This is a genomic window from Shewanella sp. TB7-MNA-CIBAN-0143, assembly GCF_040310065.1.
Taxonomy (GTDB): Bacteria; Pseudomonadota; Gammaproteobacteria; order Enterobacterales; family Shewanellaceae; genus Shewanella.
In genome coordinates, this window is sequence record NZ_JBEOPL010000013.1 from 57,672 (window position 1) to 152,322 (window position 94,651).

A 94,651-nucleotide genomic window follows, 5' to 3' on the forward strand; every position below is an offset into this window, starting at 1 on the left:
AGCAAAGGTGTTGTCATAGATTAAGCCATTAACGCCGTGAGAATAAGGGCAACGGCAATACTAATCGCCATTTCAACGGCTGCAATACCGATGTTTTGTTGTTTCTCAACTTCTTCAGCAAGATTGATACCGGCTAACACCATTTTTTTCACTATGGTTATTAATAACGATAATACCACCAGCATAATCAATGAGAATGCGCACCAACCAATAATGTTGCTTACATGGGCTGTTGGGTCATACGCAATAAAATGACTCGCCGCATTAAAGCTTAGTGCCATGGCAATCATGTAGCCGCTGTGACGCAGTGCTAATGCCGTTTGGCCCTGAGTTAACGCTTGTTGCATTGACGCGCCTTGATTACGTTTGGCATAACGCTTTTCACGTAGTCGGGTGAGTATGACTAACATCAGTTGTGAGATTAAAAAGGCACTAAAAATAGCGATAAAGGTATCTAGAGTAATATCTTCAGCCCACATTAATACCGCGCGGATAATAATGGCAGTGGCTATGGCTGCAGCAGCATCAACCACAGCAACAGAAATATTACCTTTAAGAATCTCATCGTTTTTAGCAAATTCATTTAAGGCGATTTTATCATGTAAAAAACGGCCTAATTTAATCAATATTAAGCCAAACAAGCCGTATGCAGACATGCCAATCGCTTCAGTTAAATAAGACGGAGCCGCTTCGCCTGTGATAGCGCCAGTTAGCACAATACCTAAAGCCGCCACAGCACCAGCGGTACTGATCCCAAAGGCAAAGTTGTCGCGCTCGGCTAACTCTGCACTGCTGTTGACTTTAACGCTCCACCCCTGCAAATAACGCATTAGCGTCAGCAAAATGATAGCGATGGTTAAATCAATGGCTAAAATAATCGCCAAATGTTGAGTTAAGCCATATTCTTGAAAAAATGTCATGGTGAGTCCTTACCTATTTTCCACGGCTAACACCGCGACTAGTGCGGCTGCTTGAGTTACGGAAACTGCTGTCTTTTGAGTAGCTCGAACGAAATTTTCTACTCGCGCTCTGAGTGGTGCTATTAGCTTTGGGTGCACTGGTACTTTGACGTGACAAGCTAGTAGAGCCTGTTCGAGCTTTTGCATAAGGGCTGTCGAATCGTTTCCCTTGGCTGTTAAAACGTTTCTTGGTTTGTTCAAAGGTTTTGGTTTGCGAAGTTGCTTGTTTTGGTGAAGTGTAACGGTAACGTCCCACATCATTATAATAGCTGTAACCACGGTTACCCGACCAACTACCGTAGCCTATTGGGCGGGAGAAGTTAGAAAACATCGCATACATGCCATACCAAGCCCAAATGGAGGTGCCGCTTGAATTATTTTGCCAGCTACCATATGCAGGATTACCCACAAGTTGGCTGCCTGCACCACTGCCTTCGGTGCCATTTGCTAGGGCTTCAGCCTCACGGCTAATAGCATTAACTCGAGCGAGTTGCCCTTTAGACATATCGGCAACAACATTGACTGGATCAGACAGCATATCGTTATACAAACTGGTGTCAGCGGCTTGATAAATATTCTGTGCTTCAGCTAACTGTTGGTCTAAATCAATAAAATTAGCGCTGTCGTTTAAGTCTTTGTAACGACGCGTTAATGACTTAAACATTGGCCCTTCAGTGCTGGCATCTTTAGCCAATTCTTCTAGTAATGGGGTTAAGTCGGATTGACGCTGAGCGAGAACTCGAGTGTATTGTTTGAGTAACGTCGCATTGCGTAACTGATTGTTATCGAGCGAACTGGCCAACAGATCAAGTCGTTGTTGGGTCAGTTGCTGGTACTTAGCAATTTGTTCCGGTCTATCGTCACCGCAACCGCCAAGGGTTAAGGCAACAAACAATACCGTTATCAATGTGAGTACACGTGGGAGGTGACCTACCATGTTTTCTCCAAAATGTAGATTTTTCATGTGCTAATTCAATATGACACAGGTTATAGTAATCTTAGTGTCAATGATATTAATCTGATCATTTGACTGGCTGATAGATATACCATTCACGACATAATATGTCCAACGTTCATTTTCTATAGGGATCATTATTGCCATGCAAAACCAAAGTAACAAGGTATTATCTGCAGCGATGCTAGACAGCGCAGATCGTTACTGGTTAAGACTCTGCGACGTTTGGCCAGAAGCTAAAACAGCACTGACAGCCATGCAACAGCAAGAGTTAAAGGCCGTATTTGGCTTAAGTGACTATATGGGTGAGCAACTTTGTCGTCATCCAGAATGGATTGTGCAGTTATTTGATGGCTTATTAAGTGATGTTGTGCGCAGTGAGTTTGATGCTCAGTTACATTCGCTATTAGCTGAGTTAACTCAAGAAGAGCAAGTTAAGTCTGCCTTACGTCGTTATCGTAATCTGCAAATGGTGCGCTTAGCGTGGCGTGATTTTTTAAATTACACCCCAGTTGAAGAGTCATTACTCGATTTATCTGCATTAGCAGAGGCATTGGTAATTGCTGGACGTGATTGGTTATATCAAGAGATGTGTCAACAATACGGCACACCAACAAGTGCTGAAGGTAAGCCACAACCCTTATTGATTTTAGGCATGGGTAAACTGGGTGGTCGTGAACTTAACTTTTCATCAGACATCGACTTAATTTTTACCTTTCCAGAACATGGTGAAACCGTTGGCGGTCGACGAACTCAGGCAAATCAGCAATTTTTTATCCGCATGGGACAACGCTTGGTGAATTTACTCGACCAAGTCACCGTGGATGGATTCGTTTTCCGTGTCGACATGCGTCTACGACCTTATGGTGAAAGTGGTCCTTTGGTGGTCAGTTTTAGCGGTTTAGAAGACTATTACCAAGAGCAAGGTCGTGATTGGGAGCGTTATGCCATGGTCAAAGCGCGCGTACTTGGACCTTGGTCTGGCTATTGCGATGAGTTGCATGACCTACTACGACCATTTGTTTATCGCCGTTATATTGATTTTTCTGCGATTGAATCACTGCGTAAAATGAAGCAATTAATCGCCCAAGAAGTTAGGCGTCGTCAGTTAACCGATAATATTAAGCTTGGCGCCGGCGGGATCCGCGAAGTTGAATTCGTGGTGCAAAGTTTTCAGTTGATCCGTGGTGGCCGCGAGCCTGCATTGCGTCAGCAAAGTTTATTTGGCGCCATTGATACCTTGTACAGCTTAGGGCAATTGGAATACTTAGCGGTTGATGAGCTTAAACACAGTTATATTATATTGCGTCGAGTGGAAAACTTGTTGCAAGCGATTGACGATAAGCAAACGCAAACCCTGCCTAATAATGAGCTCGATTGGCAACGTTTATGTTATCCGCTAGACATGGCCGATGAAGCCGAACTTCGTCAAAAAATTAATCAAGCAATGGTCACCATTCATGGCCATTTTAATGCAACTGTGGGTGGTACTGACAGCCATGAACACAATGATCATTGGACTGCTTTATTTTGGAATGTGCAGCAAGATGAACACGCTAACGCCTTGTTGCAAGAGCAACAAATCGATGATGCCGAATTATGGCCACTATTAAATGAGTGGCATCAAACGGTGTCGAAACGTTCTATCGGACCTCGAGGACGTGAAACGCTAGATAAATTAATGCCCAAGTTGCTTGAAGAGTTAGTGACTCAAACTAAACCGAGCCAGGCGTTTAAACCAGTAGCTAAAGTGCTGGATAAAATTTTAACTCGTACTACCTATCTAGAGCTCTTATGTGAAAACCCAGGCGCTAGACAGCAATTAGTGAGTTTGTGTTGTGCAAGCCCTTGGATTGCCCGTGAGCTGGCGAATTTCCCAATGCTGCTCGATGAGTTAATTGATCCGTCGCAGCTGTATGACATTACTTCGATTGATGATTATCCTAGTGAATTACGCCAGTATTTATTACGTGTACCTGAAGATGACATGGAACAGCAAATGGAAGCGTTGCGGCAGTTTAAATTGTCTCAGCAGCTTAAGATTGCGGCCGCAGATGTTACTGGGGTATTACCTGTCATGCAGGTTAGCGATCATTTAACCTTTTTAGCTGAAGCCATTATCGAGCAAGTTGTACTACAAGCTTGGCATCAGGTGGCATCTCGCCATGGCATACCTGCAGGAACCAGCCCAAGTAACATGGGTTTTGCCGTCATTGGTTACGGTAAGTTAGGTGGGATTGAGCTGGGTTATGGTTCTGATTTAGATTTGGTGTTTCTACACGGCCACACAGGTGCTGGCACAACTGATGGTAAGCGTCCTATTGATATCGGCCATTTCTACCTCAAGCTTGCCCAACGTATTGTGCATTTATTTGCTACCCGGACAACGTCTGGTGAGTTATATGAAGTGGATATGCGCTTACGTCCGTCAGGTGCTTCTGGTTTGTTGGTGAGTGAGATTGAGCATTTTGGTACCTATTTACAACAAGAAGCGTGGACTTGGGAGCATCAAGCATTAGTGCGATCTCGTTTTGTATTTGGTGATTATTCGCTTGCCGGTCGTTTTAGTGATTTACGTGCGAAAATATTGAAAATAGAGCGTGATAAAGAGGTATTAGCCAAAGCGGTCAAAGACATGCGCATAAAAATGCGTGAGCACTTGTTGCAAGTTGAACCAGGGCAATTTGATCTAAAACAGAGTGCTGGTGGTATTGCAGACATAGAGTTTATCGCTCAGTACTTAGTGTTAGCGAATGCTCATCAATATCAGGAATTAACCATTTGGTCTGATAATGTGCGTATCTTTGAAGTGTTGGCGGAGTTGGAGTTATTACCCATCATGCAAGCCCAACATTTAACCCAAACCTATTGCTGGCTGCGTGACGAGAATCATGAACTGACATTACAACAGTTGCCCGGTAAATTACCCATACAAAGTGTGCAACAAAAAATCGACAGTGTAATTGAAATTTATAATGAAATTCTATCGGTTTAAACATTAATCAAAGTAGATTAGGTTGATATTTAGTCACTTAACTGCTTTGATTATAGAACTATTATTTTGATTGAATAGGTTGTTTAATGCTGCTGGCACCGATACCTGACAATGAATACACTCGACTCGAAACGCTTCGAGGGCTGAACGTGCTCGACACGATCGCTGAAGAACGTTTTGATCGTATCACTCGGTTGGCTAAGCGATTGTTTTCAGTGTCAATTAGTGTGGTGAGTTTAATCGACTCCGATCGCCAATGGTTCAAGTCTGTGCAGGGGTTGGATGTATGCGAAACCCGGCGTGATATTTCATTTTGTGGTCATACTATTAATCAACAACATGTTTTAGTTGTGCCAGACACACTAAAAGATGAACGTTTTGCCGACAATCCGCTTGTATTGGCGGCACCTAAGATTCGATTTTATGCCGGCTATCCGTTGACTATGCCTAATGGTGTGAGGGTAGGTACCTTGTGTATTATCGATGACAAGCCGAGATCTTTCTCTAAAGATGATGAAGATGCCTTGGAAGACCTTGGCAAAATTGTCGCAGAAGAACTGCTGTCGATTCAGCAAAATACCTTAGATGCGCTAACCGGTATTTCTAATCGTCGTGGCTTTGAATTACTCGCTAATAAGACGCTTGCTTATGGTGATAGGCTTGATTTTGCAACGTGCTTAATTTTCTTTGATTTAGATTATTTTAAAGCAATTAATGACAATTTTGGCCATGAAGAAGGTGATACTGCCTTGAGGACTTTTGCTGGCTTATTGATCGACAGCTTCCGCGAATCGGATATTATTGCCCGCTTTGCTGGTGATGAATTTGTGGTAATGCTGAGCCAAAGCGATGAAATTAGTGTTAATAATGTATTACAACGTTTTCAACAGTGCGTTAATCAACATAATCTGCACAGTGGTAAACCATACCAATTAAAGTACAGTAAGGGCGTGGCGCATCGACAAGCTAGGCAGTCATTATCGTTAAATGATTATTTGGTTAAGGTCGATAAAGCCATGTTTATCGATAAAGCAATACATCACCAGAGAACACCAACGGATATTAAATAGCGCTTATTAAGTTGATGATATTGGTGTTTTTATCTGCGCATGTAACTGATTTGATAAGCTACAAACGTTAAACTCGTTGAGCCGCTGCAGATAATACACTTGGCGCAACCATTATTCTTTTGCACATCCGTCACGAATTAAATCAACGCTAACAACCATTGTAGACAAGAGCCGTTAACAACAGCCGTTAACATCGATTTACCAGCACGGTTATGAGTGTATCAATGCTCAGCTTAGTATCTGTTCTATCCACATTTTATAGATAGGTAAACCAATTAATACGTTTATTGGGAACGTTATTCCGAGTGATGCCAACATCGCTAAACCAATATTAGCGTCTGGTATTGCAGCCTTAATTGCGGCCGGCGCAGCAATATAAGACGCACTTGCACTTAAGCCTGCAAGTACTAATATGCTGCCAGAAGGTAAATCAAGTAACACGCCTAAGCCGATACCCGCCCAAGCTAAAATAAATGGAATTACCGCAGCAAATACCAATAAACGCCATTGTTTGTAAGGAATAGGGAAGCATACTTTGGCGGTACTAATCCCCATTTCTAATAAGAACAGTGCTAATAACGTTTTAAAACCACCCAATAACATTGGTGTAAGTGGTGCCATGCCACTAGTGCCATATATCCAGCCTATGATCACCCCTCCACAGAGTAATACGACTCCGCGGCTTGTCAGCGCTTCATGTAATACGCTGCCTGCCGAAGAGTGTTGGCTATCGTCTGCTACTTTTGCTTGTAAGTAGCGGTGTAGCCAAAGCATGATAATAATTGCAGGCAATTCGAGTAACACTAGATACAACGTTGTTTCAGGTCGTAAAGGCCACTGAGATTGATCGACCATGGTCATCACCACGGCAAATGTTCCCGCACTCACAGAGCCGTAATGAGCAGCGATACTTATGGCTTCTTTTTGCGGTAATTGAATTAATTTTCGCAGTAGAGGATAAAGGCTAAGTGGGATAATGAATCCAAGTGCAATAACAGACAGTAATTCGGTGATCGCTAAATTGGCAGTTTCTCCATGCAGTGCCATGCCACCTTTTAGTCCTAGCGTAAGCATAAGTAAGATAGATAGGGTTTCGTAGGTTGCTTTAGGGACTTTTAAATCAGACTTTATCAACCCGGCAAGCAAACCGAGGGCAAAAAAGGCAATCACAATATCAGGCATGGTATAGGTTCTGTCTGTTATAAAGTATCGCGATTCTGCCTTGTTGTGTTAACAAAGGGAAATCTTTTCAGCGAAAAAATACTGCTATAGTAAACTTATCCATTTAAGGCTGATCAGTCGTGTTGTACTTTGCTGGTTTATCATGTTGTTCTTTGTTGATCTATCATGTTTTTCTTCGCTGATCTATTAAGTGCAAATGGCGTATAGTATGCTTAAATGATAATGCAAAACATTAATAGCAGAGCATGATATGAAAAATGAAATTGATATTCACCGCGCGTTGAAAGTGTTTAACAAAGTCACGCAATATGGTGAGAAGCGGGCGCTTGAAGACGGTCATAATGGTCATGATTATTGGTTGTGTGGAATCAGTGCGCAAACGGATCATGATGGTTATACCATTACTTTAGCCGATGCTCAGGTTAGCTTGACAGTATTTTTTCACAATAAATATCAGTTCGATTACCCGACCAATGATGCTCTTGACAACTTTTTACTTCGTTTTAATGATGTTGAAAACTATCAAGCTTCATAATCTACTGCATAGACTCGCCTGTTAAGCGGTTCATTTCAGTGCTGCAGGCTTATTTACACCCATTGTTGCATTTCAATCAGGCGGCTATAAGTGCGTCTAAATTCAAATTGTAATGCCCCGTCGATATATAAATCTTCTAAGTTGCAGTCGCTATTGAGGATTAACATCACTTTTTGATCATACAATTCGTCCACTAAACTAATAAAGCGTCGAGTCGGATCGTCTTCACTGGCATACGCCAGTTGTCGTTCGCCTGTGGTGGTAGCTAATGCGCCATCTTCGGTGCCGCGAGCTTTAATCCAACTACGTACTTCACCGCCTAATGTAGGCACATTACTGAGCAATATATGGCTAAATCGGCTAGCTAATTCAATGTAATCCAATGCCGAACGTGGGCCTTGGCACAAAGCTGAAAATTCAAACCAAGCAAGTTGTCCATATTGAGCCTCAATGGCAATAGTGCGCTGACAAATATCAATTGAGTCAGGTGTATTTATTATGCTGACATTAGCTTGTGGGTATTGTTGACACAAAAGTGTAAACACCGCTTGAGGCGTTATTGCCGACGGCAATGTTAACCAGCGGGCTGATGTTGTAGGCGTTACGGCGCTAAAATGTAAGCGATGATCGATTTGACCGTCTAAGTGGATCGATTGGGTATATTGTAGGAGCAGATCGATTGTGGGTAAAAAACGATCGCGTTGTAAACCATTTTTATACAAGTCGATTATTGGTACATTTGAGGTTGCAACTAAGATGACGCCTGACTGAAATAATGTTTCAAATAATCGACCGAGTAAAATGGCATCACCGATATCAGCGACAAAAAACTCATCAAAACAAATAACAGAATATTTCTCCGCAATCTGCTTGCCTATGTGAGTTAATGGATCACGTATCCCCGAAGTTTGATTTAATTGCTGGTGGACCATGGCCATAAAACGGTGAAAGTGCAGGCGTAATACGGTTTTATCCGTTTTATGTTGTGAGCTATACATGCTCTGGTTGCACTGAATCTGATCGCACTGAATCTGGTCACACAAGCTTTGATAGAACATGTCCATCAAAAAGGTTTTTCCTCGGCCCACATCGCCCCATAAATATAAGCCTCGGCTGTTTGTATTAACAGAGAGGCATTGTTGATAAAGCAAATCAAGCGCGAGTATTGCTTGCTGCTGTGCAGGATCATCAACAATATTTTGCTGAAGACGTTGTTGGTAAGCTTGTAATGGCGACATAGCACTTAGGGTAAATTGTTGATCTGGGTATTATACCATTAACGACTTACTTTATTATGAAGTGTATTTCCTTTAAGCTCTTGTGATAAAAATAACAATCTATCAACAAAGACGATTAACCCAGAGTAATAACCAAGAGTAATAACCCAGAGTAATAATCCTAACAAGGACCCAAAATGAATAATAAAAATAAGGGCATGACCTATATTGGTGTCGATATGGCGTTGGAAGGTGATATGCATATTCAAGGTCCAGCAATAATCGCGGGCCAAACTAAGGGTAAAATCAGTTCAACCGATCAAATAAAAATAGAACCTAGTGGTGTGGTTGAAGGTGAGGTTTTTTGTCAAGAGCTGCGAGTGTCTGGCTTATTCAAAGGCACGTTACATTGTAATAAACTCATAATTGTCAGTTCGGGTATTGTCGAGGGTGAAGTATCCAGTCATCAAATGGAAATTTATGATGGCGGTCAATTTATCGGCATGCGCACTAAAGGGCCTGAATCGTCTGGGTTACCCCAGGTTGATAGCGAACGTTTTTCCGAACTCAATCAAACTCCTTCAATGCCGGATAAGAAAACGCCAATTTCTATGGGTAAGCTTAGTTTGGTTGCTGTCGCCGCAATCGTGATTATTACCGCTATGGTTATGCAACCGACAATTAACTCCATGCTAAATCGCGGTCAAGCACCGTCAGCTGATAATAATCAAGCAAATGCTCAGCAATACCCACAATCAGCATTAAATATAACAGAAGAAAATGCTGCCGCGCTTCTACAAGAAATGGATCAACAGACTTCATTTGCCGAGCAAACCGAAGAGTTAATTAATGCCGGTCAAAGTGACATTAATGTGGCGATGGAAGATTTACATGCATTAGCACAAACCAGTGAAGCGCTGGGTGATAGTCAGAATGTGAGTGACAGTGATAATGTTGATCAGAATGGGTCGACGATAAGTACACCTGATAAGTAACTTCATTTCTTATCCTGAGTTGGGAGTAACTATCAAGCTGATATAAAAAATGGCTTTGTTAATCACAGTGTTTACTGAATTAACAAAGCCATTTTGTTATGTTTGCAGAAATCCAAACATTTTATGTCTTATGGATTAATGCTTATGGATTAATGCTTATGGATTAATCCGAGTTGGCATTCCAGTACGTTGCTCAAGTAATCGTTTTAATGTAAATGAGTCAGTGTCTGGGTGAGCAACAAAGCGAGTCATGGCTTTATCGAATGATAGTGCTACTGGTTCTAACGAATCAAATTCAGCTTGAGTTCGTGACAGTGGCTCATGAACTTCTAAATAGCGGTTACCATCAGGTTCTTCAGTGGCTTTAATCGGTTGGTTAATAAACTCAACACGTGTGCCAACTGGTACGCTATTATATAAATGTTCAATGTCTTCATCGCGTAAACGAACACAGCCAGAACTTACCCGTAAACCAATACCAAACGTGGCGTTAGTACCGTGAACCGCATACAAGTTACCGACATAAAGGGCGAATAAACCCATTGGGTTGTCAGCGCCTGCTGGCCATACAGCCGGTAATGTTATCCCTTTAGCCGCGTATGATTTACGAATATTAACCGTAGGTGTCCAAGTTGGATTAGCGCGTTTACGTTGTACTGTTGTTACCCAATTTTCAGGGGTATCTTTACCAATTTGACCAATACCAATAGGCAATACTTCGACGGTATTTTTACCCTTCGGATAATAATACAAACGCATCTCGGCAGAGTTAATGACCACACCTTCTCTTTTAGCGTTAGGTAGAATTAGCTGATGCGGGATCAGTAATGTGCTACCCGGTTTAGGTAAGAATGGGTCAACACCTGGATTAGCTTCTAATAAATTAGTCAACCCTAGCTGAAATTGTGAAGCAATTTGCTCTAAGGTTAGTTTCCCCTCAGGAACAACATAATATTGATTTTCACCTACTAAATTACTGCCTTCAGCCGGTAGACGATATTCAACAGCAGCACTCGAAAAACTTAATACAATGGCAGTCGCTGCAATTAAAGTAGAACGTAACGAATTTATCATAAGGGTTATATCATTCCAAAACAGACGTTATATTAGTCAGACTACAATATTTTGCCAAGTTTGACTATTTAGTACAAATAATTAGTACAGGTCATTTGTACAGATGGTTAGGGCGCATCGTTACTTATTACGGCTAATATTTCAACTGAAATTTTTTACTTTTTTTATTTTAATCCTAAGCGTTTAGCCAGCCTGTGTAAGTTACCTGAATCTATCTGCAATTGGCGTGCGGTTGCAGCCCAATTACTCCCTTGCTGAGTATATATTTGCTGGATAAATTGATTTTGAAACTGATCTGTTGCATCTCGTAAGCTTGTTTGTGGTAAAGATGTTGCCGACTGTTTAAGCGTCAGGTTTTTGTTTGAATGGATAGCATCAGGCGATGACTGTGCAAATTCAAAATGGCTGTTGTTAATGATGCATAAACCATCTTTTTGGCTTTGTGATTTAGCTAAAACAGCGGCTCGATGAATGGAATGCTCAAGTTCACGTATGTTGCCAGGCCAGTCATATTGCTCCAGTAATTGCAATGATGAAGGCTCTAATCTTAAATGGGCCAAGTGTAATTGCTGTCTATAGCGCTCGATAAAGTAGCCCGCTAATAAATGGATATCTTGTTGACGTTCTCTTAGTGGTGGAACCATAACCGGGAACACGCTTAAACGATGGTATAAATCTGCTCTAAATCGTCCGGCCAATACTTCGCTTTTTAGGTCTTTATTGGTTGCGGCAATAATACGAACATCGACTTTTAAGCTACGATCATCACCGACCTTTTGCACGTCGCCAAATTGCAGTACTCGCAGAAGTTTTGCTTGTAAGTTAAGAGGTAGTTCACCAATTTCATCTAAAAATAATGTGCCTTTATCGGCTACTTGAAATTTGCCGCTACGATGGCTAATAGCGCCAGTAAACGCGCCTTTTACATGACCAAAGAGTTCGCTTTCGGCAACGGATTCAGCAAGTGCAGCACAGTTTAAATACTCCAGTGGTTTATTGGCTCGTGCAGATTGTTGATGGATCTGCTTGGCTATCAGTTCTTTACCGGTACCCGTTTCTCCTAAAATCAACACGTTGAGTTCAGTTTCTGCCACCACATTCACTTCATTAAGCAGCGATAATAGATTATCGGCCTGACCAATTATTTCGGTTTCTGTTTCTGTGTCTAATAGCCTAGAGGGTTGGGTATGGGGGATGGTAAACGTTGACGCTTGTTTTTCAAGTTTATCAATCAGCAATGCGTTGTTTAATGAAGCCGCTGCAATTGCGCTAAAGCTGCGCAGTTCATTATTACTGAATTGATCAAACTTATTGGGATCTAATGCATCAATAGTTAATGCGCCAATGAGTTGCTCGTTAGCGAATAATGGTAAACCGATGCAGGCATGCACTTTTAAGTCACCATCTACATTGGGGATTAAACCATCGTAAGGGTCGGGTAATTCGCTATTGGAAGGGAAACGGACAATATCACCCGCTCGGGCAATGGTTTCAAGTCGCGGATGCTCACTTAAAATAAAGCGCCGTCCTAATACATCCGCACTCAGTCCATCAATCGCTAATGGCTTGAATTGATGCCCCTGGAACGATAACAGTGCAGCAGCATCACAATCGAGGGTTTCTCTTACTGTGGTTAATAAACGAGAGAATCGATCACGTTTAGATAAATTGGACGTGATATCAAGTGCGATACGGGTTAAGTCAGCTTGTCTCAATGCCATGCTAAACTCCAGAAAGGAACATAATAAGTGTCATTATGACAAGTGTGAATATAACAACAAGGGTAAAGCCCAAATTGTTGAAACTAAAGGGGCCACAAAGGCCCCTGATGATGGTTATCAAAGCGTGTTTATTAATGCATACTTAGTTAATCGTTAATGGACTAGCTTGTTTCGCTTTAACGCCTTTGCTAGCAATGGCTTTCTTGATGATGTCAAATAAGAACGCCGCCATCAATAATCCACCAATACTGAAGATAATGTCACCGAACATTCGTGTCCATACAAGGCTTTCCACTAAATCACTGTGGATCACCGCAGGTGAACGAGCATACCAATAGCCGTGGTCAATGACCGCAAAGAACTGCACAATTCCGACAGGCAATAATGACATAAACAGCATTGCTGCTAAGCCGATATTTAATGTCCAGAATGCCCCTTTAAGGTATTTTTGGTTCCATTGCATATCGCCTGTTAATCCGCGTAAACAGAATAGCATTAGCCCTATGCCTAACATACCGTACACGCCCATAAATGCACCATGAGAATGTGTCGCAGTAGTATTTAACCCTTGGATAAAATAAAGCGATATTGGTGGGTTAATTAAGAAACCTAATACACCTGCACCAATTAAGTTCCAAAATGAGGTTGCCACAAAGAACATAATGACCCAGTGATAACGTTCCATCCAAGGGCTCGCTTTACGTAAACGATAGGTTCCCACTGCTTCAAAACCAATTAATGCTAACGGCACCACTTCAAGTGCCGAGAATATGGCTCCCCAAGCAATGACTGAAGTTTGAGTACCGGTAAAGTATAAATGATGTAAAGTGCCGATTAAGCCGCCAGTTAAAAACACCACTGTTGTGAATAATACCGCACCGTTGGCACTGCGTGCACGGATAAGACCTAAGCGAACGAGCATTAATGCGATAACGGCTGTTGCAAATGTTTCAAAGAAGCCTTCTACCCATAAGTGCACCACCCACCAGCGCCAGTATTCTGCGATGGCAAGGTTTGAGTGTTTGCCCATAAACAGGCCTGCACCATAAAACAAGCCGATGGCGACACAAGAGGCGTATAGAATCCAAATTGCCGGCAGTATGTCGCTGTTAACTTTTAATGCAGGACGCATAGCTGCAGTGATTAACACGGTCCAAATTAATAAGCCCACAAACAATAATATTTGCCATACGCGTCCTAAATCAATGTACTCATATCCTTGATGTCCGAATAAATAGTTCATGTCTAGGTCAAAGTATTGTTGTACGCCAATCCATTCACCAGCCATAGAACCCAGAACGATAACGACTAACGCGACCCAAAGTACGTTTACCCCTAAGCGTTGATACTTAGGTTCGTATCCTGATAGTGCAGGGGCAATATATAGCCCTGTGCCTAACCATGCTGTGGCAATCCAAAATACTGCGAGTTGAGTATGCCAAGTACGGGTAACAGAATAAGGCAGAATTTCAGATATTGGGAAACCATAAAACTCTTGGCCTTCAACTGCGTAATGCGCAGTAATTCCGCCAACTAATATTTGCAGTAAAAACAGTCCAATAGCAGTAACAAAATACTTTCCGACAGCTTTTTGCGATGGCGTAGGTTTAGTAAAAAATAATGGATCACCTTTGGCTGGTTCTGGCAATGGTTCCTCTTTGCAGGTGGCGTGATGCCAAGCCAGCATGCCAATACCAAGAAGCAATGTCACTAAGCTTAGTACTGACCAAACAATGTTGTCTGAAGTGGGGACGTTGCCAATTTGTGGATCGTATGGCCAGTTATTGGTGTAAGTATAATCATAACCAGGGCGCTCAGTTACCGCAGCCCACGCTCCCCAAAAGAGGAAGGCATTTAACAATTCACGATGTTCAGCATCAGTGATAGTGCCTTCTTTCATGGCATATTGTTCACGTAATGAACTTAATGCAGGATCATCACCAAATAACGATAAATAGTGCTTAGTCACTTCATTAATTGCCGCAATTCGGGTATTTGACAGCGCGACGTGAGTTTCACCCCCAGTACCTTTGATCACTGTGTTATGGCGAATATCATCTCTTAAGCCTTTTTCTAAACCGGCTTGCTGTTCTGAATCGAGTTCAGTGAAATCGCGGTTATAGCGCTCGTTTGCGGTGATAGACAACCAAGCTTGGGCTTCACGATGTAACCAATCTGCAGTCCAATCTGGTGCCACATAAGAACCATGGCCCCAAATTGATCCTAACTGATGCCCGCCCATTGAACGCCATACAAGTTGACCTTGCTCAATATCATTTTTGGTAAATATGGGTTGGCCACTGGTGTCAATGAAAGCCGTTGGAATCGGCGGTTTTTCTCGATATATGCCGCTGCCTAAACTGAGTAATACCGTGAAGGAAGCCACTAGCACGATTAGCAGTGCAATGCCGGTGAGTTTATTTTTGCTCATAAGTCCTCTTAGCGCAAAGTCATTTTGATACAGATGACCAGAGCATTACACAAGTCGTGCCAACTTTTTATTGTTATTAAGCTACTGTTATTAATGTTTTTTATTTTTACCTGTCGTCAGGTTACTGTTAAAATGACACCTTTTTATTGGTGTCAAAAAGACTGTTAATGTCAAACTGACACTCTGTTTTGGTGATGCTGATCATCTTTGTCTAAATAACACTCATGTTCTCTTTTCCGCGTAATGTCATGTGACTAAAGGCCTAATCTTTATTGTTCGTGTAATCAACGCTAGTCATTTTTAGTCACAGTTATCAATAAATTAGTTTCAACGCTATAGAAGTTTTATGGATTAATTAATATCAGCCATTTACTTAGCATGCTAAGTTGTTATAATGCTTAGCACGCTAACTAAATGGCAATTTATTATGTATAAAGAATTAGAGCGATTAAAAGAACTTTCACTTGCTGAGCACTTAGGGCGATTACATCGTTTATGGCGCACCGCTGCAGACGCGGAGCTCGTACCATTAGGGTTAACTCACCCTCGCTGGACTGCGCTGTGGAAGTTACTGCGCTTGGGCGATAACGTGAGCCAAAAGGTGCTTGCCGATGCTTTAGAGATAGAATTGCCCTCTTTAATGCGCACTTTGAGCCAGTTAGAACAGCAAGGATATATACAGCGCCGCTGCTGCGAGAACGATAAGCGAGCACGAATAGTCAGCTTAACTCCTGAAGGCATCGACATGCTTAAGCAGATGGAAAGCCGCATTATGTTGGTTCGTCGAGATTTACTTGCAGGTATTAGCAGTCAAGAATTAAGTGAATTTGAACGTGTCATTAGTCTTATTAGTGATAATGCTCTTGCTGCGCTGCATAAGAACACTGAACAAGACAACAAAATTCCTGAATGAGAAATAACATGACCCCAGATCAACAATTTGCTCGACTCGTTAAAATCGCTATTTTTATGTTTGTAATGGTGTTTGGTTACTTTATGTTTGCCGATGCAGTAATGCCTATGACGCCGCAAGCCATGGCCACACGAATGGTCACTAAAGTGACGCCACAAGTCAGTGGTAAAATTGCATCTATTGCCGTCGAAAATAACCAACTTGTGGCTAAAGGTGATGTGTTATTTAGCATCGACTCAGCCCCTTACGAGTTAGCGGCTGAGCAAGCTACATTGGCGTTAGAGCAAGCAAAACAAGATAACGCTGAACTTGATGCATCGATACTAGCAGCCAAAGCAGATGTTCAGGCAAATCAAAGTAGTGCACAGCAGAGAAATAGTGAAGCAAAACGCCTTGATGCTCTGTATGCCTCCCGAGGTGTATCGCAGCAGTTAACTGATCAAGCTCAAAGTGAGGCCGTCACGGCGCAGGCCAATTTACTTGCCGCTAAAGCTCGCTTAACTAAGCTAGTGGTAAGTCGTGGACGCAATGGCGAAGATAATTTAAAAGTCCGTCAAGCTCAAAATCGTTTAGCTCAAGCAGAATTAAACCTGTCATACACTCAAATTCGCGCAGACCAAAATGGCGTGGTGACTAACTTACAGTTAGAAGTCGGCAGCTTTGCCACTGTTGGACAGCCGCTATTAGCTGTAGTGTCAGAAAACGTCGATATTATTGCTGATTTTAGAGAAAAAAGTTTACGCGGTATTGAGCCACAATCAACTGCGCTTGTTGCATTTGATGGTCAACCTGGACGTTTATATCATGCCAAAGTGAGTACCGTAGATGCCGGTGTGAGTGCCGGGCAATTTGATGCCAATGGCCGTTTAGCTGATCCGCAAGAATCGGTACGTTGGGTACGTGATGCTCAACGCTTACGTTTACACCTTGAACTTGACCACCAAGGCGTTAATGCATTACCCGCTGGAGCACGTGCAACGGTGCAATTAGTACCTAATAGCGGTTTACTTGGCTTTCTAGCCAAGGTTCAAATTAAGGTTATCAGCACGCTGCATTATATCTATTAACGCCGCAGTTAAGCCCAATATTGATTGTTAATACTCATTACACCAATTCACACTCAAGGCAATGCTGCAGGTTAATTTATTTGCGTGCAGTATCTTGTATCAATGTCGTAGGTTGATCATATGTTATTACGCCATAGTCCTTTGACTACAAACGATTTACGCCAATGTTTACGCATAGCAACAGGCGCCACGCTAGGATTTGCGATCTGTAAATTTTTCGACCTCAGTTATGGTGTATTTTTTACCGTCACTCCAATGTTGTTACTGGGTTTAGTCCCTGTGATGAATGCACATGCGATGAGGCAATTATTGGCATCATCTGTAATGTCTGGGATTGAAGTGGGTATTTTAGGTGGCTTATTTGGCTCTCACGCTGGGGTGATATTACCCATCGTGTTTGTGCTATTTTTGTATCGTTTTGCGGCAATGTCACGCGGTAGTTTGTTTTTATTTGGCGCTAACGGGGTTATCAGCTTAAGCATTATGCTGCACTTTGCCAGTTATCCGAGTGTCGATATTAATAATCTCATTTTCAGTAATTTTTGGGCGACAGCGGCCTCTGTTGTAATCGCTTATGCTATGACGGCTTTATGGCCCGACGTTGAACCAAGAGCGCCAGTTGCTGCCGTGGTTAAAGTGCCTAACCGCATGCGACACGAAGCGTTACTCGGTGCATCTATTGCAACTGCATCATTTGTGGTTTTTCAGGTATTTAACTTACGTGATTCTATGTCTGCTCAAGCCACCACCTTGTTATTGTTATTCCCAATGCATTGGAATGGTGCGCTCGGTTATGCCCGCAAACGAGCTATCGGTACCTTGTTTGGCGTGACTTTCGGCTTGGTGGGACAAGGGTTACTCTATGATTGGTCTGGATTATTGATTTTTGTGATACCACTATTGTGGATAGGTTTAATGTTGTTTAGCCAAGTACACGTGAGAGAAGCGAGTGGCTCTGGAGTGGGATTCGGTGCTATGACCACCTTAGGGATATTATTCGGTCAATACTTAACCCCAGATAATGACTTAGTTTTTAGTGCTTTGTACCGAATAAGCAGCATATTAGTCGCTATCGTGGCAACATTATTACTGTGTTATGTGGTGCATCGGGTATTGAATCGATTTGAAGCTACTCGATTTGGTTGAACATTGGTGTGTGCGGTAAATAAATCTCATTGGAGCATATGAGTTTACTAATATTCGTCAGTTGTGGATTGATTTTAATGGCAGTAGGGAAGTGGCTATTGTTAGAGTATTAGATTACTTTTGAAGAATAATTAGGTAATCGATTGATAATATTAGATATAACGTACGGTTAGTTTTATAGACATAATTACTATAGACATTTTGCATATAAATGCTAATAGTAATGAATCGTATATAAAAAGGACTTAACATGATGAAACAAAATGCTATTATTTTGAGCTTAATATTAAGCTTTCTCGCTTTCGCTCCATTTAAAAGCCAAGCAAACCAATTGCCTGAGTGCAACACGTCTGAATGTATTGAATACTTTAAAGCCTATCGCATTTTAACGAAACGAGGCCACTCCTCAGCAATGGCCATGTTAGCTGAATTCTATTACACCGGGTATGGCACCGATAAAGATTTAGACATGGCGTTAAAATGGTACCGACGTGCAGGTAAATATGGTGTACTGGATGCAAAATATAAAGCGGGTGTTTTGTATTTACAAGATACTCCTCTGAAAGATGTCGACGAAGGTGTTGAGTTTTTACAGTTCGCATCAAAAATGGGCCACTCTCAGTCATCGTATTTATTGGGTAAAATGTATTTAGGTGGTGGCATGGTAGAACAAGATTTGGCACTTGCAGATCAATACCTTGCTATAGCTTATGAAGAAAATAATTTTGCAGCCAGAAATTATGGGCAAATACTTTACTTACATGAATCAACTAAAGATTTACCGCTGAGCAAACTTTACGCTTTAATTTCAAAAGATGTTGTCACGTTAATCCCTGAGAAAACTGTTTCAAACCAGCAAACTGCAGCGATCAATTTTCCTCAAGGTGAAATGGAAACCATTGACGTACAAATGGATACATTTGAAGACATGTTTGGCTCGCATATTACCCAATTGAACCACATGATCCCTGACACTTCAAAAGGCACTGGATCCAATATAGCGGGACAAACATGTGCAAAAATGTGGGGATGTAGTAGTGAAGGTGATGGCCAACGTATCCAGGACGTCATGTTATCTGATTGGGGTTTAGAAACCCTTCAATTTAGGCTCGAAGGTTCAATATTTATCATAAAATAATAGCCGAGTTAAATAGAATAATGGGTTTCAATGACAAACTGGTTATTTTTGTTGCAAGGCTAATAACGAAGCTATAGTCAGTTGTTGTAGTCAATGCAATAGTAAACAGATCAACAAGCAGTTTGATAACCGTTTATTATCTTGAAACTCGTTAGCTAAGGTTATGCTAATGCTAGTATAAAAAAGTGACTCATTGTATTTAAACAAGAGTCACTTTTTTTATTATCAAACGGCATAATAAATGTGTTTTGCAGTAGATTATTGCCAACCAATTTTCCACTGTTGCGGATCCTTAAGAACGCGCCAATTAATAGAGCATTCTTCTGCATTCATTTCTGCACGGATAAGACATTCAACCACGTTTTGTTGCTCGTCATACTCAACTTTAGTCACTGTAAAATGCTTCAACTTTTGAACCACGTTAACTTTGGTCCATTTACTATTCAGTAATTTTTTTGGGTGAATTTGATTCATATTCATGTGGTAGTTCTTATTTATTATTAACGTTAGTACTGGCGTTAATCGCTCGGTGAGTTATTGATTACTAATTGCTGGAGTTGACTCAACTCTTCGATAACAATATCGGCTAAATGTTGATAATCACGTTCGATGCCATGATTAATTAAACAGGCTATCATTCCCGCGTTATTAGCTGCTTGAATATCGTATAAGTAATCACCAACATAGATAATATGCTGTGGATGTATTTGCCATTGTGTTGCAATGGCCAGTAACGCATCGGGTGCCGGCTTTGCAGGGAAGTGCTCTCGGGTTAACACATGGTCTATGGCGATATTATTTTGTGTTACCTTCATGGCACTGGCTGCAAGGCTATTACGAGTCACTATGGCTGTGGGTAATTTGGCCGCTTCAATAGCGTTAATCAGTTCGGTCATGCCTTTGATTGGTTTGGCACTCATAGCATCTTGATATTCATGCTCAAGAATAATTTTGTTTGCGTTGGCTTGAGTGGCTTTGCAACTTAACTCGTCGACGTATTTAAGAAGGTCTACGCCATTAGGGCAACCAATTTGTTGGCGAATTAAGTCAAAATCTAAACTGGACTCAACTAAGGTGCCGTCTAAATCAAAAATAATGCCTTTTATGTGTATTGGTAAATTCAATGAATACCCTTATGTATTAACATATTTATCGGTCAAACTGTATTGAGTGTAACTCAATTATAAATGGACCTTGTTGTTTTTGTGCCACGAGAAAACCAACACGATCAATATCTTCAAAGTTTAATGTAGGGGCATTCGTGACCGCTCGCCCTCTAAAGCTGACAGTAAAATCTGCCGGGGTAAAAGTATGTTGAGTGAGTGTATCAGCTTGAGTATTAACGTTAGCCACATAGGCTTCACCATAAGATAAATTCGGTGTTTTTAGGCGGATTTGATATATTTTTCCGTCACCTTTGGCCGTGATAGTGAGTAATGATGCATCGGCAATTTGATGGATAAAGCTGGATTCTGTCGATGCAAATCCGCCATTATTTGCCAAGGAAACCTGTCCAGAGAATAATAACGCTTGTTGCTCATTAAGCTTAATTTGGCTTTGCGAAATACCGCCCATCACAGTGTCATTATTGATGTTCCACGCTGTGAAGTGGCTTGGGTCAGTAAAGTGAAATAGCATGTTGTCCTCACTGGCACTCCAGACGGGTTGGCCAATTAATAATAAAACCCCAACGGCAGTAGCAATGCCTATTTGTATTGTTTGGCAGACATGCCGATTATTTGCATTGAGTGATCCCATCATATACTCCTATTCATTTTAGTTCGATAAGCACATGTGCTATAGAAACAATGCCGTAAAAAAATGGCTTATCAGGGTGAGGGATAAGCCATAAAGGGTCTTACGGAGGATGATTGTCTTAGAACATCGGGTGTTACTTTATCGGATCAGCTGTATCGGGGGATAGTCAATCAGATATCACTTAACGTCTAACTATTATGCATTACGCGTATTTGTGAATGTAGGTTCAGTTTTTTTAGGTTTTTTTAGGTTATTTTGTTTATGTTGCATTATTCCTGGTTGAGGGGAGTTAAATTCGACAAATAACAATGTTGTCAGTACCCTTAATATAAGTTTTACAGAGAGCAAAATATTTTGGACGTAAACGATGTATCAACCGCTCCATCACCCGAGCTTACATTTAGTGTCGTAAGCATTAATTTATTTAACTTTATTGAACCGCCTCACGCCTACTATGACTTTGAAAACATCTATAGTGATAAGCAATGGCAAAAAAAATGTGCATGGTTAGTTGAGTTTATTAGCCACAATCAACCTGACATTATTGCTTTTCAGGAAGTGTTTAGTCCTGATGCCTTAGCTAAGTTGACTGAGTCGTTGGGTTATGAATATTTTGTGGCGCTAGATTTACCCGAGGTAGTAAGTGATTATGTGTACCGCAGCCCTGTGGTCGCGATAGCATCAAAGTATCCTATTATTGATTCAGCTAATGTCAGCCCAGATCCGCAATGGGTCAGCCAGTTAGGTTTAGCGGAGTCATTTAGTTTTAGCCGTAAACCGTTACGGGCTACGATACAGTTACCAGTATTTGGTCCATGTGATTGTTATGTCATTCACCTTAAGTCTAAACGCAGTGGCGTGAGTCGTGACGATATCAGTGAAAGTGGCTTACATGGCGGTGCTGATTTTGTTGCACGGCAAGTGCTTGGGCGTTGGGCATCCAGTTTACAGCGCGGCAGTGAATCAGCTCTATTGTGCCATCAAATGCTGATGAGACGACAGCAAACTCAGCAGCCCTTTATGTTGATGGGTGACTTTAATGACACCATGGGCAGTGAACTCTTAGCTGCATTTAATAATCAATTACGCGTGTATCGCAGTGATATTGAAGACCCTGGGCTGGCTAAACTAGGTGAAACCTCATTAATGGCAGAGTTACAGCAAAGCAGTTTGTTTGACAGCTATGAGCTGTTTATCGCCGCGACTAAGTGTAACGCGACATTGGCCCTAGATGAATTTGAGTCAAGCTCACTAGTGGATGAGCAACCGCATCCTGCTAGGCAGCCGACACATTACTATGGCAACAGTGGCTCAGTACTTGATTACATATTAGTCTCAAGTGAGTTTAATCCGACTCAGCAGCAAAACCTCGCTCATATAATTGATTATAAAACGTTTGATCGTCATCTAGTTCGGCCTGACTATGAACGCGACAGCGATAGTACCGATCATGCACCAGTGATGATGAGCTTTTGCGTGCGCACTTAGTGAGTGGCAATGATGATGTTTATAGATGGACTATTGAAAGTGATCGCCACATAACTTGCTAAGTGTCGGCTCCATTTGGTCAAGATAATAAAAAGCGCTGATAAATATCAGCGCTTTTTTAGATTTAACGTAATTGATTTACCGTTGTAATGGATAAGCTTACTGTAATGTTTGTTTGATTTTTACGCAGCGTTGTTCTTGTTGACGGGTTTCGAGTAGCGCGCGTCTCACCAATTGTGATAAACCCGTTTGTGTATCTAAAACGTGGCTAATAGCATCTATGTTTGTTGCACTACAATCGGTCGGAATTAATTGCGCCGCAAAACTGCGCATAAATACCGGACCTTTATCGTCCATTAGCGGCAAGTTGGCAAAGCGTTGTTCTGCCGTTGCGGCACTTAACAGTTTTTGTTCAGCCGGATAGATATTGTACATTGCGACGCGAATTTTTGAGAACGCCATGCTGTCATTGTTTTCAATAGTATTTAACCACTGACGCTTAAGCGATGACTGTGGGCGGATAACCTCGGCTGCAATCGCGGCTTTTTCACCAGAGTCAGATTGATCAAGGTGTTTTTCTTGGGCGAGTAGCGCCTGAGCATCACCGTAATCATAACGGTTTAATTGGCGGATCATCGCCCAGCGTAAATCTTGATCTATGCTTAACCCTTTTATATGGCTCTTACTTTGCAGTAATGATTGGATATGTTTTAACGCATCGCCATGGCTAGATAAACTAATATAAGCATCGAACCAACGGCGTTGGAAATCACTATTACGGTAGCTTTCCATACTCATCCGCAGGCTCATTTGGCTAAGTGCCTTAGATATTTTACTGTTGTAAGCCGCATTAGCTGGCGCCATTAAATCAAGATAGTTCTTAGCACGCTGCAGATTACCAAGTACTTGACCTAGAATGGTGTAGTCTTTTTCGAGTGGCGCATTAATTAACGCGATATTTAAAAACTGATCCAATGATGTCTTACCATCAATCACGCTGTCCCACATGCTTTGCCACAGCATAGAGCGTAATAGCGGATCGGTTACTTGACCTAGAGACTGTTTGGCGGTGTTAAATGAGCTAGAGTCTAGCGTTACTTTCACAAATCCCCAGTCATCGTAGTTTGGGTACACTAAATCAGGACAAACCTCGCCAATTAACTGATCAACTTCGGTATAAGCGCCTTTGTATGTCACCGCAACCACTTGTTGTTTTTCTATGCCATATCGAGTTTTGTTGAACAACCCTAGTTGTACTCGTTGTTCACGTAGCGTTGGATGTTGTTCATCATCAGATGTTTGCACTAACCCAAACGAGTCAATTTGACCTCGCTGACAAGTGTACTGAGCTTTGATGGTATTCACACCCGCCGCGTACAACCATTCTTTGGTCCACAAAGACAAATCACGACCACTAGCCTTAGCTAGACTGTTGATAAAGTCATTAAGCTCAGCATTTTGATAACTGTATTGTTGTAAATATTGGCTCACTCCACGGCGGAAGGTTTCTTCACCGAGTAAATGACGTAATTGCTTGATGGTCGATGCGCCTTTTTGATAAGTAATGGCGTCGATATTATCAAAGGCATTTTGGCTGGTGGCCACGGGCACTTCAATTGGGTGAGTCGTGACTAAACTGTCTTGATGGTAAGCAGCTTGTTTACCAGAGGCATAAAAAGTGCGCCATGCATGACTAAATTCAGTGGCTTCACTGGTAGCAAGGGTGCCCATAAATGAGGCAAAGCTTTCATTTAACCATAAGCCATTCCACCACTTCATGGTGACTAAGTCGCCAAACCATTGGTGCGCCATTTCGTGCATGATAACGCCTGCTAAACGTTCTTTTTGTTCGGCAGTCATCTTGGCATTAAATAAGAAACGGTCTTCAGAAAAAGTGATCGCTCCTGCGTTTTCCATTGCGCCATAAAGAAAGTCAGGCACTAATACTTGGTCGTATTTTTTAAACGGATAAGCAATACCAAAGTAGCTATCAAAAAAGTCTAAACCTTGTTTGGTATAAGTGAACCAATCTTGAGGGGTAACTTGGTTGGCCACAGACTGACGCGAAAATAAACGCATCGGATAACGGCCTGAATTATCTTCCCAAACATGGTACGGACCTGCGTGCATAGAAAAGTTATATGGGCTTAATTTTGGGGTAGCAGGGAAGGTCCATAAGTTAGTATCGCCTTGGTCAACCACATTGGTTTCACGCATGGCACTGATCACTTGCCAATCTTTGGGTGCATGGACGTTAATCTGATAACTGGCTTTAAGATCCGGTTGATCAAATACTGCAAACATTTGCTGGGCGGCTGCAGGTTCAAAATGTGAATACAAATAAACTTTACTGTCTACTGGGTCGACAAAACGATGTAAGCCTTCGCCATTGGTACTGTGTTCTCGAGTAAATTCAACTTCTACAGTGTTGTGACCATCAACTAATAGACTTTGATTTAACACAATATAAGCGCCATTGTAATTAGGATATACCTTGGTTCCGTTAACAATAAATTGCTTAATATTGGCTTTGTTAAGATCAAGCGTCAGTGATTTTGGCACGCTGCTTAAGTCAAAGTGAACAATCGATTTTGCACTGAATTGGCTGTGCTCACTTAAAAAGAAAGTTAGCTCATATTGTGCATTTGATACCACGTTGGATCTTGCTTGTGCTTGTACTTGGCTTATGTAGGCAGAGCCATCCCGTTGCAAGGATGATGTTGAAAGTGAGCTGCTGCAGCTGACAAGGCTAGCACAACATAATGCGATGAGACTGGTTTTGATGACCCGAGGACTAAACAATTCAGTGGATAACAATTTCACGTTAGTGTTCCTAACTTTTTATTTGATGTATGAAAAAGCCGACAACAATGTCGGCTTTAGTGCTATGAGTAGTGATTTATAAGCCTAAAAAAGACTTTGATTTCATTTTACGGATTTCTTTTTCATCTGACCATTCAATTAAGCCAGTTTCAAGATCCATTAACCGCATGGTCATTTTGTAGTAAACATCTTTGGTGCTGCCATCTTGTTTAACGATGCTTGATAAGTTGCCATAAAGCATATATTGCGCGCCAATTTGACGGCCAAATTTAATTGCCGTAGATGGGTCTACCATGCCGGCATTGTTTTGATAATCAAGTTGTTTACGTACAGTATCAACCTTAGTCATATCAATAAAACGGAACTTACCAGAGCGTAATAGTTTATTGCTAATGGTGTCGGTCACTGATTCTGTATCGATATGTTCAGAGGTTTTGTTTTTAATTTTATCCACAAATACAATCGGGCGGTTGCTCTGTGTCATTACCACAACAGGTGGGAATGCCATCATGCTGTCGACCATTTTTGCTGCGATGACTTGCAGATCAGTTGAACCGAAGTTTTCGTTAACGGTTTCGACTTCCGTCGCGTCACCATACTCTACTTTAGATTGACAGGCGCTCAGCCCCATTACTGCAGCTAATACAAATATCAGTTTCAAATTTTTCATAGTAAATTCCATTGGTGATGAGTGACAGTTGATAAGCAATTATCGTCTATCAGATTATTATCGAATAAAAACGGGTACGATTTCCAGTCTCTATTGCCCAAATTAATGTTGTACGGTTTGGTTTTACGTCAATATTTACATTTTGGCTGCTATTTAAGCGAACATTATAGCTGCCGGCATCGATAAATTGTCGAGCAATTTGAGCCTGACGTGGCAGGGTTAACCAACTTCTACGGTCGGCTTGCTCGGTGATAACATTAAATATTTGCATTATCATCGCAGCAGCATCAACTTGATTATTGGCTCGTTGACTACTGTTTTGTACACTGCGATTCATTTGGTATTTAGCATAAACTCTTGCGGCTTGTCGAAACAACGCAGCGGGTAAATCTTCTTTTAAGGCATTAATGGCTAACGCATCAATGTTAGCAATAGTTTGTGCTGTGAGTGGCGCGTCTAACCCTTGGATTTGGCTGTTATTGACTAACTGACGTTGTGGTTGATAGGTCGCCAATGACGCGGATTGGATATTACCGTTAAGTGGAAAAGGTACCGTAATACTCTGTTTTTCTGGTACAAAATCACGTTCAATAATAAACACAACTTGGCCTTGGTCGGGTGTAGGCATTACCGCTTCTCCCCAGCGACGTTTAAATTCGTCGTATTGAGGCATCCCCAGTTGTTTAGCTAAACGAACTAAATCTTGCTGTAAATACACATTGTCTGGGGTAATTTGTGCTGCTTTGCGATAATCAATAAACGCATCATTAGGCTCGTTGGCAAGTTCGTGCAACAAGCCAGTAGTGTAATAGCTGTAAGCGTTTAGAAATGAACTGGTGACATTGCCGGCTTCTTTGCTTAATTGGGCTACTTGCGCGTCAATGGTGCCATTGGCCATGTCTTGCACTGATTTTTGTGATTTCTGATAGCGTGCTTGTTCCATACTTTGCAATTCATTACTGCGGCGAACTTCTACTAACGCCCCTTGAGCGTCGCCACTAAATAAATAATTAAGTGCCTGATATTGATGCAACATAATACGCTCATAACCCGGACCTCGATAAGGAATGGCATTATCGTTGAGTAAAAGACTGCTCGCCCCTGCACCTAATTTACTGGCACTCACGATGGCTTTATCATCAAAAACTTGATAATCGTCAATGGCTTGTTGGTAATAGGTTTTACTGCCGCTAAAGTCACCCGCAATTTGCATAATACGCCCAGACTCTTGGGCGTAAAGTAAGCCATCATTGCCGCTAATATTGTCGGCCAAATCAGTGATTTTTGCTGTTGGTGAATCGCTATTGAGTTGTTGCTTGTATGGCGCTATTTGCGATGGATAGTTAACAAATACACTATTAAAGGCACAACCGGATAGGCCAATAATGAGACTCAACCCAATACAGAATGTTCTTAACATTGTGGCACCAGTATCTGAGGTGTCATGAGGTTGACCCGTTCAAGTAAAGTAATACCCTGCAGGTGGTCATATTCATGTTGAAAAATACGCGCAACAAATCCCGTTAATGTTTGTTGATGTAACTGGCCATCAAGCGACTGATACTGAACTTCTATTTCGCTGTGTCGTGCAATAGATAGCCGCTGACCTGGAATGGATAAGCAACCTTCTACATCTGTTTCTGTTGCGGCAGATGCCGATAGAATCTGTGGGTTTATGACTACCGTTGGAGGCATTGATGGCGCATGGGGATAACGTTCGTTAGGATTTGACGCCATGATAAACATTGCTACGTTGCTGAACACTTGCGTTGCCGCAATACCGACGCCATTTGCATTCAGCATAGTGCTGAGCATGTTATCAGCTAAGGTATGTAATGCGTCGTCAAACACCGTCACTGGCTCAGCAATTTGAGTCAGTATCTGTTCGCCTGTGGTAGCAATGCTGAGTAGTGGCTTTAGCTGCATAGGTGACGGCTGTCCTTGTTATTCGCGTTAGATGACGACCTAGGTTAATCTTATTTATGGTTTAAATTGTTATGAGTAAGCAAGGTTATTACTTGCATAGTCTCATTCTATGGTACTGACCATTCACTCGATTTCAATACAGTCTATATCATATTTGCTGAATATCAGCTGACTATAAGCTGACTATAAGCTGACTATAAGCTGACTATAAGCTGACTATAAGCTGACTATGATAGCAGTCAAAGTATCCTAAAATATCTTGTATGGTCGCAAGGCTTTAGTAATGTGGTGGTGGAGTCTCTTCGGCAGAAGACGCCATGTTACTAGGCTCAATAGAATGCAGTTTATTAACCATTAATAGCATTTGCTGTTGCTGTCTGGCAACTAATGCATTGAGTTTTATCACTTCTTGGTTTAACTCTTCAATGGAGATATCTTGAAATGATAATTTCATTTCAAGATCATCAATCTTTTGTAAAACGCTTTCCATGTCGACCTCTTATTACTGAATTATTACATTAGTTATTACTGCCAATATTCAACTAAACCTTGGCTGCTAATACTGACTATCGAGCCAGGTGCTATCATTGCGGCAGAGTATACTACAGCGCCTTTGTTTTGGGTGTTTTTACTCAATTGAACTTGCCAGCGAGAAAGTCGTTTACCTGAGTCTATTTGCCATAAAAAGATTTCTCTTGATGGCGTACCTGTGAGTAATTGCTGGTCATTATTAACAAAGCGAGCACTTGAAAAATTCATTTGGCGTCGATTAATATCGAGATGACTTATTGGTTTACCGGTATCCGACTGCCACAGGGTGGCATTACCAGTGATATCGCTTGCAAAGCTGAGAGTCGCTGAATCGTTAATCGCCACTTTAGTGATGCGGGATGTTAACTGCCATTGTTGTAATGGTTGACCCGTTTGGGCTTGCCAAAGTAATACTTTACCATCATTCCCGCCGCTTAATGCTGTATTGCCATCGGCACTAATAGACACGCTATTCACTTTTTCTTGATGGCCCAAAAATTGAATTAAGCGTGATTTTTCAGGTGACAATGACATCACAGAGCCATCGACTAAACCCACAAGGGTTTGCCCTGTATTAGCGATGGCGACACTTTGCGCATAAGAAGGCAAAGACCACCATCCGACAGATGAACCATCGGTTAATCGCCATATTGCAAGTGAGTGGCTGCTAATTGTTGCAGCATAAAGGCTATTTGCTGATATCGCAGTATCAATGACGTTACTGGTATTTTGTTGTTGGCCTTGGAGCCACTGGTAAGACAACGTTGAGTCAGTAAGATCCCATACCTGTACGCCATTATGAGCCGTGCTAACCAAGGCGATGGTTGCATCATTTGACAAACTTGCACTATAACTGGCATCAGTAGTGATGACCTTAACTTTCGTCGCTGTTGGTTGGCATGCAGATAATAGGCTTACTAAGACTAGAGTTGGCCAAAAAAACAGCATTGGAACGCGTATCATGAACTTGCTCCTTGAATTATTGTCCTAAACCTTGTCATATAAGGTTTACCCAATGGTATAACCGTTTTAACTAGTATAAAGTGGCAAGAGAACATGACCAATTAAACATCTCATTGATTGAATGTATTAAGGTTATTGTAACCACTATAGGATGCTGAGGAAGCTTTAATGAAATCTATTTACAAATTATCGTTAGTTGCATTAGCCGTTGTTGGCCTTACTGCGTGTAATCAGGAACAAGACGTTGCTCAAAAGAAAGTTGAATTGACAACTGACGTTCAAAAAGAAGCATATAGTGTTGGTGGTTCAATTGGTAAGTACATGTCTGGTCACATTAAAGAGCAAGAAGAATTAGGCTTTGCTGTTGACCGCGCTATGGTGATTAAAGGCTTTAGCGATGGCTTAGGCGAAGAAATGCAGTTAACTGAAGAAGAAATGCAGACTGTATTACAAAACCTAGATAAAAAACTAAACGACAAGCGCTTAGAGCAAGCTGAAACGTTAGCTGCTAAATCAATTGCAGATGGCAAAAAATTCTTAGAAGACAATAAAGCCAAAGAAGGCGTAACCACGACTGAGTCTGGTTTGCAGTACGAAGTATTAGAGGCCGGTAGTGGTGAAAAGCCTGCTGCTGAAGATACTGTTGAAGTTCATTACCGTGGCACGTTAATTGATGGCACCGAATTTGACAGTTCATATGCTCGTGGTGAAACGGCTAAGTTCCCACTAAACCGTGTTATTCCTGGTTGGACTGAAGGCGTACAGTTAATGCCTGTAGGCGCTAAGTATAAGTTTGTTATCCCATCAGAATTAGCTTATGGCGAACGTGATACTGGCACTATTCCTGCTAACTCAACATTGGTTTTTGAAGTTGAATTAATGTCAGTAGAGAAAACACCTGCTGCAGTAGAAACTAAGTAATATCAACATTGTTTCAGTCGTTAAAAGACTGATAAATATAAATTAAAAAGGACGCTTCGGTGTCCTTTTTTGTTTACAGTTAAATTTGCTTAGAATGGCCTTGGATAAGTGATTAACTCCGTCGCTTTATATTGCTCAACGTTAGTCGTATCTCGTTAGTCGTTTAACGTTAGGTAATACCAAGTTAACTCCGCTAATCATTTTATTGTCATTACGTGCAAATTAGCCGCTCCTGACGAGTAGTTAACCCTCAGCAGATCAATGTCCATCATGTATATTAGAGACGGATTATAGCCATTTCAAACGGTAGAATAAGTACATTTGCAAACCTATCAGCGCAAACAATCCACCACAGAATGCGGCAAAAGCCCAATTTGATTCAGCGCCAGGTATTCCGCCAATATTGACGCCCAATAAACCTGTTAAAAAACCTAATGGTAAAAATACCGCCGAAATCAATGATAAGAAATACAGTCTCTGATTCACTTGTTCTGACTGTTGTGATTGAAGCTCTTCCTGCGTAACGCTGGCTCGATCGCGTATTGCATCAAGATCTTCTATTACTCGAATAAGGGTTTCGTGTATTTCACGTAAGCGGACTTTATCATTGTCGTCAAATAGTTCGCTGGCTTCTTGTAGCATACGAGAAAATGCTTCTCGTTGGGGCGCGAGGTAGCGACGCAATACTACGGTTTGTCTGCGCAGCTCGGCAATGTCAGTACGTAAGGTTTTGTTTACTTGAGTGACAACGCGTTCTTCTAATTCATCGAGCTGCTCTTCCAGTTTGCCAATAAACTCCACTTTACGTTGCGTCAGACGCTCACAAATGGCCATGATAAACGCTGCACTATCAACCGGACCTTTGCCTTGTGTTATCGCATCGGCAACATCAATCACCGATTGTAACTGGCGCTCGCAGGTTGAGATGATCTTGTGCTCTTCAGCGTAGATCCGCACTGCGACCATGTCTTCTGGATCGGAGTTTGGGTTTAAATTAACTCCTCGTAACGCCAGTAAAATTCCTTTGTCGGAACTTAATACTCGTGGACGAGTATCAGTGGCCAACAGAGTATCCATCTCAACCCTCTGTAAGCCGGAGTTGAGGATCCATTTACGAGCTTTAGGTTCACGATATCGCAGATGTAACCACAACAACCCATCAGCAGGCTGCCATTGTGCTATTTGTTCCGCGGTAAGTGACTGGCCAGCATTGGGGCCGGTAAGCAATAAACTGTATATAAAACCATTATTCATTATTAGAGATTCCATGTGATCACTATTGTAATAATTTACGCTATTTTTTTATCTTGCCCAAGTTTAAAACAACCTTATAAAATGAAATCCTTTATTTATCGTGCATTTAACCATCAAGCGCAATATTTGCTGAACTAACGAGCAGCAGAGTGGCCGTTCATCGGTTAAAATAGAAAAAATGCTAATAAAAGAGTACTAGTATGGAATATCAATTTCGTCGAAATCGCCTAGAAGGCACGGTCTTTGCTGAATTTAGCATGGGTCATGAAGTGTTAGGCAGATGGTTTGCTGAAGAGCTTGGTGACGACAAGAGCAAAGCTAATCATATTCTCACCCAGATTGTGTTAATCAAATCTGGGGCGCTTAACCATTTGCGGGATATCGGTGGAGAGTTAACTATCGACATCGACTTTGAGCAAGTGAGAGTGTTTGCCAGTGTGATTGATTTTGAGGAAGAGCACTTATTAGAAGACTCCATGAGCCTGTATAATGCGGAATCTGAGTGTTATTGTGGTCTGGAAGACTTTGAGTCAGTACTGCAAAGTTGGTTAGCATTTATTAACGATAAATAACCCATCTCTTAATTCTAGTGGATGATAAATAACAACAAAACCACGTTTAAGTGGCCTTGTTGTTAAATATGATTTTGATAGTGGGCTAATTGTTAAGGTAGCGTACGGCCATTTCTGTGCGAGATTTTGCATTTGCTTTACGCAGCAAATTCTTCACATGAACTTTAACAGTGCCTTCGCTGATGTGTAAGTCTTCGGCGATCATTCGATTACTTTTACCTTCCGCCAGCTCCTGCAATATTTGTAATTCACGCGGGGTTAAATTCTCTATCCAGCTGTTGTCGTCAATGGTATTTTTCAACTCATAAAGATAAGCTTCTACTTCATCACTAATGACTCGGTGACCCAGCATGGCTTTTTTGAGTTGCTCTAACAGTAAATCAGGCTCAGTGTCTTTGAGTAAATAGCCGTCAGCACCCGCTCGCAGTAGTCTAATGACATCTTGTTTAGCGTCTGAGACGGTTAAAATCACAATTCTTGCTGTTACACCTTCTTGACGCATAGCATTGAGAGTATCAAGCCCAGACATGCCTTTCATATTCAAATCGAGCAAAATAATATCGGGTTCATCTTCGGCTACGGCGGTAAGAGCTTCTAGTCCCGTGCCCGTTTCACCAAAAAGCGAAAAGTCACCGTCGGAGGTGATTAATTGGCAAATACCACGGCGTAATAATGGATGATCATCGACAACAAGTACGGAATACGGCTTACCCATTTAAAGGCTCCTGTTGAGGTGGAAAACTCAGCGTAACAGTAGTACCGCCGAGCTGGTTACTATTGAACGAAACGATACCATTCAGTTTGTTGGCGCGTTCATGCATGATGCCAATACCGAAATGCTGATCTCGTTCAGCTAAATGTGTCACGCCAATGCCATCATCACATATTGTAATAGTAATCATGCCATTATCTGTTAACTGACAATCTACCACTATATGAGCAGGGTTAGCGTGTTTAATTGCATTTAATGTCGCTTCGCGAATTAATTGTAAAATATGAATGTGTTGTTTAGCTTCAAGTAAATGTGCTGATATCTTGTAATTCAATTGGATATTGATATTCGTTTGATGACGTAATTGATCCAACATAACTTCAATAGCTTGACTTAAATTAGGCTCTTTAATGGTTAATCTAAAGGTTGATAACAGTTCACGTAATTGTACATAAGCAGTACTGACACCTTCATTAATCTCTGTCAATTGACCTTCTACTTCAGGGCTACGACAACTGTGAGCAAGACTTTTACGTAATAAACTCACCTGGATTTTCAGAAAAGATAATAATTGGCCAATTGAATCATGTAATTCTCTAGCGATGACCGCACGTTCTTCCAGTAGCGCCAGTTGCTGCCGTTGTTCAGTAGCATTATGGATAGTAATTGAACGGGTTAACATCATGGCGAAGTTTTCAAACAATAATTTATTCAATGGCTTATTAGATATTACATCTAAATAGCCCATTTGGGTCTTTTCTATTAATAGCGGAAACTGTACCGATTCAGTGGCTAACTCATCAGGCCAGCCGCCTTCAGCTTTAATAACGTCTTTAGAGCCATCATCATGCTCAACGACTAAGCGAAGAAAGGTTAAGTCTTCATAATATTTCAGCTGATTGATTGCAGATTGTAATGCTTTATAGTCGAGTTTATCAGCATGTAACATGAGTAGATTGTCGTATAAAAACTTTAGCTCATTGTTTGCTCGGGTTAATGCCAAGGTTTTTTCGTTCACTTGGTTTTCTAAATCTTCATATAAATGGGCTAATTCCGCTGCCGTCTTTTGCAGTGCATTACCTAGAGCCGTCAGTTCTATATAACCCGTTTTAGGCATCTCAACTTTGAAGTTACCTTTCGAAATTGTTGCTGCGCTATCCATCAACAATTGCAATGGTTTAACAACCCGTTTACGTGTGAATACTACGGCAAAGAAAGCGATAACAAGTAAAATAAATAAGCCGATAATCTGCCCAATAACCAATAACTTTAATTTAAAGGCCGCGAACAATTCCATCTTTAATACCAAGGTATCAATGGTGTCGACAAAGTCGGTTAATGAGGCTGAGTAAAGTCGCGTATTCCCTTCTTCAATATACACTCTCATCACTTGCCACTTATCGATAACTAATAAATATTGGTCTCGCAGCTCTTTGGGGCTATACCACTGAAGAGAGCGTTTAAGTGCTTCTGAACTAAGTGTATTTTCGAAGGCAGAAATTTTTTCATCGGTATTACTACTGCCGGCATTGGTATACAACAACAGCCTATAACTTTGCATTCGCAGTGAACCCGAGGCGTTGATGCCTTTGGCATCGCCTAAGCTGAAGGTTAAATTGACGATAGAAAACACCGCTAAGCTTGATGACAACAAAATTAAAATGAGCATTAAACTTAAAATGGTGGAAGTAAGGCTGCCACGAGTAAACATAAAATCCTGCTGTTGATAGCGATTAGTGATTAAAAATAAGTCAAAAGTACTGTTTTATATGATGTCCAATAGTGTGTTCTACATTAGGTATGGGTTGATAACATTAACAAGTTTACAAAACTGTGAAATACATCCTGTTTACATGTTGATCTGGCGCAAACTTTCATCGCTATACCCCATAAGGGGTATATTTAAAGCGGTGTTAAATCGCTAACTTTGACTTTGGAGATGTCGTGATTATTAAATTAAATATAATGTAACACGGAGATAAAGGGTGATGAAGATGAATATGAAATCAATTGCACTGAGTGCAGTGATGGCAGCCAGTTTTTTAGCTGCTGGCGCAATGGCGAGTGATAAAACGGAGCCTCGAAATGAGGTTTATAAAGATAAATTTTCTAAGCAATATGACAGCTGGCATGCAACTGATGAAAGTAAAGAAGTTGTCGATATGTTGGAAAAAGTACCTAGTCTAGTCGTATTGTGGGCAGGCTACGGCTTTGCTAAAGATTACAATGCACCACGAGGTCATATGTATGCGGTTACTGACGTAACGAATTCATTGCGTACCGGTGCGCCAAAAAATGCTGAAGATGGTCCAATGCCAATGGCGTGTTGGAGCTGTAAAAGTCCTGATGTGCCTCGTGTGATTGAAGAGCAGGGCGAAGATGGCTATTTCAGTGGCAAGTGGGCTAAAGGCGGTCCAGAAATTGTCAATGTTCTTGGTTGTGGCGATTGTCATGAAAAAGGCTCATCTAAGTTACGTATGTCTCGTCCGTTTGCAGAGCGCGCGATGACAACATTGAATACTCCATTTGATAAAGCTTCTCGTAAAGACAAGCAGTCAATGGTGTGTGCTCAATGTCACGTAGAATATTATTTCGAGAAAACGGCTGAACGTCCTGGTTTCGTTAAATTCCCTTGGGATATGGGTACCACTGTTGAGCAAATGGAAGTGTATTACGACAACATGGAGTTCTCTGATTGGACTCATGCTGTGTCTAAAACTCCTATGCTAAAAGCACAACACCCTGGTTATGAAACTTGGAAAATGGGTGTTCACGGTCAAAATAACGTGAGTTGTGTTGATTGTCATATGCCTAAAGTGACTAATGACAAAGGCCGCAAATTTACAGACCATAAAGTGGGTAACCCATTTGATCGCTTTGAAGAAACATGTGCAACTTGTCACAGTCAAAGCAAAGAGTTTATGGTTAAGCAAGTTAATGAAAGCAAACAGAAAGCACAAGACTTAAAAGCACGTGTTGAAACTCAATTAGTTAAAGCTCATTTTGAAGCTAAAGCTGCGTGGGATGCTGGTGCAACTGAAGTTGAAATGAAGCCAATCCTAATGGATATTCGTCATTCACAGTGGCGTTGGGATTATGCGACTGCATCTCATGGTGCATCATCTCATGCTCCTGCTGAAGTATTACGTATTTTAGGTACTTCATTGGATAAAGCAGCTGATGCTCGCGTTAAACTTGCTCAGTTACTCGGTGCAAAAGGTGTTAAGCAACCAATTGCTTACCCTGACACTTCAACGAAAGCAAAAGCACAAGCAGCATTAGGCATGGACATGAAAACCATGAATGCTGAAAAAGCTGAGTTTAAGAAAACACTGGTGCCTAAGTGGAAAGAAGAAGCTAAAAAGCGCGAAGCGACTTATAAATAAGTTGTACTTAGCATAAAAAATCTCCTCAGGTGTAAGCCTGAAAAATCTAACAAACAGCCCTCATTTGAGGGCTGTTTTTTTATCTGTGTTATGTAGAGATAGTTCACCGCTTTCTTGCTGCTAGGTAGCATGAAAGGTGGATGATTTGCTGCACCAAAACGATGCGTCGATGTTTCTTGTGCACTTGATTGGTGCCTTAATGTTAATAAATAAAAGAGTAAATAAAATAAAAGCTATATATAACAGTATTTTGAAAAAGTGGCCTAATGATTGAATTAACTCATCCAACAAATTAATAACAATTACATTTTTTCACACTTTTGGAGGTCGAGATGAAACTCGTCAGCGCTATCATCAAGCCATTTAAATTGGATGATGTCCGTGAAGCCATTGCAGGCATGGGCATTGAAGGTATGACTGTTACTGAAGTAAAAGGCTTTGGACGCCAAAAAGGTCACACTGAACTTTATCGTGGGGCAGAGTATCAAGTGGACTTTCTTCCTAAAGTAAAATTAGAAATTGCCACCAAAGATGAAAATTTGGACATGCTTATTGAAGCCATTACCAGTGCTGCACATACCGGCAAAATAGGTGATGGAAAAATTTTTGTGACTGATTTAGAACAAGCGATCCGTATTCGTACGGGTGAACTTGATAACGAAGCATTATAAGGAGGCTGCTATGGAAGAATTAACTCAATTAGGCCTGACGGTAACTGAACTACGTTTTGCATTAGACACGTTCTATTTCCTCATTTCAGGTGCGTTAGTTATGTGGATGGCAGCGGGTTTTGCCATGTTAGAAGCCGGCTTAGTTCGCTCAAAAAACACCACTGAAATATTAACTAAAAACGTGTGTTTATATTCAATTGCATGTGTGATGTTTTTATTCGTCGGATACAACATCATGTATGTCGACAATGTAGAAGGTGGTTTCATTCCTTCTTTTGGTTCGTTAATCGGTTCGCAAGCCGATGGTGCAGACCATGCTTTGGAATCAGACTTTTTCTTCCAAGTCGTGTTTGTTGCTACGGCAATGTCGATAGTATCTGGTGCTGTGGCTGAACGGATGAAGTTATGGTCTTTCTTAGCTTTTTCGGTCGTCATGACCGCTGTTATTTACCCTATTGAAGGTTACTGGACATGGGGTGGTGGATTCCTCTCTGAAGCTGGTTTTGTTGACTTTGCTGGTAGTGGCATTGTGCACATGGCTGGTGCTGCAGCTGCAGTATCTGGTGTGCTGCTTCTTGGTGCTCGTAAAGGTAAATATGGTGAAAATGGCCAAGTTCATCCTATTCCAGGTTCTAACTTACCAATGGCTACTTTAGGTATGTTCATTTTATGGATGGGTTGGTTTGGTTTCAACGGTGGTTCACAGCTGTTGGTTTCAGATGCTGAAAACGCCAGTGCTGTCGCTAAAATCTTTGTAAACACTAACTCTGCCGCCGCATTTGGTGCAATCTCAGCGCTTATTGTGTGTAAAGTTGTTTGGGGTAAAGCTGATTTAACCATGATTTTAAACGGTGCGTTAGCGGGTTTAGTGGCAATTACTGCTGATCCTTTATCACCTTCGTTGTTAATGGCTGGTGTAATTGGTTTGGTTGCTGGTGCAGTTGTTATCTTCTCAGTGATTGCATTTGACCGAATTAAAATTGATGATCCAGTCGGTGCCATTTCGGTGCACGGTGTTGCGGGATTCCTTGGACTAATGTTAGTACCATTATCAAATGCCGATGCTAGTTTTGGCAGTCAGCTATACGGTGCTGCGGTTATCTTCATTTGGGTATTTACCACATCGTTACTGGTATGGTTTGTATTAAAAATGACTATGGGTATCCGTGTGACAGAAGAAGAAGAGTACAACGGTATGGATGCTTCTGACTGTGGAGTAGATGCTTACCCTGAGTTTGTGAGTGTGAAAACCGCTGGCTAATGAGTTAATTAGTTAACATAGAAAACAGAACCTTAGGGTTCTGTTTTTTTTGCAGATTAATAACGTTATTACTGACTCAATGGAGGTAAATAAAGGGCCATATGCCAGTTTAACGTATACACTATTAGATGATGAAATCTGTGATGAGGTGATGATGAAACCAATACTGATAAATTTATTAATGGGATCTTTGTTATTAAGCGCAGCAAGCTATGCTGGCACCGTTGTGGTGAGCCAGTCATCAACGCCTTTTGATGCTTTTGCTGTTCGCGACAGTGTATTACAACAGCACGAATGGCAAGAGTTGTTAAGACAGCAACAGCAGATAATGATTTTGCAATCACTGCCTATTGGTTGTTTAGCCGTGACGTCACCATTTCATTATTTTAGCTGTGGCAATCAATTTTATCGTCCCTACGAATATCAAGACACACAACTTTTTATCCAAATAGATCCTCCTGTTAGTGTAAATCCTCCTCAGTAGCGAATAAGCCATTACAAACTTGTAGTGGTTGTTTTGGTCTAATGGGCATCTATTGACTATGCTTTTAGATAGCGTATTCCTATCTGAGGGCTGAATAATGTTTACTCATCACCCAAAAAAGACAGAGGTTAATCCCTTTGCCAAGGATGACCACTTACGACTTCAATGGACCTATCTACTGCTTGTTGTTTTACTTTTCAGCATGAGCGCTTGTCAATCAACTCAGCCCCAAAACAAAGCAATCAAGATTACTGACCTATTTCATGATGAAATGTTCATGCCTGTTGAGACTGTGGCTATTGATGATATTTATCGTTTACCTGATAAGTTTGTCGCACAATTTAGGCGACAGTTTCAAGCTGATAGTACTCTTCGCAGTCAAAATATTCTGGCTAATGAATGGTTGGCTCAATATATAGGCGCACAAGATGGTGGTTTTGAGTACCGTGATAATGTTACCCGCTCAGCCAGTGAAACGGTGCTTAATCGTCAAGGTAATTGTATGTCTTTGGTTGTGTTATCGGCGGCGTTGGCAGATGCGTTAAATGTGCCCGTGGAGTTTAATGACATAGATGTAGAACCCGTTTGGGATAGGCGAGGTGGTTTTTATTTAGTTAATGGTCACGTTAATTTACGTTTGTTACCTCCAAGGGCTAATAACACTGTGTTATTTAGAGGTACTGATGTTCTAGTGGACTTTTTGCCTGAACGCTCTGTGCGTGCTTATCATAAAAAAACAGTTAATAAGCGCCAGCTAACCGCGATGTTTTATAATAATATTGCAGCAGAAGCGTTAATTAAAACTGATTTTGATGCGGCTTATGCACTGATTAAAAAAAGCATTCAATTGGATCCGCAATATGTGGCGGCCATCAATACTCTAGCAGTTATTTATCGACATAAGGGCTACGAAGTTGAGGCTGAATATGCATATCGTTTAGCGTTACAAATTGACTCGCAAGATTTAACCACATTATACAATTTGGCGTTGATTTTAGGTGAACAAGGGCGTTTAGATGAATGGGCGCAAATACATAAAGTGCTTGAACTCGCGAGAATAAATAATCCATTTTACTATTTTGACATGGCTCAACAAGCGTATTTTGATAAGCAATATCAAGATGCACTCATATGGTATAAACGAGCAGTTGATAAAGCGGATTATCGTCATGAATTTTATTTTGGGTTGTCTAGGGCTTATTGGGCAACAGGTGAAGAGCGTCTGGCTGAGAAAAACCTTAAACGTGCGTTAGCCTTAAGTGATAGCAATAATAAGCAACGTTACCAAATTAAGCTGCAAGCGTTGAAACAGAATTAGTACCTTTAAGGCATTTGATACTGCGGTTGATAATTGTTTTGTTCAGCTAGGTCGAGTATCTCTTGGTAGCGATATGACTGTTTAAGTGTCGTAATGGCACTATCTACTCGGTTAGTCGTTTTTTGATCATAACAGGCAATTTTACGTTGAGCAGGGTCAAAGAGTGCCACTTCTGTTACTGGTATGCTGGTATCGAGTTTTGATTTGAGTAAATGACGATAATATTCAAATATTCGTCTTTCTAAAACAATGACCTCCACATATCCATTAAATAACATCACCACTTGGCTTTTCTGATTGGTGATTTCACTGTAGTTAGGGTTGGCATTCGCGATGTCTTTAAACTCATCACCTAAGTATTGTTTTGAATTTTGGAATCCTAAAATAGACAATGCGCTAAGATCGTTAATTTGTTCAATCTTAAGGTTATTTCTAGATAAGTAAAACACGCTATTTTGATATTCAAGCAAGCTCTGTGTATAAAACAGTCCTGCCACGTTATCGGGTGCATTGATCATGCAGTCTATTTTATTGGTTTTGACTAGGCGCTGCGCACGCAAATTAGGCGCATGCACAATCTCTTTTATGTCTATATTTTCACTGTCCAGAGCAGCCTTCAGAAGGTCATACTGCACACCAGTGTTTTCATCGGTAAAGAAGTAGGGTGCAATACTGTTACTGGTAGAGAAACTGATGCTATTAATGATCGAAATCAACGTTGTATGGTAATTTTGCGAGTGGAGTTCGACTAATTCGTGCGTATCATCGATGGGATCTACTGACGTGGCAATCGCAGGATTGCAAAGAGTTAACAATGAACCTAATAAATAAATATTAAAATATTTCAATCTGTTATCCTCCTCTGGATAGCTTGCCAAGTATTAAGTTGCTCATCTTCCTTGTGTTGAATTAATGATGTTAATCATTAAAGTAAAGCATATTAATATCATCAGAGTGTCTTTTTTATGAGACAGTTTATTTTAGTGATATTTGGTGCTAAAAAATCAATGTATAAGTGTATTTCATACTCGGTTTACGCGGTAGCCAAGTGAGCTCAGTTGCTATTGCTTCCTATTACGTATTCCCAATCACTTACTGATAGTCACTACTATCGGCACTGATGAATAATACTTGATTGATTTGTCGATAGATACTGGTTAAATTGATGATTCATGTTCATTTTTTCGATGGTTTTTTTAACATTTTTAATGAATTGTATCAGCTGATTTATTTTATTGAATCAGACTCATAAGACGTTTTGCCGGAGTTGTAACCACTATGCATTATCAAAATGACGATATTCGTATCGATGAAATAAAAGAATTGCTTCCACCCATTGCGATTCTAGAACGATTTCCGGCAACCGAACATGCATCATCAACTGTTTTCAATGCGCGTAACAGTATTCATCAAATTCTAGCCCGTAAAGATGATCGCTTATTAGTGGTGATTGGCCCTTGTTCAATTCATGATCCTGTTGCCGCCTTAGAGTATGGTCAACGCTTAGTTAAATTGCGGGAACAGTATAAAAATCAGCTTGAAATTGTCATGCGAGTGTATTTTGAAAAGCCGAGAACGACAGTAGGTTGGAAAGGGTTAATTAATGATCCGTATATGGATAACAGTTTTCAATTAAATGATGGTTTACGGACCGCTCGTAAATTACTCGTTGATTTAAATGACTCTGGTATACCAACAGCAGGTGAGTTTTTAGATATGATCACGCCTCAATATGTTGCTGACATGATGTGTTGGGGCGCTATTGGTGCACGTACTACCGAATCTCAAGTACACCGTGAACTATCATCGGGGCTATCTTGTCCAGTAGGATTTAAAAATGGTACCGATGGAACCATTAAAGTGGCTATTGATGCCATTGGAGCTGCGAGCGCTCCACATCATTTCTTGTCGGTCACTAAGTTTGGTCATTCAGCCATAGTGTCAACCAAAGGGAATCCAGATTGTCATATTATTTTACGTGGAGGTCGGGCGCCTAATTATAGTGCCGAACACGTGTCCGATATTGCCAAGCAGCTGGCTAAATCTGGTTTGATAGATAATATTATGATTGATTTTAGCCATGCTAATAGTAGTAAAGATTACAAGAAGCAGATGATGGTTGCCGATGATGTTGCAGGGCAAATATCTCAAGGTAATCATGCTATTTTTGGTGTGATGGTTGAAAGTCATTTAGTTGAAGGACGCCAAGACCTTATTGAAGGTAGTGCATTGTGTTATGGACAGAGCGTAACAGATGCTTGTATCGGCTGGGATGATACAGAGTCACTTTTAGCAACACTAAATAAGAGTGTACTTGACCGTCGTAAAGCTTGATATTTGATTAGTTACACCTAAAAAAATAAGGCGCACAATGCGCCTTATTTTTTTATATGTTGTACTAAGTATTCATTGGCCTTAGCTAAACTGCCAAACGCTGAAATAAGATTATCACGCCCTTTATCTTGCAGTTCAGGGTTACCTGATTCAATCATCATCCATACCCATGTTTGTATTAGTTGTAATGGTGGGTATTGAATTTTCGAGCTATCCAACATAAAGCATCCTTTAAACTAGTAAATCGTTGTTTGTTTATTATCAAACAGGCGTTTATCTGTGCTTGAAGAGTAACAAATTCTGCCAACAGAAATAACTCTATTTAGCTTAAAAAAGCATAAAATGACTAAAAAAATTTAAAAAGTAGTATTTTAGTCTGTGTAATTTTATTCATTGATAGTTCTAAAGTACTATTTGCCTGGCGCTCAAATAGCCCTTTTATGATAAACATGAGTGTGGACTTAATCCATAGTAATGTGACCGATGTCTGATTAGAAAATGACATATAATAAGACAATCAATATTAGGTCGTGGCGAACTGCCTATAGCAGTGGTAATTAATTGGAGCATAAATGAGACCTTCTGCGTATTTCGAAGGCCCGGTAGGGAAGTTAAATTGGCATGTTTTAAGATTATTATGGCCATATTTATTAGAATTTAAAGCACGAGTGTTGTTAGCAATGATTTGCTTAATCGTTGCTAAAATTGCGAGTGTTGCACTGCCATTTATTCTGAAGGAATTAGTCGATACGCTTGATAAGCAATCTTCAGCCCAGCTCATCGCAGTTCCTGTTGGATTGGTGCTAGCTTACGGCATGGTACGTTTGCTGAATGTTATAATTGGCGAGATAAGAGATACGTTATTTGGCCGTGTTACCGAACGCGCTATTCGCCGCCTTGGAAGAGCCGTTTTTGAACATTTACATCGGCTCGATCTTGATTTTCATTTAGATCGCCGTACTGGCGGCCTGTCTCGTGATATTGAACGCGGCACAAGTGGCGTCAGTTTTTTAATGCGCTTTATGGTATTTAATATTGTGCCAACCCTGCTTGAGATTGCCTTAGTGATCGGTATTTTCTTTTATAACTATGGCGCCAGTTTTGCACTGATCACTTTATTTTCTGTGGTGGCCTATATTGGTTATTCAATTGTGGCGACAGAGTGGCGCACGGGTTATGTGCGCGATGCTGCGAGAGCTGACTCGCTGGCTAATACGCGTTCAATCGATAGCTTGTTAAATTATGAAACTGTAAAATATTTTAACAATGAAGAATTTGAGTCACAACGGTATGATTCCGCACTTGAACAATGGGAAGTTGCAAAGCGAAAAAACCGTTTATCATTGTTTGCTCTTAACGGTGGACAAGCATTAATTATTGCTGTTGCGATGACGGCTATGATGGCGCTGGCGGCTTATGAAGTGAGCCAAGGCTCGATGACAATTGGTGACTTTGTTCTCATTAATGCTTTTATGATGCAGCTGTTCATTCCATTAAATTTTTTAGGCTTTGTTTACCGTGAGATCCGTGGAGCATTAGCCAATATTGAGCGTATGTTTGATATTTTAGACAAACAACCACAAGTGTTAGACCGCGTCGATGCTATTGAAGCCAGTCCAACTGTCGGGGCAATAAAGTTTACTGATGTGAGCTTTCATTACGACCAACGCGCTATTTTAAACAGCGTTAGTTTTGATGTGCCAGCAGGGAAAAAAATTGCCGTAGTGGGCGACAGTGGCGCAGGTAAGTCAACTATCATTAAACTGTTATTCCGCTTTTATGATGTTGACCGTGGGTCTATCACTATTGATGGTATTGATGTGCGTCAACTTAGCCAACAGGCCTTACGAAGAGCCATCGCAGTAGTACCGCAAGATACTGTGTTATTTAATGATTCTATTTATGAAAATATTAGGTATGGCCGCTCAAATGCTACCCATGATGAGATTCTCGCGGCGATTAAATTGGCTCATTTGAGTGACTTTATTGAATCATTGCCGGATAAAGGTAACACCAAGGTCGGTGAGCGAGGATTAAAGCTCTCCGGCGGCGAAAAGCAACGAGTTGCTATTGCACGCGCGGTGTTGAAAGGAGCGCCTATTTTAGTGTTCGATGAAGCCACATCTTCATTAGACTCACGCTCAGAGCAAGCCATTTTGAGCGCCTTGCGAGATGCAGCCAAAGGCCATACAAGTTTAGTCGTCGCCCATCGTTTATCGACCATTATTGATGCTGACCAAATCGTTGTATTGAGTAAAGGTAAGATTGTTGAACATGGAACTCATACCAGTTTGTTAGCTCAACAAGGGCTTTATGCTCGGCTTTGGCATATTCAACATGAACAAAAAGATCTGCCAAATGATTAAGGATTGGTCAATGGATATCGCGCTATGATGTTGTCGGGTAAAATACTGTCGTTGCCACAAATAAAAATCTCTCTATAGCGTAAACACTCAGTATCTGACTACTTTAACAGCGCTGAGTGGTGTTTAAATCGTCTGGATATATTTAACGCGAATGAATCTTTTGACGACAGTGATCAACGCAGTTAATCTATAGCCTAACTTGTGGGTTATTTATTCCAGATAACTTTATTTTTCAATCAATTGGATTTTATCAAAGGTGCGAATTCGTGTATGGAGGTGACTTGTGCATAATATTGCGTTAATTGCGGCGCTAGAAGGCACCCGACATCAAGTGACAACCGATTGGTTTGCTATTATGGCAATGCTTAAAACGCGTAACATGTCTGATGATGCTATTAAAATAGTTTATAACGACTTATGTGCCGGTTTGAGAGTAACGACTCGAGGACTCACTTTAGCTAAAGCAATGAACAAAGACCTTGATAAAAACATTATTAAACAAAGTGATGATCCGCAGGACATGCTTTCTTAGTTTACATCGCGTTAATCAACTTATGTTGGTTCATTGATTTGCACATTATGCAGATAAAGTGATATCAACGGATGTATTTTGACATGTTCAAATGACTTTAGTCGCTAGTATTTGGCTGGTTTACGGTATCAAATACTTGGAAGAAGATAGGAATTATAGTGAGTTGATTCAATGGTGACGAGTGCTGCTACTAATGATCAAAAGCTTACTTTTTCTGCCAACCAATACAGACCATTTTTATGAGTGCAGCTGGAGAAGGATCTAAAGTTAAGCGTTTGATTTTTCCTTGTTCAAAACACACAAATTCACCTTCGATTTCTGTCATCCGATTACAGTTTCTGCAGCTTAAACTTAAGCTTTTGACATTTAGATCTGCTGCATTCGTTTTTATGTTCAACACGAAATCCCCTGAATTGATGCCTCTTTAAAATCACATTAAGACTACTTACTGTGATCGATATCAAAATATATTGTACACCTATTCTTAACTTCGGCAAAGTAATCCGCTCAGCGCATCCCAGTTATTCACTGGGGTTGAGGTTTAATTTATTGCATATGTCGGTAATGTTTATCGAGAGTGACCGCTACACCCGTTGATTGCACTATTCGGGCATGATGGCGGGTTAAGTATCTTGGGTCGGTTACACCACATGAATGTGCGATCATGGTTAAATCGTAATGTAAGAAATGATTGTAGTTTGCGACGCGTGCAGATTTATCTTTTGGATCCAAGCCTTTTTGCAATCGTATATTGTGAGTGGTTATACCGGTTGGGCAGGTGTCTCGGTTGCACTGTAACGATTGAATGCAGCCCAAGGCAAACATATTTCCGCGAGCTGAAGCAATAAAGTCGGCACCGGTGGCTAATGCCCATGCCACGTATGACGGCATGATCATTTTACCGGTCGCAATCACTTTAATACGTTGTTTAAAGCCGCGTTCATTAAGTAAATCAACCAGTAACGGTAAACTTTGGCGCAATGGTAAGCCGACATTATCCATTAAGGCTTGTGGTGCCGCGCCCGTACCACCATCGGAACTGTCTAAGGTAAAAAAGTCTGGCGCATATTCAATACCACGACGTTCAATTTCATCTAGAAATTCAGTAACCCATGACATGTCACCTAATACCGCTTTAATACCGGTTGGTTTACCGCTGATATCTCTTACTTGATTGATCATATCGACAATGTCAGCAACATTATGTAATTCAATGTGGCCATTGGGGCTTATGGAGTCTTGTCCTGCTGGGATACCGCGAATAGCTGCGATTTCTTCGGTGACTTTTATCGCCGGTAAAATACCACCTTTGCCAGGCTTAGCACCTTGGCTTAATTTAATTTCGAACATTTTTACTTCAGGATGAGCGGCAATATCGGTCAGTTTTTGTGGGTCTAAATGACCATTCTCGTTACGCACACCATATTTAGCGGTACCTATCTGAAACACTAAATCACAATGTCCCTTTAGATGATAAGGACTTAACCCACCTTCGCCAGTATTGAGCCAACAGCCTGCTTTTGCTGCACCATGGGATAGTGCTGTAATGGCTGGGCGAGACAAGGCACCAAAGCTCATGGCCGAGATATGGCAAATTTTATCGGTTGTGTAAGGGTGTTTACATTCAGGACCAATGATTACTGCGATGGTTTGGTGAGTGTCATGATCACTGACGGGGAATGCTGAGTTCATGAACATTACCGCACCCGGTTTATCCAGAACTTGTGTCGACCCAAACGCAATTGTCCTGTCAACATTTTTAGCTGCGCGATATACCCAACTACGTTCGGCTCGATTAAACGGCAGTTCTTCGCGATCTTGAGAAAAAAAGTATTGTCTAAAAAACTCACCTTGTTTTTCAAATATATATCGAAATCGACCGATAACAGGGTAGTTGTGTCGAATGGCTTGTTTGGTTTGCAGTTTATCAGCGATAAACATGTAAATTACAGCGATCAGTAATAACCAAAATAACACTAAGAAAAGACCAGAAAAAATATCTATTCCCCACATGAACCAATGTTGTTGCGGCATGTTGTTATTCCTATTTGGCTATCAATCTGATTACCATATTAGCAGATGTTCATTTGGGCAAGTTAAATTGATGATGTTAATCAACAGGCTATTCTTTAGTAAAATTGATATAAATAAATTTCTCTTAATTGTTTTAATTTATGACTTTAGAAATGAGTTTTTTGGTCGATAATTAAGCTATCGGTCATTGTATGCGAGCTAATATCATGGAAATTAAACAATCAAATAGCAGTAATGCCAGTCCACTGCGTGACAATAAAACAGTTAATACATCGCAAACTTCATCAAGCCACCAAGCTGAAAAAAATTCCCCGGTTGAGCCTAAGTTAACCAGCAATCAGCTAAGTCGACAAATGATGAATAATTCGATTTTAGCGGCGCAAGAAGAAGTCAGTATTGCTGCGGGTGATAAGTCTATGGCATTACTTTACCGTGCCGCGATTGAAGCCATTAATGAAGAGCTTGCGCCAACACTGGGGGAGAACTCAGTCCAAAAGAGTATTGAAAGTGGAGTGGATTACTCTCCTGAAGCGACAGCCGATCGTATTGTCAGCTTTGCCACAAATTTCTTCTCGGTACATCAACAACAAAATAAATCCATGGGGTTTGATGAGCAAGTTAGCAGTTTTATGGTGAAAATTGGTGATGCTATTGATCAAGGTTTTAAAGAGGCTAGCGATATCTTATCTGGGCTCAAAGTATTAGAAGGCGATATTGCAGCAGGAGTCGATCAAACCTATGAGCTCATACAGCAAAAACTTGCTCAGTTTCAACAAGACCGCCTAGATGGCCATTCAGCTAAGCAAGATTCATCAACTACGTAAACTTAGCTCTGTTCTTTTAAGTGAGTTAATCGCGTGTGATTATTCACTATAGATATAAATCGGGGAGGCTTTTAATTAAGCAAATATCTGTATAGATTGGTATTATAGTAAATACATACGCCAGTCTAAAAGGAACAAAGTCATGTGGATTACCGGTACCGTGCTAAAACGCATTGATTGGAATGATAAATTATTCTCGTTGCGTATCAAAGCCGATGTCGAACCTTTTATCGCAGGTCAGTTTATTAAGCTCAGCCAAATGCGTGATGATAAACGTGTCGCGCGTGCGTATTCGCTTGTAAATCCCCCCGGGACTGATTATGTCGAGGTGCTGGCTGTTGCGGTAGAGGATGGTCAGTTATCTCCAGATCTAAAAGCATTAAGCCCAGGTGATACCATTCAAATCACGCCCAAAGCGACCGGTTTTATGACCTTAGATGAGGTGCCTAAAGGGGCATTGCAAGGTAAACACTTATGGCTGTTATCAACAGGCACTGCAGTGGGGCCTTTTATCTCTATGCTTGCAACCGATGAGCCTTGGCAACGCTTTGAAAAAGTCGTGCTAGTTTATGGTGTAAGACTTGGTGAAGATTTAGCTTATTTAGAAACGATTAAACAGTTTATTAGTCAATATCCTCAGCAGTTTGTGTTTATTCCCATTGTGACCCGTGAAGATTATCCCGAAGGCTTATCATGTCGTATTCCTGATGGCATTAGCAGCGGATTAATTGAACAGAAAGCAGGCTTAGGGATTAATGCGGAACATTCTCAAGTGATGATTTGTGGTAACCCAGGAATGATAAATGATGCGCAAACCGCTTTAGTTGAAAAAGGCTTAGTAAAAAATCTTCGACGAGCGCCTGGACAAATTACGGTCGAAAAATACTGGTAATGTTTTGGTCAATCATAATTCCATGATAGTGGCTTAAGCTTGCCATATTGGCTTACAGCATAACAATTTGATGTTTTAGCCTTGGCGTTTTAACCGCTGAATGTGAAACAGCACTTGCTCCTTTTGATATGATCACTTACCCTGTTGCAATTGATAACCATTATCAATTGCGCCGGTGGCGGCGGAATATTGATTCAGTTAAGGAGCGTTGATTAATGAAATTGCTAAAAAGTGTCGCATTATTAGGCTTGGCTTGTGTTGCTTCTTCTGTGAGTGCTGCAGATGCATTAACGGTTTATTCTTATCGCCAAGCTTTCCTGATTGAACCTATTCTAGAAAAGTTTACCGAGCAAAGTGGTGTCGACGTAAAGGTTGTTTTTGCTAAAGATGGCATTGCAGAACGTATGGTGCGTGAAGGTCGCCTATCTCCCGCTGACGTGGTGTTAACATCTGACTTCTCTCGCTTAATGGAATTAGTGGAAAAAGATCTTGTTTCTCCCGTCGACAGTGCGGTGATTAATAGCAATATTCCCCCTCAATATCGGTCACAACATAACAATTGGTATGCGCTGACGATGCGTGTTCGTAATCTGTATTCTTCAAAAGAGCGTAGCGGTAAAATTGACATCGATTACGAAGACTTAGCTTCAGCAGAATACAAAGGTAAAATTTGTACCCGCAGCGGTAAACACCCTTATAACGTCGCATTAGTGGCGTCGATGATTGCCCATGACGGTGAAGCGAAAACGAAAACCTGGTTAGAAGGGGTAAAAGCTAATTTAGCTCGTAAGCCTCAAGGCAATGATCGTGATCAAGTATTAGCAGTTAAAGAAGGCATGTGTGACATTGCTATCGGTAACAGCTACTACTACGGCAACATGCTGATGGATAAAAATCAGAAAAGCTGGGCTGAAGCGGTTGAAATTAACTTTCCTAATCAACAGAACCGTGGTGCTCATGTAAACGTATCAGGTATGGCATTAGCCAAACATTCACCGCATAAAGATAATGCGATTAAGCTAATGGAATTTCTTACTTCAAACGTTGCACAGAAAATGTATGCTGAAGTTAATATGGAATATCCGGTAAAGGCTGATGTCGAACCGTCTGAATTAGTGGCGTCATGGGGTGATTTTAAAGCCGATAGTTTGCCTATCTATAAGTTGGCTGAATACCATCAAGACGCTGTAAAACTGCTTGATGAAGTGAAATTTGATCTTTAATTGAAGCTTGTTTAAACATTATCAGCGCATTATCGATATGATTGATAGATTGATAGATTGATAGATTTATTGATGGTGCGCTAAGTTAACTCGGTATTATTTATGATTTTAGGTTTAACCAGAAGCTGGTCGCTTGCTGGTTATTTTATTACGGCAATATTAATCTTGCCACTGATTGCCTTAATTGTGCAGTCCACTCTTCCTGATCAAGCTGTATTTAGCCATTTATTCAATACAGTGCTACCGACATACATAGTCAATAGTTTATTGCTTATGTTGTTGGTTGGACTCGGAAGCCTACTTTTAGCGATTCCTGCTGCTTGGTTAATTGCCCGTTGTGACTTTCCCTTTCGCCGTTACTTTCAATGGCTACTCCTTCTCCCGTTAGCGATGCCAGCCTACATTGTGGCTTATGTTTATACCGACATGCTTGATTATGCAGGTCCGGTGCAACGTGTATTGAGGGCTTGGTTTGACTGGCAATCTCCCCACGACTATTACTTTCCCGCGATACGCAGTCTTGGCGGAGCAGCGATAATATTATCGTTAGTATTGTTTCCTTATATTTATTTATTAGCGCGTACTGCGTTTATGGAGCAGTCTTCCAGTTTGTTATATGCATCGCGTGTCATGGGATGTAGTCCGTGGCGCAGTTTTTGGCGTCTTGCGCTGCCAATGGCAAGACCCGCTTTGGCTGTCGGCGTTGCACTTGTGGCAATGGAAACCGCAGCAGACTTTGCCACCGTGAGTTATTTTGCTGTACCGACATTAACCACAGCAGTTTACGACACGTGGCTCGGCTATGGCAGTTTAACCGCGGCAGCAAAGCTGTCAGCCATTATGCTGTTAGTGGTATTTTCTATGATTGGGGTTGAGCGTTTTGCCCGGCGGAAACAACAATTATTTCAAAAACAATCTTCTCTTAATGAAGCTGACAGATATGTGTTGTCACCAAAAATGGCTTGGGTCGCATTAGGCTATTGCGCTGTTTTGTTATTTACAGCCTTTTTATTACCTTTCATTGTGTTGTGTGGATATGCTATCGATTATTTCAATGAAAGTTGGGATGTTCGATTTTGGCAGTATAGCCTAAACAGTTTATATATTGCCGCTATTGTCAGTGGTGTGTGCGTAGTCCTATCATTGATATTAATGTTTGTACGCCGTGTGAGTCCGCGACAAAGTGATCAGCTTCCCGCAAGATTGAGCAGTACTGGTTATGCTTTACCGGGAACGGTGTTGGCGATTGGTGTATTAGTACCTCTGACGCTTATCGACTTTGCGATTAACGATATTTACGATTGGTTTGGCGCCCAAGGCCCAGGTTTATTGCTGACTGGCAGCGTGTTTGCACTGATTTTTGCTTTTTGTGTTCGTTTTATTGCTATATCCATCGGCAGTTTAGAAAACAGTTATAAACGTATTTCCCCTTCTTTAGACATGGCGTGTATTACCTTAGGACGAACGCCTACTCAGCTACTATGGCGAGTACATTTGCCTTTATTACGCAAAGGGATTTTTGCCGGTGCTTTGTTAGTGTTTATTGAAAGCATGAAAGAATTACCCGCAGCGTTATTATTGCGTCCTATAGGATTTGAAAACTTGGCGACTTATGTTTTCCAATTTGTCTCAGATGAAAAACTAGAACATGGCGCATTGGCCGCTATTGTGATTGTGTTAGTTGGGCTTGTACCCTTGATTTATCTTAATCGCTCTTTGGAGCAACAAGGCTAATTATGTCAACCTTAACCATTGAAAATGTTTGCAGCGATTATCACGGTCAAGTGGTGTTGCGCCATTTAGATCTTACCTTGGCGCAAGGTGAAATTGTCGCATTATTAGGCCCCAGTGGCTGCGGCAAGACAACACTGCTGCGCGCGATTGCGGGCTTACAAGCCATTAGCCAAGGTTGCATCAGCATCAATGGGCAAACGCTGAGTGGTGATGGTGTGTTTGTTGCGAGCGAGCAACGTGGTGTGGGAATGATTTTTCAAGACTATGCCTTATTTCCGCACTTAACCGTGGCAGACAATATCTTATTTGGGGTTAACGAACTCAATCGTACTGCGCGGTTAGCTCGATTAGAAGAAATGCTCGAGTTGGTTAAATTAACCGGGTTGGCATCGCGTTACCCGCATGAATTATCAGGCGGTCAACAGCAACGAGTGTCGATTGCACGTGCATTGGCATATCAACCAGAATTATTATTGCTAGATGAACCTTTTTCCAATATCGATGCGCAAGTTCGTAACGATATGATGTTAGAAATTCGCGCCATATTGAAACAACGTAATGTCAGTGCCGTGTTTGTGACTCACAGTAAAGATGAAGCATTTGTGTTTGCAGATAAACTGGCTTTATTTAAGGATGGCGCCATTATTCAGCATAGTAAAGCCGAAACCTTATACAGTGCACCAACTGATCGCTACGTTGCCGACTTTTTAGGCGCAGGTAATTATTTACCTGTTACGGTCACCTCCAGCCATCAAGTGCACTATTCCTTGGGCGATCTTAGCAGCACAGAAGCATTGTCTTTACCTGTTGGCAGCCAAGGGCAATTATTATTGAGACCACAGCAAATTGAGTTACATCCTTGTATCAATGGCCGAGGATGCATTGTCGAAAGGCATTTCCTTGGTACGGTATGTCATTATCAGGTCCAAATTGGCGATGATATTTTGGACGTCAGTAGCCAATCAACGACGTTAATGCCCGGTCAACGAGTGGACATAAATATTACAGCGCATCCACTGGTGATTTTTAATTAACTATCAATGCTGTAATTTTAATTGTCCAGCCTGCAGTGAACCTTAGTTCGGGGAAAGTGGTTATCAAATTACCCTTTGTTTGCTAAAAGTGTTGCTAACAGTACGTTATTAACTTGTAATAACGCTGCTTTAAACACCCCAGCAATAAGATACTTACCTCATGCTTGCAAAATAATGGCTAATTTTACGATGACATAGGCTAAATATCTGATTTAGGGCTTACTTTTTGGCCCTTAACTCTAGTGAGTTCGTTAACAATTGTAATGAATGATCAAGCTGTTATCTGCACGAATATGAATACAATATGTATTACAAACGGGCTAAATGTGAGTACACTTCAAGTAATTTAAATTTGATTAAGTTAATCTAATGATTAGCTTAACTGGTAAGAGATGTTAATCGCCGTCGAATAACATCAAAACGTTAAATTATCACCGTTTAGGCCGACATTTAGTATTAAGATGGATGAAGTTAATATGGGTAACCAAGTTATGCCTCGTGAACAGTTAGGAATTTGCGCAGAAGGGAATTTACACAGTGTGTACTTGATGTTTAATGCCAACGATGGTGTTGAAGATCAGTTACGCCCATCTATTGCTAATGTAGCGCAGTATATTTATGAACTCACGGATCAATATGCCGACAGTGCTTTTAATGGCTTTGTGGGTATTGGGGCTAATTTTTGGGATACCTTTTATCCAGAATCTCGCCCTGCATTATTAAAACCTTTTCCGGCCATGAGTGAAGGTAACCGTGATGCACCTGCAATGGAATATGATCTGTTTATTCATATCCGTTGTGATCGCTATGATATTTTGCATCTTGTCGCCAATGAAATTAACCAAATGTTTGAAGATTTGGTCGAGTTAGTCGATGAGGAACGTGGCTTTCGCTTTATGGACAGTCGTGACTTAACTGGTTTTGTTGATGGTACTGAAAACCCTAAAGGACGCCATCGTCAACAAGTTGCACTTGTCGGTGATGAAGATCAAGAATTTGTCTCTGGTAGTTATGTTCATGTTCAAAAATACATGCATAACTTAAGTAAGTGGCATCGTTTACCGCTTAAAAAACAAGAAGATATTTTTGGTCGTACCAAAGTTGATGATATTGAGTATGAATCAGAAGATAAGCCATTAACCAGCCACACAAAACGAGTTAACTTAAAAGATCCACACGGTAACGCATTAGAAATTTTACGTCAAAGCATGCCATATGGTTCGATTAGAGAACAAGGATTGATGTTTATTTCAGTATGTCGTACACCGGATCACTTCGAACAAATGCTCCGCAGTATGGTGCACGGTGATGGTCACGGGAATCATGATCATTTGATGTTGTTTACTAAAGCGCTGACTGGGTCGTCTTTCTTTGTGCCATCATTGGATTTTTTAACTCAATTTGATGATGCGTAAACGCCAGTTTTAGGTAATAAAAAAGCAATGCCATGGCATTGCTTTTTTATTGAAATGGTTTTTTATTCACTATAGTTGAATAAAGATCTAACCGTTTCTAATGTCTCATCAATGGTTTTAATACTTGCTGGACAGATGAAAATAGTATCATCACCGGCAATAGTACCTAATATCCCTTCTGGTTTGCCTATTGAATCGAGCAAACGGGCGATTAATTGCGCAGCACCAGGGCTAGTTCTTACCACGATCATGGCTTGGTTATGATCGACATCCAATACCAAATTTTTAACTGGGCTACCCGCAGTAGGTACGCCTAGCTCGGCAGGGAGGCAATACACCATCTCTTGCTTAGCGTTGCGAGTGCGTACAGCACCAAATTTGCTGAGCATACGTGATACTTTAGATTGATTAATATTACCGAATCCTTCGGCTTGAAGCGCATTAACAATCTCGCTTTGGCTTCCAAAACGTTCTTCTTTGAGAATCGCTTTAAAAGTGCGTACGAGCTCATCCTGATTTCTTGTCGCTGGCATAGTGATAATTCATCTTATAGTTGTTATTCAAAAATCTAGCACATTTTGAATAGATTGACTTATTAAGTCAAGAAAGAATCAGATTTATTGAATAAAAATTCATTTTTTAATGGAACTTTAAACTGACACTAATAACTAATCCGGCGACTCATTTAAACCATAGGCTTTAGGATAAGGGTAACGATTGTTTTGTCAGTACCAATAGCGTATCACCATTTATAGACAATAGATTGAGTTTTCCTTTAGAGAAATCAACTTGTTCTACCAATGAAATCGCTTGCATCAGTTCAGCTTCTTGGGTGATTAAACTATCGATACAGGCTTTCATAGTCGAACCTGATGGTGCAAGTTGAAGCAAGTGACCTTGTTGGGCGTAACGACCAAAAAATTGATTACAGCTATTATTACCTGTCAGTTCACCGTTTGGAGCAAAAACTAAATTTGCTGGGCTATTATTAATGGTAGGAGTGTCGAGGACGACTTCTACATGCCAAGTACCAATTAATTGTTCATTTGAGACAATTTGAGTGTGGCTTTGACAAGCACTAAGGCCTAAAAATATAACAGTGGCGCCGAGAATATGCTTTATCATGTTGAGAGATTTCCATATACCAAAAAATTGCCGTTATTCTACTACTTGAGTGTGAATAAGAGCGTAAATAATTGTAATGTTTTGGATTAATGAACATTATTTAACGTATTAAAGAGTCGCAAATGATCAAATTAGTTAAAGTGTTACATTTCGTCGGTTTAATCATGTTGTTGGTGGGTGTCGGCTTATATTGGCAAAGTGATATCGGTCAACAAGTCAGTGGGATGTTGGTCATTGCTTCACTCATTGGCGTGGGAACACTAATTATGTCTCCGCTGCCCGTTGCGCTAGTGATAGAATGGGCTAAGAAACAATCTCCCAATTCAGGGTCAAAGGAATAATCATTGTCATTTATTATCCGTAAGGCGTTATTAACCGATGTTGCTGCTATTGTGCAGTTAGAACGAGCCCATGTTGATGATGAGTTGGTAGGTTCAAATAGCCAACTTCATGCTCATTCATTTACCAAAGCAGAGGTGAGCCAGTTGATAAATCAACATTGGTTTATCGTAGCTGAAGAGCAAGGGGTGATCATTGGATATGTGATGGCGGCAAAATGGTCATTTTTTTCCTCGCAACCATTGTACCGACATATTATTCAAAAACTTAAGTTTGCCGATTTAAATGGACAAGCTTTATCGACGACTAACACGTGCCAATATGGACCCGTTTGGATACAAGAATCAAAACGCGGCCAGGGAGTTTTTTCGGCGCTGGTTACCGAATTAAAAAAACAAGTGGCAGATACCTTTCCATTTATGGTGACGTATGTTGCCGCTGACAATGCGCGTTCGTTGGCAGCACATCAACAAAAAGCCGCAATGACAGAGATTGATCAATTTCGTTTTGAACAACGTGATTATTGTTTACTGGCCACAGCTAATATTACGTGATCGTTATACTAAGGGGTGTTGATAAAGTGGTTATTTATGAGGAATATTATGAGTACTAACTTTGAAGCACTCTTTTCACCCTATTTGGATTTAAGATTATCTGCATTTGACAATATGAAGCTAATAGCCGCGGTGTTGACTGATGCGACAGAGTTGTATGAGTGTGTTGAAGCCGATTTACAAAATCCAGATGATCCGCAATTGCAGCAATCGGGGTATTTTGTGCGCTGGCAAGACATGTGGCTATTTTGTGGCGTAACCAATAATTATCAAGCAGCGATTACGCTATTTACCGATGTCGAGCGGATTAACTTAGCGTCTATCAATGTCAAAGTAGTGCCCGTAATGACAATGCAACAAGTGTCGTTTATGTGTATTGAAAGTTCACATTTCGATCATTGTTAACGAGTTCGATCACCTTGTACTTATGCTGACTTAGTTTGATTACGCTTAAGTCTATTTGGGCTAAATTTATTGGTGTGCAATAGCCTTGAGAGGCTTTAATACGATCTAGATTTTGTCTGAGTTTGGCTCATTGATCTTATTGAGTTAGATTATTAATCTAGATTATTTATCGGGATCATTGAGCTGCATCAACACTAGTGGTCGTTGTTCACTGTGATAGCGACGATACAACTGAGTGATGTCTGCTGGTATCGCTGATAAATCATTTTGACCTATCACGACATTTTGATCTATAACGATAAAGTGCTGCTGTTGATATAAGCCAATTAACCACGGATGAGCAAACAAGAAGCAATTTTTAGCGGTTAATTTGGGCGCGATAAATTTCAATAACTGAGTTGAAAGCTGTTGTCCACGGTAGTCAGGGTGAACCAATAATCCATTGATTAATTGATATTGGCCAATAGGTTTAACTCTTACCGCAGCGATTATTTTTTGCTGGCTTATATCAACTTCATCAGTAGCTGGTGGGCTTAGATGATGAATGACAGCCACAAACTCTTTCTGAGCTAATCGAGCATACGGCATATGTTGACGATAGAATAACTTGATTGCAGACCACTGTTTAATGGCTGGCAAGTTAATGGCTGGAATGTTAGTAACAGGGCTGTTTATCGCACAGGGGTTAGTTGCCGTTGATGGCTGGTGGTTTGCTGTTATCTTTGTGTTTAGCCAAGTGGGTTGATACATAATCTGAGCCATTGTTGAGATTAATTGTTGAGATTAAATGTTGAGATTAAATGTTTAGATCAAATCATTGTATTGCCAATGATAGATAAAATAAAACCGCCAGTTGGCGGTTTTATTTTTTATCGTGTTAGCTTAATACAGACACTAGCTTAAGACGATAATTATGCTGGCTGATTATAAACCTGCATCTGCACGAAGTGCTTCAGCTTTATCAGTCGCTTCCCAAGGGAAGATATCTCGGCCAAAGTGGCCATAAGCAGCAGTTTGCTGATAGATTGGGCGTGCCAAATCTAGCATTGCTGTTAAGCCGTATGGACGTAATTCGAAGTGTTGACGTATTAATTTAATCAATACTTCTTCTGATACTTTACCGGTACCGAATGTTTCAATACTAATAGACGTTGGCTCTGCAACACCAATAGCATATGACACTTGTAGCTCACAACGGTCAGCTAAACCAGCAGCAACGATATTTTTAGCTACATAACGTGCAGCATAAGCCGCGCTACGGTCTACTTTTGATGGGTCTTTACCAGAGAAAGCACCACCACCGTGACGAGCCATACCGCCGTAGGTATCTACAATAATTTTACGACCTGTTAAACCACAATCACCAACAGGGCCACCAATCACAAAGCGACCAGTAGGGTTGATAAAGTATTTAGTGTCTTTGTTTAACCATTGAGCAGGTAATACCGGCTTGATGATAGTTTCCATTACCGCTTCAATTAAATCAGCTTGACTCACGTCTTCACGATGTTGAGTAGATAATACAATCGCATCAATACCGATGATTTTGCCATCATCATAAGCAAACGTTACCTGGCTTTTAGCATCTGGGCGTAACCAAGGTAGTGTGCCGTCTTTGCGTACTTCAGACTGACGCTTAACTAATTTGTGCGCGTAAGTAATCGGTGCAGGCATTAATACATCAGTTTCATTGCTGGCATAACCAAACATTAAACCCTGATCACCAGCACCTTGCTCTGCAGGGTCTGAACGATCAACACCTTGATTGATGTCTGGTGACTGTTTGCCTATGGCATTAAGTACCGCACATGAATCAGCATCAAAACCCATATCTGAATTGGTGTAACCGATTTCGCGTACGGTTTTACGGGTAATTTCTTCAATGTCTACCCAAGCAGAAGTGGTGACTTCACCGCCCACTAATACCATACCGGTTTTGACATACGTTTCGCACGCAACACGAGCCTTTGGATCTTGCTCAAGTATTGCGTCTAATACCGCATCAGAAATCTGATCGGCGATTTTATCTGGATGACCTTCTGAGACAGACTCAGAGGTAAACAAGTGCTTTGCCATAATAGGAGAATCTCGTTGGTTGCATTTGAATATACGTCTAGACGTCTATTTTAGTCGAAATCTAATTTGATAACACCCCTTTGTACGAATTTAACTGGAGAATTGTGCAATGGAGCATAATTTTTTTTGTTAATCATAGATATGTTTATACTGGTGAAAAATCAAGTGTTTGATTCATATTGCTTTATTTAAATGCTCATCGACTTGCGCGGTGTATTTATCATAAAAATAGACAATGTTTTTGATAGATTAGAGATTATATTGCCTAATCAGAGCCATAGCTCTGCCAATCACGATACTTTTTATTTACAAGTGGCAATAAATAATTACTCTGTATTTATCTCATGTTATGGTCATGCTGACCATTTGATGCTGTATTTACGATGTTTATTTATTGGCATTGTATGAAATCACCGTTTATTTAACGGTTAAAAAGAAACCCGAAAAATTTTAATTTGCGTCACATCGCCTTGTAGGGGAAAATATGGCTTCACAATTGCCCGTTAGACCTTACAAACAAGCAGGAGAGAGCATGTCATCTCGTAAAGTACTCGCTAACGCTATTCGCGCCCTAAGTATGGATGCGGTTCAAAAAGCTAACTCTGGTCATCCAGGTGCCCCAATGGGGATGGCAGATATCGCCGAAGTGCTATGGAATGATTTTCTAAAGCACAATCCAACTAATCCTAACTGGGTCGATCGCGATCGTTTTGTTCTGTCAAACGGTCATGGCTCTATGCTTATATACTCTTTATTGCATTTAACTGGCTATGAATTGCCTATTGAAGAGCTAAAGCAATTCCGTCAGCTGCATTCAAAAACGCCTGGTCATCCTGAATATGGTTATACCCCTGGTGTTGAAACTACAACCGGTCCTTTAGGCGCTGGTTTGAGTAATGCTGTTGGTATGGCTATTGCGGAAAAAACCTTGGCGGCTCAGTTTAACCGTCCAGGCCACGACATCGTCGATCACTTCACCTACTGTTTCTTAGGTGATGGCTGTTTAATGGAAGGTATTTCTCACGAAGTCAGTTCATTAGCCGGAACATTAGGCCTTGGAAAGTTAGTCGCATTTTGGGATGACAACGGTATTTCTATCGATGGTCATGTTGAAGGCTGGTTCACTGATGACACTCCTAAACGTTTTGAAGCCTATGGCTGGCACGTTATTGCCGATGTAGATGGTCATAATCCTGATGCTATCCGCGCCGCGATTGAACAAGCTAAATCTGTAACAGATAAGCCATCGATGATTTGCTGTAAAACCATTATTGGTTTTGGTTCGCCTAACAAGTCGGGTAGCCATGATTGTCATGGTGCACCATTAGGTGATGCTGAAATTGCAGCCGCTCGTGAGTTCTTAAACTGGCCACACGCTCCTTTTGAAATCCCATCTGATGTGTATGCTGGTTGGGATGCTAAACATAAAGGTGTTGCTAACGAGTCATTATGGAATGACAAGTTTGCTGCTTACCAAGTTGCGTTCCCTGAACTGGCTGCAGAATATGAACGTCGCGTATTAAAAGGTGACTTACCTGCAGATTTTGAAGCAAAAGCACAAGCCTTTATCCAAGAAAGCCAAGATAAAGCCGAAGGTATTGCGAGTCGTAAAGCGTCTCAAAATTCAATTGGTTTCTTTGGTGCTATGTTGCCTGAATTACTTGGCGGTAGCGCTGACTTAGCCGGTTCTAATTTAACGCTTTGGTCTGGTTCAAAAGGTATTCAAGACGATCCTGCCGGTAACTACATCTATTACGGTGTACGTGAATTCGGTATGAGCGGTATTATGAACGGCGCGTCGTTACATGGTGGTTTTATTAACTATGGCGCAACTTTCATGATGTTCATGGAGTACGCACGTAACGCGGTACGTATGTCAGCATTAATGGGCATTCAAAACATTTTCGTTTATACCCATGATTCAATCGGTCAAGGCGAAGATGGCCCAACTCACCAACCGGTTGAGCAATTAGCTAACTTACGTTTAACGCCTAATATGGCTGTTTGGCGTCCATGTGATGCTGCGGAAACGGCAGTATCTTGGAAGGCGGCGATTGAACGTCGTGATGCACCAACTTCATTAATCTTTAGTCGTCAGGGTCTTAAGGCACAAGCGCGTACTGCTGAGCAATTAGCTAACGTAGCTAAAGGTGGTTATGTACTGTCTGATTGCCAAGGCACTGCTGATGTGATTTTGATTGCCACAGGTTCAGAAGTGCAGTTGGCGATGGATTCTGCCGCAGAGCTCACCAAACTAGGTCAAAAAGTGCGGGTAGTTTCTATGCCTTCTACGACTGAGTTTGATAAGCAAGATGCTGCTTACAAAGAATCTGTACTACCAAAAGGTGTCACTAAACGTGTTGCGGTTGAAGCGGCACATACTGACTTCTGGTACAAATATATTGGTTTTGATGGTGCTGTAGTGGGTATGACCACCTTTGGTGAGTCTGCTCCTGGTGGTGATTTACTTAAACATTTCGGCTTCACTGTTGATAATGTAGTAAAAACTGTCCAATCTTTAGGATAATCATCTGAGATTAAACACTTATCTATTAGGTGTTTAATCTGTATAATAACGGCCTGCAATACTATTGCAGGCCGTTTTTTTATCTCTTTAATTCACGTGAAATAATATATGCTAAGTCACTTATTAATAGATGTTTTTATCATAATTTGTTGAATAATAAGTGCTTCGGATAATTACTCTGGACCCTAAATGATTCGAGTTGCAATTAATGGTTATGGCCGGATTGGCCGCTCAATACTTCGTGCATTGTACGAATCTGGAAAACGTCAACAAATCCAAATTGTGGCGATCAATGAGTTGGCAAAGCCAGAAGCCATATGTCATTTAACTCAATATGACACGACTCATGGTCGTTTCAAGCATACCGTTAAGCTAAATGGTGATCAGTTGCTTATTGGTGATGACAGCATTTTGTTACTCAATCAACCCGATGCTAATTTATTGCCTTGGGCTGAACTTGATATCGATATCGTTTATGAAGCCACCGGCAGCTTAATTGATCGTCAAGCTTGCGAAGCACATATTCATGCAGGTGCTAAGCAAGTGCTGATAAGCCATCCTTCTTCTGCAGATGTTGATGAGACCATTGTATATGGTGTTAATCATGATTTGTTGCGCGCAGAGCATACCGTTATTTCTAACGCATCTTGCACTACCAATTGTATTGTTCCGGTTATCGATGTATTGGATAAACATTTTGAAGTCAAGAGTGGCGCCATTACCACTATTCACTCGGCGATGAACGATCAACAAGTGATCGATGCTTATCATGATGATTTACGTCGAACTCGTGCTGCTGGTCAATCTATTATTCCGGTAGACACAAAATTAGCGCGAGGCATTGAGCGTATTTTGCCGCACATGAAAGATAAGTTTGAAGCGATTTCTGTTAGGGTGCCAACCATAAATGTGACCGCGATCGACCTGTCTGTCACGCTAGAGAAAAAGGTCAATATTGAGCAAATTAACCGTGTGTTACAACTTGCGTCAAACGGCAGTTTTAATGGTATTTTAGGCTATACTGACGAGCCTCTGGTATCGTGTGATTTTAACCACGATCCACGTTCAAGTATTGTAGACGGAACCCAAACGCGTGTCAGTGCTGGCCACTTGGTCAAATTATTATTATGGTGCGACAACGAATGGGGTTTTGCCAACCGCATGCTGGATACTAGCTTAGCGATGATTCAAGTAAAGTTAGATCGATAATATCAACAGATTATGTCGCAATGGGTTAAGCCGGTTGCGCAGCAAGACTTTGTATTAACTTAAAAAGGAACTGCTAATTATGGCAATTATTAACATGACAGATTTAGATCTACAAAATAAGCGTGTGCTTATTCGTGAAGATTTAAACGTACCTGTCAGCGACGGTGTTGTAACAAGTGATGCACGTTTACGCGCATCATTACCTACCATTCAACTCGCATTAAAAAAAGGCGCTGCCGTAATGGTGATGTCTCATTTAGGCCGCCCAACAGAAGGCGAGTTTAACGCTGAATATTCAATGCAGCCGGTAGTCGATTATTTAGCTAAAGCGTTAGACTGCCCAGTGCGCTTAGTGAGTGATTATCTTGATGGCGTTGACGTGAATGTTGGCGAAGTTGTGGTATTTGAAAACGTTCGCTTTAATATTGGCGAAGGTAAAAACGATGAAGCTCTGTCTAAAAAAATGGCAGCATTATGTGATGTGTATGTAATGGACGCATTTGGTACGGCTCATCGTGCCCAAGCATCGACTCATGGTGTAGGTGTTTATGCTCCTATTGCTTGTGCTGGGCCATTATTGTCGCAAGAATTAGATGCATTAGGCAAAGCGCTTGATAACCCTGCTCGTCCAATGGTGGCGATAGTAGGTGGTTCTAAAGTGTCGACTAAATTAACTGTGCTTGAAAGCCTATCAACTAAGGTTGACCAGCTTGTTGTGGGTGGCGGTATTGCCAATACCTTTATCGCAGCTGCGGGTTATAACGTCGGTAAATCATTGTATGAAGCTGATTTAGTGGAAGAAGCAAAGCGTCTTGTGGCAAATGCGAGAAGCCGTGGTGGTGATATTCCTGTACCAACAGATGTTGTTGTAGCAAGCGAATTTAGCCCAACTGCAACTGCAACATTAAAGTCAGTAGCAGACGTGACCGACAGCGATATGATTTTTGATATCGGCCCAGATAGCGCAGAAGCACTGGCTAAAATTATTGAACAAGCAGGAACGATCGTCTGGAATGGTCCTGTTGGCGTGTTTGAGTTTGATCAATTCGGCGAAGGTACTAAGCGTATTGCCCAAGCCATTGCTAATTCTAAAGCGTTTTCTATTGCTGGCGGTGGTGACACGCTAGCGGCAGTCGATAAGTATAACATTGCTGACAAAGTGTCTTATATTTCAACCGGCGGTGGTGCTTTCCTTGAGTTTTTAGAAGGTAAAGAATTACCCGCTGTAGCAATGCTTGAAAAGCGTGGCGCTTAGATCACATATCAAGTATTTGTACCGTAAAACCTAATAATAATTATTATAAAAAAATGCTCTGTCATAATCTACAGGATGTAGGTTGTGCCAGAGTTTAAAATCCGTCCAAACGATAGCGACCTAGGTGAGTAATCACCCTATTAATGGAGAACAAAATGGCTCTTATCTCTCTACGACAACTGCTTGATCATGCTGCAGAGCATGGTTATGGCGTCCCTGCATTTAACGTGAACAACCTTGAACAAATGCGTGCAATTATGCAAGCGGCTGAAGCAACTGACAGCCCTGTTATTGTGCAAGCATCTGCTGGTGCACGTAAATATGCTCGCCCACAGTTTTTAAAATATCTTATGGCTGCTGCGCTTGAGCAGTATCCAGATATTCCGGTTTGTATTCATCAAGATCACGGTACTGATCCTGACATTTGTCAGCGCTCAATCCAGTTAGGCATGTCATCAGTAATGATGGATGGCTCGTTGATGGCAGATGGTAAAACACCCGCGTCATACGAGTATAACGTGGATGTGACTCGTCGTACTGTGGCTTTTGCTCATGCATGTGGTGTGTCAGTTGAAGGTGAAATCGGTTGTTTAGGCAGTTTAGAAACTGGCCAAGCAGGCGAAGAAGATGGTGTGGGTGCTGCGGGTATTCTCAGCATGGACCAAATGCTAACAACGCCAGAAGAAGCAGCGCGTTTTGTTGCCGATACTCATGTTGATGCATTAGCTATTGCGATTGGTACCAGCCATGGTGCGTACAAGTTTAGCCGTAAACCTACTGGTGATGTATTACGTATAGACCGTATTAAAGAAATTCATGCGCGTATCCCTAACACGCATTTAGTGATGCACGGTTCATCTTCTGTACCGCAAGAGTGGCTGAAAATCATCAACCAGTATGGTGGTGAAATTCCAGAAACTTACGGCGTACCATTAGAAGAAATCGTTGAAGGTATTAAGCACGGTGTGCGTAAAGTGAACATTGATACCGATTTACGTTTGGCATCAACGGGTGCAGTGCGTAAATTCTTAGCTGAACATCCTGCAGAATTTGATCCGCGTAAATTCTTAAAAGCATCAATGGAAGCGATGGCTGACATTTGTACGACTCGTTATGAAGCATTTGGCTGTGCGGGTATGGCCTCTAAAATTAAGCCTAAGTCACTACAAGCAATGTATAAAGCTTATCAATCTGGTGAACTTGACCCTAAAATCATGTAAACCTTTTTTACGTTAAAACAGCAAATCAGCTCATTTTTTGAATGAGCTGATTTTTTTGTAAATTAATAACGAAAAACGTTGTTTTTTTAAACGCTATCTAGCATCATCCTCGCCTTAAAAATTGACGCAAAAACGTCATCATTTATTGATATAACCTTATTCCGTTAGCCATCTTTAATAGTTGAACTCATTATATGCTTGTTAAGCCGAATGCACCTTTATCCTTATTTTCACTGACCTGGCCATTGTTCGTCGACTTTGCTTTGCACTTTTTAACGGCAGCAATTAATACTTTTATGATAAGCCATGTGTCGTATCAAGGTGTGGCGGCGCTATCGGTTGGTAATATGGTGTTTGAACTGGCCATTACGTTATTTAGTTTCGTCAGTATTGGCGCTAGTGTTGTCATTACTCAGTATTTAGGGGCTAATAATAAAGCTGCAGCCAGTGCCGTAGTGTATTCATCTATCGGATTCAATTTTTTAGTTGGTTTGGTCGCAGCGGTAGGTATTTTAACCGGCTCAACCATGATGTTGAATCTAATGAACTTACCTGCGGAGCTTATGGCCGATGGTAAATTGTATTTACAAATTGTCGGTTTGTGTTTAATTCCCGAAGCGATGGCCATGTGCTTAGCGGCCGGAATGCGGGCTCATGGTTTTACCCAGCAAGCTATGTGGGTAACATTATCGATGAATGTGATCACCTTTATCGGCAACTTATTATTGCTCTATGGTTGGTTTGGTTTGCCACAAATGGGTGTAGCAGGGGTTGCGATTAGTACTGTTGTTGGGCGACTAGTGGGTGTGAGCATTATGATGGTGTTGTTTGTACGCTATACCAAAATACCATTACACATTCCGAGTATTTTGCGTCCAGATAAAGTCATGCTAAAAAAAGTGTTTCACATTGGTTTACCTGCCGCCGGCGAAAACGTCTCGTGGATGCTGCAATTTATGGTCGTCACTTCATTTGTTGGCTTAATGGGTGATAAAGCCTTAGCGGCGCAGTCATTATATTTTCAAATTTGTATGTTTATCTTATTGTTCGGGCTATCGATAGGCATAGGTAACGAAATTATTATTGGTCATATGGTGGGTGCTAAGCAATTAAAAGCTGCAGAGCATCAAATGTATCGCGCATTAAAATTGGGTTTGATTGTTACCAGTGTTGTGGCTTTATTCGTTGCAATATGGGGACCTAACCTTGTCGGTCTGTTTACTGATGAACAGGACATTATTGTCCTTGTGGGGCAATTATTTGTACTCACGTTAGTTATGGAGCCCGGTAGAACTTTTAATTTAGTGGTGATTAATGCGTTAAGAGCTAGCGGCGATGCCAAGTTTCCGTTTTTTATGGGCTTATTTTCAATGTGGTGTATCGCGGTACCAGGTGCTTATTATCTCGGGATCCATTTAGAGTATGGTTTATTGGGTATTTGGGCTGCCTTAGCGCTTGATGAGTGGGTTAGAGGGGTGGCGATGTTGTGGCGTTGGCGCAGTGGCCGTTGGCAGGCTAAGAGCCTTGTTGCTTAACGCTTAAGGGGATGACTATTTTTCAATTCTGCGATCAAAGTGTTAGTATGCGTGGGAATTTTAAGCGCATGACCCCCCATTAGATTTTGTAAATCGTAAATAAAGGACGAAATGACATGAAAAAACTGCTACTTACTGCAGCTATTACACTAACCATGCCATTTGCAGCACATGCTGGAAGTGAGTTTGTTGAAGGTGATGCCACTCTTGCTGGTGAAGCAGAATTAGGTGCGACTTTAACCACAGGTAATACCGATACTTCTTCGTTTAAAGCGCGCCTAGCGTTGAAACAAGAATTAGGTGACTGGGAAAACGAGTATGTGTTTGAAGGATTATACAAAGAAGATACCGAAGAAGTGACTGCAAAGCGTTATTTTCTTGGTGTGCAAGGCGACTATCAAATTAATGATTTGAGCTATTTGTTTGCTAACACTAACTATGAAGTTGATCCATTCACTGGTTATGATTTCACTTCAACGACGTCAGCTGGTTATGGTTACCGTTTTATTGATACCGACAGAATGTCTTTAAAAGCGGAGGCGGGTCCTGGTTATATTTACCAACAACTTGATGAAGAATCAGCACTGGCAGAAGGTTATGATAGCGACGACAGCGTTGTTGCTCACGCGGTGATTGATTTCCAAACCAAGATCAGTGATTTATCTAAGTTCCAACAGAAATTTATTGCCGATTGGGGTAGTAAATTAGATGCGCGTTCTGAAACTTCATTAACTGCCAATATCGTAGGTGCTCTAGCGATGAAATTTGCCGTTATTGTGCGTTATAACAGTGAACCGCTTGATGACAAAGAAAGCACTGATACTGAAACAAACATGACATTACTTTACGCATTTTAAGTGACTAATCTAAAGCCTAGTTCACTTGAGTGTAAGTAACAGAAAGCTGGCTTTGCCAGCTTTTTTTATGGGCTGTTAGCTGTAATATTGTCTTACCTATATACCAAAAACACTGACTATTGAGCCATTGTTAAGCCGTAACTTACTTATTCAATCGGTAGTACACTAAGGCATCCACTCGCTTGTCAATATACATCCAACCGTTATTCATCGCTAATTAGGTTGATTTTACTTTTAATCAGCTTGCTATTGATGGCTCAATTTCTGCTATTGCCAGCGCGATCACCAGCAATAATATTAGCTCTGTATTGACTATGGTCTTAACCTTTCCCATTTTAAACTGGGCGAATCAAGGATAATATGAATCAACAATAATATGAATTAGCAATTTCTATATTCAATATTATGCAATTATACCTTGCGCAAATAATCGCTATATTCGCGGACTGGTTCACGAATTAGCAATATTATCCGGAGGATAGCTGGCTTAACATCCATTAAACTCTCACTTTGAGAGTATACTTTTTGAATCAGTCGATACACTGAGACAGGGCGATGCAAATAGGATGTTGTTGGTTCGACAATACACAACGTTTGTTGGTCGATCAGACCACGGCAGCCCAGTGGCATTTAAATGATCACGAGTATTGGATTCTGAGCCAGTTAGTCCTGCATCGTGGTCAAGTCGTTCCCTTATCTATGCTTGAAACAGTGGCCATTTCAGGCGACTGTCCTCATCAATTATCTCATGCTGAACTACTCGATATTATCGGCAAAATTATTAATTACATGTGTAAGCGCCATACCAACCTTATTGAATATGTACCTGAACAGGGGGTGATTTTATATTCAACTGCAACCGCTAAGCGTACTAAAATCTTGGAATTACCTGAACGGCTATTATCTTTAGGTCAGTATCTGTTTATTATTATTATTCTACTATGTGTATTATTATTTGTTTACTCTAAGCTTAGCCCTCCAGAGTTTGCTCAAGCCGATGTATTGCGACAAGTGCTAAGCCCTGATGGACGTATTGTTCAGTTGTTTGTGTTTGGCAATAATAATCAGCAAGATGCCATTTTGCATGCGGACTGCTTATCATCGCAACTACGGCTTTGTCACAATATTCGCTGGGATTCCATTCACGTTGCTTTGTCGGCCAATCAAGATTATATGAGTTTCACTTTAACCGACTCCAGTGAAGCGACACCATTAATTAATAGTATCAAAGTCAGTATCGATAATATGGGTACGCCATTTATCACCCAGCAATGGCTACAAAAGGTACACATTTGTGGCTAGATTAAGAACCCTATTATTACATATTAAAATACGCCGATTACTACAGTCTAAACGCGGCAAACTTTTTTTTGTATTAAGTTTTCTATTCATTATATTCATTGCTACCAGTGTGCTTAATCGCATTGCAAATACCCATAATGTTTGGTATTTCAATTGCCATGCCGATGGTTATTTCAGTCAACAAGGAGAGTCGTCGTTAACGGTTGATAAAAGCAATTTATGGTTAATGCTAGACATTGATCACCATCAAGCTCAGATGACTTATAAACTCGAGTCCGCAACAGACGTTACCGAAATTGCTCAACTATTAGGTAAGGTTAAACAGGTTGATATTGGCTCATTTACTTATCATTTAGCGTTAACACTGCAACCTATCAGTTGGCAACAAAACAGTCGGCTGCAACCATATTTACGAAATGAATATGGTGTTTCTGCTCACCACTTAATGGCTGGTTCTAGCGTATCTCAGCAGATTCAGGTAATTGACTTAGATAATACATTGACGAGAGCAACGTTAAAATTTCTGCCAAGTAATAACATCTGGTCCTGTCAGTTACTATCAGCCAATACTTCCGATTGATTTTGATTGAAAAAATTAACTTTTAGCTTAATATTCCCATTGCGGTATAGTAGTTATGTGTCAATTTTAAAAGGTGTGTGAAATATATAGTGGCAAAAGTTAAAGTAAAACAAGAAGAAGCGTTATCAATAAAGTTCAGTCATCAAATGGGCCCTGGTGATCAACGGGTATTTGACCTGTATTTTTATTTGCCAACAGAAATGGGTATTGGTTCGCATACCTTAGATGAAGAGGATTATTATCACAGTAGTATTCTTGGGCGTCGTTCTTATTATTCTAAAGGGCTGCATTTACCCTTAGTTCAGTCCCGTTTCGTCAGTTTAAATAAACGCACCTTAGAAGAGTTTCGTTTATACCTCAATTTATTCGCTTATCAATTTGCTGTCGCCATTGAAACTGACGTTAAAGAGTTACACCAAAAACTAGAATTAAATGAATTTTATCCTGCTTTAGATGAGCTTTGTGATGTGGTTGCGCAACTATTGAAAAAGTTTCGACGCAATGAACCGAATGATCCTAAGTGGAAATCTTATTTTGAGCATGCCGATAATTACTTGTCTTGGTTTTGTGAGCAGCAGTTATTAAAGACATTGGCACGTAGTCCTAGAAGTGCTGACTATAGTGATGTTAAAGAAAAAGTGCTCAATTTATGCCGTAACGAGAATCACTACCGCGAGCAAGTATGCAAATATAACTCTATGCAAACCCAGCAAGACGCTAACCGTATTTCAAATAAGATGTTGCTATTGCGTCGACTCATTCAACAAGGCGTAGTATTAAAAGAAGAATTAAAACCGCTTGGAGTAGGGTTAAAGAAATTTGTTACTGGCGTCGCCACTGGGTTGGTGATGTTGGTGGTATCGGCATTGATTATAAAAGCGCAAGGTTTCTTTAATGGCTTAACCTTGACCTTGTTGCTGACGTTAGCGGTTATTTATGGTTTCAGGGAAATCTTTAAAGAGGATTTTCGTAATGCGATGTGGCGGCTTATCCAACGCGGTCGTCCAAGATGGAGCCGTATTTTACGGGATACCACTACTCAAACCGTGGTGGCTAAGCAGTTAGTTTGGCTCGAATTCATGCGCAGCCAAGATATTCCCAAAACGGTGGCAGATATTATGAGGCAACGCCACAGCCAGAATAAAGTGGATTCGGAAGTACTGCATTATCGTATTGCGACTAAGGTGGCAAATAAGCCTTTTGAGGCTGATTATTCACAAATTCAAGAGCAAGTGAACTTCAGTTTAGTGCCTTTTGCCCGCCATTTAGAGCGAGGAAAAGCTAAAATATACTCAGAAAGTGAAGGTAATATTAGTAATGAGTCTGTTGAACGTCGTTATCAAGTCAATTTGGTTGCGGTGTTACGTGACGGAAAGCAACAACCTGAATATGCTCGCTTTAAAGTGACCATGAATCGTTCAAGCATTGTTGAAATTACTGAAAGTAAACTACCTGATAATGTTCAGCCTTTCAGGCTCGAATCAGATGAGATCCTTCCTGAAGTGGTGAGTCATCCGAAACCACACGCTTAAGATTAGGTTGGACACCATAATAGTATGTTGATGTTCATCGAGTAGCCCAATGAATGGGCATTATCCATTGATTAAACAACCGTGCAAATTGAATATCACCTGACGTTACACAATACTGCGTCAGGTGATTTAATCTATCAATTTTACGGCGGTTATTACTTTAATTGTTACTTTAAGTGCTACTTTGTTTATTCGTAGGACGAGTAAAGGCTTGGCAAATGTTCTGGTCAACAGATTGTTTAGCTCTTTTTAAGGCTATTTCAGCGTTAGCAAGGTATGTATCCAAACTTTGTGGCTGCAAATAGCTGGCGATACCAATGTTAATCCCTTCACCTAAATTCTTTTCTTCAAGACTTTGAAGCATATTAATCGCATATTGATGTGCAGAGTTTGCATTTGTTTCGGTTAGTAAGATAACGAGCTTTCCGAGCTGCCATTGTGCTATTTGGTAATTAAGCGGTAACTCAATCAATAATTGTAGCTCAATGTCTTTTTGGCGCTTTTCAAGCTGGCTCATGTTACCCATGTTACTGAAAATCCCTTCTGGGTTAATGTCCATTACCAGTAAGCTTGAATGTTCTTTAGTGAGCTCGCTAAGTTTGAAAAAATAATTTTCTAGCTCATTTAAACGTAACACTATGGCACTTCTATGGCCAATGACGTTGCTACTACTTTGGGCCGACACCGTTGGGGTTGTCTGTTCAAATGTGCAAATAAGGTATTCAATATCACCTTCAAATGTCAGCTGGCCTGCTAGCGTCGTTTTTAAACAATGCTCATAACGACTGTGGTTAAATGGCATAATTTGCGCAGTCCACTCTCCTTGCAAGCTAATTTGTGCACTAATATTTTGCCATTGATTTTTCAACTCATCGCCGAGTAATTCAGTGATCGAAATATTGGTGTCTCCGTGTAAAGACATCAGGTTATCAAATTGGTTATTACATTTTACTATTAATCCATTGGCATCGGTGAGTGCCGTAGCAACCGCTCCGCTACTCATTAATTGATAGAGATAGGCTTGGCGCTGGCTTTCAAATAATGCGGTAATGTCTTCAAATGTCACTAACCAATAATGCTCATTACTGTTAGGGCATTTTTTACTGCGAATATGGGTTTGCAACATACTACTATTAAGCGTTTCTAAACTGATCTCACCATGCCATTGCTTATTCTCAATTAACGTCTCTTTAATGTGATTGAAGCGATCATCATCAAGGTGTAACACTCGTTGTAAACTGCGGTCTTTAAGAGCGTCAACTGGCAAAGATAATGCCGCAGCTGCTTTGGCATTAATGCTCTGGATTCGACCGTTATCATTAACGATTAAGCAGCTTAATTCGCTGTTAAACAAACCGTTGCTCAATTGAACGCTATTTTGCTTTGCGCGTCGCTCGAGTACAAATCGATGTCTTAGTATAATCAATAAACTGGCTAACAGTGCGATGAGACATCCAGCGATAATGACTACAATTCGCCATTGTGCATAACGAGTGGCAATGTCGTCATGGCGAATATAAGACAATAAAAAGTATTCTCTTTTAGTCTCATATTGACTGGTTAACTCGACTTTTAAATACACGAAAGTGGCATCATGGCTGTGAAACTGGCCAAAGTTATTCATAGCCATCACTCGCCACAATTCTGGGTAAGACTGCTTTAAACTTGCTCCAAGTGCATCGGGCATATTGTCTAGTGGTGCAGGTTGGTTGGCTCCTGCATAGAGGAAGCCTTGAGTATCCAGCATGAGCAATGGTGAATTTTGATTAAAAAAAGCCGGTTTTATAGTTTCAAGTAATTTAACGATCGAATTGTAAGTGACTAAATACCCTTTGATACTTTGGTCTGGATTTTCTATCCATGATAACTGATAAAAATAGGGCTCTAAGATGCCATTAATGGGAGTAAATGCCATGGGTGAAGTGTAAATGTCGTCGCCGCCCATATTTCTGCCCGAGCCTAATAATACCGCGGGAAGTTGCATGTTATTGAAACTACCGGTGGTGGCAAACTGGAGTTGTCCTTGAGGGTTAAACAATGCCAACCCAAGCAGTTCTGGAATATTGTTAGTTAATGAATCCCAGTTTTCGATGGTTTTTAATTGTAGCTTTTCTGATGGGTTTTGCAGATATTGGCGCAGTAACTCACCTTTGGCGATGATTTGGGTTCTAAACTGCAAAAATGACACTTTGTCAGACGCTAAGGACGCGACAGTTTGTAATTCACTATAGCGTTGGTCTGCCCAATCTTCTTGTAGGCGACGCTCGCCTAAATTGACCACCATACTAGTGACAATAAACACTGCTATTAATAAAATAATCAATTGGCTTAGCAGCGAAAGAATATGCTGTTGCGACCAATGAGTTGCCTGTGAAGAAATTAATAACGAGTTTGAAGAACTCACTGCTTTGTGTTTAGACATGGTGCCACTTTTTTAGCATTCTCTTGATGGCAATACTAGCATGAAGCCGGCAGTGGCGAAAACGTCTAGCTGCGATTAGACGCTATTTGTTTAACCAATGTTATCGAGTTCCCGTTGTTTAAATACTACGCCATTTTGTTGTGCGATATCGCGGCAGCGGTCAATGTTGACATTTGCGAGTCCGTTAATGGCACTTACTTGAACGAGAGGGATGTAATGAGGTGCAAGCTTAATAAAATCCAGTAATGCAGTGTACGAATTGGCAAGCTTAGGGCGGCAATGCTGTTGATAGCTTTTAGGTGTGTCGGCGTTAAGCGAAATAGACAAACTGTCGATGCATTGACTGAGCTCTGGCAAAATATTGCGTCGATGAAAGTGATTACCCAGGCCATCAGTGTTTAGGCGTACTTTACCGCCTTGTGCTTTTATTGCATGAGCAACTTGCAGTAAGCAGTCAAGGTTTAAGGTCGGTTCACCAAAACCGCAAAAGACATATTCTTCAACCTCATTAACATCGCCTAACAAGGGCAACAGGTCCTCAGCAGTAATACGTCGGGTGAGTGATAAGTCATAGTCGTGTACTTGATTTGAGCCATTATGTTTGGGGCAAAATTGGCATCTTAAAGTGCACCTGGCGGTAATGTTGAGATAACGGTGCTTGCCGATATCGTAAACTAAGGTTGGTATAGGTGAGGTGGGTATCGGTAAAGTTGTGTCGCTCATGTCAGGCTTTCTTTCATAGAGATTATAGCGGTCATTTTAGCTGAATTTTAATGGTGACTATGTTGCTCAGCTCGCAGATTTTACTGCAAAAAAAACAGAGCTGAGTTAGCTCTGTTTTTTGTTAACAATTGGGATTAATTCAATTAATGGTGCTCGTCAGATCTGAATTCACTTTCAGCAGGTTTAGGTTGCCACCACCAAATAAAAAATCGTTGCCACAAGCGTTTTATATCATCCAAAATGATGTACAAAATTGGCACCAAAATTAACGTCACTACGGTCGAAAATAAAATACCAAATGCGAGCGATGTGGCCATTGGGATAACAATTTTAGCCTGTAAGCTTTTTTCCATAATAATCGGCACTAAGCCAACAAAAGTGGTGAGCGAGGTTAATATAATGGCTCTAAAACGGTAACAACCAGAATCGATAGCCGATTGCATTATCGATTTGCCCTCTTCGCGAGCGCGGTTAACAAAGTCGACCAAAATCAACGAGTCATTTACCACAACCCCGGCTAATGCCACAATTCCGCACAAACTTAACACGCTCATGGATAAACCAAGAATATAGTGGCCAAACAAGGCGCCAATCATGCCAAACGGAATCACCGACATAATGATTAACGGTTGTGTGTACGATTTTAAAGGGATAGCCATTAAAGCATAAATGGTGAACATGGCAAAAAAGAAGCCTTGGGCTAAACCCAGCATGGCATTTTGCTCATCTAAACTGCCACCATCTAAAGCTGAAGCCACTTTTGGAAAGCGCGCGGTAAGTTCAGGTAAAAAGTCTTCCTGAATTTCGGCGACCACTTTAGATGGCTCAACATTGTTTTTATTCACATTGGCACTAATGGTAATTGCTCGGCGACCATCAACTCGGGTGATCGATGCATACGACTCACCCAGTTCGATATTGGCTACCGTTGAAAACGGTACCGCTGCGCCTGACGGGGTGCGGATAAGCATGTTTTCAAGATCGCCCACAGTGCGGCGCTGCTCAAGTGGGTAACGTACCATGACTTTCACTTCTTCTTTATTACGCAAAATACGTTGGGCTTCATAACCATAAAAGCCGTAACGGACTTGGCGAGCTAAATCTGACAGTGTTAATCCTTGCGCTTCGGCTTCTGGACGAATGTTTAAGCGGATCTCATGTGAACCCGATGAGAAGTTATCGGTAATATCATACACGCCTTCGTAAGTGGCTAGTTTTGCTTTAAGTACCTTAGCGGCCTCAGATAACTGGTCTAAGTCAGTTGCGGTTAAGCGAAACGACAAATCACCACCGGCATCGTTGGTACTGGCATTGATGTTAAGCTTTTTAACTGACAATAACTCAGGTAATTGATTACGCCACTCTTCCGCAATTGCGACGCCGTCGATTTCACGGTCTTCGCCTTTAGTCAGTTCAGTAAACACAAACGCACTGCTGCGTGAACTAAGTTCGATATAGCTGTGTTTTACCATTGGGTAACCGTATTGCTCTTCAAGTTTGGCGTTCATCTTATATAACGCATCCTCAACTTGTTGCAGTACTTTTAGGGTGTTCTGCTCAGAGCTACCTTCTTCCATTTCAAGCTGGACTTGAATAAAATCTGATGGAATATCAGGGAAGAAAACCCAGCGTACTTTGCCACTTTGCACTAATGCAAGCGACAAAATCAGTACCCCAATAAACACCGCCACCACGCTATATCGTCGCGTAATACAACGTTCTAAAAAGTGACGATAGGTATTATGAATAAAGTGTTGTAACCATTCATTAAGGGCAAATTTAAAGCGCGAGAAAATGTTAGTCGGTGTAGTGCGTTTTTTGATTTTCATGTGGGCCAAATGCGCGGGTAGAATCAGTTTTGATTCGATCAGCGAAAATGCTAAACACAAAATCACCACCATACCGATGGATTTCCAAATAATCCCCATGGGCCCAGACACCATAATCATCGGGATAAAGGCCGCAATAGTGGTGAGTACCCCAAATGTGGCGGGCATGGCTACTTTTTGCACACCTTTTACGACGTTATCCAACGAGTGGCCGTTTTCTTCTAATTCGGTATAGGCACTTTCGCCGATGACAATTGCATCGTCGACGACTATCCCCAGCACCAGAATAAACGCGAATAAGGTCAACATGTTAATCGACATGTTAAACGGTTCAATTGGCATTAATAACATGGTGCCCAAAAAGCACACCGGTAAGCCCATCATTACCCAAAAAGCGAGTTTAAGGTCTAAGAACAAAGCCAGAATAATAAACACTAGCAGGGCGCCATAAAACATGTTCGACAACATCATGTTTAAACGACCTTGCAAGTAGTGAGTTAAATCACCCCAGGTATCAAGTTGAATATTGCTTGGTAAGCTTTTTTTACGTTCAGCAACGTAGGCTTTAACTTGAGATGAAATATCTAACGCATTTTGATCATCAATACTGGTAATTTCAATGACGGCAGCAGGTTTACCGTTAAAGCGGGTGTACTCTAAACGCTCTTCAAAATCATCATTAATGGTAGCGACTTGCGGTAACATAATTCGGCTGCCATCTGCGCGAGTTTCTACCACAATTTGGGCAAAGTCATCAGCAGTATAAGCTTGGCCTTTAGTACGCAGCAAGATGTCACCGTCTTGGGCCCGAATAGAACCGCCGGGTAAATCAATCGATGAGTTTTGTACCGCTAAAGCGACTTGAGTAAATGTAATGCCATATTCGCGTAACTTGTCTTCAGACAGTTCAATGCCAATTTCATAGTCTCGAACACCAGTGACTTTTGCACGAGTGACGGCAGGTAAATCGGTGATGTCGTCTCTGATCGCTTTAGCCATTTCTTTCATGTCATGTAGCGTCATGTCGCCATAGACAGACACCCAAATGACATTGTTTTCTGGCTTTATTTGATAAATGTTGGGTTTTTCGATGTTATCTGGGAAGGTCGCAATGGCATCAATACGCAGTTTTGCTTCATCTAGTACTTGCTGCACTTCGTAGCCGTCTTCGACTTCAATCGTCACCGAGCCAACACTATCACTGGCAACAGACGTCACTTTTTTAATGCCGCTAATATCTTGAATAGCTTCTTCTATTTTTATATTAATCCCTTCTTCAATTTCTTGTGGCGCAGCGCCAGGATAGGCCACATTGATATTGATGAGATTTAGTTCAAACGTTGGAAAAATTTCTTTATTAATAAGCACCGCACTAAACAAACCGCCAATAAGCAAGGCTGCCATCAGTAAGTTGGCGGCGACACTGTTGCGAGCAAACCAGGCGATAATTCCTTTATTAGTATCCATTATTATTCACCTGCAGTCGTAGCGGCTTGGGTGTCAGTATCGACTGGTTCAGTTTTGGTTTCTTCACCAAGTACTTTAATGGCTTGTCCAGAGTTTAAGCTGTTGATGCTAGTGGTTGATACGCGCTCATTCGCTTTGAAACTGCCTTGAATATAAATGGAGTCAACGTCTGAACGAATAATATTCACTGGGCGTATTTCGATAATATTGTCGGCACTTACTACAGCAACCTGACCATTTCGTACTACATGGCGAGGTAGTTTTACCACATCATTAACGGTTCGACCTGTGATCACGGCATTAACAAAACTGCCGTATTTTAAAGGTAGTTGGCCTTCGGTTTTGTTGTTACGCAAATAGGGATCATGAATTTCTGCTACCAAATAGACCATGCGAGTTTGTTCGTCGATGACATTTTCGCTGCGCACTATATTGCCTTGCCAAGAGACTTGTTTACCCGCCAGCAATGCTGTGAGTGTGACTGCTGTTTCAGGATTATCGACCGACTCTAAATAAGCGAGATCTTCATTTGCTAACGGCAATCTGATTTCGGCGATACTGGTGTCGTATAGTTCACCTAAATTTGTGCCTAACGTGACATATTGGCCTAAGTCGACATTGCGGGCCTTAATGATGCCGTCAAATGGTGCGCGAATAACGGTGCGGGCTAAGTTACGTTGTGCACGGGCTAATGCCGCTTCTGCATACTTGACGTTGGCTTGTTCTTTTTTCAGTTGTGGGATACGTAACCCAAGTTCTGGCGGTAAGCCTTTACCAAAATCTTTAAATTCAATTTTAGCCACAACACCGCGGGCTTTCTCTTCATTTAATGCTGCAGTGGCCTGTGCGACAGTCGCTTCGGCCTGAATAAGGTCAGCTTCGTAATCAGATGGTTCGATAATGGCTAGTTGCTCGCCTTTTTTAACTACGCCACCGGCAACAAAATTGGCTGAAATACTTAGCATGCGCCCTTGAACTTCGGTGACAAGTTGAGTTTTATATTTAGGGTTAACCACACCATAGGAGGGTAAGTTAAGCGATAAGGTTTGCGGCGTAACAGTTTGTACATCAATTATCGGTACACTGATGGCTTCATCTTTTTGCTCGGGTGTCTCTTGGGTGCTAATAAGTGCCAGGGCTAGCCCAACAAATACAATAATGATCAAGAGTGGTGACAATCTTCTTAGTATGATTTTTATCATTTCTTTTGCGTATCCATGCTGAAATAATGCTAAAGACAGTTAACTTCGTTGGCTAACATGTTCATTCAGATTCATTTTATTACTCATTGCATCTAAATTAACAGAGTATGACGTTTATCTAAATAGCCTGATGTAAATAAAATGTTTCAAAAATTTGTGTTTTTTATGATTCTACGATTAATGCTTAATAAGTTGGTTTTTTTGATATGTTTTAGCAAGAATAAAATACAGTATGAAAGTATTAATCCATAGCCATTAATGGTTTAGAGTCTATTTTGTTGGTGGGTGTTTTTTGTGCATAAATTGACATATCTTGACACTTTGTGGCGGTATTCGGTCTAGTTAATGATGATATATAGCGCTTTAGGGATAAAAAAAGCGAATCACTGAGTAATTCGCTTTAATACTAGTTGGTCAATGTGTTTTAGGACACTGCAAAAAGCTGCCTAAAAGTTACTTTTTCTTATATTTTTTCGATTTAACTCGAGCATCTTTTGCATTGGCTTTTTTCTTACCAGGCACTTTAGCTTCTTTGTGTTTAGGACGAAGTTCTTCAATCACACGACGTTTCAGTGGGATCTCAATGTATCGTTCAATTTTAGACACAATACGCATATCGTGCGCTTCAACTAGTGATATTGCGGTTCCTTTTGCGCCAGCGCGAGCGGTACGGCCAATTCGATGAACATAGGCGTCAGCAGAACGTGGCATGTCAAAGTTAATCACATGAGTAATGTCATCAACATCGATTCCTCGAGCTGCAACATCTGTCGCCAAAAGTACATTAACTTCGCCTTTAGAAAAACGACCCAATGCTTGGAAACGTTTTTTCTGTTCCATATCGCCGCGCATAAATGCACATGGGATATTGGCTTTTAGTAATAAGCCTTCAAGGCTGGCGACCATTTCGCGAGTTTTAACAAACACAATGGTGCGCGTAACATTTTCTTGTTGAAGAATATGGCATAACAATGCAAATTTATGTGCTTGATCGTCGGCCAAGTGAACCCATTGGTGTACTTTAGCTTTTTCACTGCGTGGCGCTTCAACATCGACCATTACGGGATCGGTTAATAAGTCGCGAGCGAAACGGTTAACCCCATTACCTTCAAGCGTGGCAGAAAACAGCATGTTCTGTTTGCGGCCTTGAGCTTCAATGGCAATTGATTGCACTACTGATGAGAAACCCATATCAAGCATGCGGTCAGCTTCATCAATAATTAAAATTTCAACTTCAGTGGCGTCAAATTTGTCTTTATCTAGGTATTCCATTAATCGACCTGGGGTGGCGATTAATAAATCAACATTGTCTGCAAGTGCTTCTTCTTGTGGGCCATATGGAACACCACCAGTAATAATCACGATATTAAGCTCAAGCCCAGTGGCTAAATGACTTGCATAACGATGAATTTGACTGGCTAATTCACGCGTTGGCGTTAGCACCAAAATACGTGCTTGGCCTTCAAAACGACGAGGGAAGTCAATAAGGTGCTGTAAAGCAGGCAGTAAAAAACTGGCCGTCTTACCGGTGCCAGTTGGCGCACGCGCTAAAATATCCCGCTGATCCATGGCCAATGGAATAGTTTGCTGCTGAATGGTGGTAGGGGTGTTGTGTCCCATGGCCTTGAGTGACTCTAATAAGCTAGGGTCGAGCTGGAAATCTTCAAATTGCATGCGCTGGTCTCGCTGAAAAATAGTTGAGTATTATAGCTGACCTATTGAGCAGGCTAAAGCTTTAAGTAGAATGGGCGGCATAAATCTATCATCGTTTCGCTATATCGCTCTTGTTTGTCGCGGATCGTCATTTGATGATACTGAGTTTCAACAGCAGGATGAGTGAGTGTTTGTGGTTCAGTTGTTGTTGGGTAGTGCTGGATTGCCAATATTGATCGGTTAGCTACCTTTCCTTCAATGCTAATGATATCAAGCTGCTTAGCAACGAATAGACCATAAGTGTTAAGTTGTTGAGTAAAACTGGCTAGACTTTGCAGTGGCAAAATAACACTTGCCGTGCCTTGCGGAGCAAGTAATTGGCTAATCACGCTCTGCAATTCGGCAAAGGGCAAAGTATTAGTATGCCTGGCGTCAGCTCGTGCGCTATTTTTGGCTTGTGTGCCCTGCTCAAAGTAGGGAGGATTACAAATAATATGGTCGAATAATGGCTCATCATTCTTTTTGTGCAGTTGTTGAAAGTCTTGAATAGCACCGTGAAAGAGTTGCACCGTCTCTGACCAAGGGCTTTGTTTAATATTAAATTGGCAAGCCTTTGCGGCTGCATTGTCTATTTCTACTGCAATAATACTCGTGTGGCGAGGACTACGTTGTGCTGCCATTAAACTGAGCAAACCGCTTCCTGCACCAATATCCAGAATATGCCTTGATTGAGTTAGCTCAGCCCAAGCACCGAGTAAAACTGCATCAGTACTGACGGCCATACCACACTGTTGATCATCGATATGAAATTGCTTAAACGTAAAAGACATAGATAATTGATTACTCTTTCGATTGTATGAACTACTCGAATAAGATCATAACCGCTTTGATTTTTACTGTCGCGTGTTAATTCCTTCTGACCTGTACCGTTGACTTTTTGTTACGACAAATTAACTTTAAAATCATAGATGTGGTGGATATGTACACAAGTCTTGCCATAAATCGTAACTAAATAGTTTTTTTTAATTGTTTAGGGGGCTGGTGCTTGAGTATTAAGGCGATATTTGATATTAGTTTGCGCGCTTTTTTACTCGTAAAATCGAGTAAAAAGTCTAATTAAGGCTATCTGACAGGGATGTCATGCTGAATACTGAGCTAGCGAGTCATTTTCGTTACTCTCTTAACAAAGTTTACTATTTTCTAAGTGTATTTTTAACTTTACAATTTATTGTTCGTTCAGCTCAGCAGTAGCTAATTATGGCGTAATCAATTAGGTTTGTTAAAAAACATAACAATAAAACGAGGCTAGTAGTGCAAACAACTAAAATGAGTGTGACTGATACGCTAGGGTTAGGGTTTATGACCTTTGCGTTTTTTTTAGGTGCGGGTAACTTAATTTTCCCACCTTTTGCTGGCATGCTTGCTGGCGAGAATATGTCTTTTGCGATGTTCGGTTTCTTAATTACCGCAGTGGGTATGCCACTGATAGGGTTAATTGCCGTTGCGAAAGCTAACGGTAAAGTGATGGCACTATTACCTGCGTTTGCTGCCACAGCATTAGCCATTGCGATTTATATTATCATTGGCCCAGCATTTGCGGCCCCACGTACTGCGTTGGTGGCGTTCGAAATTGGCGCGAGACCTTTTATTAGTAATCCAGATGCGTTAATGATGCTTGGCGGCAAAGAGTTTAGTATTGCGCAACTTATTTATACTTTGGTGTTTTTCTCCATTGTGATGTTTTTATCTTTATTTCCTGGAAAATTACTCGATAGCGTAGGTAAAATACTTACGCCAGTATTGATTTTACTCTTGGTGGGGTTAGCCAGTTCAGTGATTATTCTTCCTGGCGCAGAGGTGAACCTTCCGGTCGGTGAATATATTAATAGTCCATTAACCAAAGGAATTATTGAAGGTTATAACACCATGGATACCTTGGCATCATTGATGTTTGGTATGTTAATCATCGATTTGTTACGCAAAAAAGGCGTAAACGATGCCGCCGATCAAACTAAGTATTTAGTTCGTGCAGCATTTATTGCTGCTGGTGGTTTAGCGTTTGTGTATGTGTCGTTGTTTTATCTTGGTGCTTCAGCAGGCGATTTTGCTATTGGTGCAGACAATGGCGGCCAAATTTTAACAAACTATGTGACTCATCATTTTGGTAATATTGGTACCTTAATGCTGTCAACGGTTGTAACGCTTGCTTGCTTAACGACGGCCGTTGGCTTAGTTACAGCCTGCTCTGAATTCTTCAATGAATTAATGCCAAAATTATCGTACCAGTTACTAGTGGTTTTATTAAGTGTGATATGTGCCACTGTCGCTAACGTAGGTTTATCGCAATTAATAAGCATCAGTATTCCTGTGTTAATGACTATTTACCCCGTTGCGATAGCATTGGTATTGGTAACCTTTTTGACAGAACGCTTTGCTAGACCTGCTTTTTCGCATCGAGTCGTGCTGAGTGTTGCACTGTTTTTCGGTATCTTTGATGGGTTACAAACGGCAGGCATGGACATGAGCTTCCTTGACTTTATGCCACTGCATGCAGAGGGGATGGCTTGGTTGCTACCTACTGCGTTAACGGCAATTGTGTGTTTGTTTTTACCTCAAAATCAGGCTCAAAAAGCGGATGCTTAATTGTTAAATAGATCATAATTAACAGATCAATATAACGACGTTATGATAGATTATCTAACGTCGTTTTTTATTATTTATTGGATACCGCTTTGGCCAAACCTGCTTATCAACCCGATCCCTTAATTAACCAGTTTCTTGATGACTTGTGGTCAACTAACGGGCTAAGTGATAATACCTTGGTATCTTATCGTACCGATTTACAAAATGCTGAACGTTATGTTTTGACCAAAGGTAAGGATTTGCTGCAAGTTGACCAGGCCTTACTGCGTGACTATCTTGCTGAACGTTTTGATAAACAATTTGCTAAAAGTAGCACAGCGAGACTTCTCAGTAGTTTACGACGTTTTTATGCTTACTTATTAGTTAAACAGAAAATAAGCCAAGACCCTACAGCATTAATCAAGTCGCCCAAGTTAGTTCGTCAATTACCGGATACATTGTCTGAGGCGCAAATAGATAATTTATTATCAGAGCCAAATCTTGATGATCCTATCGAGTACCGAGATAAAGCCATGTTAGAGCTGTTGTATGCTACAGGGCTGCGGGTAACCGAATTGGTGAGTTTAACGATGGAGCAAATTAGTTTACGCCAAGGTTTGGTGAGGGTGATGGGTAAAGGAGGCAAAGAGCGTTTGGTCCCTTTAGGTGAGCTGGCCATTACAGCTGTTGAGCAGTACATCAAGTTTGCTCGTGCCGAGCTATTAAGTATGAAGCAGTCAGATGTATTGTTTCCCTCACGTCGTGGGCAAATGATGACCAGACAAACCTTTTGGCATCGGATTAAATTGTATGCGGCCAGGGCGGGTATTCAATGTCATTTATCACCACATACGTTACGCCATGCTTTTGCTACCCATTTACTTAACCATGGCGCGGATTTGCGTGTGGTACAATTATTACTTGGCCACAGTGATTTATCGACCACTCAAATTTATACTCATGTCGCTAAAGTGCGTTTGCAGCAGCTACATAGCCAACATCATCCTCGTGGTTAGCTAAGTAGGATCTGTATCATTGTAGGTTTCAAATCCTTACATTTAAGATTATGAGTATTTGTTGCGTTAGCGAAATTAAATCTGTAAGTTTTGCTTACGAAGTCGGGTCTATTGATTATGAACCCGTGTAATATAGGAATTACCATGAAGTTAACTAAAGCATTCGCCCTTGTTGCCAGCCTTATTATTGCCCCTATTGTGTCAGCGGCACCTGCGACCGATGTGTCTAATGAATCAGCGTTAAAGCAAAAACTCACTGAAACCTTGGGTGTCAACGTGATGCTCATTCAACAATCTCCAATCGACGGTTTATATCAAGCACTAACAGACCGCGGTGTATTATACGTCACCAAAGATGGCACAAAACTCATTCATGGTAATTTGTATGACATGGATAAAGGCATGAAAAACTTAACCGAGGCTGCATTGGCTGGACCTCGCATAGAGTTACTTAAGCCATTTGAAGATGAGATGTTGGTTTACAAAGCGAAAAATGAGAAACATGTTGTCACGGTATTTACCGATGTAGACTGTGGTTATTGCCGCAAGCTACACAATCAAATGCAAGGCTATAATGATTTAGGTATTACTATTCGTTATTTAGCTTATCCTCGTGCAGGTATTCCTTCTGCTAATGCAGACGAGATGCAAGCGGTATGGTGTGCTAAAGATCCTTTAAAAGCGATGTCAGAAGCTAAAGCGGGTGGTAATGTTAAAGCGGCAAGTTGTGATATTGATATTGCGGCCCAGTATAAATTAGGTATGTCGTTCGGGATTAACGGTACACCGGCACTGATTTTAGAAAATGGTGTGATGGTACCTGGCTATCAAGCTCCGGCAGATTTATTACGTACGATTGAATCGAATTTATAAATCAGACTAGTAAATCAACGTCGTACAGCGTGTGCTAAAAACGTAAAATCAAGGTGAGCTTAGGCTCACCTTTTTGTTATGCTCTATTCTCTAATTACCCGTTTAAGGTTGCCTTTTGTCTCATAAAATAGTCCGTCGTCCTCAGGTTGATGATAGTCATTTACCCGCTTCTTTATCGCCATTATTGAAACAGCTCTATGCTCGCCGTGGCGTCAATGAAGATAACTGCGAATTAATGCTAAGTAAGTTATTACGCCCAGATAGTATGAAAGGGCTAGCAGAAGCCGCCGTGATTATTGCGGATGCTATTGCTGCGCAGCAATCAATTTTGATTGTTGGGGATTTTGATGCTGATGGTGCCACGTCGACTAGTGTATGTATGCTGGCGCTGAAAATGATGGGGGCAAAACATGTTGATTACCTTATTCCTAATCGGTTTGATTATGGTTATGGCTTAAGCCCTGAAATTGTTGCGGTGGCTTTTACTAAAAATGCTGATGTACTCATTACCGTTGATAATGGAATATCTTCAATTGAAGGGGTGGCAGCTGCAAAATTGTTAGGAATGACTGTTGTCGTGACAGATCATCATTTACCTGGCAGCACCTTGCCCAATGCTGATGTTATTGTTAATCCTAATCAGCCTGGTTGCCAGTTTGCCAGTAAGTCTATTGCCGGTGTTGGGGTGGCGTTTTATCTAATGTCTGCTTTACGTGCGCAATTAAGGCAGCGTAATTGGTATCAACAACAGCAAATCACTGAGCCTAATCTGGGCACATTGCTTGATATTGTCGCTTTAGGTACTGTCGCTGATGTTGTGTCGTTAGACACTAATAACCGTATTCTCGTTAATGCTGGTTTGCAGCGAGTTAGAAGTGGCCGCTGTCGTGTTGGCATTACTGCATTGCTTGAGGTGGCGAAACGGAGTCCTGAAAAAATTGTTGCTGCTGATTTTGGTTTTGCGGTAGGGCCTCGACTTAATGCAGCTGGGCGTTTAGATGAAATGGCGCTAGGGGTTGAAACCTTACTGTGTGAAGACATCATGTTAGCCAGAAGAATGGCAGCGGAATTAGATGGATTAAACCAAGAGCGCCGCGAACTTGAAACGGGCATGCAACAAGAGGCATTAAAAAGTTTATCGAAAGTGTCACTCAATGAAGCTGATTTACCGTGGGGCATCGCCATTTTTCAGGATGATTGGCATCAAGGTGTTATTGGTATTTTGGCCTCACGGATTAAGGATCGTTATCATCGTCCGGTTATTGCGTTTGCCGATGCGGGTGATGGTGTAATAAAAGGTTCTGCCCGTTCGATTAAAGGCCTGCATATGCGAGATTTACTCGAACGCATTAATGGTCGCTTTCCTGGAATGATAACCAAGTTTGGTGGTCACGCTATGGCAGCAGGACTATCGTTAAAAGCAAATGTGTTTGAGCAGTTTAAGCAAGCTTATGATGATGCGGTAAGAGAAGTATTAGATTATGAACAGCTGACGGGAGAGCTACTCTCTGATGGTGAGTTATCGAGCCAGTTAATGACGCTTGATACTGCCTTTTTATTACGAAATGCAGGGCCATGGGGGCAGTCGTTTGAAGAACCACTATTTGATGGTGTATTCAAGGTAATACAGCAGCGTATAGTGGGTGAAAAACACTTAAAATTATTACTTGAAACGGAATGTGGCAACGCGATGTTAGACGGTATTGCTTTTAATGTGGATTTAGCAATATGGCCTGATGCAACCATTAAACATGCTCGTGTGGTCTATAAGCTTGATGTGAACGAGTTTAGAGGTAATCAAACTGTGCAGTTAATGGTGGATTATATTGAGCCGATGTAATCGCTGTTTTATGTTGTCGCAGATTTTTCTGGCGAGTTGATAGACTCGTCAGTGAACAAACTGTTTGATAGAGCGTAACGAGATAGCGATATTGTAGCGTTAACGTTCAACTGATTTTATAGCCAACGAGCTGAACATTAACTATACAGTAGAGTAATCCAGTTGATAGGCTACCTGAGCCGCTAAATAATATGTGGCTTTAACACTCGTCAAAGTGATACCGGCAACAAAAACAAAAAGGCCTCGCAATGCGAGGCCTTTTTGTTAAAACGGATAAAGTTATTTGGTACAGGTGAGAGGACTTGAACCTCCACGCCCTTACGAGCATCAGCACCTGAAGCTGACGTGTCTACCAATTCCACCACACCTGCAAAACATGTATCGAGAAATAACTTTATTCTATTAGTCGCTGTCGCCACCAATATAAATATGGTGCCCGAACCCGGAATCGAACCAGGGACACGAGGATTTTCAATCCTCTGCTCTACCGACTGAGCTATTCGGGCGACGGACGCAATTTAAAGGATTTTGACCCATTAAGTCAACCTGTTTTTTATATTTATATCAAAAATCGATTTGTTTGGATGTATTTTGGGCGTATCGAATGTTATTCAGCCGAAGTACCATAGTGTAATAAATACTTCACTCCTATGATGGTAACTAGAGTAAATGGTGTTATGGTGCCTCTTTTACTGGTGTGGTTACCATAACAAGTAAAAAATATTGAATATATAGAGACTCAAATTGCCAAGGCAGATAAATCAGGTATAAAAAAACGCTCCAAAGAGCGTTTAATGTGAAACAATAATTAACAGTCGTAGAGTATGAATGATGACTAGTTAGATAATATTTCATTAGCTGGAAAGTTTGCTTTCATTACAGTTTTAACGTTTTGCTGTAATTTTTCCTGACCTAATTCGTCATACGCTTTAGCCATGATTTCTAATGCCCGTTCAGTTGAAGGTGTTCCTGGAAACTTCTCCATAACTGATTGAGCACGAACAGCAGCTGCACTCCATGCGTTCATTTTGATATAATATTCTGCAACTTGAATTGAATATTTAGCCAAACGGTTCTTTAAGAACTGCATACGTTGTTGTGCATCAGCAGAATACTTGCTATTTGGATACGATTTAATCAATCGATCAAAATCTTTAAATGCATCTTGAGCATTTTTTGGATCACGATCGGTACGATCAATATTCATTAAATCGTGAAATAAGTAATTATCTGCCTGCATATTGGTTAAACCACGCATATAATAGACGTAATCTATATTAGGATGCGTTGGATTGAGGCGTAAAAAGCGATCAATATTGGCAACTCCTGAGGCAGCATCATCCATTTTGTAATACGCATAAATCAAGTCTAATTGAACTTGAGTTTTGTGCGGACCAAATGGAAAACGAGAGTCCAATGCTTCAAGTGAACGAACGGCTTTAGAGTAATTACCTAATTCCATTGACGTTCTTGCTTGAGAGTACAGGACATCAGGTGATGCTTTACTGGCAACATCATCGTCTTCTGGACTGCTACTACAGGCTGTTATAGCCAGTGAAAGTAATACTAGGGCGGCACCTTGGGCAATTTTATACATACTTGAATTCAATTCTTTTTAAGTTGTTGTTAAGAATTTTTCCATTTCACGGTAAAATAGAAAACATCCGATTGTAACAGATAGCACATTCACTTTGGACCCCTAAACTGGGGTACGGTTCCTATGACACAAGAGATTAATCTAAAAAGCGAGATCACAGCAACACAAACCGGTCTGAGATTAGACCAAGCATTAGCTGGTTTGTTCCCTGACTACTCGCGTACACGCATCAAGGAATGGATCCTATCTGGTGCAATTACTATTGACGGTATCACAGTCGACAAGCCACGGGAAAAGGTTTTCGAGTCTCAGTTGATAGAAGTGACGGCAACACTTGAAGAAGAAGTGAGTGCTAAAGCGCAAAATATCGACTTAAATATTATTTATGAAGACGACCATATTATTGTCATTAACAAGCAAGCTGGTTTAGTTGTTCATCCTGGCGCTGGTAATGCAGACGGTACGTTGATGAATGCTTTATTATACCATTGTCCAGATATTGAACATGTACCAAGAGCAGGTATTGTTCATCGTTTAGATAAAGACACTACAGGGCTAATGGTTGTTGCTAAAACAGTTGAAGCACAAACGCATTTGGTTGCCGCATTACAGGCTCGTGATATTGTTCGCGAGTATGAAGCGATTGTATTAGGCACGATGACGGCAGGTGGCACGGTTGATGAACCTATTGAACGTCACGCAACTAGACGTACTCAAATGGCCGTTATCCATGGTGGTCGCCCATCGGTGACTCATTATCGTGTGTCTGAAAAGTTCCGAGCTCATACGCGTTTACGTTTGCGTCTGGAATCTGGTCGTACTCACCAAATTCGTGTTCATATGGCGCATATTGGTCATGAGTTAGTTGGCGATCCGGTTTATGGTGGTCGTCCTCGTCCGCCTAAATCAGCGAGCCCAGAGTTTTTTGAATTACTCAAAAACTTTAAGCGCCAAGCTTTACATGCAGTGCGTTTAGAACTTGCTCATCCATTTACCTGTGAAATCATGACTTGGCATGCGCCGATCCCTGATGACATGGTTGAGCTGACAAAAGCACTACGAGTCGATACTGAGCTTAATCCGATAGTGTATTTATAATGCTTGAGCACGATTGGCCAATACCTGTTAACGTTGCCATAGCGATGACAAATCGTTTTGGTGGCGTCAGTGTTAGCCCGTTTGATAGTTTAAATTTAGGGCTACATGTTGGTGATAAGCCTCAAGATGTATTCGCTAATCGTGCAATATTAACTCAGCAATTATCATTACCTGCTGAGCCAATCTGGCTTGAGCAAGTTCATGGTACTAAGGTTGTTGATGTACAAACGTTGATGCCAGATAGCGCGATAGCATTAGCTGATGGTAGTTACAGTAATCAGTTTGGCCATGTATGTACGGTAATGACGGCCGATTGCTTACCAATATTATTATGTAATCAACAAGGCACTGAAGTTGCCGCAGTTCATGCTGGGTGGCGCGGTTTGTGTGAGGGCATCATCGAGCAAGCATTGGCGATGTTTCATTCTCCACCGTCAGCATTAATCGCATACTTAGGGCCTGCAATAGGTCCTTGTGCATTTGAAGTTGGTAGTGAAGTTCGTGATGCTTTTATCAATAAAAATCCGCAGGCTGCAACTCATTTTGTTCAGAATAATGCTAAATATTTAGCTGATTTAGTCGGCTTAGCTAAGTTGCGTTTATCTACAGCAGGCGTTACTCAAACTTATAGTGCAGATGTGTGTACCTTTTCTGAACCTGATTACTTTTCTTACCGTCGTGACAAGCAAACGGGTCGAATGGCTTCTCTCATTTGGCTTAAATCTTAAGTTATTATTGGTAACAACTTTCAAGTATAAAAAATCAACAATTTTTTGATCCAGATTAAGTTTTAACCTTGAGTTTACATTAAATGCCCCCATCTTTAAGTTAACAAATTATTCATTTCTGAATTAATTTCCCATTCCACATGTATCAGATCCTAGGAGGTTGTATGAGACTCGATCGTATGACTAATAAGTTTCAAATTGCCATTTCTGATGCCCAATCATTAGCATTGGGACGCGATCATCAATTTATTGAACCTATTCATTTAATGATGGCGCTGTTAAATCAAGATTCTGGTTCTATTCATTCTTTACTAACGCAAGCGGGCATTCGTGTTAGCGCGCTTCGTTCTGCGGTTAGCCAAGAGTTGGAGCGTTTTCCACAAGTTGAAGGTACTGGTGGTGATGTTCAGTTATCACAAGGGTTAATTCGTTTACTAAACCTATGCGATAAGTTAGCGCAAAAGCGCAAAGACAAATACATTTCATCTGAATTGTTTGTCTTGGCGGCATTAGAAAATAATGACCCCCTTGCCAAAGCATTAAAAGATTCTGGTGCAAGCAAAGAGTTAATGGAAAAAACCATTGAAGACATGCGTGGCGGGCAGAAAGTTGATGATCCCAATGCTGAAGATCAACGCCAAGCATTGAAAAAATTTACCGTAGATTTAACCGAGCGCGCAGAGCAAGGTAAGTTAGACCCTGTTATTGGTCGTGATGAGGAAATTCGTCGCACGATTCAAGTGCTTCAACGCCGTACTAAAAATAATCCGGTATTAATTGGTGAACCTGGTGTCGGTAAAACCGCCATTGTTGAAGGTTTAGCTCAGCGTATTGTGAATGGTGAAGTCCCTGAAGGGATTAAAAATAAACGGGTATTGTCATTAGACATGGGCTCGTTAATTGCGGGAGCCAAATATCGTGGTGAGTTTGAAGAACGGTTAAAAGCAGTATTGAATGAGCTATCCCAAGAGGAAGGTCAGGTCATTCTGTTTATTGATGAGCTGCATACCATGGTCGGCGCAGGTAAGGGCGAGGGCGCAATGGATGCTGGTAATATGCTTAAGCCTGCTTTAGCACGTGGTGATTTGCATTGTGTCGGCGCAACAACACTTGATGAATATCGTCAATATATTGAGAAAGATGCTGCACTTGAACGCCGTTTTCAAAAAGTAATTGTTGATGAACCGAGCGTTGAAGACACCATTGCCATTTTACGTGGTCTAAAAGAGCGTTACGAATTACATCATCATGTTGAAATAACTGATCCTGCAATAGTTGCAGCAGCAACCATGTCGCATCGTTATATTTCAGACCGTAAATTGCCGGACAAAGCTATCGACTTAATCGATGAAGCGGCATCTAGTATCAGAATGCAGATTGATTCTAAGCCAGAAGTACTTGACCGCTTAGAACGCCGCGCTATTCAGCTTAAGCTGGAAGAACAAGCGTTAAGTAAAGAGTCAGACGAGGCCAGTCGTAAACGTCTTGAGTTTTTACAACATGAACTGAGGGATGTCGAAAGTAAAGCTTCTGAGATGAATGAGATTTGGCATACCGAGAAAGCAGCATTAGCAGGCACACAACATATTAAAGCCGATCTCGAACAGGCGAGAATGGATTTAGAAGTAGCTCGTCGTGCGGGTGACTTAACGCGGATGTCTGAATTACAGTATGGGCGTATTCCTGAGCTCGAAAAGCAACTAGATTTAGCATCGCAAGCAGAAATGCAAGATATGACACTGTTACGTAATAAAGTGACTGAGGTCGAGATTGCTGAAGTACTATCAAAAGCCACCGGTATCCCTGTTTCAAAAATGCTCGAAGGTGAGCGTGAAAAACTATTGCATATGGAAGATGCATTGCATGAGCGTGTAATCGGCCAAAATGAGGCTGTAGAGGCAGTATCTAATGCAATTCGTCGTAGTCGGGCAGGTCTTGCCGATCCACAACGTCCAATAGGTTCGTTCTTGTTCCTTGGGCCTACCGGTGTGGGTAAAACTGAGCTGTGTAAATCGCTAGCTAAGTTTTTGTTTGATTCAGAATCAGCTCTTGTGCGCATAGACATGTCTGAATTTATGGAAAAACACACCGTTTCGCGTTTAGTTGGTGCCCCTCCCGGATATGTGGGTTATGAAGAAGGCGGTTACTTAACTGAGGCGGTTCGCCGTAAGCCCTATTCAGTTATCTTGTTAGACGAAGTTGAGAAAGCTCATCCAGATGTATTTAATGTGTTGCTGCAAGTATTAGATGATGGCCGTTTAACTGATGGTCAAGGCAGAACGGTTGATTTTAAAAACACTGTCATCATCATGACCTCTAACCTTGGCTCAGATATTATCCAAGAGGGCTTTGGTCATACGAGTTATGAAGATATGAAAGCTGGAGTCATGAATGTTGTGACGCAAAGCTTCCGTCCAGAGTTTTTAAATCGAATTGATGAGTCTGTGGTATTCCATCCCTTAGACGCCGAAAATATCAAACACATTGCCAGTATTCAATTTGAATTATTGCGCAAACGTTTGATCGAGAAAGAGTTCGATATTGAATTATCTGATGAGGCTTTATCATTAATTGCTGAAGCTGGATTCGATCCTGTTTATGGTGCAAGACCCTTAAAACGAGCATTGCAGCAAGAAGTAGAGAATCCTTTAGCCCAAAAATTGCTGCGAGGTCAATTATTGCCAGGTAAAATGATTAAAGTCGTAGTAGAAGATGGCAAGCTAGCCTTCAATCAATAATGTTATCTAGCATTATCAGCTAACGTTTTTGAACAAAGGGAGCATTAGCTCCCTTTGTTATTATTTATTTTGACAAAATAACCTGACCCGTTCGGTATTTTCAGTAATAGCTGCTTGCCTCTGTTCTTCTGTCATTGAGACAGTTTCACCAGTAGTTTTATCTTGTTGATTTAATTTGCTGTGAGTATTCAATACACTCAGGCTGTGCTTAGCACTTTCACAGATGTCTTTGGCTTGTTGTTTGTCTTTTTCATTAATGATTTTTGCTGATTGTTCTAATTGAGATTCCACGTTAACAGCGGTTTTTTTTTGTGGTGTGTAAGTGCCAATTTTAGCGGGTTCCATATCCTCACTATAAATCTTGCTTGCATCTACATTTAGGGGCTGTTGTTGGCTGTAATGTACAACGCCAGCATCATCCACCCAAGTGTAAATGGTCGCGGCAAATAAACATGTACTAAATGCAAAAGTGACTAAACCAAAAACTAAACGCGTAATTTCCATGTGAGTTTCCCAGAGCTAATTGACGTTATGCTTGAATATTTCAAAATATGCTATCTTTGAGTATAAATCCAACAACTAAAACGATAATGTGTAAAGTGTATGCAAAATTCACCTAATCACCCAGTAAAAAATAAAGGTATTTACCTATTACCTAACTTATTTACTACCGCAGGGCTATTTTCTGGTTTTTATGCTGTCATTTCATCAATGAACGGTCATTTTGAGTTAGCGTCAATTGCTATCTTTATCGCTATGATTTGTGACGGACTAGATGGCAGAGTCGCAAGGTTAACCAATACTCAAAGTGATTTTGGGGCTGAATATGATAGTTTGGCCGATATGGTTTCTTTTGGCATGGCTCCAGCGATCCTTGCTTATAATTGGGCATTGCAAGATTTAGGTAAAGTAGGCTGGTTAGCTGCTTTTATCTACTGTGCTTGTGCAGCATTGAGATTAGCTCGTTTCAATACCCAAGTTGGTGTTGCCGATAAACGTTATTTTCAAGGTTTAGCTAGTCCCGCTGCAGCAGCCTTAATCGCTGGAAGTATTTGGAGCGGTTCTAAATATGAGCTTGACCCTACCGATATAAATTACCTTGCCGCATTGATTACTGCATTAACAGGACTACTCATGGTCAGTAACTTTCGCTATCACTCCTTTAAGGAAGTCGATTGGCGAGGGAAAGTAAATTTCGTGGTGATGTTATTGCTCGTAGGTGTGTTCGTTATTATTTCTGTAGAACCAGCCATCATTCTTTGTCTTGGTTTCTACATATATGCACTATCTGGACCTGTTATCACGATTAAAGCGATTAAGAAGTTAAAAGTGGCCCACATCGTTGGCGATGAATTGAATAAAACAGAGACACAACAACACTCAACCATCGATCACATCAATAGTACTGATATTACCAACGAGAAAAATGAAAGTTAACTATAGAGTGATTTTCTTCAATAGCATCTAACAATAGAGTTTACGTAGTTAGTTCCTCTACTATATAGAGAGCTGAGGTAATCGTTGTGACTTGCCAACATATTCATTAAATCATATCTTTTTTATCTAAATCTTAAATATGTACTATAATTCTTATCCAGTTTTATATTAGTTAATCTACTCCTTTGTATTATCTGAAGCTTAATTGAGCAAAATCGAACGCGGTTGTGTGTTTTTAGTACCGAGTTGTTTGATTAGTATTCGGTTGATTGCTTTTTTGCTAAAAGCTTTAAAAAAGGCCTTGCGCAAAACCGTGTGGTGCCTATAATGCGCATCCACTGACACGGCAGACAGCGCAAGCGGTTA

General features: G+C 41.1%; 81 protein-coding genes and 2 tRNA genes (1 of these 83 running past the window's edge). 45 read left to right on the top strand and 38 right to left on the bottom strand.

The features are described 5' to 3' along the window. The 3 genes in view from AAEY97_RS12020 to AAEY97_RS12030 are tightly spaced (at most 13 nt apart) and all read right to left on the bottom strand, a layout consistent with a single transcriptional unit that may run on beyond the window. Positions 1 to 17, bottom strand: the start of a protein-coding gene (locus tag AAEY97_RS12020; protein ID WP_350999012.1) for a polyamine aminopropyltransferase. The gene continues 1,744 nt to the left of window position 1, outside the view; 17 of the gene's 1,761 nt are visible here — the first part of the coding sequence; it begins with the start codon at positions 15 to 17; the stop codon falls past the left edge of the window. Positions 18 to 20: 3 nt separating this feature from the next. Next, positions 21 to 920: a DUF350 domain-containing protein gene (locus AAEY97_RS12025; RefSeq protein WP_101085279.1), complete on the bottom strand. Its 900-nt coding sequence runs from the start codon at positions 918 to 920 to the stop codon at positions 21 to 23. A 13-nt stretch (positions 921 to 933) separates the two neighbouring features. After that, the gene (locus AAEY97_RS12030; protein WP_101085280.1) at positions 934 to 1,896 is read right to left on the bottom strand and encodes a hypothetical protein; all 963 of its coding nucleotides are present in this window, start codon (positions 1,894 to 1,896) and stop codon (positions 934 to 936) included. 157 nt (positions 1,897 to 2,053) lie between these two features. On the opposite strand from AAEY97_RS12030, the gene glnE reads away from it, so the two are divergent. Next, positions 2,054 to 4,909, top strand: coding sequence for a bifunctional [glutamate--ammonia ligase]-adenylyl-L-tyrosine phosphorylase/[glutamate--ammonia-ligase] adenylyltransferase (gene glnE / locus AAEY97_RS12035; RefSeq protein ID WP_101085281.1), 2,856 nt, complete (start codon positions 2,054 to 2,056; stop codon positions 4,907 to 4,909). Between the two features lie 86 nt (positions 4,910 to 4,995). Further along, entirely contained in the window at positions 4,996 to 5,979 is a 984-nt protein-coding gene (locus AAEY97_RS12040; protein WP_350999015.1) for a sensor domain-containing diguanylate cyclase, read from the top strand. 228 nt (positions 5,980 to 6,207) lie between these two features. On the opposite strand, the gene AAEY97_RS12045 is transcribed toward AAEY97_RS12040, so the two are convergent. Next, complete coding sequence (locus AAEY97_RS12045) at positions 6,208 to 7,161, bottom strand: sodium-dependent bicarbonate transport family permease (protein WP_350999017.1); 954 nt, start codon at positions 7,159 to 7,161, stop codon at positions 6,208 to 6,210. A gap of 250 nt (positions 7,162 to 7,411) precedes the next feature. On the opposite strand from AAEY97_RS12045, the gene AAEY97_RS12050 reads away from it, so the two are divergent. Further along, positions 7,412 to 7,696, top strand: coding sequence for a DUF3081 domain-containing protein (locus AAEY97_RS12050; protein ID WP_101085284.1), 285 nt, complete (start codon positions 7,412 to 7,414; stop codon positions 7,694 to 7,696). Positions 7,697 to 7,749: 53 nt separating this feature from the next. Here the strand turns inward: AAEY97_RS12050 and zapE are convergent, their stop codons facing one another. After that, complete coding sequence (gene zapE, locus AAEY97_RS12055) at positions 7,750 to 8,934, bottom strand: cell division protein ZapE (RefSeq protein ID WP_350999020.1); 1,185 nt, start codon at positions 8,932 to 8,934, stop codon at positions 7,750 to 7,752. Positions 8,935 to 9,110: 176 nt separating this feature from the next. On the opposite strand from zapE, the gene AAEY97_RS12060 reads away from it, so the two are divergent. Continuing rightward, complete coding sequence (locus tag AAEY97_RS12060; protein ID WP_162023850.1) at positions 9,111 to 9,908, top strand: polymer-forming cytoskeletal protein; 798 nt, start codon at positions 9,111 to 9,113, stop codon at positions 9,906 to 9,908. Positions 9,909 to 10,064: 156 nt separating this feature from the next. Here the strand turns inward: AAEY97_RS12060 and AAEY97_RS12065 are convergent, their stop codons facing one another. From AAEY97_RS12065 to AAEY97_RS12075, 3 genes are all read right to left on the bottom strand, one after another. Beyond that, the gene (locus AAEY97_RS12065) at positions 10,065 to 10,979 is read right to left on the bottom strand and encodes a L,D-transpeptidase family protein (RefSeq protein ID WP_162024395.1); all 915 of its coding nucleotides are present in this window, start codon (positions 10,977 to 10,979) and stop codon (positions 10,065 to 10,067) included. Positions 10,980 to 11,146: 167 nt separating this feature from the next. Beyond that, a complete protein-coding gene (gene norR / locus AAEY97_RS12070; RefSeq protein ID WP_162023849.1) occupies positions 11,147 to 12,703 on the bottom strand; it encodes a nitric oxide reductase transcriptional regulator NorR in 1,557 nt (518 codons plus the stop codon). A gap of 142 nt (positions 12,704 to 12,845) precedes the next feature. Continuing rightward, positions 12,846 to 15,134, bottom strand: coding sequence for a nitric-oxide reductase large subunit (locus tag AAEY97_RS12075; RefSeq protein WP_350999024.1), 2,289 nt, complete (start codon positions 15,132 to 15,134; stop codon positions 12,846 to 12,848). 427 nt (positions 15,135 to 15,561) lie between these two features. Here AAEY97_RS12075 and slyA point away from each other — a divergent pair, with 427 nt between their 5' ends. The 4 genes from slyA (at position 15,562) to AAEY97_RS12095 (ending at position 19,398) form a co-directional block, all read left to right on the top strand. Next, positions 15,562 to 16,047, top strand: a complete 486-nt coding sequence (slyA, locus tag AAEY97_RS12080; protein ID WP_101085289.1) for a transcriptional regulator SlyA — start codon at positions 15,562 to 15,564, stop codon at positions 16,045 to 16,047. Positions 16,048 to 16,055: 8 nt separating this feature from the next. After that, the gene (locus AAEY97_RS12085) at positions 16,056 to 17,114 is read left to right on the top strand and encodes an HlyD family secretion protein (RefSeq protein WP_162023847.1); all 1,059 of its coding nucleotides are present in this window, start codon (positions 16,056 to 16,058) and stop codon (positions 17,112 to 17,114) included. Positions 17,115 to 17,234: 120 nt separating this feature from the next. Further along, positions 17,235 to 18,260 carry a DUF2955 domain-containing protein gene (locus tag AAEY97_RS12090; protein WP_182743197.1) on the top strand — a complete coding sequence of 342 codons (1,026 nt, stop codon included), beginning with the start codon at positions 17,235 to 17,237 and terminating at the stop codon, positions 18,258 to 18,260. Between the two features lie 250 nt (positions 18,261 to 18,510). After that, positions 18,511 to 19,398, top strand: coding sequence for a tetratricopeptide repeat protein (locus AAEY97_RS12095; protein ID WP_192114225.1), 888 nt, complete (start codon positions 18,511 to 18,513; stop codon positions 19,396 to 19,398). Positions 19,399 to 19,656: 258 nt separating this feature from the next. Here AAEY97_RS12095 and AAEY97_RS12100 read toward each other — a convergent pair whose 3' ends face one another. From AAEY97_RS12100 to AAEY97_RS12110, 3 genes are read right to left on the bottom strand one after another with little or no spacing between them, the layout of a single operon-like run. Then, entirely contained in the window at positions 19,657 to 19,878 is a 222-nt protein-coding gene (locus AAEY97_RS12100; RefSeq protein WP_502959459.1) for a TIGR02450 family Trp-rich protein, read from the bottom strand. 38 nt (positions 19,879 to 19,916) lie between these two features. After that, complete coding sequence (locus AAEY97_RS12105; protein WP_182743201.1) at positions 19,917 to 20,522, bottom strand: HAD family hydrolase; 606 nt, start codon at positions 20,520 to 20,522, stop codon at positions 19,917 to 19,919. 25 nt (positions 20,523 to 20,547) lie between these two features. Then, positions 20,548 to 21,159: a CIA30 family protein gene (locus AAEY97_RS12110; RefSeq protein ID WP_162023843.1), complete on the bottom strand. Its 612-nt coding sequence runs from the start codon at positions 21,157 to 21,159 to the stop codon at positions 20,548 to 20,550. A gap of 351 nt (positions 21,160 to 21,510) precedes the next feature. On the opposite strand from AAEY97_RS12110, the gene AAEY97_RS12115 reads away from it, so the two are divergent. Next, positions 21,511 to 22,644 carry an endonuclease/exonuclease/phosphatase family protein gene (locus AAEY97_RS12115; protein ID WP_350999031.1) on the top strand — a complete coding sequence of 378 codons (1,134 nt, stop codon included), beginning with the start codon at positions 21,511 to 21,513 and terminating at the stop codon, positions 22,642 to 22,644. Between the two features lie 159 nt (positions 22,645 to 22,803). Here AAEY97_RS12115 and pepN read toward each other — a convergent pair whose 3' ends face one another. The 6 genes from pepN to AAEY97_RS12145 form a co-directional block, all read right to left on the bottom strand. Continuing rightward, on the bottom strand, positions 22,804 to 25,467 hold the full coding sequence (pepN, locus tag AAEY97_RS12120; protein ID WP_350999034.1) for an aminopeptidase N: 2,664 nt from the start codon (positions 25,465 to 25,467) through the stop codon (positions 22,804 to 22,806). A 76-nt stretch (positions 25,468 to 25,543) separates the two neighbouring features. Then, entirely contained in the window at positions 25,544 to 26,137 is a 594-nt protein-coding gene (gene lpoB, locus AAEY97_RS12125; protein WP_174839654.1) for a penicillin-binding protein activator LpoB, read from the bottom strand. A 49-nt stretch (positions 26,138 to 26,186) separates the two neighbouring features. Then, positions 26,187 to 27,557, bottom strand: a complete 1,371-nt coding sequence (locus AAEY97_RS12130; RefSeq protein ID WP_350979027.1) for a COG3014 family protein — start codon at positions 27,555 to 27,557, stop codon at positions 26,187 to 26,189. Then, positions 27,551 to 28,063 (bottom strand): peptide deformylase, encoded by a 513-nt coding sequence (gene def / locus AAEY97_RS12135; RefSeq protein WP_101085298.1) that lies wholly within the window; start codon positions 28,061 to 28,063, stop codon positions 27,551 to 27,553. Before def ends, AAEY97_RS12130 begins: the two co-directional genes overlap by 7 nt. A gap of 277 nt (positions 28,064 to 28,340) precedes the next feature. After that, positions 28,341 to 28,553: a SlyX family protein gene (locus tag AAEY97_RS12140; protein WP_011638679.1), complete on the bottom strand. Its 213-nt coding sequence runs from the start codon at positions 28,551 to 28,553 to the stop codon at positions 28,341 to 28,343. A 35-nt stretch (positions 28,554 to 28,588) separates the two neighbouring features. Further along, the gene (locus tag AAEY97_RS12145; protein ID WP_101085299.1) at positions 28,589 to 29,557 is read right to left on the bottom strand and encodes a WD40 repeat domain-containing protein; all 969 of its coding nucleotides are present in this window, start codon (positions 29,555 to 29,557) and stop codon (positions 28,589 to 28,591) included. A gap of 168 nt (positions 29,558 to 29,725) precedes the next feature. Between AAEY97_RS12145 and fkpA the strand changes: the two genes are divergently transcribed. After that, on the top strand, positions 29,726 to 30,478 hold the full coding sequence (gene fkpA / locus AAEY97_RS12150; RefSeq protein ID WP_101085300.1) for an FKBP-type peptidyl-prolyl cis-trans isomerase: 753 nt from the start codon (positions 29,726 to 29,728) through the stop codon (positions 30,476 to 30,478). A 288-nt stretch (positions 30,479 to 30,766) separates the two neighbouring features. Here fkpA and AAEY97_RS12155 read toward each other — a convergent pair whose 3' ends face one another. Beyond that, a complete protein-coding gene (locus tag AAEY97_RS12155) occupies positions 30,767 to 31,732 on the bottom strand; it encodes a zinc transporter ZntB (RefSeq protein WP_162024393.1) in 966 nt (321 codons plus the stop codon). Between the two features lie 200 nt (positions 31,733 to 31,932). Between AAEY97_RS12155 and AAEY97_RS12160 the strand changes: the two genes are divergently transcribed. Beyond that, positions 31,933 to 32,304 carry a YacL family protein gene (locus AAEY97_RS12160; protein WP_162023838.1) on the top strand — a complete coding sequence of 124 codons (372 nt, stop codon included), beginning with the start codon at positions 31,933 to 31,935 and terminating at the stop codon, positions 32,302 to 32,304. An 85-nt stretch (positions 32,305 to 32,389) separates the two neighbouring features. On the opposite strand, the gene AAEY97_RS12165 is transcribed toward AAEY97_RS12160, so the two are convergent. Both AAEY97_RS12165 and narQ read right to left on the bottom strand, forming a co-directional pair. Further along, positions 32,390 to 33,019: a response regulator gene (locus AAEY97_RS12165; protein WP_101085303.1), complete on the bottom strand. Its 630-nt coding sequence runs from the start codon at positions 33,017 to 33,019 to the stop codon at positions 32,390 to 32,392. Next, positions 33,012 to 34,727 (bottom strand): nitrate/nitrite two-component system sensor histidine kinase NarQ, encoded by a 1,716-nt coding sequence (gene narQ / locus AAEY97_RS12170; RefSeq protein WP_350999037.1) that lies wholly within the window; start codon positions 34,725 to 34,727, stop codon positions 33,012 to 33,014. The genes AAEY97_RS12165 and narQ overlap by 8 nt, the downstream gene beginning before the upstream one ends. Before the next feature lie 283 nt (positions 34,728 to 35,010). Here narQ and nrfA point away from each other — a divergent pair, with 283 nt between their 5' ends. The 5 genes from nrfA to AAEY97_RS12195 all read left to right on the top strand — a co-directional run bounded on the left by nrfA (position 35,011) and on the right by AAEY97_RS12195 (position 40,136). Then, complete coding sequence (nrfA, locus tag AAEY97_RS12175; RefSeq protein WP_174839653.1) at positions 35,011 to 36,402, top strand: ammonia-forming nitrite reductase cytochrome c552 subunit; 1,392 nt, start codon at positions 35,011 to 35,013, stop codon at positions 36,400 to 36,402. 332 nt (positions 36,403 to 36,734) lie between these two features. Beyond that, positions 36,735 to 37,073 carry a P-II family nitrogen regulator gene (gene glnK / locus AAEY97_RS12180; protein ID WP_011636110.1) on the top strand — a complete coding sequence of 113 codons (339 nt, stop codon included), beginning with the start codon at positions 36,735 to 36,737 and terminating at the stop codon, positions 37,071 to 37,073. Between the two features lie 10 nt (positions 37,074 to 37,083). Next, a complete protein-coding gene (locus AAEY97_RS12185) occupies positions 37,084 to 38,334 on the top strand; it encodes an ammonium transporter AmtB (RefSeq protein ID WP_101085306.1) in 1,251 nt (416 codons plus the stop codon). Between the two features lie 49 nt (positions 38,335 to 38,383). Beyond that, positions 38,384 to 38,818 carry a hypothetical protein gene (locus AAEY97_RS12190; RefSeq protein WP_502959460.1) on the top strand — a complete coding sequence of 145 codons (435 nt, stop codon included), beginning with the start codon at positions 38,384 to 38,386 and terminating at the stop codon, positions 38,816 to 38,818. 202 nt (positions 38,819 to 39,020) lie between these two features. Beyond that, positions 39,021 to 40,136 carry a tetratricopeptide repeat protein gene (locus AAEY97_RS12195; protein WP_502959461.1) on the top strand — a complete coding sequence of 372 codons (1,116 nt, stop codon included), beginning with the start codon at positions 39,021 to 39,023 and terminating at the stop codon, positions 40,134 to 40,136. A gap of 5 nt (positions 40,137 to 40,141) precedes the next feature. Here the strand turns inward: AAEY97_RS12195 and AAEY97_RS12200 are convergent, their stop codons facing one another. Next, positions 40,142 to 40,984 (bottom strand): substrate-binding periplasmic protein, encoded by an 843-nt coding sequence (locus AAEY97_RS12200; protein WP_350999044.1) that lies wholly within the window; start codon positions 40,982 to 40,984, stop codon positions 40,142 to 40,144. Positions 40,985 to 41,414: 430 nt separating this feature from the next. Between AAEY97_RS12200 and aroG the strand changes: the two genes are divergently transcribed. Next, positions 41,415 to 42,470 (top strand): 3-deoxy-7-phosphoheptulonate synthase AroG, encoded by a 1,056-nt coding sequence (gene aroG / locus AAEY97_RS12205; protein WP_350999047.1) that lies wholly within the window; start codon positions 41,415 to 41,417, stop codon positions 42,468 to 42,470. A gap of 44 nt (positions 42,471 to 42,514) precedes the next feature. On the opposite strand, the gene AAEY97_RS12210 is transcribed toward aroG, so the two are convergent. Next, positions 42,515 to 42,691 carry a hypothetical protein gene (locus AAEY97_RS12210; protein ID WP_011636116.1) on the bottom strand — a complete coding sequence of 59 codons (177 nt, stop codon included), beginning with the start codon at positions 42,689 to 42,691 and terminating at the stop codon, positions 42,515 to 42,517. 351 nt (positions 42,692 to 43,042) lie between these two features. On the opposite strand from AAEY97_RS12210, the gene AAEY97_RS12215 reads away from it, so the two are divergent. Together AAEY97_RS12215 and AAEY97_RS12220 are read left to right on the top strand one after the other, a co-directional pair. Further along, positions 43,043 to 44,836: an ABCB family ABC transporter ATP-binding protein/permease gene (locus AAEY97_RS12215; protein WP_350979028.1), complete on the top strand. Its 1,794-nt coding sequence runs from the start codon at positions 43,043 to 43,045 to the stop codon at positions 44,834 to 44,836. Positions 44,837 to 45,119: 283 nt separating this feature from the next. Next, positions 45,120 to 45,368: a hypothetical protein gene (locus tag AAEY97_RS12220; RefSeq protein WP_101085312.1), complete on the top strand. Its 249-nt coding sequence runs from the start codon at positions 45,120 to 45,122 to the stop codon at positions 45,366 to 45,368. A gap of 205 nt (positions 45,369 to 45,573) precedes the next feature. Here AAEY97_RS12220 and AAEY97_RS12225 read toward each other — a convergent pair whose 3' ends face one another. Both AAEY97_RS12225 and AAEY97_RS12230 read right to left on the bottom strand, forming a co-directional pair. Then, entirely contained in the window at positions 45,574 to 45,765 is a 192-nt protein-coding gene (locus AAEY97_RS12225; RefSeq protein WP_162023832.1) for a hypothetical protein, read from the bottom strand. A 149-nt stretch (positions 45,766 to 45,914) separates the two neighbouring features. Next, positions 45,915 to 47,402: an FMN-binding glutamate synthase family protein gene (locus AAEY97_RS12230; RefSeq protein ID WP_350999050.1), complete on the bottom strand. Its 1,488-nt coding sequence runs from the start codon at positions 47,400 to 47,402 to the stop codon at positions 45,915 to 45,917. A gap of 206 nt (positions 47,403 to 47,608) precedes the next feature. Here AAEY97_RS12230 and AAEY97_RS12235 point away from each other — a divergent pair, with 206 nt between their 5' ends. The 6 genes from AAEY97_RS12235 (at position 47,609) to AAEY97_RS12260 (ending at position 54,524) form a co-directional block, all read left to right on the top strand. Continuing rightward, the gene (locus tag AAEY97_RS12235; protein ID WP_192114233.1) at positions 47,609 to 48,226 is read left to right on the top strand and encodes a DUF5610 domain-containing protein; all 618 of its coding nucleotides are present in this window, start codon (positions 47,609 to 47,611) and stop codon (positions 48,224 to 48,226) included. Positions 48,227 to 48,368: 142 nt separating this feature from the next. Beyond that, a complete protein-coding gene (locus tag AAEY97_RS12240; protein WP_162023829.1) occupies positions 48,369 to 49,118 on the top strand; it encodes a ferredoxin--NADP reductase in 750 nt (249 codons plus the stop codon). A 215-nt stretch (positions 49,119 to 49,333) separates the two neighbouring features. Further along, on the top strand, positions 49,334 to 50,341 hold the full coding sequence (locus tag AAEY97_RS12245; protein ID WP_350999055.1) for a Fe(3+) ABC transporter substrate-binding protein: 1,008 nt from the start codon (positions 49,334 to 49,336) through the stop codon (positions 50,339 to 50,341). 102 nt (positions 50,342 to 50,443) lie between these two features. Next, positions 50,444 to 52,075 carry an ABC transporter permease gene (locus tag AAEY97_RS12250; protein WP_162023826.1) on the top strand — a complete coding sequence of 544 codons (1,632 nt, stop codon included), beginning with the start codon at positions 50,444 to 50,446 and terminating at the stop codon, positions 52,073 to 52,075. Next, the gene (locus AAEY97_RS12255) at positions 52,075 to 53,109 is read left to right on the top strand and encodes an ABC transporter ATP-binding protein (protein ID WP_350999107.1); all 1,035 of its coding nucleotides are present in this window, start codon (positions 52,075 to 52,077) and stop codon (positions 53,107 to 53,109) included. Before AAEY97_RS12250 ends, AAEY97_RS12255 begins: the two co-directional genes overlap by 1 nt. 476 nt (positions 53,110 to 53,585) lie before the next feature. Continuing rightward, entirely contained in the window at positions 53,586 to 54,524 is a 939-nt protein-coding gene (locus AAEY97_RS12260; protein ID WP_101085318.1) for a Dyp-type peroxidase, read from the top strand. Positions 54,525 to 54,586: 62 nt separating this feature from the next. On the opposite strand, the gene argR is transcribed toward AAEY97_RS12260, so the two are convergent. Both argR and AAEY97_RS12270 read right to left on the bottom strand, forming a co-directional pair. Continuing rightward, on the bottom strand, positions 54,587 to 55,057 hold the full coding sequence (gene argR, locus AAEY97_RS12265; RefSeq protein ID WP_011636127.1) for a transcriptional regulator ArgR: 471 nt from the start codon (positions 55,055 to 55,057) through the stop codon (positions 54,587 to 54,589). A 166-nt stretch (positions 55,058 to 55,223) separates the two neighbouring features. Continuing rightward, positions 55,224 to 55,649: an META domain-containing protein gene (locus tag AAEY97_RS12270; protein WP_101085319.1), complete on the bottom strand. Its 426-nt coding sequence runs from the start codon at positions 55,647 to 55,649 to the stop codon at positions 55,224 to 55,226. 122 nt (positions 55,650 to 55,771) lie between these two features. Between AAEY97_RS12270 and AAEY97_RS12275 the strand changes: the two genes are divergently transcribed. Genes AAEY97_RS12275 through AAEY97_RS12285 form a run of 3 tightly spaced genes read left to right on the top strand, consistent with a single transcriptional unit; the run spans position 55,772 to position 56,947 of the window. Then, positions 55,772 to 55,990, top strand: a complete 219-nt coding sequence (locus tag AAEY97_RS12275; protein WP_101085320.1) for a hypothetical protein — start codon at positions 55,772 to 55,774, stop codon at positions 55,988 to 55,990. A gap of 3 nt (positions 55,991 to 55,993) precedes the next feature. After that, complete coding sequence (locus tag AAEY97_RS12280) at positions 55,994 to 56,542, top strand: GNAT family N-acetyltransferase (protein ID WP_101085321.1); 549 nt, start codon at positions 55,994 to 55,996, stop codon at positions 56,540 to 56,542. A gap of 48 nt (positions 56,543 to 56,590) precedes the next feature. Continuing rightward, positions 56,591 to 56,947: a hypothetical protein gene (locus AAEY97_RS12285; RefSeq protein ID WP_350999059.1), complete on the top strand. Its 357-nt coding sequence runs from the start codon at positions 56,591 to 56,593 to the stop codon at positions 56,945 to 56,947. A 162-nt stretch (positions 56,948 to 57,109) separates the two neighbouring features. Here AAEY97_RS12285 and AAEY97_RS12290 read toward each other — a convergent pair whose 3' ends face one another. Both AAEY97_RS12290 and metK read right to left on the bottom strand, forming a co-directional pair. Then, positions 57,110 to 57,697, bottom strand: coding sequence for a GNAT family N-acetyltransferase (locus tag AAEY97_RS12290; RefSeq protein WP_350999062.1), 588 nt, complete (start codon positions 57,695 to 57,697; stop codon positions 57,110 to 57,112). Positions 57,698 to 57,871: 174 nt separating this feature from the next. Further along, entirely contained in the window at positions 57,872 to 59,023 is a 1,152-nt protein-coding gene (gene metK, locus AAEY97_RS12295) for a methionine adenosyltransferase (RefSeq protein WP_162023823.1), read from the bottom strand. A gap of 532 nt (positions 59,024 to 59,555) precedes the next feature. Between metK and tkt the strand changes: the two genes are divergently transcribed. From tkt to AAEY97_RS12340, 9 genes are all read left to right on the top strand, one after another. Beyond that, positions 59,556 to 61,550: a transketolase gene (gene tkt, locus AAEY97_RS12300; RefSeq protein ID WP_101085325.1), complete on the top strand. Its 1,995-nt coding sequence runs from the start codon at positions 59,556 to 59,558 to the stop codon at positions 61,548 to 61,550. Positions 61,551 to 61,739: 189 nt separating this feature from the next. Continuing rightward, positions 61,740 to 62,759: an erythrose-4-phosphate dehydrogenase gene (gene epd, locus AAEY97_RS12305; RefSeq protein WP_350979034.1), complete on the top strand. Its 1,020-nt coding sequence runs from the start codon at positions 61,740 to 61,742 to the stop codon at positions 62,757 to 62,759. A gap of 79 nt (positions 62,760 to 62,838) precedes the next feature. Continuing rightward, a complete protein-coding gene (locus AAEY97_RS12310; protein WP_101085327.1) occupies positions 62,839 to 64,014 on the top strand; it encodes a phosphoglycerate kinase in 1,176 nt (391 codons plus the stop codon). Between the two features lie 155 nt (positions 64,015 to 64,169). Next, a complete protein-coding gene (gene fba, locus AAEY97_RS12315) occupies positions 64,170 to 65,234 on the top strand; it encodes a class II fructose-bisphosphate aldolase (protein WP_101085328.1) in 1,065 nt (354 codons plus the stop codon). Between the two features lie 194 nt (positions 65,235 to 65,428). Further along, positions 65,429 to 66,769 (top strand): MATE family efflux transporter, encoded by a 1,341-nt coding sequence (locus AAEY97_RS12320; protein ID WP_350999065.1) that lies wholly within the window; start codon positions 65,429 to 65,431, stop codon positions 66,767 to 66,769. A gap of 116 nt (positions 66,770 to 66,885) precedes the next feature. After that, on the top strand, positions 66,886 to 67,626 hold the full coding sequence (locus tag AAEY97_RS12325) for a DUF481 domain-containing protein (RefSeq protein WP_350999068.1): 741 nt from the start codon (positions 66,886 to 66,888) through the stop codon (positions 67,624 to 67,626). A 555-nt stretch (positions 67,627 to 68,181) separates the two neighbouring features. Then, positions 68,182 to 68,928 (top strand): hypothetical protein, encoded by a 747-nt coding sequence (locus tag AAEY97_RS12330; RefSeq protein WP_350999071.1) that lies wholly within the window; start codon positions 68,182 to 68,184, stop codon positions 68,926 to 68,928. Beyond that, positions 68,921 to 69,508: a hypothetical protein gene (locus AAEY97_RS12335; protein WP_350999074.1), complete on the top strand. Its 588-nt coding sequence runs from the start codon at positions 68,921 to 68,923 to the stop codon at positions 69,506 to 69,508. The genes AAEY97_RS12330 and AAEY97_RS12335 overlap by 8 nt, the downstream gene beginning before the upstream one ends. A gap of 89 nt (positions 69,509 to 69,597) precedes the next feature. Beyond that, positions 69,598 to 71,040: a hypothetical protein gene (locus tag AAEY97_RS12340; RefSeq protein ID WP_101085333.1), complete on the top strand. Its 1,443-nt coding sequence runs from the start codon at positions 69,598 to 69,600 to the stop codon at positions 71,038 to 71,040. Between the two features lie 172 nt (positions 71,041 to 71,212). Here AAEY97_RS12340 and AAEY97_RS12345 read toward each other — a convergent pair whose 3' ends face one another. From AAEY97_RS12345 to AAEY97_RS12370, 6 genes are all read right to left on the bottom strand, one after another. Further along, on the bottom strand, positions 71,213 to 73,462 hold the full coding sequence (locus AAEY97_RS12345) for a PAS domain-containing protein (protein ID WP_350999077.1): 2,250 nt from the start codon (positions 73,460 to 73,462) through the stop codon (positions 71,213 to 71,215). Positions 73,463 to 73,552: 90 nt separating this feature from the next. After that, a complete protein-coding gene (locus AAEY97_RS12350) occupies positions 73,553 to 74,185 on the bottom strand; it encodes a TatD family nuclease-associated radical SAM protein (RefSeq protein ID WP_350999080.1) in 633 nt (210 codons plus the stop codon). 143 nt (positions 74,186 to 74,328) lie between these two features. Further along, positions 74,329 to 77,481 (bottom strand): efflux RND transporter permease subunit, encoded by a 3,153-nt coding sequence (locus AAEY97_RS12355; RefSeq protein ID WP_162023819.1) that lies wholly within the window; start codon positions 77,479 to 77,481, stop codon positions 74,329 to 74,331. Between the two features lie 2 nt (positions 77,482 to 77,483). After that, on the bottom strand, positions 77,484 to 78,683 hold the full coding sequence (locus tag AAEY97_RS12360) for an efflux RND transporter periplasmic adaptor subunit (RefSeq protein ID WP_101085337.1): 1,200 nt from the start codon (positions 78,681 to 78,683) through the stop codon (positions 77,484 to 77,486). A gap of 453 nt (positions 78,684 to 79,136) precedes the next feature. Continuing rightward, on the bottom strand, positions 79,137 to 80,357 hold the full coding sequence (gene srmB / locus AAEY97_RS12365) for an ATP-dependent RNA helicase SrmB (RefSeq protein ID WP_101085338.1): 1,221 nt from the start codon (positions 80,355 to 80,357) through the stop codon (positions 79,137 to 79,139). A gap of 53 nt (positions 80,358 to 80,410) precedes the next feature. Beyond that, positions 80,411 to 81,166, bottom strand: coding sequence for a tRNA1(Val) (adenine(37)-N6)-methyltransferase (locus AAEY97_RS12370; RefSeq protein WP_101085339.1), 756 nt, complete (start codon positions 81,164 to 81,166; stop codon positions 80,411 to 80,413). Between the two features lie 481 nt (positions 81,167 to 81,647). On the opposite strand from AAEY97_RS12370, the gene brnQ reads away from it, so the two are divergent. The 4 genes from brnQ to recJ all read left to right on the top strand — a co-directional run bounded on the left by brnQ (position 81,648) and on the right by recJ (position 86,687). Continuing rightward, a complete protein-coding gene (gene brnQ / locus AAEY97_RS12375; protein WP_101085340.1) occupies positions 81,648 to 82,979 on the top strand; it encodes a branched-chain amino acid transport system II carrier protein in 1,332 nt (443 codons plus the stop codon). Between the two features lie 89 nt (positions 82,980 to 83,068). After that, complete coding sequence (gene xerD / locus AAEY97_RS12380) at positions 83,069 to 83,974, top strand: site-specific tyrosine recombinase XerD (protein WP_350999084.1); 906 nt, start codon at positions 83,069 to 83,071, stop codon at positions 83,972 to 83,974. A gap of 144 nt (positions 83,975 to 84,118) precedes the next feature. Continuing rightward, positions 84,119 to 84,847 (top strand): bifunctional protein-disulfide isomerase/oxidoreductase DsbC, encoded by a 729-nt coding sequence (gene dsbC, locus AAEY97_RS12385; RefSeq protein WP_101085342.1) that lies wholly within the window; start codon positions 84,119 to 84,121, stop codon positions 84,845 to 84,847. A 115-nt stretch (positions 84,848 to 84,962) separates the two neighbouring features. Continuing rightward, a complete protein-coding gene (gene recJ, locus AAEY97_RS12390; RefSeq protein ID WP_350999087.1) occupies positions 84,963 to 86,687 on the top strand; it encodes a single-stranded-DNA-specific exonuclease RecJ in 1,725 nt (574 codons plus the stop codon). Between the two features lie 284 nt (positions 86,688 to 86,971). On the opposite strand, the gene AAEY97_RS12395 is transcribed toward recJ, so the two are convergent. The 3 genes from AAEY97_RS12395 to AAEY97_RS12405 all read right to left on the bottom strand — a co-directional run bounded on the left by AAEY97_RS12395 (position 86,972) and on the right by AAEY97_RS12405 (position 88,284). Then, positions 86,972 to 87,058, bottom strand: a tRNA-Leu gene (locus AAEY97_RS12395). Positions 87,059 to 87,117: 59 nt separating this feature from the next. Next, positions 87,118 to 87,193, bottom strand: a tRNA-Phe gene (locus tag AAEY97_RS12400). Positions 87,194 to 87,522: 329 nt separating this feature from the next. Next, positions 87,523 to 88,284, bottom strand: a complete 762-nt coding sequence (locus tag AAEY97_RS12405; protein WP_101085344.1) for an outer membrane protein assembly factor BamD — start codon at positions 88,282 to 88,284, stop codon at positions 87,523 to 87,525. Positions 88,285 to 88,407: 123 nt separating this feature from the next. Between AAEY97_RS12405 and rluD the strand changes: the two genes are divergently transcribed. From rluD to clpB, 3 genes are all read left to right on the top strand, one after another. Further along, the gene (gene rluD / locus AAEY97_RS12410; protein WP_059746300.1) at positions 88,408 to 89,382 is read left to right on the top strand and encodes a 23S rRNA pseudouridine(1911/1915/1917) synthase RluD; all 975 of its coding nucleotides are present in this window, start codon (positions 88,408 to 88,410) and stop codon (positions 89,380 to 89,382) included. Continuing rightward, positions 89,382 to 90,110 (top strand): peptidoglycan editing factor PgeF, encoded by a 729-nt coding sequence (gene pgeF / locus AAEY97_RS12415; protein WP_350999092.1) that lies wholly within the window; start codon positions 89,382 to 89,384, stop codon positions 90,108 to 90,110. Before rluD ends, pgeF begins: the two co-directional genes overlap by 1 nt. A 164-nt stretch (positions 90,111 to 90,274) precedes the next feature. Next, entirely contained in the window at positions 90,275 to 92,848 is a 2,574-nt protein-coding gene (gene clpB, locus AAEY97_RS12420; protein ID WP_335690913.1) for an ATP-dependent chaperone ClpB, read from the top strand. A 60-nt stretch (positions 92,849 to 92,908) separates the two neighbouring features. On the opposite strand, the gene AAEY97_RS12425 is transcribed toward clpB, so the two are convergent. Then, on the bottom strand, positions 92,909 to 93,352 hold the full coding sequence (locus tag AAEY97_RS12425; protein ID WP_350999095.1) for a DUF4124 domain-containing protein: 444 nt from the start codon (positions 93,350 to 93,352) through the stop codon (positions 92,909 to 92,911). A gap of 99 nt (positions 93,353 to 93,451) precedes the next feature. Between AAEY97_RS12425 and pssA the strand changes: the two genes are divergently transcribed. Beyond that, positions 93,452 to 94,285: a CDP-diacylglycerol--serine O-phosphatidyltransferase gene (pssA, locus tag AAEY97_RS12430; RefSeq protein ID WP_350999097.1), complete on the top strand. Its 834-nt coding sequence runs from the start codon at positions 93,452 to 93,454 to the stop codon at positions 94,283 to 94,285. Positions 94,286 to 94,651 lie beyond the last annotated feature (366 nt).

Excerpts from the sequence above, each read along its gene's own strand:
- AAEY97_RS12320 (WP_350999065.1), top strand. The coding sequence starts at position 65,429 with ATGCTTGTTAAGCCGAATGCACCTTTATCCTTATTTTCACTGACCTGG.
- AAEY97_RS12290 (WP_350999062.1), bottom strand. The coding sequence starts at position 57,697 with ATGTATCAACCCACTTGGCTAAACACAAAGATAACAGCAAACCACCAG.
- AAEY97_RS12085 (WP_162023847.1), top strand. The coding sequence starts at position 16,056 with ATGACCCCAGATCAACAATTTGCTCGACTCGTTAAAATCGCTATTTTT.
- AAEY97_RS12110 (WP_162023843.1), bottom strand. The coding sequence starts at position 21,159 with ATGATGGGATCACTCAATGCAAATAATCGGCATGTCTGCCAAACAATA.
- def (WP_101085298.1), bottom strand. The coding sequence starts at position 28,063 with ATGCAGCTAAAGCCACTACTCAGCATTGCTACCACAGGCGAACAGATA.
- dsbC (WP_101085342.1), top strand. The coding sequence starts at position 84,119 with ATGAAGTTAACTAAAGCATTCGCCCTTGTTGCCAGCCTTATTATTGCC.
- AAEY97_RS12090 (WP_182743197.1), top strand. The coding sequence starts at position 17,235 with ATGTTATTACGCCATAGTCCTTTGACTACAAACGATTTACGCCAATGT.
- srmB (WP_101085338.1), bottom strand. The coding sequence starts at position 80,357 with ATGCAATTTGAAGATTTCCAGCTCGACCCTAGCTTATTAGAGTCACTC.
- AAEY97_RS12060 (WP_162023850.1), top strand. The coding sequence starts at position 9,111 with ATGAATAATAAAAATAAGGGCATGACCTATATTGGTGTCGATATGGCG.
- zapE (WP_350999020.1), bottom strand. The coding sequence starts at position 8,934 with ATGTCGCCATTACAAGCTTACCAACAACGTCTTCAGCAAAATATTGTT.
- AAEY97_RS12185 (WP_101085306.1), top strand. The coding sequence starts at position 37,084 with ATGGAAGAATTAACTCAATTAGGCCTGACGGTAACTGAACTACGTTTT.
- AAEY97_RS12100 (WP_502959459.1), bottom strand. The coding sequence starts at position 19,878 with ATGAATATGAATCAAATTCACCCAAAAAAATTACTGAATAGTAAATGG.
- AAEY97_RS12370 (WP_101085339.1), bottom strand. The coding sequence starts at position 81,166 with ATGTCTTTTACGTTTAAGCAATTTCATATCGATGATCAACAGTGTGGT.
- glnK (WP_011636110.1), top strand. The coding sequence starts at position 36,735 with ATGAAACTCGTCAGCGCTATCATCAAGCCATTTAAATTGGATGATGTC.
- lpoB (WP_174839654.1), bottom strand. The coding sequence starts at position 26,137 with ATGAAAAATTTGAAACTGATATTTGTATTAGCTGCAGTAATGGGGCTG.
- AAEY97_RS12350 (WP_350999080.1), bottom strand. The coding sequence starts at position 74,185 with ATGAGCGACACAACTTTACCGATACCCACCTCACCTATACCAACCTTA.
- AAEY97_RS12355 (WP_162023819.1), bottom strand. The coding sequence starts at position 77,481 with ATGGATACTAATAAAGGAATTATCGCCTGGTTTGCTCGCAACAGTGTC.
- pgeF (WP_350999092.1), top strand. The coding sequence starts at position 89,382 with ATGCTTGAGCACGATTGGCCAATACCTGTTAACGTTGCCATAGCGATG.
- AAEY97_RS12160 (WP_162023838.1), top strand. The coding sequence starts at position 31,933 with ATGGAATATCAATTTCGTCGAAATCGCCTAGAAGGCACGGTCTTTGCT.
- AAEY97_RS12195 (WP_502959461.1), top strand. The coding sequence starts at position 39,021 with ATGAGCGCTTGTCAATCAACTCAGCCCCAAAACAAAGCAATCAAGATT.
- AAEY97_RS12325 (WP_350999068.1), top strand. The coding sequence starts at position 66,886 with ATGAAAAAACTGCTACTTACTGCAGCTATTACACTAACCATGCCATTT.
- nrfA (WP_174839653.1), top strand. The coding sequence starts at position 35,011 with ATGAATATGAAATCAATTGCACTGAGTGCAGTGATGGCAGCCAGTTTT.
- narQ (WP_350999037.1), bottom strand. The coding sequence starts at position 34,727 with ATGTTTACTCGTGGCAGCCTTACTTCCACCATTTTAAGTTTAATGCTC.
- AAEY97_RS12210 (WP_011636116.1), bottom strand. The coding sequence starts at position 42,691 with ATGTTGGATAGCTCGAAAATTCAATACCCACCATTACAACTAATACAA.
- AAEY97_RS12130 (WP_350979027.1), bottom strand. The coding sequence starts at position 27,557 with ATGTTAAGAACATTCTGTATTGGGTTGAGTCTCATTATTGGCCTATCC.
- epd (WP_350979034.1), top strand. The coding sequence starts at position 61,740 with ATGATTCGAGTTGCAATTAATGGTTATGGCCGGATTGGCCGCTCAATA.
- norR (WP_162023849.1), bottom strand. The coding sequence starts at position 12,703 with ATGGCATTGAGACAAGCTGACTTAACCCGTATCGCACTTGATATCACG.
- AAEY97_RS12270 (WP_101085319.1), bottom strand. The coding sequence starts at position 55,649 with ATGATAAAGCATATTCTCGGCGCCACTGTTATATTTTTAGGCCTTAGT.
- AAEY97_RS12025 (WP_101085279.1), bottom strand. The coding sequence starts at position 920 with ATGACATTTTTTCAAGAATATGGCTTAACTCAACATTTGGCGATTATT.
- AAEY97_RS12040 (WP_350999015.1), top strand. The coding sequence starts at position 4,996 with ATGCTGCTGGCACCGATACCTGACAATGAATACACTCGACTCGAAACG.
- AAEY97_RS12030 (WP_101085280.1), bottom strand. The coding sequence starts at position 1,896 with ATGGTAGGTCACCTCCCACGTGTACTCACATTGATAACGGTATTGTTT.
- AAEY97_RS12310 (WP_101085327.1), top strand. The coding sequence starts at position 62,839 with ATGGCAATTATTAACATGACAGATTTAGATCTACAAAATAAGCGTGTG.
- AAEY97_RS12140 (WP_011638679.1), bottom strand. The coding sequence starts at position 28,553 with ATGGAAAGCGTTTTACAAAAGATTGATGATCTTGAAATGAAATTATCA.
- AAEY97_RS12275 (WP_101085320.1), top strand. The coding sequence starts at position 55,772 with ATGATCAAATTAGTTAAAGTGTTACATTTCGTCGGTTTAATCATGTTG.
- AAEY97_RS12405 (WP_101085344.1), bottom strand. The coding sequence starts at position 88,284 with ATGTATAAAATTGCCCAAGGTGCCGCCCTAGTATTACTTTCACTGGCT.
- aroG (WP_350999047.1), top strand. The coding sequence starts at position 41,415 with ATGCATTATCAAAATGACGATATTCGTATCGATGAAATAAAAGAATTG.
- metK (WP_162023823.1), bottom strand. The coding sequence starts at position 59,023 with ATGGCAAAGCACTTGTTTACCTCTGAGTCTGTCTCAGAAGGTCATCCA.
- AAEY97_RS12095 (WP_192114225.1), top strand. The coding sequence starts at position 18,511 with ATGATGAAACAAAATGCTATTATTTTGAGCTTAATATTAAGCTTTCTC.
- pssA (WP_350999097.1), top strand. The coding sequence starts at position 93,452 with ATGCAAAATTCACCTAATCACCCAGTAAAAAATAAAGGTATTTACCTA.
- rluD (WP_059746300.1), top strand. The coding sequence starts at position 88,408 with ATGACACAAGAGATTAATCTAAAAAGCGAGATCACAGCAACACAAACC.
- AAEY97_RS12075 (WP_350999024.1), bottom strand. The coding sequence starts at position 15,134 with ATGAGCAAAAATAAACTCACCGGCATTGCACTGCTAATCGTGCTAGTG.
- AAEY97_RS12260 (WP_101085318.1), top strand. The coding sequence starts at position 53,586 with ATGGGTAACCAAGTTATGCCTCGTGAACAGTTAGGAATTTGCGCAGAA.
- AAEY97_RS12050 (WP_101085284.1), top strand. The coding sequence starts at position 7,412 with ATGAAAAATGAAATTGATATTCACCGCGCGTTGAAAGTGTTTAACAAA.
- AAEY97_RS12215 (WP_350979028.1), top strand. The coding sequence starts at position 43,043 with ATGAGACCTTCTGCGTATTTCGAAGGCCCGGTAGGGAAGTTAAATTGG.
- AAEY97_RS12045 (WP_350999017.1), bottom strand. The coding sequence starts at position 7,161 with ATGCCTGATATTGTGATTGCCTTTTTTGCCCTCGGTTTGCTTGCCGGG.
- AAEY97_RS12360 (WP_101085337.1), bottom strand. The coding sequence starts at position 78,683 with ATGATAAAAATCATACTAAGAAGATTGTCACCACTCTTGATCATTATT.
- AAEY97_RS12145 (WP_101085299.1), bottom strand. The coding sequence starts at position 29,557 with ATGATACGCGTTCCAATGCTGTTTTTTTGGCCAACTCTAGTCTTAGTA.
- AAEY97_RS12285 (WP_350999059.1), top strand. The coding sequence starts at position 56,591 with ATGAGTACTAACTTTGAAGCACTCTTTTCACCCTATTTGGATTTAAGA.
- AAEY97_RS12345 (WP_350999077.1), bottom strand. The coding sequence starts at position 73,462 with ATGTCTAAACACAAAGCAGTGAGTTCTTCAAACTCGTTATTAATTTCT.
- AAEY97_RS12425 (WP_350999095.1), bottom strand. The coding sequence starts at position 93,352 with ATGGAAATTACGCGTTTAGTTTTTGGTTTAGTCACTTTTGCATTTAGT.
- AAEY97_RS12240 (WP_162023829.1), top strand. The coding sequence starts at position 48,369 with ATGTGGATTACCGGTACCGTGCTAAAACGCATTGATTGGAATGATAAA.
- AAEY97_RS12245 (WP_350999055.1), top strand. The coding sequence starts at position 49,334 with ATGAAATTGCTAAAAAGTGTCGCATTATTAGGCTTGGCTTGTGTTGCT.
- AAEY97_RS12330 (WP_350999071.1), top strand. The coding sequence starts at position 68,182 with ATGCAAATAGGATGTTGTTGGTTCGACAATACACAACGTTTGTTGGTC.
- argR (WP_011636127.1), bottom strand. The coding sequence starts at position 55,057 with ATGCCAGCGACAAGAAATCAGGATGAGCTCGTACGCACTTTTAAAGCG.
- AAEY97_RS12165 (WP_101085303.1), bottom strand. The coding sequence starts at position 33,019 with ATGGGTAAGCCGTATTCCGTACTTGTTGTCGATGATCATCCATTATTA.
- fba (WP_101085328.1), top strand. The coding sequence starts at position 64,170 with ATGGCTCTTATCTCTCTACGACAACTGCTTGATCATGCTGCAGAGCAT.
- AAEY97_RS12230 (WP_350999050.1), bottom strand. The coding sequence starts at position 47,402 with ATGCCGCAACAACATTGGTTCATGTGGGGAATAGATATTTTTTCTGGT.
- AAEY97_RS12250 (WP_162023826.1), top strand. The coding sequence starts at position 50,444 with ATGATTTTAGGTTTAACCAGAAGCTGGTCGCTTGCTGGTTATTTTATT.
- fkpA (WP_101085300.1), top strand. The coding sequence starts at position 29,726 with ATGAAATCTATTTACAAATTATCGTTAGTTGCATTAGCCGTTGTTGGC.
- clpB (WP_335690913.1), top strand. The coding sequence starts at position 90,275 with ATGAGACTCGATCGTATGACTAATAAGTTTCAAATTGCCATTTCTGAT.
- tkt (WP_101085325.1), top strand. The coding sequence starts at position 59,556 with ATGTCATCTCGTAAAGTACTCGCTAACGCTATTCGCGCCCTAAGTATG.
- slyA (WP_101085289.1), top strand. The coding sequence starts at position 15,562 with ATGTATAAAGAATTAGAGCGATTAAAAGAACTTTCACTTGCTGAGCAC.
- AAEY97_RS12235 (WP_192114233.1), top strand. The coding sequence starts at position 47,609 with ATGGAAATTAAACAATCAAATAGCAGTAATGCCAGTCCACTGCGTGAC.
- AAEY97_RS12155 (WP_162024393.1), bottom strand. The coding sequence starts at position 31,732 with ATGAATAATGGTTTTATATACAGTTTATTGCTTACCGGCCCCAATGCT.